The sequence below is a fragment of the Maritimibacter harenae genome, from assembly GCF_009882975.1.
GTDB classification, from domain to species: Bacteria; Pseudomonadota; Alphaproteobacteria; order Rhodobacterales; family Rhodobacteraceae; genus Maritimibacter; species Maritimibacter harenae.
The window spans coordinates 70,088-178,388 of record NZ_WTUX01000022.1; the positions used below are offsets into that span (position 1 = coordinate 70,088).

The following is a 108,301-nucleotide window of genomic DNA, read 5'->3' on the forward strand; positions in this document are numbered from 1 at the left end:
CCGCAACACCAAAGACTTAAGCCGCCTCCGGCCCGCCGTCACGCGAGCGTCAGACCCTCGATCGGCTCCAACTCGTCCACCAGTTCGCTGCGCAGATGCTCGTGCTGCGGCGGCAGCTTCAGGTTTGCCCCCAGCTCGGCCACCGGCTCGTCCGCGTCGAAGCCGATGTCCAGCGTCGCCACCTCGTAGAGGATCCCGCCCGGCTCCCGGAAATAGATCGAGTGGAAATAGTTCCGGTCCCGCATCTCCGTCGGCTTCAGACCCGCGTCGATCACCGCGTCGCGGACTTCCATGAGCGTTTCGTCGTTGGCTGTCGCGAAGGCGATGTGGTGGACCGACCCGGCCCCCTCGACCGATTTCGGCATCTCCGGCGCGGCGATCACGTCGACCACGCCGACCGGCGCTTTCATCGTCATCCGGGTGGTGGTCCCCTCCGCGTCCGCCTCCGCGTATCCCATCGCGGTGAGCAGGTCGAGCGTGGGGCGCGGGTCCGCGACCATCAGCGTGACGGAGTGGAAACCCCGGATTGCCATGTCCGCGGGCAGCGCGTCCCACGGGGTGCGTTCGTCGTCGGTCTCGACCAGCGACAGCGTCTCGCCGTCCGGGCCGGGGAACCTCAGCTGCGTCTCGCCGAACACCTCGACCCGCTGGCCACCCTCGAGCCGCTTCTCCCAGGCGTACAGCGATCCGTGCGGCACGGCGAAGGAGGTCACCGCCACTTCGCCATGCCCGCGATGGCCCTGGCGCCATTTGCGGGCCGGGAAATGGGTCATCACGGTGCCGGGCGTCCCGATCTCGTCGCCGAAATACAGGTGGTAGACATGCGGGTTGTCGAAATTCACCGTGGTCTTCACCCGGCGCAGGCCGAGCGTGTGGGTGAAGAAGGCGTTGTTCTCGGGCGCGGGGCCGGCAAAGGCCGTGACGTGGTGCAGGCCGCGGATGTGCGGGATCATGGTGTCCTCCGTTTTCTTGGACTACGCCGGGGCGCTCGTTGTGGATGATAACACCATATCGGGTATCGTGCCGCCATGGACTTCTCCGGCACCAAGCTGATCTGCCTCGTGGGCCGCAGGCTGGTCACCCTCCGGCGCGATTGCGACCCGTCGATCCCCTGGCCCGGCTACTGGGACCTGCCGGGGGGCGGACGCGATGGCGATGAGAGCCCGGAGGCCTGCGTGCTGCGCGAAACGGCCGAGGAGGTGGGGCTGACGCTCACGCCGAACGACCTGATCTGGCGGCGCTTCTACCCTCGCCCCGTCGCGGCGTGGTTCTTCGCGGCCCGGCTGCCCGAGAGCGCCGCCGCGGACCTGTCACTGGGGGACGAGGGGCAGGCGCTCGCCCTGGTCGACCCGGCCGAATGGGTGCTGCGCGAGGACGTGATCCCGCATTTCCGCATGCGCGTGGCGTTCGCGATGGAAGAACTGCACGACCTCTGAGCGGGTGCTCAGGGCAGTTCGGCCAGAATCGCCTCGGCGGCGGCCTTGGGATCGGGGGCGGACTTGATCGGGCGGCCCACCACGATGTGGTCGGCCCCGTCGCCGATCGCCTTGGCGGGTGTCGCGATGCGTTTCTGGTCGCCCGTCGCGGCGCCGGCCGGGCGCACGCCGGGCGTGACTATCAGCTTGCCCTTGGCCTCCGGCAGCGCGCGGATCATGGCCGCTTCGTGGGGCGAGGCGATGACACCGTCGGCGCCCGCCTCCATCGCGCGCCGGGCGCGCTCCACGACGATGTCCTGCAGGTCGCCCGGGGCGATCATCATCTGGTCCAGGTCGCCCCGGTCGAGCGAGGTGAGCACCGTGACCGCGAGAATCTTCATGTCCGACCCGCCCTTGCCGGTCTGCGCCGCGCGCACCACCTGCGGGTCGCCGTGGACCGTCAGGAAGTCGATCCCGTAGTTGGCCAGCCCCTTCACCGCCGCCTCGACGGTGTTGGCGATGTCGAAGAACTTCATGTCGAGGAAGATGCGCTTGTCCATCTCGTCGATGAGCTCGCGCGCCAGCGCCAGCCCGCCGCCGGTCAGCATCCCCAGCCCGATCTTGTAGAACCCCACCGGGTCCCCGATCCGCTGGGCGAGGGCCAGGCCCTCCAGCGCGTTGGGCACGTCCAGCGCCACGATCAGGCGGTCGTCGGTCTTGGTCATCTCTCGGGCCATCCAGGTCACCTCATCCGGTTTCGGCCCTTGTGCGAAAGCCGCCCCGGAAGGTCAAGCTAGGAGCCGTGGAGACGCCGCAGGTCCGGCGCCTCGGTCGGGCATGTGCACCCAGATATAGGCATGCTGGAAGGCCGCGACGACCAGCGCGTTCCACGACCCGAACAGAAGGGCGATACCCCACAGGCCCAGGAAGACGATCCCGTACATGCCGTTGTCGGTCAGGTCGAAGACCCCGCCCTTCACCGGCGGCAGGCGTCGGATCTCTTCGCGGAAGTGATCGCCGCCGACCGCGCGGCGCAGCGTGAAATGGACGAGCGTCGAATGGAGGCCCCACGCGGCCGGGACGAGGAGGACCAGACCCGCCGTCACCTCGGCACCGCGCACGCCGGTGATCGGAACGGTGTCGGCCCATCCAGCCAGGATCAGGGTGAGGGGACGGGCGGCGAGGAGCGGCATGAAGATCGCGGTCCAGACGGCCAGGTCGCGCGGGCCGAAAAGACGCGTCAGGATCGCGTGATGCAGCTGGAGCCGGAAGCCAGCAACGACCACCACCTGGTGCAGGATGGCCAGCCAGATCGACAGGCGCGCCCAGCCGGCCCCGGTCAGGCCCAGAAGTCGCGGCGCATCGGCGGGCGACTCGATCAGGGAGAACGCGGCGACCGCCAGCATCGCAAGCAGCAGAAGATGCTGCGGCTGGCCCTCGAGGACCTGCCGCCACGTGGTCTGCGCCCGGATGTCGTCCAGCGTGGCCATGCCACCCCCTTTCGACCCATCCTAGCACGGATATACCGCTAGCCCGACGCAGCCTGCACCAATCGTTCTGCCACGGTCCGGATATCGACCCAGCCCCGGTGGGCCCGGCGCCCGTCGCCCGGCTCCTCCCGCATTCGCCCCCGGACGACCCGGACTCCGAAACCGTCCTTCAACAGCCCCTCCCGGCATGGATCCCGCCTTTCGATGTCCGCGAGTTTCATGACGCCTCCTTTCGTCACAATCCGTGTGCATCATCGCGCGGGAACGTGAACATTCCGTTGCCGCTCCAAGGCGCGCCGGGTGCGACTTTTTGTGATCACGGACTTGCGAGCTTCCCACCCCCGCCCCATCTATGACCCGAGGCCCGGAGAGGGTGCGCCGCCGAGCGGGCACCCGAGAAAAGGGCGCTTAACAGAAGGAGACAGCCATGAACTTGGAGAAGTTCACGGAACGGTCGCGTGGGTTCATTCAGGCCGCCCAGACGATCGCGATGCGCGAGAACCACCAGAAACTCGCGCCCGAGCATTTGCTCAAGGCCCTCATGGACGACGAAGAAGGCATGGCCGCCAACCTCATCCGCCAGGCGGGAGGGGAACCCAAGCGCGTGGCCGAAGCCGTCGACGCCGCCATCGCCAAGATCCCGCAAGTGACCGGTGACGCTGGGCAGATCTACCTCGACACCACGACCGGCCGCGTGCTGGACGAGGCCGAGAAGGTCGCCAAGAAGGCCGGCGACAGCTTCGTGCCGGTCGAGCGGCTTCTGACCGCGCTCGCACTGGTGAAATCGAAAGCCAAGGATGCGCTCGAAGCGGGCGCCGTTTCGGCGCAGAACCTCAACGCTGCCATCAACGACGTGCGCAAGGGGCGCACGGCGGACTCGGCCTCTGCCGAGGACAGCTACGAGGCGCTCAAGAAATACGCGCGCGACCTGACCGAGGCCGCCGAAGCGGGCAAGATCGACCCGATCATCGGGCGTGACGAGGAAATCCGCCGCGCGATGCAGGTGCTGTCCCGCCGGACCAAGAACAACCCGGTCCTGATCGGTGACCCGGGCGTCGGCAAGACCGCGATCGCGGAAGGCCTGGCCCTTCGGATCGTGAACGGCGACGTGCCCGAAAGCCTAAAGAACAAGAAGCTGCTTGCGCTCGACATGGGCGCGCTCATCGCCGGTGCGAAATACCGGGGTGAGTTCGAGGAGCGTCTGAAGGCAGTCCTCACCGAGATCACCGACGCGGCCGGCGAAATCATCCTGTTCATCGACGAGATGCACACCCTCGTGGGCGCCGGCAAGACCGACGGCGCGATGGACGCGGCGAACCTCATCAAACCTGCGCTGGCGCGCGGGGAGCTTCACTGCGTGGGTGCCACGACGCTCGACGAGTACCGCAAGTACGTCGAGAAGGACGCGGCCCTTGCCCGCCGGTTCCAGCCGGTGATGGTGGACGAGCCGACGGTCGAGGACACGATCTCGATCCTGCGCGGCATCAAGGAGAAGTACGAACTGCACCACGGCGTGCGGATCTCGGACTCCGCCCTCGTGTCCGCGGCGACGTTGTCGAACCGCTACATCACGGACCGGTTCCTGCCGGACAAGGCGATCGACCTTGTCGACGAGGCGGCCAGCCGCCTGCGCATGGAGGTGGATTCCAAACCGGAAGAGCTCGACCAGCTCGACCGCAACATCCTCCAGCTCCAGATCGAGGCCGAGGCGCTCAAGAAGGAAGACGACAAGGCGTCGAAGGACCGGCTCGAAAAGCTCGAATCCGAACTCTCGGCGCTGCAGGAGCAATCCGCGTCGATGACCGCCAAGTGGCAGGCCGAACGCGCCAAGCTTGAAGGCGCGCGCGACCTGAAGGAGAAGCTGGACCGCGCGCGGGCCGAGCTAGACAGCGCGAAGCGCGAGGGCAACCTGGCGCGGGCCGGCGAGCTGTCCTATGGCGTCATTCCGGAGCTGGAGCGCAACCTCGCCGAGGCCGAGAAGGCCGAGGAAGAGGGCGACGTGATGGTCGAGGAAGCCGTGCGTCCGGAACAGATCGCGCAGGTCGTCGAGCGGTGGACGGGTATCCCGACCTCGAAGATGCTCGAAGGCGAACGCGAGAAGCTCCTGCGCATGGAAGAGGGCCTGCACAAGCGCGTCATCGGCCAGGACCAGGCGGTCCGCGCCGTGGCCAACGCGGTGCGCCGGGCCCGGGCCGGGCTGAACGACGAGGCGCGCCCGCTGGGCAGCTTCCTGTTCCTCGGGCCGACCGGCGTGGGCAAGACCGAGCTGACCAAGGCCGTTGCCGAGTTCCTGTTCGACGACGACAGCGCGATGGTCCGCATCGACATGTCCGAGTTCATGGAGAAACACGCAGTCGCCCGTCTGATCGGCGCGCCCCCGGGTTATGTCGGCTATGACGAAGGCGGCGTACTGACCGAAGCGGTTCGGCGCCGGCCCTACCAGGTCGTGCTGTTCGACGAGGTCGAGAAGGCCCACCCGGACGTGTTCAACGTGCTGCTCCAGGTTCTGGACGACGGCGTGCTGACGGACGGCCAGGGCCACAGGGTCGACTTCAAGCAGACGCTGATCGTGCTGACCTCGAACCTCGGGTCGCAGGCGCTGAGCCAGCTGGCCGACGGGGCCGACGCGGCGAAGGCCAAGCAGGACGTGATGGACGCGGTGCGGGCGCATTTCCGGCCCGAGTTCCTGAACCGTCTCGACGAAACCGTGATCTTCGACCGGCTGGGCCGGGAAGACATGTCGGGCATCGTCGACATCCAGCTGGGCCTTCTGGCCAAGCGTCTGGCGAAGCGCAACATCGCGCTCACGCTGGACGAGGATGCCAAGGAATGGCTCGCCGACCAGGGCTACGACCCGGTCTACGGCGCGCGCCCGCTCAAGCGGGTGATCCAGAAGGCGCTGCAGGACCCGCTGGCCGAGATGATCCTGTCCGGCGACGTGCTGGATGGCGAGACGTTGCCGGTCACGGCCGGGGCCGACGGGTTGATCATCGGGGACCGGGTGGGAAACTCGTCCAACCCGAAACCGGATGACGCCGTGGTCCACTGAGGATCATGACAAGAGATGAAAGGGGCGGGGAAACCTCCGCCCTTTTTCGTGCGCCCTACTCCGCGACCAGCATGTAGCCGGTGCCGCGCACGGTCTGGAGCACCTTGGGCGCCTTCGGGTTCGGCTCGAGCTTGCGGCGAAGCCGGGTGATCTGCACGTCCACGGCGCGGCTCGTGGGGTCCGCTTCCACCTCGTCGGCCAGTTCCGCCCGGGTGATCGGCGCCCCGGCGCGGGCTGCCAGCGCGCGCATGAGCTTCACCTCGGTCGCGGTAAGCCCGATCCTCTTGTCGCCCTGCTTGAGGACCGCCGCCTCCACGTCGTAGGTCAACGGACCCAGCTGCAACTCCTTCGGCCCCGTCTCGGCCGGCTCCGGACGGCGGTCCAGCATCGTGTTGATCCGGTCGATCAGCGCCTGCGGCTCGAACGGTTTCCGAAGCGTTTCGCCCGCGTGCGTCTCCCCTTCCGGTACGAGCCAGAGCACCGGCGCGGCGGTCTGCTCCCCAAGGTTTTCGGCCCCCTCGACCTGGTCGAGGATCACGAGGTCGAAGTCGAGCCCGGCCAGGAGCCGCGCGGCATGGTCGACGTCACGCGCGGCCGACACCAGGAACCCGTTGCGTCCGAGGAAGGTCTTGAGCAACCCGCGCCGTGTCTCGTTCGGGTCGACCAGCATCAGGTGCGCATCGAATGGCATCAATCGGGGTCCTTCAGCGCGTTGAAGTGGCGCCGCATGTCGGGGTCCATCATCGCCTCCAGCACCTTGCGGAACCCGTCGACCGCCTCCGGCCCCACCTCGCGGTAGGCGGCACGCATCCGGGCGCGTTGCGCGTCCGACAGCTCCGCCTCGAAGGCCCGGCCCGCCTCGGTCAGGGTCAGGTGACGTTCCCGTTTGTCGCGCGTCCCGACCCGGCTGTCCACCAGCCCGTCCTCGACCAGCGTGCGCAGCACCCGGTTGAGCGATTGCTTGGTGACACCCAGTATGGCCAGCAGGTTGTTGACGGTGGTGCCCGGACTGCGGTGGATGAAATGGATCGCGCGGTGATGCGCCCGGCCGTAGCCGTACTTCTCGAGAATCCGGTCGGGGTCCGCGGTGAACCCGCGATAGGCGAAATACATCGCCTCGATCCCCTTCTTCAGCTGCTCATCCGTGAGGAAAAGCAGGTGCGGCCCGCGCCTCTCGTCCATTCTCGGCCTCCGTTCACAAATCGCCGCGTCTTTGGGCAATTTACGTCAGTCTTATTGACTTTCCAAGACTTGAGTGGTAGCGAATCGCGTCTTTGACGCAACTTTACGTCCGGTACGGACATAAATCGCGCAACATATGGAAAAGAAGCTCGACATCGACGGAGGATGACATGGCTGGATACGATGACCGCGACGGCAAGATCTGGGTCGACGGCACGCTTGTGGAATGGCGCGACGCCAACGTCCACATCCTGACCCACGCCATGCACTATGCCTCGTCGGTCTTCGAGGGCGAGCGCGCCTACAACGGCAAGATCTTCCTCACCGAAGAGCACTCCAAGCGCCTCCTGCGGTCGGGCGAGATGATCGACATGCCGATCCCGTGGACGGCCGAACAGATCACCGCGGCCAAGGACGAGGTGCTGAAGGCCAACGGGCTCGAGAACGCCTACGTGCGCGCGGTCGCGTTCCGCGGCGCGGGCGAGGACATGGGTGTCAGCTCTTCGCGCAACCCGGTCCGCCTGTTCATCGCCGCCTGGGAATGGGGCAGCTACTACGGCGACGCCAAGATGAAGGGCGCCAAGCTCGACATCTCCAAGTGGAAGCGCCCCTCGCCGGAGACGATCCCGACCTCGGCCAAGGCCGCCGGTCTTTACATGATCTGCACCATGTCCAAGCACGCCGCCGAGGAGAAGGGTTGCTCGGACGCGCTGTTCTACGACTACCGCGGCTACGTGGCAGAGGCGACCGGGGCAAACGTCTTCTTCGTGAAGGACGGCGAGGTTCATACGCCGATCCCCGACGCGATCCTGAACGGCCTGACCCGTCAGACCGTGATCCGGATGCTAAAGGAGCGCGGCATCACCGTGCACGAACGCCATATCATGCCGGAAGAGATGGAAGGCTTCGAACAGTGCTGGCTCACCGGGTCGGCGGCAGAGGTCACGCCCGTCGGCCAGATCGGCGACTACACCTTCGAGGTGGGCCAGCTCACCCGCGACATCGCCGAGGCCTACGAGGCGCTGGTCCGCGCGTAACCCTTTCTAAAGAGACGTCCCCTAGAGTCCGGCGATCAGACTTTTGGGGACGCCATGCGCTCACGTCGCACATTCTCCTACATCAGCGGGATCATCGCGCTTCTCGTGGCGCCGTCGATGGTGTCGCTGATCGTGTACCACATCACGCATAATCCGAGCCTGCGGCCCTTCGCCGTGACTGAGCAGAGCCTGCGCGCCTTCCTGAACGGACAGACACGCGCGGTGCGGATCGTCGCGCATGTCGACTGGGTGCCGCCGCGCACCGGCGGCTACACGCAGGCGAAGCTAACCCGCGCGCTCGGCAACGCCTTTCGCGCGAAGGGTGTGGAGGTCGACGTGAAGTTCCGGCCGGGCGACGAGGTGACGCGCATTTCCTACAAGGTGGGCGAAAGCACGATCGGCCCCTACCCCGCCACCCGCGCGGCGGAGGGGATCTCGGCGGCGGTGGAGGCGTATCACATGTACGTCCCGATCAAGTAGCGCCCGCCAGCCGCCCGATTGCCCATTGCGCGGCATCCGCGAGCACCGGGTCGGGGTCGCGCGCAAGCTCCTGCAGACGGGGCACGAAGGACGGATCGCCCGAATTGCCCATCGCGTAGGCCACGTTGCGCAGGAACCGGTTGCGCCCGACGCGCTTGATCGGGCTGCCGGAGAACTTCGCGCGGAAGGCCGCGTCATCCAACTGGGCGAGGTCGGCGAGCTTCGGCGCCGCGAAATCGTCGCGCGCCATGTAGCGCGCCTCCTGCGCCTCGGCGGCGAACTTGTTCCACGGGCAGACCGCGAGACAATCGTCGCACCCGTAGATCCGGTTGCCCAGAAGGGGGCGGAGCTCTTCGTCCACAGGCCCCTTGTGCTCGATCGTGAGATAGGAAATGCACCGCCGCGCGTCGAGCTGGAAAGGCGCCGGGAAGGCGTCCGTGGGGCACACGTCGAGGCAGGCGGTGCAGCTGCCGCAATTCTCCCGGCCCGGCGCATCCGCCGGCAGCTCCAGCGTGGTGAAGATCGCGCCGAGGAAGAACCAGCTGCCCAGCTCCCGGCTCAGAAGGTTGGTGTGCTTGCCCTGCCAGCCCAGCCCCGCAGCCTGCGCAAGCGGTTTTTCCATCACCGGGGCCGTGTCCACGAACACCTTGATTTCGCCCCCGAATTCCTCGATGAGCCACCGCCCCACCCGCTTGAGGCGTTTCTTGACGATGTCGTGGTAGTCGCGGTTCTGGGCATAGACGCTGATCGCGCCGCGGTCGGGCTGTTCGATCACCGCCATCGGGTCGTGGGTCGGGGTGTAGAGCTCGGCCAGCATGATGACCGACTTCGCCTCGGGCCAGAGCGCCGCGGGGTCGCCGCGCCATCCCATGCGCTCGGCCATCCAGCCCATGTCGCCGTGCCGCCCCGCCTCCACGAAGGTGGCGAGCCGGTCGGCAAGCTCCGGCACGGCGTCGGGCCGGGTCACGCCGAAGCCCGCGAAGCCTTCGGCCAGCGCCTGCGCCTTCACCTTGTCATAGATGCTCATGCGACGCCTCCGGCCCCGCGTGGGTTCAGAAGTCCAGATCCGCGTAATGCGGCGGCGGCGGGAAGCCCGGCACCTGGTCGGCCAGGATCGAGCGGAACGCGGGCCGCGACTTGATCTTGGCATACCACTCGCGCACGTTCTCGTTCCGGTTCCAGTCCACGTCCGAGATGTAGTCCAGCGACGACAGATGCGCGGCCGCGGCGAAATCCGCCAGCGTCAGCGTGTCGCCGGCCAGCCAGCGGCGCTGATCCAGAAGCCAACCCATGTAGTCGAGGTGATACTTGATCGCCTTCGCGCCGGCCTTGATCTTCGAGGAATCGGGATACCCCTCACCGGTGAGCTTCTTGTTCACCCGCTCGTAGACCAGGTTCGCCGTCACCTCGTGGTGGAACTTGTCGTCGAACCACATCACCAGGCGGCGCACTTCGTATCGCCCGTCGACGGTCGGCGGCATCAGCGCGGGCTCGGCGATCTTTTCCTCGATGTATTCGCAGATCGGCCCGCTCTCGGTCAGCGTCTTGCCGTCCATGCGCAACACCGGGACCTTGCCCGCCGGGTTGCGGCGCAGGAACTCGACGCTCTTTTCCCAGTACCGCTCTTCGATCAGCTCGACCTCCTGACGCTTTTCGCCAAGGACCAGCCGCACCTTCCGGCAGAACGGGGACAGGGGGGAATGATAAAGTCGGATCATGCTCGAGATGTATCGTGGGGTTTCGCCCGTCATGCCGTGAAACGGGCCTCTGTTCAATCCTCGAAGCAGTCCGCGCGTCCGTCCCGGAGGATTGTCGCCGCCCCGTCCATGATCGAGGCCGCCCGCGCCTGCGTGAACTGCCCGGGCCGCGAGGCCGAGCGATCCTTGGGCGACGGCAGGATCGCGGCAAGGCGCGCGGCCTGGGTCGGGGTGAGCTGATCGGGCGTCACGCCGAAGTAATGCGATGCGGCCGCTTGCACCCCGAAAACGCCTTCGTCGAACTCAGCGACGTTGAGATAGACCTCGACGATCCTCCGCTTGGTCCAGACCAGTTCGACCACCGGCGTGATCGCGGCCTCCAGCGCCTTGCGCACGTAACTGCGCGCCGGCCAGAGATAGACGTTCTTAACCACCTGCTGGGTGAGCGTGGAGGCCCCCCGGTTCTCGCCATCCTCGATCACCTTGCGGATCGCGGTCATGTCGAAGCCCCAGTGGATGCAGAAATTCGCGTCTTCGGCCGCCACGACCGAGCGCGCCATCACCGGCGCCACGTCTTCGAGATCGACCCATTCATGCGCCACCCCGCCCAGGCGCCCGGATTCGGAGGCCATGTAGAGCGTGGTCGGCGGGTTCACGAAAGCGAAGAGCGCCACTCCGACGCAGACCAGGGCCACGAAGGCCAGCACGATGCGGCGCAGCCAGCGCAGCAGGAAACGCCGCGCAGAGCGAAGGGGCCCGGCGCGGCGTGGTGTCTTTGACTTTCGAGCCGGTTTCCGCGCCATGGCCACTTATGACCATGCGGCGCGGTCATCGGTCAAGCAAGCTTGGGCTGATCGCGCAGTTCGGCCTTCTCGCCGCCGTCCGCGTCCGCCGTCTCCTCTTCGGTCTCGGCGGTAACGGTGCGGATCTGGTCGCGGTGACGCCCCGACAGGGACGAGCGCATGACCGTGCCACCGAAGCGGCGGATGACCTCGGCCACCGCGCCCGGGTTGGCACGGCGGGCCAGCAGCGCAACGGCCGCTTCGCCTTTCTCGAGCTGGCGGCCGACGCTTTCCAGGTACGTGTTTCGGATACCCACGTCGGTGATCCGCCCGGTCACGAAACCGACCGCCGCGCCGGCGATGATCCCGACGGCGGGCATGAGGAACACGACGCCAAGCACGCCGCCCCAGATCGCACCCCCGATCACGTGGGCCCAGTAGAGGTTCACCTCGGGTTGGATGGCGATGGAATCGGCCCGGCTTCGGCTGACGATCTCGATATCCTCGGGTTCGATCTCGTAGGTGCGGCCCAGCCGTGTGAGCGCGCTGCGCGCTTCGGCGGCCTGCGTGGCATTGGGGAATTTCGCGACGACGATCTCTGACATGTTTCTGTCCTCCGATGAACGAGGGTCACCAGATCAACGCCGCTTGCGCGCAGCCGGTTCCGTTGTCGGCCATCAAGGCGCGACGTCGCGATCGGGCGTAAGGAGCGGTGGACCACGACAGGAGGACACAATGCCGTTCGACACGATCCCCGCCTACGACACCTCGGACAATGAAACCGGCTGCTGCCCGCGCTTCAACGCCACGGCGTGGGACGGGTTGGAACTTCACTTCGAAAACAAGCTCTTCGTGCGCGCCCGGACACATGCGGTGTTTCATGTGCCACTCGACATGGGGCGCCTCTATCCCCGCGTGCAGGCGCATCTCGAAGCGGCCGGTGCGTTCGACCCAGAGGACTTCCTGATCCTGTCGCGCGACCCGAGCCCCTGGATCTCCGAACATCTCTTCGCCGCCTCCCGCGAGGTGCCGGACGAAGAGATGACGCGCCTGACCGGCACGTTCCTGACCAAGGTGTTCGACGGCCCCTTCTCGGACGCGCGGCGCTGGTACGAAGAGATGCGCGCGCTCGGGCACGAGCGGGGCCGGCCCGACGGGCAGATCTGGTTCTACTACACCACCTGCCCGAAATGCGCCGAGCACTACGGGCACAATTACGTGGTCGGGTTCGTCGAGATCTGAGACGGTTCAGGCGTAGATCGGCAGGGCGCTCGCCAGAACGGCACCGAGCGTCAGGCCGATGGACAGCCCGAGGATGACGCGCAGGAAGAACTGCGCCGTTGTGAAGATCGCGAGCAGCATGGAATTCCCCCGCGCCCAGGTTAGCACGGAAGTCGGTGCGGGCGACCCGGCACGGCCGGCCTTCCCGCGAACGTGAACGGGGGTGAGCCCCCGCCCGTGGTCAGCCGGAGCAGGCCCAGACACGCACCCGGCAGCCGTTTCCGTACTGGCGGCAATAGCCCATCGCCCGGGACTCGGCCGCGCCGCGCGACGCGCCGGTGCCCCAGCCCCAACCGCCGTTCGAAGCGACCGCCATCGCGGCGCAGGTGTTGAAGAACGTCCGGATCTCCGTGCAATCCCATTCGCAGCCACGCGCGGCAGAGCCATAGGCCTGCCGTTCCGTGTTCCAGTCATGGGCATAGCCATAAGCGCCACCCGGACCGATCCCCACCGCGCCCCACTGCTGGGCCAGGGCCGCGCCGGGCAGAAGGAACGCGAGAAAAGCTATCAATTTTGGAAAATGTGTCATGTCAAACCCCCAAAGTGTGAGTCGAGCATAACCCGAAACGCTTGCTCTCAGAGGAAAATGTGACTGCTCCACCGCACCGCGGGGCGGACACGAAAAGGGCGGACCGCACGGCCCGCCCCTTCCATTCGATATCCGTTCCGGATCACTCCGCCGGGATCGCCCCTTCTTCGAGGCTGAGCGGCGCCGAGAGGTGCGGCAGCATCTCTTTCGGGCAGACCTGGAGGAAGTTGTCCTTCTCGATGTCCCAGTGTTGCAGGATCTCGGCGGCCTTCCGGCTGCCCGTTTCCTGCACGTGGCGTTCGATCAGGCCTTTCAGCTCGGTCTCCCAGTGGTCGACCGTGACCGGGCACGTCACAAGGGTTTCCTTGTTCATGTAGGTCTCGGCCACCGCGTCCGGGTCGTAGAGATAGGCCATGCCCCCGGTCATGCCGGCGCCGAAGTTGGCGCCGATGGTGCCCAGGATCACCGCGACACCGCCGGTCATGTATTCGCAACCGTTCGAGCCGCAGCCTTCGATCACCACGTGGGCGCCGGAGTTGCGCACCGCGAAGCGTTCACCGGCACGGCCGGCGGCGAAGAGATAGCCGGCCGTGGCCCCGTAGAGCACCGTGTTGCCGATGATCGTGTTCTCGGAGGCGACCAGCGGGCTGGACATGGTGGGCCGCACCACGACGATGCCGCCGGACAGACCCTTGCCGACATAGTCGTTGGCGTCGCCCGCCACCTCGATCTTGAGACCCGGGGCCGCGAAGGCGCCCAGAGACTGACCGGCGGAACCCGCCAGCTTGATCGTCAGGTGGTCCGGCTGAAGGTTGTTGTTCATGCCGAAGTTGCGGACGATGTGGCTCGACACCCGCGTCCCGATGGTCCGGGCCGTGTTCTGCACCGCGTATTGCAGCTGCATCTTCTCGCCGTCGTTCAGGAAGCGCGCGGCGTCCTTGATGATCTCGGCGTCGAGCGTGTCCAGCACCTCGTTGCGCGGCCGGGTGCGGTCGTAGGTCGACGCATCGACACCGTCGACCGAGATCAGCAGCGGGTTGAGGTCGAGGTCGTCGAGATGCGCGGCACCCCGGCTGACCTGGCTCAGAAGGTCGGCGCGGCCGATCACCTCGTCCAGCGAACGGGCCCCGATGCGGGCGAGGATCTCGCGCACCTCGGTGGCGTAGAAGGTGATGAGGTTCACCACCTTGTCCGCGTTGCCGGTGAACTTGGCCCGCAGGCTTTCGTCCTGCGTGCAGACGCCCACCGGGCAGGTGTTCGACTGGCACTGGCGCACCATGATGCAGCCCATCGCGATCAGCGCGGCGGTGCCGATGCCGAATTCCTCGGCCCCCATCATGGCGGCCATGACGATGTCACGACCCGTGCGAAGCCCCCCGTCCGTACGCAGCGTGACGCGCGAACGCAGGTTGTTCATCGCAAGCACCTGGTGCGCTTCCGACAGGCCCATTTCCCACGGCAGGCCGGCGAACTTGATCGACGTGGCGGGCGATGCGCCCGTGCCGCCGTTGTGACCCGAAATCAGGATCACGTCCGCTTTCGCCTTGGCGACACCGGCCGCGATGGTGCCGACGCCGGAGGACGCCACCAGCTTCACCGTCACCTTGCAGCGCGGGTTGATCTGCTTGAGGTCGTAGATCAGCTGCGCCAGGTCCTCGATCGAGTAGATGTCGTGGTGCGGCGGCGGCGAGATCAACGTCACGCCCTTGGTCGAATGGCGCAGGCGGGCGATCAGGTCGGTGACCTTCATCCCCGGCAGCTGACCACCCTCACCGGGCTTGGCGCCCTGGGCCACCTTGATCTCGAGCTCTTCGCACTGGTTCAGGTATTCGGCGGTCACGCCGAAACGGCCCGACGCGACCTGCTTGATCTTGGCCGACGGGTTGTCGCCGTTGGCCTCCGGCACGAAGTGCGCCGGGTCCTCGCCGCCCTCGCCGGAGTCGGACTTGGCGCCGATCCGGTTCATCGCGACGTTCAGGGTCTTGTGCGCCTCGGGCGACAGCGCGCCCAGCGACATCCCCGGCGTCACGAAACGCTTGCGGATCGAGGTGATGCTTTCGACCTGTTCGATCGGCACCGGTTCACCCAGCGGCTTGATGTCGAGCATGTCGCGCAGGTGGATCGGCGGGTTGGCCTGCATCCGCGCGGAATACTGCTTCCACATCTCGTAGGAGGCACGATCGCAGGCCGCCTGCATCAGGTGCATCGTCTGCGCGCCCCAGGCGTGCGTCTCACCGCCCTTGCGGGCCTTGTAGAAACCGCCGATCGGCAGCACGTCCTGACCCGAGCGCCAGCCCTTGGCATGGATCGCGCGCGCTTTTTTCTGGATGCCGCCCACGCCGATGCCGGAGATCCGGCTGGTCATGCCCGGGAAGTATTCATTGACCATCGCACGGCTCAGGCCGACGGCCTCGAAGTTCAGGCCCCCGCGATAGGACGAGATGACCGAGATGCCCATCTTGGACATGATCTTGAGAAGACCCTGGTCCACTGCTTCCCGGTACTTGCGCACCGCGTCGGTCAGCGTGCCTTCCAGGAGCCCGCGCTCGATCCGGTCGGCAAGGCTGTCCTCCGCGAGATAGGCGTTCACGACGGTCGCACCGGCGGCGATGAGCACCGCGAAGTAGTGCGGATCGATACATTCGGCCGAGCGGACGTTGAGCGAGGTGAAGGTGCGCAGGCCCTTGCGGGTCAGCCAGCTGTGCACCGCGCTGGTGGCGAGGATCATCGGCATCCCCACCTTGTCCTCGTTCTGACCCATGTCGGACAGGACGATGTGCCCGGCGCCGGAGCGCACGGCCTCTTCCGCCTCGTCGCGGATGCGGGCCAGCCCCTCGCGCAGCGCCTGCTCCCCGCCGTCGGCCGGGAAGGTGCAGTCGATCTCGACCATCTTGGCGTTGAAGTGCTTCACGAGTTCGTCGAACTGCGCGTTGCCGACGAAGGGGCTTTCCAGCACGAGGATCTCGGTCTGGCTGCCGGCTTCGTCGAGCACGTTCTTGAGGTTGCCGAACCGCGTCTTGAGGCTCATCACGCGGAATTCGCGCAAGGAGTCGATCGGCGGGTTCGTCACCTGGCTGAAGTTCTGGCGGAAGAAGTGGCTGAGGGGGCGGTATTCGTTGGACAGCACCGCGCTCGGGGTGTCGTCGCCCATCGAACCGATGCTTTCCTTGCCGTCCTCCGCCATCGGCGCGAGGATCGATTCCAGCTCTTCCAGGCTGTAGCCCGCGGCCACCTGGCGGCGACGCAGGTCGTTACCGGAATGAAGCGCCTTCTCCTCGACGCCCAGAAGCTCTTCGTCGATGTCGTTGACCCGGCCGACCCATTCTCCGAACGGCTGGCTGTTGGCCAGTTTGTCCTTGATCTCGACGTCGTGGTAGAGCTTGCCCTCTTCCATGTCGATGGCGAGCAGCTGGCCAGGGCCGAGCGCGCCCTTCTCGACGCAGGTCGCTTCGTCCACCGGCACCATGCCGGCTTCGGAGCCCGCGATGACCAGCCCGTCCCCCGTCACGACGTAGCGCATCGGGCGCAGGCCGTTGCGGTCGAGCCCGGCGCAGACCCAGCGACCATCGGTCATGGCAAGCGCGGCGGGGCCGTCCCACGGCTCCATCGTGGAGTTGGCATAGGAATACATATCGACCCAGGCCTGCGGCAGCTCGGCCGACTGCTTGGACCAGCTTTCCGGCACCAGCATCGTCTTCGCCATCGGGGCCGAGCGGCCCGCGCGCACGAGCACCTCGAAGACGGAGTCGAGCGCGGCGGAGTCCGACGAGCCCTGCGGCACGATCGGCTTGATGTCTTCCGCGAGGTCCCCGAACGCGCCCGAGGCCATGCGGATCTCGTGGCTCTTCATCCAGTTCAGGTTGCCCTTCAGCGTGTTGATCTCGCCGTTGTGGGCGAGCATGCGGAAGGGCTGGGCCAGCCACCACTGCGGGAAAGTGTTGGTCGAATAGCGCTGGTGATAGATCGCGAAGGCGCTCTCGAAACGCTCGTCCTGGAGGTCCGGGTAGAACTCGGCCACCTGCTCGGCGAGCATCATGCCCTTGTAGATGATCGAGCGGCAGGACAGCGACGCGAGGTAGAGCTGCGCCACGCCGGCGGCGGCCGCGGCCTTCTCGATCCGGCGGCGGATCACGTAGAGTTCGCGCTCGAAGGTTTCCTGGTCGGTTCCCTTGGCGTTCGAGATCAGGATCTGCTCGATCTCGGGCCGGGTCGCGTTGGCCTTTTCACCCAGGCAGGAAATATCGACCGGCACGTGGCGCCAGCCGTAGATGTAGTACCCCATGCGCAGGACTTCGGTCTCCACGATGGTCCGGCACGTTTCCTGGGCACCGAAGTCGGTGCGCGGCAGGAACACCTGGCCGACCGCGATCAGCTCGTCCTTGCGCGGCTCGTGGCCGGTGCGGCGGACCTGGTCGTAGAAGAAGTCGACAGGGATCTGCACGTGGATGCCGGCGCCGTCGCCGGTCTTGCCGTCCGCGTCGACCGCGCCACGATGCCAGATCGCCTTCAGCGCCTCAATGCCCGATTCCACGACCTTGCGGCTTTTCTTGCCGTCGATCGACACGACGAGCCCGACGCCGCAGGAGGCGTGCTCGAACTCGTCGCGGTACATCCCGTGTTCGGCAAGATAGGCGCGCTTGGCTTCTTCCTCGGCCACCCAACGGTCATCAAATTTGGTCATGGTCGGTCTCCTTTCCCCCAATGGCGGGGGCAACTGGCGCGGGGCTGAACCCCGCCTTCTGCTGGTCGCATTCGTAAAGGGGGAGCGTCTGGGCAAAGCCCGGCTCACCCGGTGTGATGAAATCGACGGGGCTGCCGTCGAAAGGTGTGGCGTTGCCCGCCTCGTCGTAGACTTCCTCGGGTCCGAGGAAGAACAGCCGCTCGTCCCGGTCGAGGTACTGGATGCCGCGCGCGTGGTATTCCACCGTGCCGTTGGCGCGCAGGATCTGCATTTCCGTGCGCACGTGTTCCAGCACGCGGCCGTCGATCGTGCTCGTCGTGTCGGTCAGGATGTCCGCACCGACCACGGTGATCTCGCGCGAGTCATCGGGGGCCGAACGGCGCATGGTGAAGCGGAACGTGTCGATGCCTTCTTCGATCAGCGCATCAATGTCGATCGGATCCTCGGCCGGAGGCAGAAGCTCTTCGCGCGAATTGTCCCAGGCATAGCGTGCGTCGAGCCACTGGTACTTGTCGTCATAGGCCACGATGCTCTGGATACCGTCGCCGGAGAACAGCGCCTCCCACAGCCTGACCGGCGCGGAGCCTTCGCAGCGGTAGAAGTTGGACACCGAGCATTCCCGCGCCTGGACGGTCAGGAACGTCTCGCAGCCCTGGGGCGGGTTGAAATCCGCGGCGGCGGCCGCCCCCGGAAGGGTCAGCGCGCCAACGGTCGCCGCGATCAGGCGCATGCTCATCTTGACCCTCCTTCCTCTCGTTGCGTTCGGGTCAGGCGTTCTGACCTGACCCTGGGTCCTCGTCGGTGCGGGGTGATGGCGGCCGGTGTCGTTCGCAACGGCCGCCATCCCGCAGGATCACTCCGCCGCGATGTCCGCAGCGGCCGCGTTGAAGCGCTCGATGATCGCGTCCGCCGCATCGCGGCCGTCCTTGATCGCCCAGACGACAAGCGAGGCACCGCGCACGATGTCGCCCACCGCATAGACACCGTCCATGTCGGTTGCGCCGGTGCGGAAATCGGCCTTCACCGTGCCCCAGCGGGTGACGGGAAGCTCTTCTTCGCCCCAGAGCGTCGGCAGGTCCTCGGGCTCGAAACCCAGCGCCTTGATCACCAGGTCGGCGTCCTCCGTGTATTCCTCGCCCTCGATGGGCTCGGGACTGCGCCGACCGGTCGCGTCCGGCTGACCCAGGCGCATGCGCTGCACGACGACACCGGACACCGGGTCGCCCTTGAAGCCCTTGGGCGCGGCCATCCAGACGAATTCGACGCCCTCTTCCTCGGCGTTCGCCACCTCGCGCTGCGAGCCCGGCATGTTGGCCCGGTCGCGGCGGTAGAGGCATTTGACGCTGGTCGCGCCCTGCCGGATCGCGGTGCGCACGCAGTCCATCGCGGTGTCGCCGCCGCCGATGACGACGACGCGCTTGCCCTCGGCCCAGAGCGAGCCGTCGGCGTGCTCCGGCACATCGTCCCCGAAAGAGGCGCGGTTCGACGCGGTGAGGTAGTCGATCGCGCGCACGATCCCGGCGCTGCCCGACCCCGGCCCGCCCAAGTCGCGGGTCTTGTAGACCCCGGTGGCGAGCAGCACGGCGTCGTGCTTTTCGCGGATCTCCTGGAAGGTGATGTCTTCGCCCACGTTGCAGTTCAGGACGAACTCGACGCCGCCCTTCTCAAGCTGCGCGTTGCGGCGCATCACGATGTCCTTCTCCAGCTTGAAGCCCGGGATGCCGTAGGTCATCAGCCCGCCGGAACGGTCGTACCGGTCGTAGACGGTGACCTGCACGCCCGCGCGGCGCAGGCGGTCCGCCGCGGCCAGCCCGCCGGGGCCGGCCCCGATGATGCCGACGCTTTCAGGGCGTTCGGAGGCGGGCACGATGTCCTCGACCCAACCCTCTTCGAAGGCGGTGTCGGTGATGTATTTCTCGACCGCGCCGATCGTCACGGTGCCGTGGCCCGATTGTTCGATGACGCAGTTGCCTTCGCACAGCCGGTCCTGCGGGCAGATGCGGCCGCAGATCTCGGGGAAGGTGTTCGTCTCCTGGCTGAGCTCGTAGGCTTCCTTGAGACGCCCGGTCGCGGTCATGCGCAGCCAGTCGGGGATGTTGTTGTGAAGCGGACAGTGGCTCTGGCAATACGGCACGCCGCACTGGCTGCACCGCGCCGCCTGCTCGGCCGCCTTGGCGTCCGCGAACTCGGCATAGATTTCGTGAAAATCTTCGCGCCGCACTTCTGGCCCACGCTTCTCGGGCATGTCGCGCTGCACCGTCACGAATTTGAGCATCGGCTGCTTGGCCATGGACGTCCTCCGTTCTTCCGAGCCGCCTATCTACCAGCCTTTTTGAAAAAGAAAAGGCATAACTGCTGACCTAAATTGCAAGTTCTGGAAATTTTTCGAGGATTTTCGGGGCCGTAGTCCGCAATATATGACAGCACCGCTTACCTTATTTTCCGCTTTCCATTTATTTCCAGCAGGTTAGCTTTGGGCAACTTATCGGACAGCGGAAAACCGCATGACACTCTTCCACCTCTTCATCGTGGCAGCAATTCAAGGACTTACCGAGTTCCTGCCGGTTTCCTCGTCCGGACACCTGATTCTCCTTCCGAATCTCACCGGCCTTGCCGACCAGGGCCTGTTCATCGACGTGGCGGTCCACGTCGGGACGCTCGGCGCGGTCGTCCTGTTCTTCTGGCGCGACGTGCGCCTGGCGCTTCTTGGGGTGCCGCGAATGCTGACCGGCCGCACCGACACCGAGGGCGCGCGGCTCGCCTTCCTGCTTGGCATCGCGACCGTGCCGGTGCTGGCGCTCGGCGTCGCGTTCAAGCTGAGCGGGCTCGAGGATGCGCTGCGCTCGGTCGCGGTGATCGGCTGGACCATGCTGCTCTTCGGGCTCGTGCTCTACTGGGTCGACCAGAAAGGGGCCGAGACCAAGACCGACCACGACTGGACACTGCGCGACGCGGTCATCATGGGGTTCTGGCAGGCGCTGGCCCTGATCCCCGGCACCTCGCGCTCCGGCGCGACGATCTCCGGCGCGCGTGCGCTGGGGTACCGGCGCGAGGACGGCACGCGGCTTGCCATGCTGATGTCGATCCCGACGATCCTCGCCTCGGGCCTGCTCCTCGGGGCCGAAGCGGCGACCGAGGCGAACTGGGCGGTGCTGCGCGACGGGGCGATCGCGGCGGCGATGGCCTTCGTCGCGGCCCTTTTCGCGCTCGCCTTCATGATGCGGCTTCTGCGCTCGGTGAGCTTCACGCCCTACGTGATCTACCGCGTCATCCTGGGCATCGTGCTGCTGGTCATCGCCTACACCTGAACATGAAAAGGCCGGCCCCGCGGGACCGGCCCTTCGCATCATGGAACGCCGTTCAGGTGCGCAGGTTGCGTGCCGACTGCGTGATGTCCGCGTACTGGCCCGTGGTGCGGTAGCGCCACAGGTATTGCGGAATGACCACTTCCATCGCCGTCGGGGTGATGCCGAGATCGGCGAAGGTCTTCGCGCCGTCGGCCACGACGTTGTCCTGCTTGAGCTGCGTCACCTGGTCGCGGGTCAGCGGCGCAGGCACCAGACCGCCCGTCATGGCAGAGCCCGCGTCGAAGATCGACCCCATGACCCCGGCCAGCCAGAACGGCATGTTCAGGATGATCTTGCGGCGCTGGATGACCGTCAGCATATCGACCATGAGTTCGCGGAAGGTCTGCACCTCCGGCCCGCCCAGTTCGTAGATGCCCGGCGTCGCCTCGCCCTTCGCCGCCTTTTCGGCCACGGCCGCGACGTCGTCGACGAAAACCGGCTGGAACTTGGTCTGCCCGCCGACGATGGGAAGGATCGGCCCCATGCGGGACATCGCCGCGAAGCGGTTGAAGAAGTTGTCCTCGGGCCCGAACATCACCGAAGGGCGCAGGATCACGGCATCCGGGAAATGCTTGAGGATCGCCTCTTCGCCCTTGCCCTTGGACTGGGCATAGAGGCTGGCCCCGTTGGTGTCCGCGCCGATGGCCGACAGGTGCACGAGCTGCGCGACGCCCTTCTCGGCCGCGAGCCGCGCCACGCGTTCGGCGCCCAGATTCTGGACCGCGTCGAAATTGTTCTTCCCGCCCTTGTCGAAGGTGCCCACGCAGTTCACCACCGCGTCCGCGCCCGTCATCGCCTCGGCCACCGAGGCATCGTCGCGGATGTTGCACAGGATGGGGGCGACCTGTCCGACCGTGCCATAGGGCTTCACGAACAGCGCCTCGTTCGGGCGCCGCACGGCCACGCGCACGCGCCAACCGGCCTTGGCCATCCGGCGGGCGATGTAGCGCCCGACAAAGCCCGAACCGCCGTAAATGGTGACGAGTTTCGACATCGCGATCTCCTTCGCAAATACGGGGTCCTGCATAGCGGTGCGGGCGCGCGCGAACAAGGCGAATTGAAACTGCGAGAATCCCGTTGACAGCCCCCGCCCGGGGCCTTACATCGCGGCTCCACGACACCTGCCCAGGTGGCGGAATTGGTAGACGCGCTAGCTTCAGGTGCTAGTGTCCGTATGGACGTGGAGGTTCGAGTCCTCTCCTGGGCACCATTTCCCTACAGGTAAGCCACTGTTTTTCCTTGAGTTCAGCTCAAGAACGCAGGAGGCGTAGACCATGCCGGAGACCACCACGGCAGCCTTCACATTTGTTAAGGCCGGGGTTCACAAGGCGAGGTCCCGACGATCTCACCCACCACTGCACGGCACGACGCATCAGCTATTCCCTCAGGACACGATCCGCTGCCGTCGCTGAAGCCCGCGCACGACAAGCTGCTTATCCAATCTGGCGTCCGTGACACCACACGCCACGCACCACTGGCGTTCCGTCCACTCGGCCGACACGCACGAGGTCGCCGTGCAGACCAAGGACGACCCGGCCGCGATCTTCGAGCTTTGCAGCCCGTGCGGGATTGGACGTGACGCAGCGAATGGCGCCGGGAAGGTCATCCCATACGTCCGCAAGCAGGAACGCCGACGACATGAGCGCAGAGGGCACATAGTCGGAGGAGACGATGTCGAGCAGTCCGGCTTCCGCCAGCTCATGCGCTGCGACATTGCCGGAGTGCGACCCGCCCCGGATAAGGTTCGGCGCTCCCATCATCACTTGAATGCCATGCGCGTGACAGGCTTCGGCGGCCTCGCGCGTGGTCGGGAACTCCGCGAGGTGAATTCCATGCCGGGCCGAAACATCGACATGTTCGTGAGTCGTGTCGTCATGACTGGCAAGCACCGCGCCCATGCGATGCGCGTGGGCGACCGCTTCGGTTTCGTGGCGCGGACCATGGGTGCGCTGAAGCTCGAGCAGGCGGCTGACGTGATCCTCGAATTCGTCGTCGGTCATCGAGCGCTTCTTGGCCACATATTGTTTGAGCTTCGAGATATCCCGGAATTGCCGTTGCCCCGGCGTGTGATCCATAAGACTGACAATCCCGATGCGATCTTCCGGGCCGAATTCCTCCATCTCCTCGATCAGCGTTTCCGAACAGATCTCGGCGCGAAGGTGGATGTAATGGTTGATGCGCAGCGCCCCTTTGTCGCGCAGGGCCATGATCTCCGAGGCGACCTGACGGGCGTATTTGCCGTAGTTTCCCTTGCCACCCGAATGGATCGATCCGACCCGCAGCGCGTCGAACACCGTGGTGATCCCGGTCGAGGCCAGTTCGCCGTCATGCGCGAGGATGCCCGCCGCGTGGGGCCAGTCGACGCCGGGGCGCGGTTCGATATGACGTTCGAGGTTGTCGGTGTGGAGCTCGATCAAACCCGGCATGATGAAATCACCTTCGCAGTCGATCGCCCCAGTGACGCTCGTATTTCCGAGGTCGATCGCGCGGATATGGCCGTCGGCGACGACGATCGTGCCGTGCATCACTTCGGCCTCTAATACGATCTGTGCGTTGGTCAGGATCTGGTCGGTCATATGTCTTGCCTCTTGACGATCCGGCGCTGATAGCGGCCCCGTGTCACCGGAATGTGACAAAAGCCCGTTACCCCGCCCAGATGAAAAACTATTCCAGATACGCTGCCTACTTCGCCCCGCGCCCTGGCCCTTTGGCGGAATTTGCCGATGCTTGGCTGGGTTGGAGTGCGACCGACGGCCGCGAGGTCGCACACCCCGACATTCCGGGCTTGCCCGCCCCAGTGTCCGACCTCACCGCCACCCCGCGAAAATACGGATTTCACGGCACCCTCAAACCGCCCTTCAGCATCGTCGAAGGTCGCGGACGCCAGGATCTGGAGGCGGCGGTTCACGCTTTGGCGCAGACCCTGCACCCTGTCGTGATGCCGAGCCTGCGACTCGCGCGGCTCGGCGGTTTTCTCGCCCTCGTGCCCGAAGGTGACACCACCGATCTTGCCGCTTTCGCCGCCACGGTCGTCAAAGAGCTGGACGGGTTTCGCGCCCCGGCCGGCGAAGCGGAACTGGCCCGGCGTCGTGCGGCGGGTCTGACCCCGGCACAGGAGGCGCACTTGCGCGCCTGGGGTTATCCTTACGTCTTGAGCGAGTTCAGATTCCATCTCACTTTGACCGGCAAACTGCCCACCGACGACGCCGAGCGTGTCCGCGCAGCCCTTGCTCCCGTGATGGAACCGCGCCTGCCTCAGCCCTTCGTCGTCGAAGACCTGTGCCTCTTTGGCGAGGCCGAGGACGGGTGGTTCCATCTTCTGCATCGTTACGCGTTGACCGGCTGAACGATCCGCAAGAGCGCGGTGACCGCGTCCTCGATCCGACCCGAATTGTCGATTTCCACCACGTCGAGACCCTCCGGCAGCGGCAACGCCGCGCGGTCGAGGCGTGCGCGGATATCATCCTCGGTTTCGCGACCTCGGGCCCTCAGGCGTTCGGACAGCACATCGGGCCTTGCCGTGACGTGGATCACGCGCATCCCCGGAAAGGCTTCGGCGGCATCGGCCAGCATCGCGCGCGAGCCATTGAACAGAACGGTGTGACCCGCGGCGAGGTCGGCCTGAATGTCGGCGGGAATGCCATAGGCCAGCCCGTGCGCCTCCCAATCCAATGCGAAGGCCCCCTTGCCTTTGAGGCCGGCGAACTCGTCCCGCGTGACACCGGCAAAGTCCTCGCCGCCCGATGTGCTGGGCCTGGTTATGACCCGTCGGACCAGCACGATGGACGGATCGGCCTCGCGCGCAGCCTCCATCAGCGTGTCTTTTCCGACGCCGGAAGGGCCGACAATGGCGAAGAGCCCGCTCATGCCACGCGCGCCGGGGTAAAATTGCTCACGTCGATCTGACGATCCGCGACGCGGTCGCGGGCGGCCTCGTCATGGAAAATCCCGACGATGGCAGCCCCGCGCGCCTTGGCTTCTTCGATCAGCGACAACACGGTTGCGCGGTTGACCGCATCGAGCGAAGCGGTCGGCTCGTCGAGCAGCATGGCGGGGTATTCGTGAGCAAAGCCCCGCGCGATGTTCACCCGCTGCTGTTCCCCACCCGAGAAGGTCGTCGGCGACAGCCCCCAGAGCGTTTCGGGGATATTGAGGCGCGCCAGAAGCTCTTCGGCACGGGCCCGCGCCGCATTGCCCGGCACACCCACGGCGCGCAAGGGTTCGGCCACCACGTCGAGCGTCGGAACACGCGGAACGACGCGCAGGAACTGAGACACATAGCCAAGCGTATGTCGGCGCAATTCGAGAATTTCGCGCGGCTCGGCGCGGGCGACGTCAACCTCGCCCACCACGATCCGTCCCGACGCGGCAAGGTAGTTGCCGTAGATCATCCGCATCAAAGTGGATTTCCCGGCACCCGAGCTTCCGGTAAGTGCCACGCATTCCCCGGCGCCGACGGTCAAGTTGGCGTCGCGCATCACTTCGATCACCGCACCGCCTTGGTTGTGCAGCGTGAAAGTTTTCGAGACATTTTCGATCCGGATCATCATTCACACCTGTAGGACGGAGGACACGAGAAGCTGGGTATAGCCGTGCTGCGGGTCGTCGAGCACCTGATCGGTCAACCCGCTTTCCACCACATGGCCTGATTTCATCACCATCAGACGATCCGCCAGCAGGCGCACGACGGCGAGGTCATGGGTCACGATGATCGCCGACAACCCCATTTCGCGCACCAGCCCGCGCAGAAGGTCGAGAAGTCGCGCCTGCACGCTAACGTCCAGCCCGCCGGTGGGTTCGTCCATGAACACAAGACGCGGACCGGTGACCAGGTTGCGCGCGATCTGAAGACGTTGTTGCATGCCACCGGAGAAGGCACGGGGGCGGTCGTCGATGCGGTCGGCGTTGATCTCGACCCGACCGAGCCAATCCGTGGCGGTGTCGCGAATGTCGCCGTAGTTGCGGGCTCCGACCGCCATCAGCCGCTCACCAACATTGCCACCCGCGCTCACGCTCATGCGAAGCCCGTCGCGCGGGTTCTGATGGACAAAGGCCCAGTCGGTGCGCGCGAGCATCCGGCGTTCCGGCTCTCTCATGGTGAGCGTATCGCGCAGACCCTCGGCGCGGGTGTCGAAATGCACCTCGCCCCGGTCCGGCGCGTGATGACCAGCAAGGGCCGCGAGAAGCGTGGACTTGCCGGAGCCGCTCTCGCCCACGATCCCCATGACTTCGCCGGGATAGAGGTCGAAGGACACATCGGCGCAGCCGATGCGGTCGCCATACATCTTGGTGACGTTCTTGACAGACAGGAGCGGCGTCATTCTGCGGCCTCCGGGGAAAGGCGCCCACGGTGGCCTTGAGCCTGCCGTCCGGCGCAATAATCGGTGTCGGAACAAACGAACATCCGCCCGCCCGCATCGTCGATGATCACCTCGTCGAGATAGGTGTGATCGGCCCCGCAAAGGTCGCAGGGCGCGTCGGCCTTCGAGGGATCAAAGGGGTGATCCTCGAAATCGAGGCTGACCACCTGCGTATAGGGCGGGATCGCGTAAATCCGCTGCTCACGCCCCGCGCCGAACAGTTGGATCGCCGCCATTTCCAGTTTCGGGTTGTCGAACTTCGGGATCGGCGACGGGTCCATGACGTAGCGCCCTTCGACCTTCACCGGGTAGGCATAACTGGTCGCGATATGCCCGTGCCGCGCGATGTCCTCGTAGAGCTTCACATGCATCAGCCCGTATTCCTCGAGCGCATGCATCTTGCGTGTCTCGGTCTCACGGGGTTCGAGGAACCGAAGCGGTTCCGGGATCGGCACCTGGTAGACGAGGATCTGATCCTCGGTCAGCGGCGCTTCGGGTATGCGGTGCCGGGTCTGGATGATCGTGGCGTCCTGCGTGTGCTCCGTCGTTTCGACATCGGCGGTTTTCTCGAAGAACTTGCGGATCGACACCGCATTGGTCGTGTCGTCCGCGCCCTGGTCGATCACCTTGAACGTGTCGTCTGGGGTGAGGCAGGCGGCAGACACCTGGACGCCGCCCGTGCCCCAGCCATAGGGCATCGGCATTTCCCGGCTGGCGAACGGCACCTGGTAGCCGGGGATCGCCACGGCCTTGAGCAGCGCGCGGCGGATCATCCGCTTTGTCTGCTCGTCGAGATAGGCGAAATTGTAGTCGCTCGTGGTCGCGCCCGTCTGGTCGGTCATTCTGCAGCCTCCTGCATCGCGGCTTCGGCGGCGTCGCGCCGTATCTTGCGCACCAGTTCCAGCTCGGACTGGAAATCGACGTAGTGCGGTAGCTTGATGTGTTCCAGAAACCCGGTCGCCTGGATGTTGTCGGAATGTGCGAGGACGAATTCTTCGTCCTGCGCGGGAGCGCCCAGGTTGTCTTCGCCAAGCTCCTCCCACCGAAGCGCCCGATCCACGAGCGCCATGGAAATCGCCTTGCGCTCGGTCTGGCCGAAGACAAGGCCATAACCCCGGGTGAACTGCGCAGGCTCGGTCCTGGAGCCCGCAAACTGGTTCACCGTTTCGCATTCGGAGAGCGTGACTTCTCCGATCTCGATGGCGAACCCGAGTTCGGGAATATCCATCTCGACCGCGACTTTGCCGATGCGCAATTCGCCCACGAAGGGGTGGTTGCGGCCATAGCCGCGCTGCGTGGAATAGGCCATCGACAGGACGAACCCTTCGTCCCCCCGCGTGAGCGCCTGAAGGCGCAGTGGACGACCCGCCGGATACTGCATCGGCGCATGGGTCATGTCAGGGGGAGTGGCATCCGATCTCGCCTCGGACTGGATCAGCCCGCCCTTGTTCAGAAACTCAGTGACGCGGGGCGTGTCGCCGGTCTGCGCCTCGGAGGTCTCGGCCGCTGGGGGAAGCCCCTCGGCCTCCAGCGCGAAATCCAACAAGCGGTGCGTGTAGTCGAAGGTGGGGCCAAGAACCTGCCCGCCCGGCACGTCCTTGAACGTCGCCGAAATGCGGCGATCACAGGCCATTTTCCCGGTATCGACCGGCTCGGCATGTCCAAGGCGCGGCAACGTCGTGCGATAGGCACGGATCAGAAAGATCGCTTCGATCAGATCTCCGCGCGCCTGTTTGATCGCAAGGGCCGCGAGGTCCGGGTCATAGAGCGACCCTTCGGCCATGACACGGTTCACGGCGAGCGACAGTTGCTCGCGGATTTGCGCGACCGAAAGCTCGGCAACCGAGGTGTCACCCCGCCGTTCTTCGGCCAGCCAGGTGTGGGCATTGTCGATGGCGCGTTCGCCACCTTTGACGGCGACATACATCAGAGGTCCTCCACGATCGTGGTGCGGGGCAACCCGGCGATCTGTTCGCCTGCGGTGAAAAAGAAATCATGCCCCAGCGGAAAGAGCGCACGATTGGCGCGGAAGGGGTCGGTTTCGGGCAGGCGCATCCGGGCGACCGTTTCGACCCCCGGCCCCGTCAGCCGGGCGGTCGGCGGCGTGAGCGCCTCGACCTCGACGATGAGCGTTGTCGCCCGATCAGGGTATTCGGGGGTCCCGACAGGATAGCCGGTGAGCGGCATCAGCGCGTCCCAAGCGCCCAGCGCGAACATGGCATGCGACGGGCCGACCAACGGCGCACCAATATGGAAGGCGATCCACTGTCCCAGCGCTTCGCTGTCGTGTCCTGGCGCAAGGTAGATTGGCGTTTCCGCATCACAAAGCGTCAGGAGCAAAGTCGCCGCGGCCTCAGACAGGCCGGGGGCTTCTGCACCCATGATCCGCTCAACCCGCCCGGGGCGGGCAAGGGCCGAGAGTGCCGCGCGAAACGCATGCGACGATTGAACAGGCGGATTTTCGAACCCGCCATTCAGAGCGTCATCGAGCATCAATCGTCTCCCCGCACCATCGTGAAAAAGTCGACCTTGGTCGCCGCCGCCTTGGCCGCACGATCCGCTTTAGCCCTCGTCATCGCGTCTTGCAGCGGGTCGAGCACTTTTGCCCGCAATCCTTCGCCCGCTTTCGTCTGCATCATCGCGTCGATCAGGGCGGCGCGTTCGGCATGGGCCTTGTCGCGCCCCTGCACATAGGCGTGGCCAACTTCGCCGGTCTCCAATTTCAACGCACAGCGCGTCACGGTCATTTCGCCCAGGTTGAACGGCGCACCCGTGCCGCCCATACGCCCGCGCAGCATGACGCCCCCCACTTCGCAAGGCCGAAGCCAAGTGAAACCGGGTTTCGGCTCGACCGTGTCGAAGAGGGCCGCAAGCTGCGCGGGCGGGGCTTTCGCAAGCAGGCCCATCCAGCCTTTGCGCGCCTCGATGTTCTGGTCCGTCTGGGTCATTAGACACCTTGTCGAGTTATATAGACAACTATACAAATCATACCGAAGACTGCCGAATAGCAGCAAGAAGAGTCTTGTGAATTTTTCGTAACAAGGGGCCGGGATGGCACGCACACCGATCTGGAAACACATCGCGGGAACGCTCGAGGACGAAATGCGCGAGGGGCTGTATCACGCCGGAGGCAAACTTCCGACCGAGGCCGCACTTGCCGCGCGGTTCGGCGTGAATCGTCATACGGTGCGCCGCGCCTTGGGCGATCTGGTCGAGCGGGGTCTGGTCTACACACGTCGCGGTTCTGGCGCCTTCGTGGCGCAGGAGGTGACCGATTATCCCATCGGCAAACGTGTGCGGTTTCACCAGAACGTCTCGGCGACCGGCAAGCTCGTCGACAAGAAGCGCCTTCGCGTCGAAACCCGCCCCGCTCGCAACGTCGAGGCAGAGGCCCTGGGCCTCGCTTCCGGCGATCCCGTGGTTGTCTACGAAGGGTTGAGTCGTTCGGGCGGCGCGGTGCTCGCGCATTTCGAGAGCATCTTTTCGGCCGAGCGACTACCCAGACTTGCCGAGACGTTCCTCACCGAAACGTCCGTCACCAACGCGCTGCGGGCGAACGGCATTCCGGACTATCTGCGCGCCCAGACCCGTGTGACGGCGGAACTGGCGGACCCGGCACTCGCACTGCACCTCGGCGTGCGCGAACGGGAGCCGATCCTGCGCACCCGGGCGATCAACACCACGCCCGACGGGGACCCATTGGAATACGGTGTGACCAGTTTCGCCGGAAGCCGCGTGGCGCTCACCATCGAGAGCGATTAGCGCCTCAGGCCTCGTATTTTTCAAGGAAGGCTTCAATCTCCATATGCCGGAAATCGTCCAGCCGGTCGCGCAGCGTGCCGTGATCCCAATCCCACCAGCCCAGCGCCATGAGGCGATCCGCGATCTGGCGCGGGAACCTCTCGCGTATCGGTTTTGCAGGCACGCCCGCCACGATGGTGTAGGGATCCACGTCTTTGGTCACCATGCTTTGTGCCGCGACGACCGCCCCGTGACCGATGGTGACTTCGGGTTTCACCACCGCATTGTGGCCGATCCACGTGTCATGCCCGATAAGGGCCACACGGGATGCGCGATGCTCAAAGAAATCCACGTCCGGTTCGGCATCGGCCCAGTAGTCCGCCGAGCGATAGAGAAAATGATGCAGCGACGCGCGGTGCATCGGATGATCCGTCGGTCCGATCCGCGTGAAGGCCGCGATATTTGCGAATTTGCCGATCTGCGTGTTGGCGATCTCGGCGTATCGGTCACAATAGGAATAATCGCCGAAGTGGGAAAAGAGCACGCGGCTCCCCTCGCCGATTTCGACGTAGCGCCCCGTCGTGACCTCGTGCAAGTCGGCGCCCTCGTGGACAAGCGGTTCATGTCTCAGCTTTGGCATCAGAACGCCCTTTCTCCCCCGGAAAAGCGAAAGAATTTGCCGCTGTCGTCCAGCCGCTCGGCAAGGTCGCAGATCACGCCGCGCTTGGTCCGGCCATGCCGGATCACCGAATGCCCGCGCTCTTCGGCGGCCCGGGCAAGCACTGCCCCGATGCCGCGGTTCGCGCCCGTGATGAGATACCGCATCATTCGCCTTTGATCAGCTTTCTGCGAAGGAAGCCGGAAACGCTGTCCATCGCCATGACCATGAGGACGACGAGCACGATGTAATAGGTGACCTCTTCCCAATCCTTCTGGGTGATCATGGCTTGCGTCAGGAGAAGCCCGATCCCGCCGCCCGTGATTGCCCCGATGATCGTGGCCGAGCGGGTGTTGGATTCGAAGAAGTAGAGCACCTGAGACAAAAGCACCGGCGTGATCTGAGGGATGACACCGAAGCGATAGCGATGCGCAACGGCCGCCCCGGTCGAGGACACGCCTTCGATCTGCTTTTCGTCGACGTTCTCCAAGGCCTCCGAGAACATCTTGCCAAAGGACCCGGTGTCCGTGAGCAGGATCGCCAGCGCCCCGGTCATCGGCCCGGGACCGAAGGCGCGGGCAAGGATGATCGTCCAGATCAGCCCGTCGATGCCGCGAAACAGGTCGAAGAACCGGCGCAGCGCGAAGCGGACGGGGCCGAGCGGCGTGAAGTTCTTGGCCGCCAAGAACGCCAGCGGGAGCGAGATCACCGCCGCCCCGAAGGTGCCCAGGAAGGCCATCAGGATCGTTTCGAACAGCGCCCAGACGACCTGCCCGTGGCTCCACATCTTGTTGTGCCAGAAATCCTCGAGCGAGCCCGCGATGTTGCCGCGCTCCGGATCGATGCGCGGGCCGAACAGGATCTCGCCCGCCGCGTAGCCGTGATAGGGGCTGTCGAAGGTGAAAAAGAACAGCTCCCAACCGTAGAAGTAGTTGAACACCTCCGTGCGGTTACGGGTGAAGGACACCCGCCCTTCCGCGGTCGTGATCGCCATGCGGGCACGAGACAGGCTGATCCAGTCGGGGATCGGTTCCTCGAGATTGGTCACCACCTCGCGCCCCTCCATCCGGGCTTCGATCGTGCCGAAGTCGGGGATTTCCATGCGCAGCGCGGTGTCCGGCAGGAAGGTCACGACCTGCCCGCCGCCCAGGCGGATCGTCGTGGTGTCACCTGCGATGTCGACCCAGTCCGGTGTCACGCCCTCGGGGTATTCCCCCTTGCGTTCACCCTCGACGGACACGCTGGTCTCCCCGTCGCGGTTGTCGCGCGTCACGTGGGTCTTGTAGCTTACCATGTCGCGGGTCAGCGTCTGGGCGTTGTCGATCCGTGCGCGCCCGGCCAGCCCGGGAATGTCGAAGGCGAAGACGATGTAGACGAGGTAGGCGAGCACCAGCACGGGCACCCCGATCGACAGAAGCTTCTTGCGCGCGAAACGCGTGTCGATGAACCCGCGCAGGTCGGGGTTCGTCGCGGTCATGGCGGACATCAGCGGCCTCCTTCATGGACAAGCCGGTTGCGGGCGTGGCTCGACAGCTGGTCGAAGAACACGATGGTGAGGAACAGGAGGATGAAGATGGCGGCGGCCTCGTCGTATTTGCCCTGCCCCCAAGCCATCGCATTCTTGAGCTCGTAGCCGATGCCGCCCGCGCCCACGAAGCCCAGGATGGCCGAGGCGCGGATGTTGATCTCGAAACGCAGCAGCGCATAGGAGAGGTAGTTCGGCGCGACCTGCGGGATGATGCCCAGCCACATCCGCTGGCCCCAGCGCGCGCCGACCGACGACAGCCCCTCGACGGGCTTGAGGTCCGCGTTCTCGTTCACCTCGGAGAAGAGCTTTCCAAGCGCGCCGGAGGTGTGGAAGGCGATGGCGATCATCGCGGGCACCGGACCGCCGCCCAGCACGAAAATCAGGATCAGCGCGATGACGATCTCGGGCACCGCGCGCATGATGTCCATCACCCGGCGGAAAAGCCCGATGAGCCGCGGCCAGCGGGCCAGACCTCGGGTCGACAGAAGCGACAGCACCGTGCCCAGGATCGCGCCCACGAGGGTCGCGACCGCGGCGATGTTGATTGTCTCGATCAGCGACGGGAAATAGGTGACGACGTGACCGGGCAGCTGGTCCAGCTTCGGCGCAGTATCGGCCCAGACATCGGCCGGGAAATCGAAGACGTTCAGGATCCCGTCCCAGAACCCGCCGGCGTTGCGGCTGTCGGCCAGCATGAAGCCGGATATCATCAGGAGCGCGAAAATCGCCAGCATGATCCCGCCGTAGAGCCGCTTGCGTGCGACCAGCGCTACGTAGTGCGCGCGGAAATCCAGTTCGACATCGGACATGGGGGGCCTTTCCGTAATAGAGCCCCGCCGCGTTGTGCGGCGAGGCTCGAGGCTGCTCAAATCCGGATCACTCGGACTTCGCCTTGCGCGCTTCGATGATCGAGAGATACGCATCGTGCGTGATCGGATCGAAGCCCAGGCTTTCGCCGGCGGAGATGTTGTAGGTGCAGTCCGGGTCGGCGTCGTAGAGGCCGTCCACGAGCTCGGTCATGGTGGTCTTCACGTCCTGCGGGAGCGCGGTGCGCAAAACGATCGGGCCTTCGGGGATCGGCTTGGAGCGCCAGATCTCCACCAGGTCGTTCATGTCGACGAGGCCCGCGTCCACGGCCTTGCGCAGCGCGCCGGAGTTGTAGCCGTCTTCCCAGGCGCCCTGCCCGTCGGCCCAGGTCACGCCGCCGTCGATGTCGCCGTTGTTGACCGCGACGATGGTCTGCTCGTGACCGCCGGTGAAGCGCACGTCGGCGAAATAGTCGCCCGGCTCCATCGTGATCGCCTCGCCTTCCTGCGGGATCTCGATCGAGGGGATCAGGTAGCCCGAGGTGGAGTTCGGATCGCCGAAGCCAAAGACCTTGCCTTCCATGTCGGCCAGGGACGTGACGCCCGAGTCCTTCCGGGCGAAGCCGATCGAATGGTAACCGTAGGAGCCGTCGAGGTTGATCTTGACCAGCACCGGCTCGACCGCCTCGGGGTCCTGCAGGTAGGTCGCGGCATAGCCCGAGGCACCGAGCCAGGCCATGTCGATGGTGCCGCCCAGCAGGCCCTGGATCACGCCGGCGTAGTCGGCCGGGGCGAAAAGCTTGACCGGAACGCCGAGCGCGTCCTCGGCGTAGCTCTTCAGGCATTCGTGGTTGGCCAGGCGGTCCTGAGCGTTCTCACCGCCCAGGATACCGATGTTGAACTCCTCGATGCCCATGCCGTGGCTTTCGGCGAACGCGGTGCCGGTAAGAGCCGTGGTCGTGAGCGCGGCTGCGATCAGTTTCTTCATCTTTCTCTCCAGTTGGTTGCGCCCGCGGGTGTTCGGTGTGGTGCGGGCAGATGAAATCTTGTGTCGGTGTCTCAGACGGTGACCTTCGCAAGCAGGCGCTCGGCCTCCTCGAGCTGTTCGTGGTCGTCGCGGATCTCGGTCGAGGTCGCCCCTTCGGAGAAGTCGTCGCCCGCCCCGTAGATGTCGCGTGCGACCCCGGTCGTGAGCTGCCCGGGCGTGCCGTCGAAAACCACCCGCCCGTCGCGCATGCCGATGATGCGGTCGCAGTAGCGGCGCGCGGTATCGAGCGTGTGGAGGTTGGCGATCACCATGCGCCCGTCTTCCTCGTGGATGCGGCGCAGCGCCTCCATCACGGTCTGGGCGTTCATCGGGTCGAGCGAGGCGATGGGCTCATCGGCCAGGATGATCTTGGGGTCCTGCATCAGCGCGCGGGCGATCGCCACGCGCTGCTGCTGGCCGCCCGAGAGCGCCTCGGCGCGCTTGGCGGCGTGCTCCGCGATCCCGAGGCGTTCGAGAATGTCGATGGCGCGATGAATGTCGTCCCGCGGGAACAGGTTGAAAAGCGTGGCGACGGTCGAGCGTCGTCCCAGCGTGCCGTGAAGCACGTTCGACACGACGTCCATGCGCGGCACCAGATTGAACTGCTGAAAGATCATCGCGCAGTCCGACTGCCACGCCCGCCGCTCGTGCCCCTTGAGGTCGAGCACGTTGCGCCCGTTGAACTCCAACACCCCCGAGGTCGCGTCGGTCAGGCGGTTCATCATGCGCAGGAACGTCGACTTGCCCGCCCCCGAACGCCCGATGATTCCGATCATCATGGGCTGGTCGACGGTAAAGGTGGCGTCGTCCACGGCCACGTTCTGACCGAAGGTCTTGGTCAGGTTATTGACGGCAAGCATGTAAGTCCCCCGAGTTGACTGGGGGTCTTAAACGTCGAGTCCTTTACCGCTATTTGACAGTTTCATAATAGTTTTGTGACAGGCTTTTCGACGACTGGGTCACGCTTTGACCACGGGCCGCAGGCTCACCTCGGTAAGCCGCGCGCCCTGCCACCCATGTGCCCAGGATGGACGGAGCATGCCCATCCGGCCAGTCGACCAGCACCAAGTCCGCCCGTTTCCCAACGGAAATCTCGCCCCGGTCGGACAGGTTCATGGTCCGCGCGGGACCGTCCGACACCAGGGACCAAAGCGTTAGGCGATCCGCCCGGCGTTCGTGGTCCAGACGCGCAACGGCGGCGAGCATCGCCGGATAGAAATAGTCCGAGGCCAGCGCATCGCAGAGCCCCGCTTCGACCATATCCCCTGCCGACAGGCTTCCGATATGGCTCCCGCCACGGGCCGCATTGGGCGCGCCGAAAATGATGGTGTCGCCCGCGTCGCGCGCTGCCTGCGCAGCTTCGAGAACCATGGGAAACTCGGCGACGCTCGCACCTTGGTCGCGAAACCATGCGCGGGTTTCGGCACGGGTGTCATCATGGCTGAGCATCGGCGCGCCCACGCTGCGTCCCATCTCGGCGACTTTTGCGATCATCGCAGGCACCTCGCCGCGCCGATCCCAGACCTTGCCCAAAAGCGCGAGGTAATCGTCATCCGACAGGCCTGCCCGTTTCGCGTTCTTGGCCGTGCGTTGACGCAGCCGTTCGTCATCGAGCGAGGCGGTGGCGAAATCCGGGGACAGTTCGAAGCCGCGATCCTGCACCGACGTATCCATCGCGCGCATCGCCATCGATGTGTGATCGTTGAAGGCGATCGACGGCAACAGCGGCCCGCCCAGCGCCCAGTCGATCACGTCGAGCGCCTCGAAGGCGAAGGTCTCCCACCGCAGTTGCACCCGGTTCTCGACCGTCAATCGCGGCGCCAGATCGCGCATCGCCTGCATCAGGCCGCGACCCCGGTTCACATCGCGCAACCCCGGCTCCCACCCCAGCGTGATCGCGTGATAGGCGGTGGCGATACCGGTCGAGGCAAGCTGGCGATCCGTGTCGATGACAGCCGCCTCCACCGGGAAGTAGACATCCGGGCGCGGCATGAGTTGCCGCTCGAAAGCATCGCCATGCACGTCGATCAACGCCGGGGCGAGGATCAGGCCACGCGCGTCGATCACCTCACCCTGCGCCGGTCCGCCGATCTCGACGATCCGGCCATCGGACATGGTCACATTGGTCTCGGCGACCTCGCCCGGAAGATAGGCGGTTGCGCCCACGAAGGTGGTGATCATAGCAGTCGTTCCGCTTTCATATGCCAATGGTAAGAGCCTTCGCTCTCGTGCTCGCGGTCTTCCAGCCAGAGGACCTCGAACCCCGAAAACATCGCGAGCAGTTCCGGGGCGTTGCAGAAATAATGCGGGTGGTTCTTGTCGCTGCCCGCGGGCGCTTCGAACACCCACGTGTTGCGGCTGATCTCGCGCCCCAAAGCCTTCTTCCGTTCATGCGAAAGACGGCGTTTGGACAGCATGGTGCCAAGGAACGTGCCCCCGGGGGCCAACACGCGGCGGATTTCTCCGACAGTGCGCAACAAGACATCTTCGTCGCCGTGATAGATCACATTCCACGACAGCACATGGTCGAAGGTTCGATCTGCGAACGGTAGCGCATGCATGCGCGCCAGAACGGTTTCGACGCCGCCCGCGCGGTCGATCTCCGCCAGGCCGGCAGAGGCGGCATCAAGTGCAACGACCTCGAACCCTCGACCCGCGAGCCAAAGCGCGTGACGCCCGACACCCGCTCCGAGATCGAGAATACGCGCCCCCGGTTTCAGGGTTTCGGCCCAGGCCATCACGTCCGCTTCAGGGGTGAGCCATTTGCTCCCCGCATCGACGGTGGCCCATTCTTCGTTCCAATGCACATCGGCAGTATCGGTCTTCAACGCTGCTCTCCAATGATTTTCGTGCGGGCCCAACCCGAAAGTTGTTCGATGCCGATCACGACGACGGCGATCATCAAGATGACGGTCATCGCGGTCGGGTAATCGAAAAGGTCGAACCCGACCTTGAGCTCGATCCCGATCCCGCCCGCGCCGACGAGGCCCAGAATGGTCGACGAGCGAACGGCCTTTTCCAGCGCGTAAAGCGAGGTCGAGACGAAGGACGGCATCGCGCCGGGGATCGTGGCGCAGGCGACGACGTCCAATCGCCCCGCCCCTGTCGCGGCGAGGCTCTCAGCCGGTCCCTTGTCGGCGGCCTCCATGTCGTCGGCGAAGAACCGTCCACAGAACCCAAGCGTATCCATGACAATGGCGAGCATCCCGGCAAAAGGCCCAAGCCCCACCGCGACCACGAAAACCAGCGCCCAGGCGATGTCCGGGACAGCGCGGATGAAGCCGAGGACCACGCGCAGTGACTGGTTGACCCAAGGCCCTGCGATCAACCCACGTGCGGCGAAGACCGCGATGGGCAACGACAAGATCACGCCGATGACCGCGCCAGCGACAGCGATCTGCATGGTCTCGAGCATTTTCCAGCCCAACCGAGCCAGCACGCCCGGTTCCAGGTTCGGCGGAAAGGCTCGAGCTGCGAAATCGGCAAAACGTGGCGGCGAGCTGACGACTTTGTCGATGGAGAACCCAGCTCCGCCAAGGCACCAAAGGATCAGGACCAAAGCCCCGGCATAGGCAAGGAAACTCACCGCCGAGGGGCGCTCGATCCGGTTCGGGAGTGTCGTGTCAGTCATAAAGCCCTCTCAGGTCCGAGGCCGTGAGGCTGACGGCGGTCGCGTCCAGCATCTTGCGGCCTTCGGCGAGGCCCAGAACGCGGTCGCCATAGGACAGCGCGTGATCGATGTTGTGTGAGGTGAAGACGACGGTGACGCCGTTTTCGCGGGCAAGCGACATGAACAGGTCCATCACGTCCTTCCCAGCCTGCGGGTCGAGCGAGGCGGTAGGCTCGTCCGCGAACAGGATTTCCGGCGCGCCAACGATGGCGCGCGCGATGGCGACACGTTGCGATTGACCGCCCGAAAGCCGGTCCGCGCGACGCAGTGCCAGGTGCACGAGGCCGACCTTATCCAAGGCCTCCATCGCGGCGCGGCGAGAGGCTTCGGGAGCAAAGCCATGCGCCCAATGGCGCGGCCCGCCCGTGCGTCCGAGCATCCCGTGCAGCACGTTCGACAGCACCGACAGACGTGGGACGAGATTGTGTTTTTGCGAGACAAGCCCGATACGCGCCCGAAGCGCCCTGAGGTCGGATTTGCGCACCCCGGTCGCAGGTTCACCCAAGAGACGAACCCCACCTGCGGTGGCCGGGATCAACCCCATGACACAGCGCAGAAGGGTGGATTTTCCGACACCGTTCGCGCCGACCAGAGCGGTCGAGGACCCACGCACCAGCCGGAAACTCACGTCCGAGAAAATGGGTGTGTCGCCAAAGGATTTCGAAACCGACTGCGCCTCGATATCCACGACCGGGACCGAGGCGAATTCCGTCCCGGTGGGTTCCGGCCGCACATGACGCGCGACCGGAGCTTTTTCCCTGAGATCACTCACCGATGAAATCATCGAACTGCGGGTAGCCTGCGTTCGAATACATCGAGCGCACGTAGTCGTAGGCGCTGTCATTGATCGAGACGAGGTCCATGCCGACGTATTTGTCGTTCTCCTCATGCGCGGTGATGCCCGCGATGATGGCGTCCTTGTTCTCGAGAATAGCGTTGCCGACCTTCTCGGCCGCCTCGGTCGGAACGTGGGCACCCACCATGATCATGTCGTTGGGCAGGTCGCCCGAGCGTGCGATCATCTTGAAGAACCCGTAGGGCACGCCCTCTTCCTTCGCACGAATGCTCATGAAGGATCCGGCGTTCATGCCGATCGCGTCCACGTCCCCGTTTTTCAGCGCTTCGAACGAAATGTTCTTGGCGGTGTGGGTCTTGTTGATGTCGTTCACCGGGTCGACGCCGTGATCGGCCAGCGCCTGCATCGGGCAAAGCATGTTGGAGGTTGAACCGATGTCACCGAAGGCCACGGACTTGCCCTTGAGATCTGCCGGCACGTTGATGCCGCTATCGGCGCGCACGATGATGGCACAGTGGTAATCCGGACGCCCCAGACCAATCAGCGGGGTGGCATTGGTCAGCTTGTTGATCACGACGTATTCGGCGGGGCCGGTGACGACGAAATCGACCGTTTCCCCGCGCAAGGCTTCGGCGGCGGCGGTGCGCGAATTCACCGGGAAGAACTCGAAGGTCTCGCCGGTCGCCTCTTCGAGTGCGGCTTTGAACGGACCCCATTCGGTTTGCAGACGCTCCATGCCCTCGACGTCGGTGACGGCAAGGTTCCAGGTTTCAGCGGTCGCGCCGAGGGCCGACGCGGTGGCAAGTCCGAGGCCAAGGATCAGGGATTTGAGTTGCATGATGTGCTCCAGAATGTGTTTCGGGGGAGTGTTTTTCGGTTCGGTAAAACTTCTGCGACGCCTGAATGAACCATCTGTGACAATTGCGCCGGACGCGGTCGCGACACATCGCGACGCGGAGAAATCCTGATCGACCGGGTGCGCTCAACGGGAACGATTGGCCGGCGTCCACGGCCTCGTGCAGGTGGACGACGACGGCTGCCCCATCGACCAGAACCATGTCGTAGGCCCGGGCATCGAAGGATCCGCGTCTCGTCTCAGGTCCCAAAGTCAGATCCAGCGCGACCTGATGGTTCCGCGAGAAGGGTTGAGCCACTCCCCATCTCTTGGACAGAATCCGGCGTAATTTGAGCTACTCGCTGCACCTGCTGATCGGGTTGGTTGAGATCGTTTCCCGGCCAATAGACCTGCGCTGGAGGCTTGCCACCAAGGGCTGAATACGGGCGCTGGTGGTTGACGACGCCGCGCTCACACCGTGGAACAGCGCCGAGCGTCGCATGTCGACATTCACGCCGGAAAAATCCTTAATCGTCCACACCTGCGGAGGGCTCGAAAGCCGACCGCCTCCGCTTCGATCAAAGCGCGGACCTGGTTACCATTTACGCAAGGAGACTACTCCGGGCGATAACCCTCCCGCTGGAGCTCGGCTTCGATTAGCGACCGGGTTACTTTCTGCGGGCGGGGGGCCATGTCGGCGTTGGGAAAGCTACAAGCTCAGCGTATAAGGTCCGGATCCTAGGCTCAGGGCCGTTTCCGTAGGCGGGGCGCCCGCGGATCTTTCCTACGGAAAGCCCCATCAGGAATGACGGTTCCTCATCGTGAACTTTTCCTGGGTGACGGAAGCCGAAGCTCCGTCACCCATAAATTCTCTTCTGGGCACCATTCGTCCTTTCCCATGACATGAATGGTCCGTGACGCTGGCAGGAGGCCGGTCCGGCGCGCTGCCGCTTTTCCTTGTATCCCGGTGAAACGGTTACTCTGCAGCAAGACCCGGGTCCGCCCCCGATGACACGCCGAGGCGTTCGAGCACCTGGTCGTGCAAGTCCCGCTCCGACTGCATCGTGTAGCTGGCGCGCACCTTCTGGAGCACGCGATCATCCGCCCGCAACCCGGTCACGTCCGGATGTTCGGGTCGATCCGCCCGCCCCTCCACATGCGTCTTTTCCTGGAACCGCGCGAGGTTCGCGCGGGCCGTGTCCAGCGGCGTGAAGGCATCGCGACCAACCAGGCGGCCGGCGGTGCTCAGCCCCGCCGTGATCGAGCCCGCCATCTCCTCCAACATCGAGGTCGCCGACGTCGCGACCGAATCATCCCGGGCTTCCGCGAGCACCGTGAACAGGACAGCGTTCAGCTCCTGGAGCTGGGCCAGGTGGACGATCTCCGCGCTGGCGCGACCGATCGCAGCCGTGCATTCGCGCAACTGGTGCGAAACCTCCACCATCGCGCGCCCCTGTTCGCCGATCTTGCTGGACACCAGCGTGGCGTTAACCCCGAGATGGAACATCTGGTCGTCGAATTCCGCGATCCGTTGGGCCGACACCGCGCTTTGCACGTAAGAGTCGGTCAGCGTTTCCATCTCGGGCGCGATGGCAATGCGTATGTCGCGCAAGCGGTCGAACCCCGCAGCCATCGCGCGTACGAAGTCCGCGACCGCGTCGAGCGATGTCGTGAACTGCAGGTCGGACAGGCGCGCCACCTCGTCCCGGGCCGTCGCGGTGATCGACGCAATGGCCGCGAACCGCGGCAATACGTCGTCGACGGCCGAGCGCAATTCGTCCACGGTCGCGTCGAACTGGGCCGCCGCGATGGCATGCAGCGCGTCGCGCAGGCCGGGCGGCGCGTCCTCCGCCAGGGCCAGCATCGCGTCCACGTGTTCAAGCCGCTGGCGTGAGGCGTCGCCGCATTGAAGCGAGGAGACCGAAGCGCTCAGCGCCTCGGACAGCTGCGCACTGGCCGCGCGGATGCGCACCACCGCTTTCTCGAAAGCATCGTGGTGTCCAAAGCTGCCCAGCACATCCGGAAGCTCCGCGCGCATCGCCTTCAGATCCCGCGCGCAAGCGGACAGCACGCCGATCCGCTCCGCCACGGTTTCAAGCTGCGCGTCCGCGCGCATCAGATCGTCGCCCACTGCCGTCGCCGCCTGCGACGCGCTGCTGATGATCGGGATCACCTGTTCAGCGAAACTGGCCAGCGAGCCGTGATTCAACTCGATACTTTTCGACACGACCTGCGCGTTGGTCGCGATCATCGACACCAGCCGCATGTTGCGCCGCTGCTGGTGCAACAGATCCCGGATCTTCGCCGCATTGAGGTGAAGCTTGCCGGACACCCCTTCCAGGAAGGTGTATTGCCCGTCGATGTCATCGAGGTACCCGCCAGCGTCCCGAAGGGACCGGGTCAGCAGGGTCCGGCTCTCTTCAGCCGCGGCCCTCTCGATCTGCTCGAGCGCCCGGGCCATCTGGCGCAGTTCCGCCAGACGGTCGAAGACCGACATCGAGGCGCCTTCGAACACGGTCTCGATCGCTCGCGCGATATCGGTCGCGTCGCGGCGCAGCTTGCGGATGGCGACACTTGCCTCGCTCATGCCGGGGCGCTCCGGGCGGCGAAGGCGGAAATCTCGGCGGGGATGGCCGACAACGGTTTCTCGCGGGACGCGGCGCCAAGGCGCCGCGCCTCGCCGGGCATGCCCCAGACGACCGAGGTCTTTTCGTCCTGGACCACCGTGTCCGCCCCGACATCACGCATTTCGAGCAAACCCCGCGCCCCGTCGTCGCCCATTCCCGTCAGCAGAACGCCCAGCGCGCCGGGGCCCGCCGCGATGGCCGTGGAACGGAACAACACGTCGACCGAGGGACGATGGCGCGCCACGTACGGCCCGTTCTGGATTTCCACACGGTACCCCTGCCCCTGGCGGCGCAGGAGGAGGTGGTGATCCCCCGGCGCGATCAGCACGGTGCCCGCAAGCGCCTTGTCCCCGTTGGCCGCTTCGCGCACCGCGACCTGGCACAGGCCGTCGAGGCGCTTGGCGAAGGCCGCCGTGAACTTTTCCGGCATGTGCTGGACGATGACGACAGGGGGTGTCACGCGCGACAGCTTCGGGAGCACCTCCGACAGCGCCTCGGTCCCGCCGGTCGACGCCCCGATCGCGACGATCGGTGGCAGGCCGTTCGGAAAGGGGGCCTGCGGTCGGGGCGGCGGCAGAATGGCATCCGCCGTCAGCTTCGGGCCCGGGCTGAACGGTGCCGGTTTCGGCAGGGGTTTCTTGCGCGCGGGGTTGCCCAATCCGCGGCCGCGTCCCGCCTGCGCCGCGGCCCGCACGGCGTCCGACAACCGGATCTGCGCCTCCTGGCGGGCGGCGGCGGATCCCAGTTTCGGCTTGCCGATCACCTCGCACGCTCCGATCTCCAACGCGCGCATGGCCGCTTTCGACCCGTTTTCCGTGTGGCTCGAACAGATCACCACGGGCATGGGATGCTGCTTCATGATCTTGGCGAGAAACGTCAGCCCGTCCATGCGCGGCAGTTCCAGGTCGAGCAGGATCACGTCGGGCAACCCGCCGCTCAGTTTTCCGGCGGCCTCGAATGGATCGGCCGCCAATGCCGCGATGCGGATACCCGGATCCTCGGCCAAGAGATCCGACAGCGCGCGTCGCGCGGCCGCGCTGTCATCGACGATCATCACGTTGATCTTCCCGCTCATGCTTGCCCTCCGATGTTGCGAAAAACGCCCGGTGCAATCTGCTCCAATACCGGCACGTCGACGATCATCGATTCGGAATGCCCGACGATGAGGTAGCCGCCTTTGCGAAGATGCGTCGCCATCGCCCGGATCACCGCGTGCTGCATGGCCGGCTCGAAATAGATCAGGACGTTGCGCAGAAAGATCAGATCCAGCCCGCGCGGCATGCCGTATGGCGTCTCTTTCAGGTTCAGGCGGGAAAAGCGCACGCGCGCGCGCAGTTCGGGCGCGATCCGCCCCTTCTCCGATGCCCCGCCGCGACCGGGCATCACGAAGGCCTTGCGATAGTCCGACGGCACCGGCGCAAGCTCTGAGGCAGAGTAAACGGCGGTCTCCGCGATCGCCAGAACCCGGGTCGAAAGGTCCGTACCCACGATGGCCCAATCGAGCCGGGGATCCGCCTGCGCGGCCTGTGCGAGGATCATCGCGGCCGACCAGGCTTCGGCGCCCGTGGAGGCGGCCGCGCTCCAGACCCGGTAGGGTACCGGCTGCCCGGGGCGACCCCGCGACAATGCCTCCGGGATCAGCCGCTCTCGCATGATCCGGAAGTGAGCCTCTTCGCGGAAGAAATCCGTCTTGTTGGTGGTCATCAGGTCGATGATGGCCGGTAACTCTTCGGCCAGGCAGGCCGGGGTGCTGAACAGCCGCTCGAGGTAGGACTCAAGATCGGGCACGCCCAGCGCCACCAGACGCTTCCGGAGTCGCGACTCGACCATGAGGTTCTTCGATGGGGGCAACTTGATCCCGGTCTCGTCGTGGACGAGCGCCCGGAATTGCTCGAACCGCTGCCGCCGTTTCGTTTCCGCCATTGCTGCCATGACTATTGCACGCCCCCCTCGTTCACGAGGTCGCGAAGATCGCCGTCGAACAGCCCGTCCACATCCAGCATCGTCACGAACCTTTCTTCACGACGGCCGATGCCCGCCACCATGCGTTCGTGCCAACGCAGAAGCTCGGCTTCGGCGAGCGGTTCACTTCCCGCGTCGTCCAGTTGCGTCACTTCCGTCACCTGGTCGACCCGGAGCCCGACATGCTGCGCGCCCGCTCCGCGGCCGACGAGCCGGAGGACGATGATCCGCGTGCGATCCGTATCGTCCGCATCCGGTTGTCCCAGCAGCCGGCGCAGGTCGACCACCGGGACTGAAGCACCGCGCCGGTCGATCAGTCCGAGCAGATGCGCCGGGGCCCGCGGCAGGGGAGAAATGTCGCGCGCATCCAGGATTTCGACCACCGGGGCGACCGGAAGCGCAAAATCCGCCTTCCCGATCCCGAAGGTCACGACCGTATCGGCACTTGTCATATCCCCATCCTTCCATTGGTCGTGAAGCCGTGTCGCCTGCTCATGCGGCTGCCCCGGCGGCTCGGACGAATTCGGCATCGAGATCGTCTTCGCTGACGCTCATGTCGAAATCGAATCCACCCGACTTCGTCGGCGCCTGGGGCCGCTTGCCCCGCGCAGGCTGGGTCTGGACCTGGAGCACCGGCGCGGGAACATCGCCTGCGGCGAGCCGGAAGTAGGACATCGCGCCGCGCAGGGTTTCGGCCTGCGCCGACAACTCCTCGGCGGTCGAGGACATCTGTTCAGCCGCTGCGGTGTTTTCCTGCGTGACCTTGTCGAGCTGCTGGATGGCCAGGTTCACCTGGTTCGCGCCGGTGGCGAGTTCCTGGCTCGCGCCACTGATCTGGCTCACCAGCGTCGCGGTCTTTTCGATGTCGGGGACCAGTCCCTCGAGCATCTGCCCGGCCTCTTCTGCCGCCTTCACGGTATCGGAGGACAGGCCGCTGATTTCACCTGCGGCTGTCTGGCTCCGCTCCGCGAGCTTGCGCACTTCCGACGCCACCACCGCGAACCCGCGGCCATGTTCCCCCGCCCGGGCCGCTTCGACCGCCGCATTGAGGGCCAGCAGATCGGTTTGGCGGGCGATCTCTTGCACCACAAGAATGCGCTCCGCGATCGTCTTCATCGCGCCGACGGCGTCCGCCACCGCGCGGCCACTGGCGCGGGCGTCTTCCGCGGACTTCTGAGCCATGCTTTCGGTTTCGCTGGCGTTGTCGGCGGTCTGCTTGATGTTGGCGGTCATCTCCTCCATCGAACTCGACGCTTCCTCGGTCGACGAGGCCTGCTCGGTCGCGCCCTGGCTCAGCTGTTCCGAGGTGGACGCCATTTCGCCGGCGCCCGAGGCCACGTTGGCGGAGCCGCTCGACACCTCCCCGACGATCCCGCGCAGTTTGGCCACCATGTCGTTCAGCGCGCGCACGAGGTCGGTGACTTCGTCGTTGCCGCGCAGGGCTGCTGTCTCAGTCAGATCGCCGGACGCCACCCGTTTCGCCAACGCGATAGAGCGGGAAAGGCCACGCGAGATCGTGAGGATGATCCAGGTCGCCGCGATCGCGCCGAGGGCCACCATCGCGAGTGTCAGCAGGATCGCGAGCTGACGGGACGCGGCATAGTTCTCACCCGCCCGGACAACCGCATTTGCAAGTCCATCGCGGTTCAGCGCGATCAGCGCGTCGAGATTATCTTCCATCGCGACCCAAAGGTCCTGACCCTGGCCACTGAGCAGTCGGAACGCGGCCATGGTATTGCCGTTGTTGGCCATCGAAAGCGCGCGGTTGTTGACGTCGATGAGGGAATCCCAGGCGGCGCGGCCTTCGGTCAGGAGAGCTTGTCCCTCTTGCGTGGACAGGTCGTTCAGGGCGGTGAAGGTCGTTTCGGCCCGGGCCCTGGCCTGATCCATCCGCGCGCGGATTTCGGATCTGAGTTGCGGATCCTCTGCCAGGATCAATTCACGCACGTCCCGCTGGATCCGGAGCTGGCCCGCCGTGAAGTTCTCGGCAAGCCGGACCTTCTCCGCCTCCACTTCAGTGATCTCGGTCAGGTTGCCGCTCATCCGACCCAGGGAATTCAGGCTGGAAATCATGCCGAAGGTTGCCAGCGCGATGAGGACCACGAAGGTGGCCGCGAGTTTGAGTTTGAGTGTCAGGCGCATCAATTTGCCTCCGGTTGGGTGGTTTGGGCCGCGCCGGACGCGGCGGGCATCGGGATGCGGCCGTTCTGGCCGGACAGGAATTCGGTGAAGATTGCTGAGAGGTCGGGGATCGTTACGAATTCCCCTTCGCAGCGGCCGACCGCCGCGACGTAGCGGGGCGGCCACCGGGTGCCGACGGGCGGGATTTCCTCGACCGCCTCGCGCGCGATCCGCGTGACGTCATGGACGCTGTCGGCAAAGATGCCGACGACCATATCCTGGTCGGCCAGTGGCAGTTCGAGCACCAGGATTCGCGGATCGTGTTGGTCCTCGTGACGCGGCATGCGCAGGGGGACGCGCAGGTCGGCGAGCGGCACGACCGCCCCGCGGACATTGAGCAGGCCCCCGACGAAATCGTCGGCGCCGGGGACGCGTGTAATGTCGGCCGGCTCGAGCACTTCGCGCAGTTGTGCGGCGGGGACCGCCAGCACCTCGTTGCTGAGACGGAAGGTGACGACATCGGTGTCCGCGATGCCATCCGTACGGATATCCAGCGTCATGCCGCCTCCTTTCCGCCGTCGGCCTCCGCGCGTCCGCGCGAGACGAGCTGCGGCACGTCGAGGATCAGGGCCACGGAACCGTCGCCGAGGATCGTAGCGCCGGAGAAGGTCTTGAACGCCGCATGAAGTGGCGAGAGTTGCTTGATGACGGTCAGGTTGGAGCCGATGATCCGATCGACCACGAGCCCGACGCGCCCGTCGCTGCTGGTGACGACCACCACCTTCTGGTGCGGGTCCGGCGTCCCGGCGCTGTGCAACAGGTGCCGCAAGCGCAGAAAGGGGACCAGGCTGTCGCGGATGTCGAGGAAGGCATTGCCGGCGTCGTCTTCGCGCAGGGCGGCAGGCAGTTCCACGATCTCGTCGACGGCGGCCAGCGGTATCACGAAGCGTTCGCCCGCGACCTCGATCAGCAGCCCATCGATGATGGCGAGGGTGAGGGGCAGGCGAAGCGTGACGGTCGTGCCGTGGCCCGGTTCGCTTTCGACCTCGATCGTGCCACGCAGCGCGTCGATGGTCTGACGCACAACGTCCATGCCGACGCCGCGCCCCGACAGTTCGGTGACGGTCTCTGCGGTGGAGAAGCCCGGCTCGAAAATCAGGCCCGGGATCGTTTCGTCCGAAACCTCGGCCCCCTCGGCAATCAGGCCACGCTCGACCGCGCGGGCCCGGATGGCGTGGCGGTCCAGCCCCTTGCCGTCATCGGAGAGCGAGATGAGCACCTCAGCCCCGGCATGGCGCGCCGTCAGCGTGATGCGCCCGGTCCCTGCCTTGCCCATCGCGCGGCGCGTTTCGGCCTCTTCGAGTCCGTGGTCGGCGGCATTGCGGATGATGTGCATCAAGGGATCGGTGAGGCGTTCGACGACGGTCTTGTCGAGTTCGGTTTCTTCGCCCTCGACCGCGAAGGTGATCGACTTCCCGGTCTTGGTGGTCAGGTCGTGGACCAGCCGCCGGAAACGGCCGGTGATCGCCCCTATGGGCGTCATGCGGATCGACATCGTCGTGTCGCGCATGGCGGTGGTCAGGCGCTGGATGTCCTCGGCGACGGCGACCAGGCCCGGATCCCCAGACCGCGCCGCGAGTTCGACAAGTCGGGCTTCCGCGATGACGAGTTCGCCGACACGATCCATCATGTCATCGAGCCGTTCGGCCGGTACGCGCATCAACGCCCCGGTTTTTTGCGCCGGCGTGGCGGCGGGCGTCGGGTCGCCCGGTGGCGCGGTCGGCGGTGTCTGCACAAGCGTCTTGGGCGCGGGTGCGGCGCCCGGCGCGGGATCCAGGGTGAGGCTCAGCCCATCCTCGTGGAACAGGAAAGCCCCCCGGATATCGTCTTCCGGCACATCCGCGGGGACATCCGCCGCCCAGCCCATGTAGAGCCGCGTCGGGTCGAGCGCGTCGAGGCGCGGGAGGTCGTCGAGCAGCGCGCGGATATTGGTCACGCCCATTGCGCGAAGTTCGTCGAGCACCAGTTCCGGGCGTCCCCCAAGCGTCAAGGTATCCGCAGGCAGGAAGAAGCGAAGCTGGCGGGCCGTGTCGTCTGTCCCGCTTTCACCGGCCAGATGGTCCGCCAGGCGTTGCAGGATCGGCTGGCCGCCGGCGGGGTTACCCCCGTCGAGAAGCGCGGCCACGTGATCACGCGCGGCCAGGCTGATATTGACGAGTTCGGGGTCCACGCGTGCGTCGCCCGAGCGCACCTGTTCAAACGCGGTTTCGAAATCGTGCAGGAAACCGGCCACGTCGTCGCGGCCGAACATGGCGCCGGTGCCCTTGAGCGTGTGCAGGTCCCGGAACGCTGCATCGATGAGCTCGCGGTCATCGGGCGCGTCGCGCAGTTTGAGCAGGCAGGCCTCGAGGCTTTCGACCAGCCCTTCGGCCTCGGCCCGGAACAGGGCCAGCGATTCGTCATCCATCATGGGCCCACCACCTTTCCGACGACGCTGAGAAGCTTTTCCTGGTCGAAGGGCTTGGTCATCCATCCGATCGCACCGGCCGCACGGGCGCGGTCCTTGATCGAGCCTTCGCTTTCGGTGGACAGGAAGATGACCGGAACGCCCTGGTTCTGCGGCTTCGCGCGGAATGCCTGGCAAAACCCCAGCCCGTCGAGCCGTGGCATGTTCTGGTCGGTGATCACCGCCTGGAACGGCCGGCGCTCGGTGAATTCGAGCGCTTCTTGGCCGTCCTGGGCGGTTTCCACATCGTAGCCCGCGCTTTGCAGCGTGCTGGCGATCATGTGGCGTACGGAGGGCGAATCGTCGACGACGAGGATGGTGCGGCTCATGGCGCCGTCCCCCCGCCGTCGAGGGGTAGCACCGCATCCAGGCCGAGTTGCGCCCAGATCCGGAGCATCGCGGGGGCGTCGCGGACCTCGGCCGGGGGTTCGATGCCCGAACGCATGGCCGCGGCCAGGAGCTGCGCGCCCGCCGCATCGACCCCGTCCGGGTCCGGCCAATCCCGGTCACCGCCGAGCACCGCCCGCCTGAGCGCTTCCACGCCTCCGATACCGAAGGATGTTCCCGATTTCGTCTTCGACACTGCAATGACCTCCGCGTCGCCATCCTCGACAGATGCGCAAGGTCGTAGCGGCCGCGGACTAAGGGCCGGTTAATGTCTCAACTTTTTTGCGGGTGTTTTCGAGGCGGGAGGCCCCTTACTCGCGGTACTCCGAATGGCAGTCGCGGCAGGCCCCGCCGATGTCGCGCATGAGGGGGACGAGGTCGCCGGACGCCTCCACGGTCCCGGCGCGTTGCGCGGCCAGGGTTTCCAGCGCCACCGCCTTCTGTTCGAAGCTGTCGAATTCGTCCCAGATCGCAGGCAATGCCTCGGATTTCGGGTCGTCGGCCTCCGGTTCGAACAGCGCGGGCACGCGGGCGGCTTCGTCCCCGATGCGGGTGAGCGCGGCGTTCGCGGCGGCCGCATCGAAGGGCATCTCCCCTTTCGCCATCGAACCGATGACCTTCACGTGCTCGGCGATCGCGGACATGCCAGCCATGCGCGCCAGAACCCGTTCATCCTTGACCCCGCTGTGGGCAAAGGCAGCCGCGGCCACGAAGATCATCGGTCCGGCAATCCAGTATTTCATCCTGTCAGTCTCCTTGATGTTCCTGCCGGTGGAACGCGGTGACCGCGTTCCACGCTTGTTTCGACGGCCGACGGTCTCACTCGATCCCGTTGGCGCGTTGCAGTTCGCGGACATAGGCGACGATGGATTTCACGTCGCCTTGGGTCAGCCCGTCCTGCGGAGGCATGTTCCCGAACCGCCAATGGTGCGAGACGACGCCCCGCTGCACGGCCAGTTGGAACGCCATGTCGCCGTGGTGCGACGGCTCGTAGATCTTGTGGACGAGCGGGGGGCCGTAGCCCATCTTGCCGGCGGCGTTTTCGCCGTGGCAGTCGGCGCAGATCGCGGTGAAGGCGGTCTCACCGATCTTCGCCTGCGGCGAGAGCGTTTCGGGCACGGTGACACGCACCATGGGTTCGCCCTGCGCGGGGTCCGGTATCTTCGCGACATCGGCGGATTGATCTGAACGCGTGGCGAGGTAGGCGCCGCCAGCGATGACGATGGCCGCAATGGCCAGAATGACGAATTTCTTCATGGTCTCTCGATTTGTCTGAAAGCGCGGCACGGGGCGCGCGCAAGATGGCGTCGCGGCGCACCGCGACGGCTCGGCTCGCGCGTTCAGCCGCGCGGCGGCGGCAAATCGAGGGTAAGGGGCGTCGCCCGCGCGGACGTGGGCGGGTCGACGAAGCCGGCCGACGTGACATCGGCCGGTGCAACGATCAGGGGGCGCGAGTCGGTCAGTACGCTCACCGCGCACCCGCCGTGCTTGGCGCAGCTCGGCAACATGTCTGCCTGCGCGGTGCCGTCCGACCCGTCGACGCAGGCCGGGCAATCATGGGTGCCGGTCATCGCGGCCATGGGACCGGCATGGTCACCCGCGTCATGCGGCGCCGCGGCCGAAGCCACGAGGAACACGGCAGACAAGATGATCAGCACAAAGCGCAAGGGCCACTCCCGGATAACGGGGCGCGGTCACGGCCGAGCCCGATGCGCCGTATAATATCCCCTCCGGCACCGATCACAACCGAGCGGTCACCGGCCCGTGTGCCGTCTTTCGCCCAGTCCCACCCGCCGGGCGACGGGACCGGCGGGACATGGTCTGCACAGCAATTGACCATCGGGGCCACACAGGCGTTCGCAAGCGCAGCAATCGGAAAACCTGACCAACTGATTAATTTTACCAATTGATAAAAAAGTTCAGCCGTGCCAGCGTTCCCCAAAAGAAGAAGACAAACACACAGGGAGACCGCCGTGACGAACAGCCCGACCACGCCGGGTGTAGTGGCGGGGCGCCTCGCGCCCTCGGCCCTCGCCGACAATTTTGCGGACCTGCATCCGCCGCTCGATGCGCACGAAGCGCACGTTGCCGCGGACCGCTGCTATTTCTGCCATGATGCACCCTGCACCACGGCCTGCCCGACCGAGATCGACATCCCGCTCTTCATCCGCCAGATCATGACCGGCACGCCGGAAGCGGCGGCGAAGACGATCCTCGACCAGAACATCCTGGGCGGCATGTGCGCCCGCGTCTGCCCGACGGAAACGCTGTGCGAAGAGGTCTGCGTGCGCGAGGTGGCCGAGGGCGAACCGGTGCAGATCGGCCGCCTTCAGCGCTATGCCACCGACACGCTGATGGGCGCCAACGTCCATCCGTTCACCCGCGCCGCCGCCACCGGCAAGCGGGTCGCGGTTGTGGGGGCAGGCCCCGCCGGCCTTGCCGCCGCGCATCGGCTTGCCATGCATGGTCATGACGTCGTGATCTACGACGCCAAGCCCAAGCCCGGTGGCCTGAACGAATACGGCATCGCCTCCTACAAGACCGTGGAGAACTTCGCGGCGCGCGAGGTCGACTGGCTGATGCAGATCGGCGGGATCACGCTGGAGACCGGCAAGGCGCTGGGATCCGATATCACGCTCGACGCCTTGACGACTGAGTACGACGCGGTGTTCCTGGGCATCGGCCTGGGCAACACCAACGCGCTGGGGATCGACGGCGAGAGCCTTGACGGCGTGGTCGACGCGGTGAAATTCATCGCCGACCTGCGCCAGGCGGACGACCTGGCGAAGCTGCCGGTGGGCCGCAACGTCGTGGTGATCGGCGGCGGCATGACCGCCATCGACGCGGCCGTGCAGTCGAAACTGCTGGGTGCCGAGAACGTCACGCTGGTCTACCGCCGCACGCAGGACAAGATGCCCGCCTCGGAATACGAACAGCACCTGGCCCAGTCCAAGGGCGTCCACATCATGTCCAGCGTCGCCCCGGTCGCGCTCAAGGGCGAGGGCCACGTCGCGGCGATCGAGCTTGCCTATACCGACGAGAACGCGAAACCGACGGGGGAGACCTTCACGCTTCCCGCCGACCAGGTCTTCAAGGCCATCGGCCAGGTGTTCGAAGCGGTCGAGGGTCTCGACCTCGACGGGCGCAAGATCGCCGTGACCGGCGCCGGGCGCACCTCGCGCAAGGGCGTGTGGGCCGGGGGCGACTGCACCGCGGGCGAGGACCTGACCGTCGTGGCCGTGTCCGAAGGCCGCGACGCCGCCGAAGACATTCACGCGAGCCTGATGGGCTGACGCCGGGGCGCGGGGGCCGCCCCCGCGCCGCCATCACGATTGCCTAGCGAAGGAGCCTGAGCCATGGCCGACCTGACGACCGACTTCATCGGGATCAAATCCCCCAACCCCTTCTGGCTGGCCTCGGCGCCGCCCACCGACAAGGAATACAACGTCCGCCGCGCCTTCGAAGCCGGCTGGGGCGGTGTCGTCTGGAAGACGCTCGGCGCGGAAGGCCCGCCCATCGTCAACGTCTCGGGCCCGCGCTACGGCGCGATCTGGGGCGCCGACCGGCGGCTTCTGGGCTTGAACAACATCGAGCTCATCACCGACCGCCCGCTTCAGACCAACCTCGACGAGATCAAGCGCGTGAAGCAGGACTACCCGGACCACGCGGTCGTCGTTTCGCTCATGGTTCCGGTGGAAGAGGACGCGTGGAAGGACATCCTCGAACGCGTGTCCGAGACGGGCGCGGACGGGGTCGAGCTGAACTTCGGCTGTCCGCACGGCATGGCCGAGCGCGGCATGGGGTCGGCCGTGGGCCAGGTGCCGGAATACGTGGGCCTCATCACCAGCTGGGTGAAGAAGCACTCCGACCTGCCCTGCATCGTGAAGCTGACGCCGAACATCACCGACATCACCAAACCCGCGCAGGCCGCCAAGGAAAACGGCGCCGACGCGGTGAGCATGATCAACACGATCACGTCGATCACCTCCGTGAACCTCGACGAGATGTGCCCGGAGCCGATGATCGACGGTCTCGGCACCCACGGCGGCTATTGCGGCCCGGCGGTGAAGCCCATCGCGATGAACATGGTGGCCCAGGTCGCGCGCAAGCCGGAAACGGCGGGCATCCCGATCTCCGGCATCGGCGGCGTCACCACGTGGCGCGACGCGGCGGAGTTCATGGCGCTGGGCGCGGGCAACGTGCAGGTCTGCACGGCGGCCATGACCTATGGCTTCCGCATCGTGAAGGAAATGTGCTCAGGCCTGAGCCAGTGGATGGACGAGAAGGGCTACACGAGCACCGCCGACTTCATCGGCAAGGCGACGCCCAAGGTCACGAACTGGGAGCACCTGAACCTCGACTACGTCACCAAGGCCGAGATCGACCAGGACCTCTGCATCTCCTGCGGGCGCTGCTATGCGGCCTGCGAGGACACCTCGCACCAGGCCATCGCGATGTCGGACGACCGGGTGTTCACCGTGAAGGACGACGAATGCGTGGCCTGCAACCTCTGCGTCAACGTCTGCCCGATCGACGGCTGCATTACGATGCGCACCCTGAAACCGGGCGAGGTCGACGAGCGCACGGGCATGACCATTCCGGCGGTCGACGACAAGCGCACGTGGCTCGAACATCCGAACAATCCGGACGGGGATCCGCTGACCTGCATCTCGCGCGGGCAGTGAGCGACGCTTGACCGGGGTCGGGGCTGTGCTAGCCTCGTTTTAACCAGACGGTCAAACAATCAAGAAAACGCCGAAGCCCCGCAAAAAAAGGGGCACGGCACCGCAACAGGGACACAGCGATGCTTCATCGCGCGACTTCACAAGGCTGCATTTGCGCTGGCGGACTGCCGGTGCACGGGCTGCCACGTTTCCCTGCTGCCTCAATTCCGTGCGCCCTGCCCCTGAAACGGGCATGGCGCCCTCATGCGACGCAATGACAGGAGACAGCCATGGCAGCCCCCGGTGAAAACATCCGCATCAACGGTGATCGTCTGTGGGACAGCATCATGGAGATGGCCAAGATCGGCCCCGGCGTGGCGGGCGGCAACAACCGCCAGACGCTGACCGATGCCGATGCGGAAGGGCGCGCCCTGTTCCAGAAGTGGTGCGAAGAGGCCGGCATGACGATGGGCGTCGACACGATGGGCAACATGTTCGCCACGCGCGACGGCACCGACCCCGACGCCCTCCCCGTCTACATCGGCAGCCACCTCGACACCCAGCCGACCGGCGGCAAATATGACGGGGTGCTGGGCGTGCTTGGCGGGCTGGAGGCGATCCGGTCGATGAACGACCTCGGCATCAAGACGAAGCACCCCATCGTCGTGACCAACTGGACCAACGAGGAAGGCACGCGCTTCGCCCCGGCCATGCTGTCGTCCGGCGTCTTCGCCGGCATCCACGAGCAGGACTGGGCCTACGAGCGTGAAGATGCCGAGGGCAAGAAGTTCGGCGACGAGCTCAAGCGCATCGGCTGGGTCGGCGAGGAAACGGTCGGCGCACGCAAGATGCACGCGATGTTCGAGCTGCACATCGAACAGGGCCCGATCCTCGAGGCCGAGGAAAAGGACATCGGCGTCGTCACGCACGGCCAGGGCCTGTCGTGGACGCAGGTGACCGTGACCGGCAAGGAAAGCCACACCGGCTCGACCCCCATGCCCATGCGCAAGAACGCGGGCCTCGGCATGGCGCGCATCCTCGACCTGGTGGACGAAATCGCCTGGTCGCACAAACCCGACGCCGTGGGCGCGGCGGGCCATATCGACATCTACCCGAACAGCCGCAACGTGATCCCCGGCAAGGCGGTCTTCACGGTCGACTTCCGCTCCCCCAACCTCGAGGTCATCCAGGACATGGAGAAACGGCTCGCCGAGGGTGCGAAGAAGATCTGCGACGAGATGGGGCTCGATGTCGAGCTAGAGAAAGTCGGCGGCTTCGATCCGGTGGAGTTCGACAAGGACTGCGTCGCCGCCGTACGCGACGCGGCCGAACGCCTGGGCTATTCCCACATGAACATCATCTCGGGCGCCGGCCACGATGCCTGCTGGATCAACCAGGTGGCCCCCACCGCCATGATCATGTGCCCCTGCGTCGATGGCCTCAGCCACAACGAGGCCGAAGAAATCTCGAAGGAATGGGCCACCGCCGGCGCGGATGTCCTGTTCCACGCCGCGCTGGAAACCGCGGAGATCGTGGCTTGAGCCCAAGCTGTTCCCTCCCCGCCCCGGGCCTGTCCCGGGGCCTGCCGCTCCGGCCACGCACACGGCATTTGACGCGTGGCCCACATGCGGCAACGATGCTCTCCATAGCAAGGAGACGCGCATGGTGAGCGAACAGGAAAGCCAGGCCCGCGAAGTGGCCCATATCAAGCAGCGGATCGGCTCCGAGATCGAGGCCTTCGACCCGACCACGGCCGCTGCCGGGATCGAGGACTGGAACGAGGCGACGCTGGCGGATTTCCGCAACGCGCTGATCGAACCGAACCTGATAGAAGTGAACCTGCCCGGCGGCATCACCGATTTCGCCTATGCCGTGACGCGGCAGAAGGGGCCCTACCGGGTCCTGTGGCTGCCGTGGCTCGACATCTTCAGCCTCGCGGTCGAAAGCCGCTTCGGCCCGGTGGACATCAACGTTCACGGTGACGCCATAGGCTGTTTTTCGAGCGTGTGAGCACGCCGGCCCGCCCGCGCGGCGGGCGCCAGATCAAACCGGCGACTCCGGCACAGAACCGGGGCGCCCCGACGCAAACCGATCCTGCCGCCAAAGGCAGGGCGACCGACAACAGGAGAGAGAACATGTCCACGACAGTCATCAAGGACGGAACGATCGTCACCGCCGACCTGACCTACAAGGCCGACGTGCTGGTCGAGGGCGGCAAGATCATCGAGATCGGCCAGGGCCTCTCGGGTGACGAAACGCTGGACGCGACGGGCTGCTACGTGATGCCCGGCGGGATCGACCCGCACACCCACCTCGAAATGCCCTTCATGGGCACCTATTCCTCGGACGACTTCGAAAGCGGCACCCGCGCGGCGCTGTCGGGCGGCACCACGATGGTGGTCGACTTCGCCCTGCCCCAGCCCGGCGAAAGCCTGCTCGACGCGCTCAAGCGGTGGGACAACAAGTCGACCCGCGCCTCCTGCGACTATTCCTTCCACATGGCCGTGACCTGGTGGAGCGAACAGGTCTTCAACGAGATGGAGACGGTGGTGAAGGAGAAGGGGATCAACACCTTCAAGCACTTCCTCGCCTACAAGGGCGCGCTGATGGTGAACGACGACGAGCTCTATGCCTCGTTCACCCGCCTGGCCGAACTGGGCGCGACCCCGATGGTCCACGCCGAGAACGGCGACGTCGTGGCGGAACTGTCCGCCAAGCTGCTCGCCGCCGGCAACACCGGGCCCGAGGCGCATGCCTACTCCCGCCCGCCGCAGGTCGAGGGCGAGGCCACGAACCGCGCAATCATGATCGCCGACATGGCCGGCGCGCCGCTCTACGTCGTCCACGTCTCCTGCGAGGAAAGCCACGAGGCGATCCGGCGCGCCAAGATGCAGGGCAAGCGGGTCTGGGGCGAGCCGCTGATCCAGCACCTGACGCTCGACGAATCCGAGTATTTCAACCAGGACTGGGACCACGCCGCCCGTCGCGTCATGTCGCCCCCGTTCCGCAACAAGCAGCACCAGGACAGCCTGTGGGCCGGCCTGTCGTCGGGTTCGCTGTCGGTGGTGGCCACCGACCACTGCGCCTTCACGACGGACCAGAAACGCTACGGCGTGGGCGACTTCACCAAGATCCCGAACGGCACCGGCGGGCTCGAGGACCGGATCCCCATGCTCTGGACCTATGGCGTGGGCACGGGCCGGATCACGATGAACGAGTTCGTCGCGGTCACCTCGACCAACATCGCCAAGATCCTGAACTGCTACCCGAAGAAGGGCGCGATCCTCGTGGGCGCGGACGCCGACATCATGGTGCTCGACCCCGAGAAGGAAAAGACCATCACGGCGGACACCCAGCAGAGCTCGATCGACTACAACGTCTTCGAGGGCAAGCCGGTGAAGGGCCTGCCGCGCTACGTCATGACCCGCGGCCACGTCGCGGTGATGGACGGCGAGATGAAGCAGAAGGAAGGCTGGGGCGAATTCGTCTCGCGCGAGCCGAACGCGCCGGTCAACCGGGCGCTGTCCAAGTGGAAGGCGCTCACCGCGCCGCAGCCGATCGAACGCAGCGGCATCCCGGCGACGGGGGTCTGAGGATTGGCCAGCCCCGACACCCCCGAAGGCGTGCTCGAAGCCGCGATCTACGTCGATGACCTGGACGCGGCCGAAGAGTTCTATGCCGGCGTGGTGGGGCTGTCCATCGTGACGCGGCACGACCCGCGCCACGTCTTCTTCGCCTGCGGGACGAGCGTGGTCCTGGCCTTCGTGGCCGAGGAAACGCGCGTGCCGCCCGGCGAGGGCAAGCTGCCGGTCCCGCCGCACGGGGCCACGGGGCCGGGGCATATCTGTTTTTCCGTACCGGGCGAAGAGCTGGACGGATGGGTCGGACACCTGGAGGCCAACGGGATCGGGATCGAATCCGACTTCCGGTGGCCAAACGGCGCACGCTCGGTCTACGTGCGCGATCCGGCAGGCAACTCGGTGGAATTCGCCGAACCGAAATTATGGGGACTTGGGACGTGACATCACCCGTGATCGAGGCGAAAGACCTCGACCTGACATTCGAAACAAATGACGGCCCGGTGCACGCGCTGAAGGGCGTGGACCTGTCGGTTGAGAAAGGCGAGTTCGTCAGCTTCATCGGCCCTTCGGGCTGTGGCAAGACGACATTCCTGCGCTGCATCGCGGGGCTCGAGACGCCGACCGGCGGGGCGCTGACCGTGAACGGCATGTCGCCCGACGAGGCGCGCAAGAGCCGGGCCTACGGCTACGTCTTCCAGGCGGCCGGGCTCTACCCCTGGCGCACGATCGCGGGCAACATCCGCCTGCCGCTCGAGATCATGGGGTATCCGAAGTCGGAACATGCCGAGCGGGTGGACAAGGTCATGTCGCTGGTGGACCTGAAAGGCTTCGGCAAGAAGTTCCCCTGGCAGCTGTCGGGCGGCATGCAGCAACGCGCCTCGATCGCGCGCGCGCTGGCCTTCGACGCCGACATCCTCCTGATGGATGAACCCTTCGGCGCGCTCGACGAGATCGTGCGCGACCACCTCAACGAACAGCTGCTCGAGCTCTGGGCGCGGACCGAGAAGACGATCGCCTTCGTCACCCACTCGATCCCCGAAGCGGTGTACCTGTCGACCAAGATCGTCGTCATGTCGCCCCGGCCGGGCCGGATCACCGACGTGATCGAGAGCCCGCTGCCCCGGGAGCGGCCGCTCGACATCCGCGACACGCAGCAATTCCTCGACGTCGCGCACCGTGTGCGCGAAGGGCTGCGGGAGGGGCACAGCTATGACTAGGTCTTGCGACCTCGCTGCGCTCGGCCGCGGCCGGCTCCGCCGGACGGGCAGCGCCCGCCCGACGTCGCCCGGCGCTTTGGGTCAGGGCACGCCGGCCCCTTTCACCTTTCACGGTCATCGGCTCGCCAGCCTGTACCGTGCAGACAGGACACCACGAAATCCTTTCATCTTTCCTGAAATACGCACGGCCGAGGCATCGGTTGCAGGCGCGGCGATGGCGTATTTGGTGAAAGATGAAAAGGGCGGGGTGCGGGCATGAGAAACATCGTCCCCATCCTCGTGGTCGTGGCCGCCATCGTCGTCGTCTGGTACGGCGCAGCGGTGAAGATGAACGCGCAGTGGGCGCTGGACCAGGCGGCGCGCGCGGAGGTCGAACTGAGCTTCGGCGAGTTGGTGACCGACACCCTGTCGCAGGAACGCCCGCGCCTGCCGGCGCCGCACCAGGTGGTGGCGGAGCTGTGGGATTCCACCGTCGGCAAGAGCATCACCTCGAAGCGCAGCCTGGTGTTTCACGGCTGGATCACGCTGTCCTCAACGCTCCTGGGCTTCGTCTTCGGCACCGGGCTGGGCATCCTGCTCGCCATCGGGATCGTGCACAGCCGGGCGATGGACATGGGGGTGATGCCCTGGGCCATCGCGAGCCAGACGATCCCGATCCTCGCCATCGCGCCGATGATCATCGTGGTGCTGAATTCGCTGGGCGTCACGGGCATCATCCCGAAGGCGATCATCTCGGCCTATCTCAGTTTCTTCCCGGTCGTGGTCGGCATGGTGAAGGGCCTGCGCTCGCCGGCGCCGATGGACCTCGACCTGATGCACACCTACTCGGCGTCGCGGGGCCAGATATTCTGGAAGCTGAGGATGCCCGCCTCGATGCCCTATCTCTTCGCGTCGCTCAAGGTCGGCATCGCCGCCGCGCTCGTCGGCACGATCGTCGGCGAGCTGCCCACCGGCGCGATCCGCGGCCTGGGCGCGCGGATGCTGTCGGGGAGCTATTACGGACAGACCGTGCAGATCTGGTCGGCGCTCTTCGCCGCCGCGATCCTGGCCGCCATCCTGGTCGGCACGATCGGGATCATCCAGCGCCGCGCGCTCAAACGGATGGGGATGGCAACATGAACTGGGGATGGCTGATCTTCGCCCTCGCCTTCTGGGCCGGGACCTATTTTCTCAATGTCCGGATCGCCAATTCCCGGTGGTCGCGCACCCGCGTGGCCCGGATCGGCGTGCCGGTGATCTTCGGGATCACGATCCTCGTCGTATGGCAGGGCATCGTGCGCGGGCTCGACGTGCCGATGGTGATCCTGCCGGCGCCGACCGACATCTGGCTGAGGATGATCGAGAGCGTGCCGACCCTGTGGGAGGACTTCGTCCAGACTTTCGTGAAGGGCGCGCTCACCGGCTACGTCATCGGCTGCGGCGCGGCGGTGATCACGGCGATCCTGATCGACCGCTCGCCCTTCCTGCAGCGGGGCCTGCTTCCGGTGGGCAATTTCATCGCGGCGCTGCCGATCGTGGGCACCGCGCCGATCCTGGTGATGTGGTTCGGCTTCGACTGGCAGTCGAAGGCCGCCGTGGTCGTGGTGATGGTGTTCTTCCCGATGCTGGTGAACACCGTCGAGGGGCTCGCGGCCTCGACCGCGATGCAGCGCGACCTGATGTCGACCTACTCGGCCAGCTACCGGCAGACGCTGACCAAGCTGCGCCTGCCGGCCGCCATGCCGTTCATTTTCAACGGGCTGAAAATTACGACAACCCTGGCCCTCATCGGGGCCATCGTTGCCGAGTTTTTCGGCAGTCCGATCAAGGGGATGGGTTTTCGCATTTCCACCGAGGTCGGACGGCTCAGGCTTGATATGGTCTGGGCGGAAATCGCGGTCGCCGCGATCGCCGGCAGCGCCTTCTACGGTGCCGTGGCGCTCATAGAAAAAGGGGTGACCTTCTGGCACCCATCACAACGAGGCTGAGCGTATAATCTTACCAACGGGAGAAAGATCGATGATGAAACCAGTCAAAGCCGCAGCCGCCGTGCTCGCCATGACATCCGGGGCCGCGATGGCCCAGGACGAGGTGACGCTCCAGCTGAAATGGGTGACCCAGGCCCAGTTCGGGGGCTACTACGTCGCCCTCGAAAAGGGCTTCTACGAGGAAGAGAACCTCGACGTGACGATCAAGCCGGGCGGCCCGGACATCGCGCCGCCGCAGGTGATCGCCGGGGGCGGGGCCGACGTGATCGTCGAATGGATGCCCGCCGCGCTGGCCGCGCGCGAGCAGGGCCTGCCGCTCGTCAACATCGCGCAGCCGTTCAAGTCGTCGGGCATGATGCTGACCTGCCTGGAGGAAAGCGGGATCGAGAGCCCCGAGGACTTCCCGGGCAATACGCTGGGCGTCTGGTTCTTCGGCAACGAGTACCCGTTCCTGAGCTGGATGAGCACGCTGGGCATCCCGACCGAGGGGGGCGAGGACGGCGTCGAGGTTCTCAAGCAGGGCTTCAACGTGGACCCGCTGCTCCAGAACCAGGCGGCCTGTATCTCGACCATGACCTACAACGAGTACTGGCAGGTGATCGACGCGGGCATCTCCGAAGATGACCTGATCACCTTCAAGTACGAGGACCAGGGCGTCGCCACGCTCGAGGACGGCCTCTACGTGCTCGAGGAAGATCTCGAGGATCCGGCCTTCGTCGACAAGATGGCCCGCTTCGTGCGCGCCTCGATGAAAGGCTGGAAGTGGGCCGAGGAGAACCCGGAAGAGGCCGCGATGATCGTGCTCGAGTACGACGAGACGGGCGCCCAGACCGAGAAGCACCAGATCCGCATGATGGGTGAGGTGGCCAAGCTGACCGCCGGCTCCAACGGCGCGCTCGACCCGGCCGACTACGAACGTACCGTCGACACGCTGATGGCGGGTGGTTCGGACCCGGTCATCACGAAGGAGCCGGAAGGGGCCTACACGCTGGAAATCACCGACCAGGCGCTGAACTGAGCCTGAACATCGGAGACATCGGGGCGCGCGGGGCAACCTGCGCGCCCTTTTTCATGCCTCGGGCGACCAGTGCGCCTTGCCCACGATCACCGGGGCCCCCACGCCGTGCGACGGGTTCTCGCTCCCGTCCATCCGGCTCATGTGCGCCTCGAAACAGGGAATGCCGGGCAGAATGACGGCGTTCTGCTGGGCAGCGTTGAGGAATATCTGCTTGCTCGCATCCGGTCTCACGTCGAACCAGTTCGGGTCGTCGAACGTGCCGGCGTAGACGCCGATGATGTCGGGGAAGCGTTCGAAGCCAAGATGGGTCTTGGTGCCGCAGGTGTCGCAGAAATGCACGTGAACGGCGAGCCCGCTGCCCTCGGACCGGGTGGTCCAGAGCCGCGGCTCCCCCGCCACGAACCCGAAGTCGGCCTTGTCGAAGATCGGCTCGACCATGTGGGTGCCGCCGGTTGCCCTTTGGCAGAAATGGCAATGGCACAGCGTGACGTGTGATGGTTCGGCCCGCACGGCGTATCGCAGCGCCCCGCACAGGCACCCTCCCTCTTGCGGTGTCATCGCGGGGCTCCTTCCGTGCTGTCCTGTCAGGGGCAGTCTAGCACGGATCGGTTTCATGCGTCGGCAATTCCCCCCATTTCATCCAGGATCGGGCAATCCGGTCGGTCGTCACCGTGACAATTGCGCACGAGATGGGAGAGCGTGTCGCGCATCGCGACGAGGTCCGCGATCTTGCGCTCGATCTCCTCGAGATGCTCCTCGGCGACCTTCTTCACCTCGGATGAGGCGCGCGACTTGTCGGCGTAGAGCGCCAGCAGCGTGCGGCAATCGTCGATCGAGAAGCCCAGCGCCCGCGCCCTGGCGAGGAAGGTGAGCGTGTGCACGTCGCTGCCGGAGAAATCGCGGTAGCCGTTCGTGTCGCGCGCGGGGGTGACGAGGCCGATATCCTCGTAATACCGGATCGTCTTGGCCGGCAGTCCTGCACGGGTCGAAGCGTCGGATATGTTCATGTCGCCACCTTCACGAAGCGCAGCCTGAGCGCGTTGGTCAGAACGAAGACCGAGGACATCGCCATCGCGAAGGCTGCAAGCATGGGCGATAGCATGGTCCCGAAGGCGGGGTAGAGCACGCCCGCCGCCACCGGGATCAGCACGACGTTGTAGCCGAACGCCCAGAACAGGTTCTGGCGGATGTTGCGCATGGTCCGGCGGCTGAGGTGGATGGCCGTGGGCACGCCGCTGAGCTCGCCCGCGGACAGCACCACGTCCGCCGCGCCGATGGCCACGTCCGTGCCGGTCCCGATGGCGAGCCCGACGTCGGCGGCGGCCAGAGCCGGGGCGTCGTTGATCCCGTCGCCGACGAAGGCCGTGGTACCATGCTCGGCCCTCAGCGCCTCCAGTGCCTTGACCTTGCCGCGCGGCAGGACCTCGGCGGTGACGTGGTCGATGCCGAGCCGCGCGGCGATGGCATCCGCCGTGCCCTGCGCGTCGCCGGTGATCATCGCGACCTCGATCCCCATCGCGTGGAGCGCCGCGATCGCGTCGGGCGTGGTGTCCTTGATCGGGTCTTCGACCGCGAGCAGTGCGGCCACGGCCCCGTCAACGGCGACGTAGAGCGGCGTCTTGCCCAGCGCGGCCAAGCGCTCGGCCTCCTGTGCCAGGGCCCCGGTCCCGATCTTCTCGCGCGCCATCAGGCGTTCGGCGCCGATCAGCACCGCCTGCCCTTCGACCTCGGCCTTCAGGCCGAATCCGGGAAGGGCGCGGAACCCCTTGGGTTCGGACAGGGCCAGTCCCTTGTCCTCCGCCGCGCGCAGGATGGCGGCGGCAATCGGGTGTTCGGACTGTGCCTCCACGCTGGCGGCGAGCCGGAGCACGGTGTCGGGGTCGTCCCCGATCACGTCGGTCAGTTCCGGCTGCCCCTTCGTGAGCGTCCCGGTCTTGTCGAGTGCGACGACGCGCACGCCTTCGAGCGCCTGGAGCGCGTCGCCCTTGCGAAAGAGGACGCCCAGCTCTGCCCCGCGCCCGGTGCCGACCATGATCGACGTGGGCGTGGCGAGGCCCATCGCGCAGGGGCAGGCGATGATCAGCACTGCCACCCCGGCGACCAAAGCGAAGGACAGCGCGGGGTCGGGCCCGAAGGCCAGCCAGACCGCCACCGCGACCGCCGCGATGGCCATGACCCCCGGCACGAACCAGCGCGTGACCTTGTCGACCAGCGACTGGATCGGCAGCTTGGCGCCCTGCGCCTGCTCCACGAGCCGGATGATCTGGGCCAGCGTCGTGTCCGCCCCCACGCGGGTCGCCGACACGCGCAGCGCGCCGTTGGTGTTCACGGTGCCGCCGGTGACGGCGTCGCCCTCGGCCTTCTCGACCGGAACGGGTTCGCCGGTGATCATGCTCTCGTCGACCCACGAGTCACCCGAAAGCACCTCGCCGTCCGTCGCGATCGCCTCGCCCGGGCGCACGACAAGGACGTCGCCGGCGCGGATCTCCGCGGTGGGCAGGTCGACGGTCTGGCCGTCCCGCTCGACCCGCGCGGTCTTGGGGGCGAGGTCCATGAGCGCGCGGATCGCCTCTCCGGTGCGGCCCTTGGCCTTGGCTTCCATCCAGCGCCCGAAGAGGATCAGCGTCACGATCACCGCGGCGCTCTCGAAATAGACGTTCGCCGTGCCCGCCGGGAACAGCCCCGGCGCGAAGGTGGCGAGCGTGGAGTAGACGAAGGCGGCCGCCGTCCCCACGGCGACGAGCGAATTCATGTCGGGCGTCATGCGCACAAGCTGGGGCACACCCTGCGTGAAGAAGCGGCGGCCCGGGACGGCGAGGACGATCGCCGTCAGCGCGAATTCCGCGACGCGCAGCGCCTGCATCCCGATCAGCCCGTGCAGCCAGTCATGGAAGCCGGGGACGAGGTGCCCGGCCATCTCGACGATGAACACGGGCAGGGTCAGGAGCGCGGCCAGAACCATGTCGCGGCGCAGCACCCGCGTCTCGGCCGCCTTGCGCGCGTCGAGGTCGAGCCCGCCGCCCGAACGGATTTCGGCGCGGTAGCCCGTGGTATCCACCGCATCCGCGAGGGCAGAGGGTGCGACCGCGCCCGCCGCGAAGGTCACGCGGACGATGCCGGTCGCCGGGTTCGCGCTGGCCTCGAGCACGCCGGGGATGTCGTCGAGCGCGCCCTCGACCTTGGCCACGGCGGCCGCGTCGCCCATTCCCTCGACCGCGATCTCGACCACGTCGGTAACGACCGGGTAACCGGCCCGGGCGAGCGCCTCGGCGGTTTCGGCCATGTGGCCGGGTTCGGTGAAGCGCAGGCGCGCGCTTTCACCGGCCAGGTTCACGCTGGGATCGGCCACGAAGGGCAGCTCCTTCAGCGTGTCCTCGACCCGTGTCACGCAGGATGCGCAATGCATCCCCTCCACCTTGATCGTCATGTCGTTCATCGCGAGTCTCCTGAATTCGCACCTTACATAGGGGTTCTAGTCACTGGAAGGTCAAGGGACCGATGGAAGTTTCTTCCCGCAGATTGACGAACGTCCCGGCGCGGCCTAGCTGACTACCAGACCAGGAGGCAGATATGACCACGTTTTCCGTTCCGAACATGAGCTGCGGCCACTGCAAGGCGAAGATCGAGGACTCGCTTCTCGACGCAGACGAGGGCGCGATGATCGAATTCGACATGGACAACCGCGAGGTGTCGGTCGACAGCACGATGGACGCCGCCGCCATCGCCGAAACGATCCAGTCGGCGGGCTACGAGGCGACCGCCAAGGGCTGAGCGCTTTTCCCGCGCCGCCGGCTGGGATACGGTCGCCGCGAACCCACCAGGGGAGACGTATCATGGCGCAACGACTGCATCTCGTGTTCGGGGGCGAACTGGTCGACCCCACCAAGACGCAATTCAAGAACGTCGACGACATCCACATCGTCGGAATCTATCCCGACTACGCGTCAGCCTACGACGCCTGGAAGGCCGAAGCGCAGCGCACCGTGGACAACGCCCACATGCGCTATTTCATCGCCCACCTGCACCGCCTTCGGGACGAGGAGACGCCTGCGTCGCCCACCGAGGAGCTGGACTGACCACACATGGCCAAGCGCCCCGGGCTGTCCGTCTACCTTGCATCGCAGAAGCTGCGCGGGCGCGCCCGCGCCGAAGCGCGATTGCGCCAGGGCCTTGCCGAAGGCTCGGAGGATTCGGCACGCGCCGCCGAGCGGCTGGGCAAGCCGCGCCGGGAGCGCCCTGTGGGGCCGCTCGTATGGCTCCATGCCGGCAACGAGGCGGAGGCGTTGGGGTTTCCCGAACTTATCGACCGGCTGATCGAGGAGCGCGACGACCTCAATTTCCTGATCACCACGACAGGGCACGATCCCGAGCATCCGCTCGAGGCGCGCCTGCCCAAGGACGTGATCATGCACTACGCCCCCTACGGCGAAGGTCAGGCGGTCGAGGCGTTCCTCACCCACTGGAAGCCCGACCTCTGTCTCTGGGCTGAAAACCGGTTCGAGCCGGAGCTGATCGACCGGGTGAAGAAGGCGGGCATACCGATGATCCTCGTCGACGCGCGCGTGCCCGACCGCTCCGGCTGGCGCTGGCTGCCGGGGATCCGGCGCACGCTCCTGCGCCAGTTCGACCGGGTGCTCGCAGGGGACGAGACCGCGCGCGACGGGCTGGTTTCGCTCGGCGTGCCGGCGGACCGGGTCGAGGCCATCGGGTTCCTGCAGGAAGGCACCGCGCCCCTGCCCTGTTCGCAGGCCGAACGTGACATGCTGGCCGAGGACCTGGCGGGGCGGCCGGTCTGGCTCGCCGCCGGGGCGGAGCGGGCGGAGTTCGACCTGCTGGCCCATGTCCACCAGCAGATCATGCGTCGCTCCCACCGGCTTCTGATGGTGCTTGCCCCGCGCGTGCCGGAAGACGGGCCAGACCTGGCCCGGCGGCTCGAAGACGAGGGTTGGGTCGTGGGCCTGCGCTCGCTCGAGGATGAACCGGAGCCGGAGACCGAGATCTACATCGCGGACCTGCCCGACGAGATGGGCCTGTGGTACCGCCTCGCGCCGATCGCCTTCATGGGCGGCACGCTCTGCGGCGGCCCGGTGCGCAACCCCTACGAGGCGGCCGCTCTGGGTTCGGCGGTCCTCTTCGGACCGGCGACGGGGCCCTGGCGCGAGAGCTTCGAGCGGTTGCTGGAAGCCGGCGCGGCGCGTTCCGTGACCAACGGCGCCACGCTGGCGCGCGGCGTCGACCACCTGCTCGCTCCCGACCAGGCCGCGCGGATGGCAGCGGCGGCCTGGGACATCACGACGAACGGCGCCCACGCGACGGACCGGGTGGTCGAGATCGCGCTGGACGCGCTGGACGCGCGGGGGGTCTGACATGGCCACGCCCAGCAGCCCGGCGCCGGTCCTCGCGGTCGGCAGCCTCACGCGGCGGGGCAGCGGGAAGACCCCGGCCGCCATCGCCTTCTGCCAGCGTCTGACGGAAACCCGCGGCGCTGTACACATGGTGATGCATGGCACGGGCGCCCCCCGGCAGGTCGATCCGCGCCGGGACACGGCCGAAACGGTCGGCGACGAGCCGCTCCTCGCCGCCGCCTTCGCCCCCACCTGGATCGCGCAGGACCCGCAGGCCGGGATCGACGCCGCGCGGGCGGGCGGCGCAGATCTCGTCATCCTGGAGGAAGAGGGACCGGCCAAGGTGACGCCCGCCCTGCGCGTTCTCGTGGAGGATGCCGTGCGGGGCTTCGGCAACCGGCGGAAGTGGCTGTTCGGCGATCTCCACACGGCAATGGCAAAGGGCTTTCGGACCGCGCAGATGTTGGTGACGATCGGCCCGCGTCCGGCGCAGGCCGGGTTTCGCGACACGCCCCTGCCGCGCAGCGAAGCCGTTCTGGAACCGCTGCGCACCGGCATGACCTGGCGCGGCGCGCGGGTGCTGGCCTTCGCCGGCATCGGCAACCCAGATCGTTTCTTCGGAACCCTGCGCGCGCTCGGAGCCGAAGTCGTGCGCCAGCAGCCGCTGGCCGATCACCAGGAGATGACGCCGACGCTGCTCGCCCGGCTCGAACACGAGGCCCTGGGCCTCGGCGCGCAGCTTGTCACGACGGAGAAGGACGCGGTGCGCCTTCCCGCGGACTTCAGGCCCAAGGTGCTCGTGGTGCCGGTGCGGCTGGAACTGTCGGACTGGGCGCTGTTCGATCGGCTGGTGGCCGAGCGGCTGTGAGGCTGGCGCTCAGGTAAAGGTGCCGGTCACACGGCCCAGCAGCATGAAGGCGCGGGCGGTGCGGGTATCGGACAGGCGCGCGATGTCTTCGTCGCTTGCCTCTTCCTCGAACTCCACGAAGACCTCGTCGAAACGGCGCAGGAAGTGGTGCGCGGCGTCGCGGAAGACCGGATCGGTCTTCATCCGCCCGGCGGTGAGAGCCAGCGAAGACCGGTCGCGGATGCCGCCCAGCGCGGCCACCTCGCGCCCACGCTGGCCGTGGGCGAACCGGCGCCAGATTTCAGGACGTGCGCGGTCGGGGCGCAGGTCGTCCATGTAGATGCCGTCCTGGCTCATCAGCGTGAGCACGTCCTGAGACGCCTGCACCAGCCGCGCGATCTTGCGGTCCTGGAGCGCGCGGCGCAGCGCGGCGAAGCCCGCCGTGTCCTCGGCATTCTCCGGGAAATGCAGCGCGCGGATCATCTCGTCGCGCTCCAGCGGCGGGACGTTGTCCTCCGCTTCGGGCTCCAGCGCGAGCGAGGGCTGCTCTTCGGCCGGACGCGCCGGCGCGGGACGCTCCGCCGCGGCCTCGGCCCGGACGAGATTTCGGGTCGTCGAGAAGGTGGTGAGCGCCTGTTCGGTCTCGCGCTGCGCCTGCTCCAGCCGGGCGAGCTTCTCCTCGACCTCCGGGTGGCGCTCGGCGTGATGTGCGTGGGACTGCGTCAGGTAGTTGTGCCGCATCGCGTCGATGGTGGACTGAAGCCGAAGGGTTTCTTCATGCATCAGCCGGGCCGACCGCGCGGTTGCGGCAGCGAGCCAGATGACCGCCACCGGCAGGAACACGGCGAGTAGCGTCACGATGGAGCCGGTGACGCCACCGCCCAGCCCGTCGTTGCCCATGACCAGGAAGTAGACCGCGCAGCCCGCCAGCCAGAGGCAGCAAAGGGCGACGGCCAGGATCTCGGCACCCGACATTCCGCGCGACCGCTTCTGGCGCGCGAAAATCCCAAGGTCCATCCCGTCTTCGGTCTTGTCCTGCGCCATTGGGGCCTCGACAGGTTCCGTCACGGGGTCAGATATACTCGATCTCGAGGATTTCGTAACTCTTCTCGCCACCGGGCGTGCGTACTTCGACGCTGTCGCCCTCTTCCTTGCCGATCAGGGCGCGGGCGAGCGGCGACTTGATGTTGAGCTTGCCCTTCTCGAGGTCGGCTTCGGGTTCACCCACGATCTGGTAGGTCTTTTCCTCGTCCGTGTCCTCGTCGACGAGCTTCACGGTCGCCGCGAACTTGATCGGCCCCGACAGCTTCGCCGGGTCGATCACCTCGGCCAGACCGATGATGCCCTCGAGCTCCTTCACGCGCCCCTCGATGAAGCTCTGCTTCTCGCGGGCGGCGTGATACTCGGCGTTCTCCGACAGGTCGCCATGCTCGCGCGCTTCGGAAATCGCGGCGATGACGGCCGGGCGTTCCACCGACTTGAGTTGCTTCAATTCGTCATTCAGCGCGGTGTAGCCCGCGCGGGTCAGAAGGATCTTTTCCATGAGTGCCTTGTCGTTCTCTTGCTCGGGTCTCACATGATGGGGCGGGCCTCCGCCGCGGCCCGGAAGGCTCAATCAACACAAAAGCAATCGGGTGAGATTTGCAATGTCATAGTTGAAGCCTTTGTGTTGCCGCAGCGCGGCAAATGACGCGGTGTTGCAATTGACCCCCTGCGGCCCGGTCGTTACCAAGGCGCAACAAAATTTCGTGGAGGGAGCCTCTCATGGCCGAAATCGAACGCGAAGCGATGGAAGTCGACGTGGTCATCGTCGGGGCCGGCCCGGCCGGCCTGTCCGCTGCCATCCGGCTCAAGCAGCTGGACGAGGATCTGATGGTCGTCGTGCTCGAGAAGGGCTCCGAGGTCGGGGCGCACATCCTGTCGGGCGCGGTGCTGGACCCCTCCGGCCTGGACGCGCTCATTCCGGACTGGAAAGAGAAGGGTGCACCCCTCAACGTGCCGGTGAAGAAGGACAACTTCTACATCTTCGGCGAAGGCGGCCAGGTGCGCATTCCGAACTGGACCATGCCGCCGCTGATGAACAACCACGGCAACTACATCGTCTCGATGGGCAACGTCTGCCGCTGGATGGCCGAGCAGGCCGAGGCGCTGGGCGTCGAGGTCTACCCGGGCATGGCCTGCTCCGAGCTGGTCTACGACGAGAACGGCGCGGTGAAGGGCGTGGTCGCGGGCGAGTTCGGCAAGAACCCCGACGGCACCCCGGGCGACGGCTACGAGCCGGGCATGGAGCTGCACGGCAAGTACACGATCATCGCCGAGGGCGTGCGCGGCTCGCTCGCCAAGGAGATCATCGGCAAGTACGACCTCGCCCAGGACTCCGACGTGCCGAAGTTCGGCATCGGCATGAAGGAAATCTGGGACGTCAAACCGGAGAACCACAACGAGGGCGAAGTCACCCATTCGCTGGGCTGGCCGCTCGGGTTCAAGAACGGCGGCGGTTCGTTCCTCTACCACATCGACAACAACCAGGTTTACGTCGGCTACATCGTCGACCTGAACTACAAGAACCCCTACCTGAACCCCTACCAGGAGTTTCAGCGCTTCAAGCACCACCCGCGGGTCAAGCAGGTGCTCGAGGGCGGCAAGCGGGTCGCCTATGGCGCCCGGGCCGTGACCAAGGGCGGGTTCCAGTCGATCCCGGACACCGCGTTCCCCGGCGGGATGATCGCGGGCTGTTCGGCCGGTCTCGTGAACCTGCCGCGCATCAAGGGCAACCACAACGCGATGCATTCGGGCCGCCAGGCCGCCGAGGCCGCCTATGACGCGATCAAGGCCGGCCGTTCGGGCGATACGCTCAGCGAATACGATGCCGCACTCAAGGCTGGCCCCGTGGGCAAGGACCTCAAGCGCGTGCGCAACGTGGCCCCCCTCAACGCCCGCTTCGGCCCGGCCGGCGGCATGGCGCTGGGAGGCTTCGACATGTGGTTCCAGACGCTCTTCGGCGGCTTCTCGCTGTTCGGGACGCTCAAGCACGGCAAGTCCGACGCGCAGGCGACCGAGAAGGCCGACAAGCACAAGCCGATCGACTACCCCAAGCCCGACGGCGTCCTCAGCTTCGACCGGCTCACCAACGTGAGCTTCTCGAACACCAACCACGAGGAAAGCCAGCCCTGCCACCTGCGGCTCAAGGACGCCTCGATCCCGATCGACGTGAACCTGCCGCAATACGCGGAGCCGGCGCAGCGCTACTGCCCGGCAGGCGTGTACGAGGTGGTCGAAGGCGACAACGGGCCGAAGTTCCAGATCAACTTCCAGAACTGCGTCCACTGCAAGACCTGCGACATCAAGGACCCGTCTCAGAACATCAACTGGACGGTGCCACAGGGCGGGGACGGGCCGAATTACCCGAACATGTAACCTTTGCGTCAGCGGGCCGCCTCCGGGCGGCCCTTCGCATTGAACAGGACCGGGCAGCCGTTTACGTTGCGCCTACCCAACAGCAGAGGTGCCCCTTGCCCCGACCCTTCCGCACCGCCCGCAACATGGGCGTCGCCGCGATGCTCGCGCTCACCCCGCTGACGGCCGCGGCCCAGGAGCCTTCGGGTTTCGCCGGGGCCTATCTCGCCGCCCGGTCGGCCGATACCAATGCGGATTTCGAGGCGCTCGTTCAGTACGGCACCCGCGCGCTTGTGGAGATGCCGGAAAACGCCACGATCATGGAGGGGCTGCTCGTCGCCTACATCGGGCTGGGCCAGATCGACAGCGCCGTGCCATTGGCGCGCCGACTTCTTGATCTCTCGCCGCGCAACGAGCTTGGCAAGATCGTGCTCCTCGGTGACGCGATGGCGCGCGAGGACTGGGAAGAGGTGCGCAGTACCATGAACGCGGGCTTCTCGGTCGGCGGTTTGATGGACCCCCTGATCCTGGCCTGGAGCGCCATCGGCGAAGGCCGCATGTCCCGCGCGCTGGAAATCTTCGACCAGCTGGAAGCCGACGAGGTGGCGCGCCAGGTGTCGGCCTTCGAAAAGGCGCAGGCGCTGGCCTATGTCGGCGATTTCGAAAGCGCCGCCGAGATCCTGTCGGGCGAACAGTTCGACCTGACCCTGAACCGCGCCGGCGTCATGGCCTATGTCCAGATCCTCAGCCAGCTGGGCCGCAATGACGAGGCGCTGGAGCTCATCGAGGAGCGTCTTCCCGACACCGGCGACGAAGAGATCGTCGACCTGCGCGCGCGGCTTGAAGATGGCGAGACGATCCCGTTCACCGCCGTGCGCTCGCCGCTCGATGGCCTGTCGATGCTGTTCTACAACGTGGCCGAGGTGCTTTCGAACGACGCGAGCCCCAGCCTCGTGATGATTTATGCGCGCATCGCCGAGCACCTGAACCCCGACAACATCGGCGCGACGCTTCTCACCGCCTCCGTGTTCGAACGGATCGGCAACCTCGACCTTGCCGTGAAGACCTATGACCAGGTGGGCGCCGACAGCCGTGCCCACGTGCAGGCGATGCTGGGCAAGGCCGCGGCGTTGCGCCGGCTCGACCGCGTCGAGGAAGGGATCGAGACGCTGGCCGACCTGGCCGACGCGAACCCGGACGTGGCCCCCGTTCAGGTCGCGCTGGGCGATGCCTACCGTTACGAAGAGCGGTGGGAGGAAGCGACGGCGGCCTACGACCGGGCCATCGCGCTCTACGATACCGAGGTGTCGGCGCAATGGGCGGTCTACTTCGCGCGCGGCATCACGAACGAGCGCGGCGGCGACTGGCCTGCCGCCGAGGCCGATTTCCGCAAGGCGCTCGAACTCGAGCCGGACCAGCCCTCGGTCCTGAACTACCTCGGCTATTCCTACGTGGAGAAGCGTGAAAATCTCGACGAAGCGCTCGCCATGATCGAGCGCGCGGTCGAGCAGCGCCCGAACCAGGGCTTCATCGTCGACAGCCTGGGGTGGGTCTACTACCGCCTGGGCCGCTACGAGGAAGCCGTCCCGCAGATGGAAAAGGCCGTTTCGCTGATGCCGGTGGACCCGGTGGTGAACGATCATTTGGGCGATGTCTACTGGGCAGTGGGCCGCGAACGCGAGGCGGAATTCCAGTGGTCGCGCGCCCTGAGCTTCATCAACGACGACTCCGACCTCGAAGAGGTGAAACCCGATCGCATCCGCCGCAAGCTCGAGGTCGGGCTGGACCAGGTGCTGATCGAGGAAGGCGGCGAACCGATCCACCGCCAGGAGAACGCCGCTGCTAACTAAGGTCTTCGCCCCCGCAAAGGTGAACCTCACGCTGCACGTCACCGGGCAGCGCAGGGACGGATACCACCTGCTCGACAGCCTCGTGGCCTTCGCCGACGTGGGCGACCGCGTGTCACTGCGCGCCGCCGACGCCCTGTCGCTCGAGGTGACGGGCCCGATGGCCGCGGGCGTGCCGGCGGACGAGACGAACCTTGTCTGGCGGGCCGCCGCGCTCTTCGACGTGCCGGTCGCGATCACGCTCTCCAAGCATCTGCCCGCCGCCGCGGGGATTGGCGGCGGATCGTCCGATGCGGCCGCCACGCTCTTCGCAATGGCCGACCTGACCGGCGACAAGGTCTTGCCGGAAGGCGCCACCGACCTCGGGGCCGATGTCCGCGTCTGCCTGATGCGGCAGGCCGCCCGGATGCAGGGCATCGGGGAACAGGTCGCGCCGATCGCGGGTCTGCCGCCGCTGCCGGCCGTCCTGGCCAACCCCGGCGTCGATGTCCCGACTCCCGCCGTGTTCAAGGCGCTGACCGACAAATCCGGCAAGCCGATGGCGCGCAAGCTGCCGAAGTGGCCCGGGGTGAAGGGCGCGATCGACTGGATCGCGAGCCAGCGCAACGACTTGGAACCGCCCGCGATCGCGACCGCCCCGGTGATCTCCGACGTGCTGGCCGACCTCGCCGCCCTGCCCGGCGCACGGCTGGCGCGCATGTCCGGCTCCGGGGCCACGTGCTTCGCGCTGTTCGACACCCGCGATGCCGCCGATGCCGCTGCGGCCCGGTTGGCCGAGGCCCATCCGGAGTGGTGGGTGACGCCCGCGACGCTTACCTGACGGTGTCGAGGAGCACCTTGCTCGCCACGCCGTAGTGCCCGATGGCCGGATGTTCGACGACCTCCGGCTTGCGCCCGAGACGATCCGCAAGCGCATGGACCATGCCCCTTGGCACCCAGGAATCCGCCACGCCCAGATGGATCGTGACCGGCGCGGTGACGCGCGGCAGCACGTCCATCCAGTCCGAGACATAGGCCCGCAGTTCATCGCGGTAGGCCGCCCGCGCGCCCAACAGCGCCCCGCGCCACGCGTCGATGAGACCGTCCATGATATCCGGGTCCACGAGAAGCGCCCGGTCGTGCACCGGCGCTTCGCGAAACAGGCTTTCGAGGAATGCCTGCGGCATCGTGCGCAGGGCGAGCGCTTGACCGTAGACGAAAAGCCGGAACCGCGGACCGCCCCGCCGGGCGGCGCGGAAGACGGGGCGACCGGCCATCTGCGGCAGGAAGTCCCCGAGGCCCAGGGGCCCCGCCGGCGCGATGAGCACCAGTTCGGAGACGAGATAGGGATGTTCGGCCGCCAACCCCAGCCCTGTCATCGCGCCGAGTGAAAAGGCCACCACCCGATGCGGTGCCCCGGCCTGAAGCGTCTCGGCGAGCTTGGCGAAGCGGTCATCGTAACTGTCGCCCGGCATGTTCAGACGGTCGGGCGCTGTCAGCTGCGATCCGGGGCCGAGACAGTCGAGTTCGGCAGGTCCGCCCGGCAATCCGTGAAGATAGACGCCGGAAGACATCTCAGCGCAGCCGCGCCACCACGTAGTCCGCGATGTCCGCCAGCATGTCCAGGATCGGGCCCTCCGGCAGGCCCACGAGGCTGTCCTTGGCCCGCTGGGACCAGCCCAGCGCGGCTTCGCGCGTGGCCTCCAGCGCGCCATGACCGGACATCAGCGAAAGGGCGTGCTCAAGGTCCCCGTCGCGCTGGTCGTTGCGCTCCAGGGTGCGCTTCCAGAACGCCCTCTCGTCGTCGTCCGCCGTCGCGATCGCCTTGATGATCGGGAGCGTCAGCTTGCGTTCACGGAAATCGTCGCCCACGTTCTTTCCGGTCGCGTCGCCGCCCCAGAAGTCGAGCAGGTCGTCGACCACCTGGAACGCGATGCCCAGCGCGTCGCCGTAATCGTGCAGCGCCCGGATGCGCTCTTCGCTGACACCCGCAAGGATGCCGCCCACCTCTGTCGCCGCGGCGAACAGCGCGGCCGTCTTGCCCCGCACCACCTTGAAATAGGTGTCTTCCGTGGTCGTGATGTCCTGCGCCGCCGTGAGTTGCAGAACCTCGCCCTCGGTGATCGTGGCCGAGGCGTTCGAGAGCACCTTCAGCACCCGGAGGCTGTCGGCCTCAGTCATCAGCTGGAAGGAACGTGCGAAAAGGTAGTCGCCCACCAGCACGCTCGACTTGTTGTCCCACAGGAGATTCGCGGTCGGCCGGCCGCGACGCTGGCCGCTTTCGTCGACCACGTCGTCGTGCAGAAGGGTCGCGGTGTGGATGAATTCCACGGCGGTGGCCAGGTGCACGTGATGTCCGCCCTCGTAGCCGCACAGCCGTGCCGCGGCGAGCGTCAGCATCGGGCGCAGGCGCTTGCCGCCCGCCTCCACGAGATGCGCGGTCACCTCGGGAATGCGCGGGGCGTGCTCGGACGCCATGCGCGTGCGAATCATCGCATCGACCTGCGACAGATCGTCCTTCAGGTGATCTGCCAGACGTTCATGGGGTTTGTGCGCTTTCTGATCGAGCACGTGCATTCTCCCCCTACCTCGCTGGCTTGGCCCGACCTTTGTCTCGACAAGCCGCCGGAATAGGTCCTAAGTCCCAAATATGAAAGAGCTTCTCCGCACGAACGATCCAACGGTCATTGCATTCGCCGAGGCCCTTTTGTCGGGCGAACGTATACAGACCTTTGCCATGGACGTCCATATGAGCGCCCTGGAGGGATCAATAGGTATTTTACCTCGTCGTCTTATGGTCCGGTCCGAGGATCTTGCGCGCGCGCGCCGTGTGCTGACCGAAAACGGGATCGAGATCGAGGAGACATGAGTATGGGATTTGCCCGGCATCTGGTGACCGAGGACAAGTTCCTCGGCGGTGAGCTTGTGCTGATGCAACCGCGCGACGGGTACCGGGCCGGGGTCGACCCGGTCTTCCTCGCCGCATCCGTGGCCGCGCACGACGGTGAAAGCGTGCTCGACCTGGGCTGCGGCGTCGGGGCGGCCGGGCTGTGCCTGGCCCGCCGGGTGCCCGGCATCACGCTCGTGGGCGTGGAGCGGCAGCCGGATTACGCGGACCTCGCGCGCAAGAACGCCTTCGACAACGACATCGACATGGAGGTGATCGAGGCGGACCTGGCCGACCTCCCCGCCGAGGTGAAGGACCGCAGCTTCGATCACGTCATCATGAATCCGCCCTACTACCTGCGCGACAGGTCGACCACGTCCGACGATCCGGGACGGGAGGCGGCTTTGTTCGAGGATACGCCGCTGGCCACGTGGATCGACATCGCCACGCGGCGGCTGACCCATCGCGGTTACCTCACCATGATCCAGCGGGCCGAACGGCTGCCGGAGATCCTGGGCGGCATGGACGACCGGCTGGGCAGCATCCTGGTCAAGCCGCTCCTGCCCCGCGACGGGCGCGCGGCGGTTCTGGTTCTGGTGCAGGCGCGCAAGGGCGGGCGCGGGGCGTTCCGGCTGGCCGCGCCGCTCATCCTGCACGACGGGGCCGAACATGTGGGCGACTCGGAAAGCTACCGGCGGGAAGTCTCCGCCATCCTGCGCGACGGCGCGGCGCTGCCGCTCTGGTAGGGTTCTCCCGACCCGCTTGTCATTTTGTGACGAATCCAGAGTTGAATCTTTGGCATTTGTTTGCCTGCAGACAGCTTTTTGAAACGATTTCGTGACAGACTGACCGCTCTATGCTGAAATCAGATCATCAGTTCACGAAAAGGAGGACCCTATGGATTTGAGTGCACGCTTGAAGGAACTCCGTCGGAAACATGAAGCGCTGTCGATGGAGGTCGAAGCGGCGCAGCGCAGCCCGGGTACCCCGGACAACGAGATCATTTCCTTGAAGAAGAAGAAGCTTCAGCTGAAGGACGAGATCGAGCGTCTCGCCACTACCTGAACCGGCACTCAACCCGGGCGGTTTCGACCTGCCCGGGCGGCCAACAAGGCACCTGACGTGATCAGGAGCGCGGACACGACCAGAACCGGTCGCGGCGCGGCTATGCCGACCGCGATCAGGACGAAGGTCGAAAGAAGCGGCGCGGCGTAACTCGCCGTGCCGAGAAGCTGGATGTTTCCATGCTTCACGCCCAGGTCCCACGTGTAGAACGCAAGCCCCACCGGACCCAGCCCCAACGCGATCGCCGACGCCCAGCCAAGGGCGGTGGCGGGCCAGATCGTGTCTTCCATCGCGACATGCGCGACCCCGGAGAGCACCGCGCTCGCGATGCAGAACACGGCGACGCTGTCCGTGGGCGCGTAACCGAACCGGCGGGACAGGACCGAATACCCCGACCACGTCAGCGCGCACAGCGCCGCGAAGCCGTAGCCCGGCAGCGCGGCCACGTCGAAGGCGCCGCTCTCGGGCATCAGGAGAAGCGCCGCCCCGGCGAAACTCACCACCGCCCCCAGAACGTGGCCGGACCGAAGGCGTTCGCCCGGCAAGAGCCCGGAGAACAGCACGATCAACAGCGGCCAGAGATAGGCGATGAGGCCCGCTTCGGCCGCGGGCGCCAGCCGCAGGGCGCTGAAGTAGAAGAAGTGGTAGCCGAAGAGGCCCGCAGTCCCGATCGCGTAGACATGCCAGGGCACCCGCGCCAGGCGGCGCCAGCCGCCCGTCACGCTGACCCAGACCAGCCCGATCGCGCCGCCGATCACGAAGCATATCGCGTTCAGCAGCATCGGCGGCACCGGCGCGCTGCCCACCGTGAACAGCGCCAGGAGCGCCCAGAGCAGGACGGCCGTGAAGCCGATGGAGGTCGCGCGAAGCTCGGTCATACCGCGACATGGCACGAAAAAACCGGCCCCGAAAGGCCGGTTCTTCCCTCCTCCCAGAGAAGGCGCGTCAGACGAAGAACTGCGCGCCGTTTGCCGAGATCGTCGAGCCGTTGATGAACCCGGCGTCGTCGGCCGCGAGGAACACCACGCAGCGCGCGATTTCCTCGGGCTCGCCCAGGCGGCCCGCCGGGATCTGGGCAATGATCGATTCGCGCACCTTCTCGGGCACGGCCATCACCATCTCGGTCGCGATGTAGCCGGGGCAGACCGCGTTGGCGGTGATGCCCGCACGCGCGCCTTCCTGCGCCAGCGATTTGATGATCCCCAGGTCGCCCGCCTTGGTGGCGGCATAGTTGGCCTGGGCGAACTGGCCCTTCTGGCCGTTGATCGAGCTGATGACGATGACGCGGCCGAACTTGCGTTCGCGCATCCCGGGCCAGATCGGGTGGACGGTGTTGAACACGCCGGTCAGGTTGGTGTCGATCACCTCGTTCCACTGTTCCGGGGTCATCTTGTGGAAGGGCGCGTCGCGGGTGATGCCCGCGTTGGCGACGACCACGTCGATCGGGCCGAGGTCGGCCTCGACATGCGCGATGCCGGCCTTCGATTCCTCGTAATCCGCCACGTTCCACTTGTAGGTCTTGATGCCGGTCGCCTCGGTGAAGGCCTTGGCCTTCTCGTCGTTGCCGGCATAGGTCGCCGCGACCTCGTACCCGGCCTCCTTGAGCGCTTTCGAAATGGCCTCGCCGATACCGCGCGAGCCGCCTGTCACCAGTGCCACACGTGCCATGGTGTCACCTCCCTCGTATGAATCCTCGTTGAAACTCTGTTACCCATTATGACAATTGTGCGCAAGAAAGTTTCGCGCTGAAAACGGTTACCGACACAAAAAAGGGCGCCGAAGCGCCCTCTTTCCCGGTTGTCCTTACGGACGCTCGAGGCACATGGCCACGCCCATGCCGCCGCCGATGCACAGCGTGGCGAGGCCCTTCTTCGCGCCCCGCCGCTTCATTTCGAACAGCAGGGTGTTCAGGATACGCGCGCCGGAGGCGCCGATCGGGTGGCCGATGGCGATGGCGCCACCGTTCACGTTCACGATCGCCGGATCCCAGTCCATGTCCTTGTTCACCGCGCAGGCCTGCGCCGCGAACGCCTCGTTCGCCTCGACCAAGTCGAGGTCCGAGGCCTTCCAACCGGCCTTTTCCAGCGCCTTGCGGCTGGCGTGGATCGGGCCCACGCCCATGATCGACGGGTCGAGCCCGGCGGTGGCGTAACTGACGATGCGCGCCAGCGGCTCGATCCCGCGCTTCTCGGCCTCGTCGGCCGTCATCAGGAGCGCGCCGGCCGCGCCGTCGTTGATGCCCGAGGCGTTCGCCGCGGTCACGGTGCCGTCCTTGGTGAAGGCCGGGCGGAGCTTCTGCATCGCGTCCATCGTCGCGCCGTGGCGGATGTACTCGTCATCCGCGACCTCGATGTCGCCCTTGCGGGTCTTCACGGTGAAGGGAACGATCTCGTCCTTGAACTTGCCGGCCTTCTGGGCCGCTTCGGCCTTGTTCTGGCTGGCCACCGCGAATTCGTCCTGCGCGTCGCGGGTGATCTGCCACTTCTCGGCGACATTCTCGGCCGTCTGGCCCATGTGGTAGCCGTTGAACGCGTCCCACAGGCCGTCCTTGATCATCGAGTCGATGAACTTCATGTCGCCCATCTTGTGACCCGCGCGCAGGTGCGCGACGTGGGGGCTGAGCGTCATGTTCTCCTGGCCGCCGGCCGCGACGATGCCCGCATCGCCGAGCTGGATGTGCTGGGCGGCGAGCGCCACGGCGCGCAGGCCGGAACCGCAGACCTGGTTGATACCCCAGGCGGCGCTTTCGATCGGGAGCCCCGCGTTGATGTGCGCCTGGCGGGCCGGGTTCTGGCCCTGGCCGCCGGTCAGCACCTGGCCGAGGATGGTTTCGTCGACATCCGCCTTGTCGATCCCGGCGCGTTCGACGAGCGCCGACAGCACGTTGGCGCCCAGGTCATGGGCCGGCGTGTTGGCGAACGCGCCACTGAAGCTGCCCACGGGTGTCCGTGCAGCCGATGCGATTACGACATTGGTCATGATATGTCCTCTCCGAGTCTGTTCCGGCATGCGCCGGAACGGGCCTGGAAGATGCATCGCGTGCACCGCACGCGATTCCTCTCCCGTCACATGCGTCGCACAAAGCATTATGCTGCATAGCAGCGTGAATCAAGTCGTGAAGGGACGTGGCGTCAGGCGCGGCCCATGCGGGCGTCACGGTGGGTGCGCCGAAGAAATAGCCCTGCATGAAATCGCAGCCCGTCGCAGCCATGAACCTGGCGTCGTCGAGGGTTTCGACGCTTTCGGCGACGGTCATCATGTCGAACTGCCGCGCCACCGACAGCATCGCCTGCGCGATCACCTGGTTGTCCGGGGTATCCGCGATCCCGCGGATGAATTCCCCGTCGATCTTGAGGATGTCGAAGTAGAAGTCGCGCAGGTACCGGAACGCGGTGTAGCCCGCGCCGAAATCGTCCAGCGCGAAGGCGACGCCCTCGGACTGCATGTCGGCCATGAAGACCTGCACCACCTCGGGAATGATGATCGCTGTGCGCTCCGTGATCTCGAGGATCAGGCGTTCGCCGATGGTCGGGTCCCGTTCGAGCCCGTGCTTGAGCACATTCATCCAACGCGGGTAGCCGATCGAACGGGCCGACATGTTGATGGCGAGGCGCAGGGACGGCTCCCGCTCGAGCGCCGCGAGCCCGAGTTCGAGCGCGAGCGCGTCCAGCCTGCGCCCGAGTTCCTGGCGCTCGATGGCGTCGATGAAATCGCGCGCCGGAATGATCCGGCCGGTGTGGTCGAGCACGCGGACGAGCCCCTCGTAGAAGGCAACCTTGTCCGGGTTCCGGCAGCGCATCACCGGCTGGAAGGCCAGCATGACCTGCCGTGCGTCCACCGCGCGGCGCACCATCGCCAGCGTATCGCGGTCCCGCCCCTCGATCGCGACGCTCAGGGGACTCGACACCTCTTCCCCCGGCGGGGCCGTGTCAGCACGGGACGGATCGGACATGGCGCACCTCGTTCATCGACGCGTGGCCATGTTTGGGCCAGACCTGCTAAGAACCGGTAAAGGGCCGGCGGGAAAGGAACGGGCATGGGAGACAGGTGCAGCTGGTGCGGCGAGGATCCGCTCTATGTCGCCTACCACGATACCGAGTGGGGCGTGCCGGAGTACGACGGCCGCGCCTTGTGGGAAAAGCTCATCCTCGACGGATTCCAGGCCGGGCTGAGCTGGATCACCATCCTGCGCAAGCGCGACAATTTCCGCACGGCCTTCGCGGGCTTCCGGCCCGAGGTCATCGCGGACTGGGGCGAGGACGAGGTCGCGTGGCTTCTCGCCGACGAAGGCATCATCCGCCACCGCGGCAAGATCGAGGCGACCATCGGCAATGCGCGCGCATATCTCGACATGGGCGGAGCAGCGGCGTTTTCCGAGCGGATGTGGTCCTACGTGGACGGCGCGCCCTTGGTGAACCGGTTCGCATCGCAGGCCGAGATCCCGGCGTCGACCCCGCTTTCGACGCAGCTGTCGAAGGACCTCAAGGCGGCCGGGTTCAAGTTCTGCGGGCCGACCATCGTCTATGCCTGGATGCAGGCCTGCGGGCTGGTCAACGACCACGTGCTGGGCTGCCCGGCGCGGCGGGTCTGAGGTTTCGGACGGGCTGACGCCCGTCCGACCCGCTGGGAGGGCGCTGCCCTCCCAGACCCTCCCGAAGTATTTCCGGAACGATGAAGAGCGTCAGAAGCTCGCTTCGGGGCGGAAGTCGGCCGGGATGTCGTCGCGGCCCTCGAGGACGAGGTCGGCCATGACCTGTCCGACCATCGGCGCGATGCCGAAGCCGATCTTGAAGCCGCCGTTGGCGATGTAGTGACCCGGCCGGTCCGGCCAGGCGCCGAGCATCGGAGCGCGGGTCCGGGCGCGGGGTCTGAGCCCGGCCCAGCGTTCGACGACGGGCGCATCGGCGAGCGCGGGGACGGCAGCGCGGGCGCGCGCGATCACCGCGTCGAGCTGGTCGTCGGTGGTGTCGGGGGCGTCGAAGTCGCGTTCGGTGGTCGACCCGATGGCGGTGGTGCCGTCCGCGTGGGGCACCACGTGCATGGTGTCGGCGAAGATCTGCGGCAGGTCGCGCGCGTCGAAGGCGAGCCGGGCCGCCTGCCCCTTCACGGCCACGCCCACCATACGGTGGTGGCGCTTCGTCAACGCCTCGAGCCCCGCGGCCCCGGTGGCCCAGACCACCGCCCCTTCGTCCCCGGCCTCGGCCGCGATGGTGCCACCCAGCGCCTGGACGGCGGCGGCAAGCGACGCGCAGGCGTGGCGCGGGAACATCCGCGCGGTGAGCGTGTCGTGGATCAGGCGCCCGGTGGGCGAGAGAGGGGCCCAGTCGCCCGCCTCGACCACCTGCCAGTCGTAGCGCCCCTGCCAGAGCTCCCGAGCGGTCTCGGCCCGTGCACGGGCGCGTGCCAGCGCGTGGTCATCGGCGATCGGTTGCAGCCGGCCGGTGCGGGCGTAGGTGGAAGGCACGCCCCCGGTGTCCTCGACCGCGCGCCAGAACGCGGCGCCCATGTCGAGGGCGGCGAACTGGAACGCCTTCTTGGGATTCCAGTTTTCCGGTACGTGCGGGGCGAGCGCGCCGACCACGCCGCCAGAGGCCCCGCCGCCGACGCCGGCGGGATCGACGACGCGCACCGCGGCCCCGCGGCGGGCGCAGGCATAGGCGACCGAGAGGCCGAAGGCCCCCGCGCCGCGCACGGTCACGTCCACCATTGCCAAGTCGCCGGCCCTCCTTCATGTCTCGAACCCTGTGCATAGGGGATTGGCGCGCGATGGACCAGACGGCCGAATTGGAATGGCGCGACGGGCAGGTGCCGGTGTCGACCAGGTTCGACGACCCGTATTTCAGCCTTGCGGGCGGGCTGGCGGAGTCGCGCTACGTCTTCCTCGGGGGCAACGACCTGCCGGTCCGGTTCGCGCCGGGGTTCCACATCGCCGAACTGGGCTTCGGCACCGGGCTCAACATGCTCGCGGCCTTCATCGCCTGGCGCGCGGCGGGCGCGGGCCCCGCCCGGTTCACGAGCTTCGAGGCCTACCCGATGACGGCCGGCGACATCGCCCGCGCGCTCACGGCCTTTCCCGAGGCCGAGGCGGTCGCGGGTCCGTTCCTTGCCGCATGGGAGAGGGGCACGCGGCGCTTCGACATGGACGGCTTCGCGGTCGAGGTGATCACGGGCGACGCGCGCGAGACGCTGGCCGCGTGGGACGGTTCGGCGGACGCCTGGTTCCTGGACGGCTTCGCCCCGGCCAAGAACCCGGAACTGTGGTCCGAGGACCTGATGGCCGAGGTCGGGCGCCACACGGCGCCGGGCGGCACGGCGGCGACCTACACCGCAGCCGGGTTCGTGCGCCGGGGGCTGGCGGCGGCGGGCTTCGCCGTCGAGCGGCGACCGGGCTTCGCGGGCAAGCGCCACATGAGCGTGGCACGAAAGGACGGCGTATGAGTGCGAACAACGTGCGGGCGGGTATCCTGCTGATGATCGGGGCGGTCTTCGTTTTCGCCGTGCAGGACGGCGTGTCGCGACTGCTGGCCGACAAGTACAACGTCTATCTCATCGTCATGATCCGATACTGGTTCTTCGCGGCCTTCGTGGTGGCGATGGCCGCGCGCTCGGCCGGGGGTCTGCGCCGGGCGGCCACGACCACGCAGCCGGTGCTCCAGACCTTCCGCGGGCTTCTCCTGATCGCCGAGGTCTGCGTCACGGTCTATGCCTTCGTGGTGCTGGGGCTCATCCCGACGCACGCGATCTTCGCCGCCTACCCGCTGATGATCGCGGCACTTTCCGGCCCGATCCTGGGCGAGGCGGTGGGGCCGCGCCGCTGGGCGGCGATCGGGGCCGGGTTCATCGGCATCCTCGTGATCCTGCGGCCCGGCTTCGCGGTCTTCGCCCCCGAGGCGTTGATCGCCGTGGCTGCGGCGTTCCTCTTCGCGGTCTACGGGCTGGCCACGCGCTTCGCCGCGCGGCGCGACAGCGCCGAGACCTCGTTCTTCTGGACCGGCGTGACCGGCGCCGTCGCGATCACCGTGATCGGTCTGTGGTTCTGGGAGCCGCTGGCGCGCGAGGATTGGCTCTGGATGTTCCTGCTGTGCCTCACCGGCGCGGGCGGGCATTTCCTGCTCATCAAGAGCTACGAACAGGCCGAGGCGAGTGCGCTGCAGCCCTTCGCCTATTTCCAGCTCGTGTTCGTGTCGATCATCGCGATCACCTTCTTCGGCGAAAGCATCGAGACGAACGTGGCCATCGGCGCGGTCATCGTCGTCGGGGCCGGGCTCTTCACCGCGTGGCGCGAGCGGCAGCTGAACCGCCGGTCTACCGGCGCTTCAGCTCTGCGGTGAAGTCGAGCGGCTGCACTTCGCCGGTCAGCCGCGCGCGGTAGATCGGCAGGGTTTCGGACACCCGCATGACGTAGTTCTGGGTCTCGTCGAAGGGGATGTGCTCGATCCAGTCGACCACGTCGATGTCGTCATCGCGCGGGTCGCCGCGGTCCTCGGACCAGTTGTAGGCCCGGCCCAGCCCCGCGTTGTAGGCCACCGACAGCAGGACGATGTTGTCGCCGAAACGTTCCATCAACCACGCGAGGTATTCGGAGCCGAGGCGGATGTTGTATTCCGGGTCCTCGGTCAGCTTGTCGCGGTCGTAATCCACCCCGACCCGGCTGGCCATGTCCTTGGCCGTGCCCGGCATGAGCTGCATGAGGCCCAGCGCGCCCGCGTGGGAGCGGACGGTGTGGTTGAATTCGCTTTCGCGCCGGGAGATCGCCATTTCGAGCGCGCGCGGCACGTCGGGGTTGCCGCGCCCGATCTCGGGCGTCGGGAAATAGGCGTGCGGGATGACCTTGCCGAAGTTCACCGCATGCTTGGCGATCTTCAGCATGACATAGGGCATGTCGACGCTCTGTGCCCAGTCGGCCAGTGCCCCCGTTTCGGCCCGGTCGAGCCGCTCCGACAGGTGCACCGCGAAACGTTGCGTGAGGTACTTCTCGTCGAGCGCGGCGGTCAGCCGGGCGGCCTCCATGATCGGGGTGCCCCAGAAGCTGGCTTGCGTGAAATCGGGAAATTCCTCCTGACCGGTCAGCGCGGCGTCCATCTCGAGCCCGGCCTTCTCGGCGGCCAGGAGGCCATAGAAGGCGGTCTGGTGGGCGCCGCCCGCGGCATAAGCCGCCCGCGCGTCTTCGCCGCGTCCCATCGCCTCGAGCGCGCGGCCCTCCCAGTACCCGGCGCGGCCCAGGCTGATCGGCGTGTCGACGGTGTCCTTGAAGCTGCGGAAATGGTCCAGCGCGGTCTCGGGGTCGTCGAGCTTGCGCAGCGCGACGTAGCCCGCGATCCATTCGCAATCCTCGCGGCTCCAGCCGCTGTCGATATGGTGGTTCGCGGCCAGGCGATAGGCGGTTTCGGCCTTTCCTTCGCGCATCGCCCAGCGGGCAAGCGTGCGGCGTTGATAGCCCCAGCGCTCGGGGTCCCCCAACGCCTCGGCCGAGGTCGAGCGTGCCAGGATCATCTCGATCGCGTCGTCGTTGCGCCCCTTGCGCGCCCGCCAGAGCATGCGTTCGTAGGCAAGCCCCGGGTCGTCCGCCAGCGCCTCGGGCACCTTTTCGATCATCGCGTCCACGCCCGGCTCGTCATCCCGCAGGGCGATGCGGGCGTTGGCCAGGATCTGGCGGTCGGTGTCGATACGGGCCATGTGCCGCTCGGCCTGGTTGGTCAGCCCGCGCCACAGCAGCGTGTCCATGCGGGCCCAGTGGTGGTCGGCCAGCGTCTTGGGCCAGTCGTGCATGAACTGGTCTTCTTCGCCCCGCGACAACGACAGGGTCGTCCAGCCGCGGCGCGCCTCCGCCATCGCGGCATCCTTCGCCCCGCTTTCCCACAGCGCACGGGCATAGCGGATGACGCCCGTCCCGGTCTGGGGCGGGTGATCCGCGAAGAAGGCGAGGACATCGTTGATCAGCGCGTCGTCGGGAATGTTCGCCTCGCTGCGCTCGCGCAGCAGCGCCTCGCCCGGCCAGTCGGGATGGCGGGCGAGGAACGCCAGCGTCTCGACGAATGTGCCTTCGCCGGCGCGCAGGCGGTTCCACTGGATGATGTCGCGCGCCAGGTCGCCCGGATCACCGGCCGCGGCCAGTGCCTCGTCCCATTTGCCGTCCCGCATCAGGGCGAGCCCGTCCTCGAGCGCGGCGACCTCGGCGGCATCCTGCGCCAGGACCGGCCCGGCGCCCAGCATCACGCTGAGGGCCAAGCTTCGGAAAAGGCGGGTGAAATTCGAGAATCCACTTGTCATGACGGCATTCCTATCCGTCACGCTGCGTCTCGCAACACACATTCTTGGCATTTCCCGCCATCGCGGCTAGTTTCCGCCGCGTTTTACCCGGGGCGACTCACTGCCCCTTCCACGGACGCAAAAAGCAACAGGAGCGTGACATGCTGACAGGTTCGATTCCGGCCCTTGTGACGCCGTTCAAGGACGGCAAGGTGGATGTCGATGCGCTCAAACGCCTCGTGGAGTGGCATATCGAGCAGGGTTCGCACGGGCTGGTCCCCGTCGGCACCACGGGTGAAAGCCCGACGCTCCTGCACGAAGAGCACCTCATGGTGGTCGACGAAGTCGTGAAGGCGGTGGACGGCCGGATCAAGGTGATCGCGGGCACCGGGTCCAACAACACGGTCGAGGCGCTGCATTTCACCGAGCACGCGAAGAAGGCCGGGGCCGATGCCGCGCTGGTCGTGACGCCCTATTACAACAAGCCGACCCAGACGGGGCTGATCGCGCATTTCCTCGCGATCGCGGAAGTCGGCCTGCCGATCATCATCTACAACATCCCCGGCCGCTCGGCGGTCGACATGGCGCCCGCGACGATGGCGGAGCTGTCCAAGCACGAGATGATCATCGGCGTGAAGGACGCGACCGGCGACCTCGCCCGCGTCGCCTGGCAGCGCGAGATGTGCGGCAAGGACTTCATCCAGCTCTCCGGGGAGGATGCGACGGCGGTCGGCTTCAACGCGATGGGCGGCGTCGGCTGCATCTCCGTGACCGCCAACGTGGCCCCGAAGCTCTGCGCCGAGATGCAGAACGCGACACTGGCGGGCGACTACGACGCCGCGCTGGAGATCAGCGACAAGCTCATGCCGCTGCACCGCGCCGTGTTCATGGAGCCGGGCGTTGCGGGCGCGAAATACGGCATGTCCAAGCTGGGCCTCATCTCGGACGAGGTGCGCCTGCCGCTGATGACGCTGTCGGACGACACGAAAGCGGCGATGGACAGCGCGATGCGTCACGCGGGTCTTTTGAACTGAGGCTTTTCGGTGGGGTCTCCTTGACCTATATGGGGACCCCATGGCCAAGCAAGACGACAACAAGAACTACAAGGTGGTCGCCGAGAACCGGAAGGCGCGGCACGACTACGCGATCGAGGACGATCTCGAGGTCGGCATCGTGCTGGAAGGCTCAGAGGTGAAGAGCCTGCGCAACGGCGGTGCGAACATCGCCGAAAGCTACGCGGCCGTCGAGAACGGCGAGCTGTGGCTGGTCAACGGTTACATCGCGCCCTACGAGCAGGCCAAGACCTTCGGCCACGACGAACGCCGCCGGCGCAAGCTGCTTGCCTCGAAGAAGGAGCTCGCGCGCTTGTGGAACGACACGCAGCGCAAGGGCATGACGCTCGTCCCGCTGGTGCTCTACTTCAACCACAAGGGCATCGCGAAGATGAAGATCGGGATCGCCAAGGGCAAGAAGATCCACGACAAGCGCGCGGACAAGGCCAAGCAGGACTGGAACCGGCAGAAGCAGCGGCTGCTCAAGCAGAGCTGAGCGCCGCGTGCCGCGTCATTCCTCGACCGGCACCCAGATCTCGTAGAGCATCTTGCCGGGTTCCGGCTTCGAATCGTCCGGGTAACACTCGAACACCGCGCCCTCGCGCTGCTTGAAGGGCGAGGCGGGGAGCCATTCCGAGAATACCGCGTCGAACCGTTCGGGCAGCTCGGACATCGCCGTGCGCTGGGAAAACACGACGTAGTCGCCTTCGACCAGCGTCATCTCGCAGGTGCCTTCGGGGATGTCCTCGGCCTCTTCCACCTCGATCCCGACCCCGTACCGGAACGATCCGTCCGGCGCCGGGTCCATCGAGATGCCGTAGAGCACGTCCGAAACCTTGTGCTTGATACCGTCCTTGATGGCGAAGAACTGCTCGTAGAGCTTCGGGATCTGGTCCCGCGTCTCCATCGTGTAATCGCCCGCGAGCCCGACGATGAGCTTTTCGCGCGACAGGACCAGTTCGGGATTCGGCAACGTGACCATGGGACCTCCTCAGGCGCCGACGCTAGCGCAGGCCCCGGGGGACCGAAACCCCCAGTCGACAGGTTCCGCGGTTCGGGAGGCGTTGCTGCGCCTGCATTCTGAACGCACGAGTCACCGGGCCCGCGACCGTCCGTCATGATCGCATCTGTCTATGTTTGCGCTCGCATACCGTGACGCGGCCCCCACGGATGGTCACGATTCCCCGAAACGCGGCGTCGCAGCATTGATTTTCGTCGGATTCGCATTGTGACACCCGTCTCATCCCCGCTAAACCATGCACGACAACTGCCCATGCGGCGCAAAGGGAGAGAACGCTGATGAAGGTGCTCGTGCCTGTGAAGCGCGTGATCGACTACAACGTGAAGGCGAAGGTTAAGTCCGACGGCTCCGGTGTCGATCTTGCGAATGTTAAAATGTCGATGAACCCGTTCGACGAGATTGCCGTTGAAGAGGCGATCCGTCTGAAGGAAGCGGGCGTGGCCGAGGAAGTGGTCGCGGTGTCGATCGGGGTCAAGCAGGCGCAGGAAACGCTGCGCACGGCGCTGGCGATGGGCGCGGACCGCGCGATCCTCGTAGTGGCGGCCGATGACGTGCACGATGACATCGAACCCCTGGCGGTCGCCAAGATCCTGAAGGCCGTGATCGACGAGGAGCAGCCCAAGCTGGTGCTCGCCGGCAAGCAGGCGATCGACAACGACATGAACGCCACCGGCCAGATGCTGGCCGCGCTCCTGGGCTGGGGCCAGGCGACCTTCGCCTCCGAGCTCAAGATCGACGGCGACGCGGCCACCGTGACGCGTGAAGTCGACGGCGGCCTGCAGACGATCAAGGTGGGCCTGCCCGCCATCGTCACCGCCGACCTGCGCCTGAACGAGCCGCGTTATGCGTCGCTGCCCAACATCATGAAGGCCAAGAAGAAGCCCTTGGACGAGAAGACCGCCGAGGATTACGGCGTCGACGTCGCCCCGCGCCTCGAGGTCGTCAAGACCACCGAGCCGCCGGTGCGCCAGGCCGGCATCAAGGTCGAGAGCGTCGATGAGCTGGTCTCGAAACTCAAAGAGAAGGGGGTCGTGTGATGGCTGTTCTCCTGCTTGCCGAAGTGAATTCCGGCGAACTGGCACTGGACGCGACCGCGAAGGCGGTCTCCGCCGCCAAGGACCTGGGTGACGTGACCGTGCTCTGCGCCGGGGCGTCTGCCGCCGCCGCGGGCGACGAAGCCGCCAAGATCGACGGTGTCGCTAAGGTGCTGGTCGCCGAGGGTGACTCGCTCGGCCACCGCCTGGCCGAAGCGACCGCGGACCTGATCGTGTCGCTCGCGGGCGACTATTCCCACATCGCCGCACCGGCGACGACGGATGCCAAGAACATCATGCCGCGCGTGGCCGCGCTGCTCGACGTGATGGTGATCTCGGACGTCTCCGGCGTGGTCGACGCCGACACGTTCGAGCGCCCGGTCTATGCCGGCAACGCGATCCAGACGGTGAAGTCGAAAGACGAGAAGAAGGTTCTCACGATCCGGACCTCGACCTTCGACGCGGCCGGCACCGGCGGTTCCGCCTCCGTCGAGACGATCGACGCCCCCGCGGCCTCCGGCCTGTCGGAATGGGTCGAGGACAAGGTGGCCGAGAGCGACCGCCCGGAGCTGACCTCGGCGGGCATCGTCGTGTCGGGCGGCCGTGGCGTGGGCTCGGAAGACGACTTCGCGCTGATCGAGAAGCTGGCCGACAAGCTGGGCGCCGCCGTGGGTGCGTCCCGTGCGGCGGTCGACTCCGGCTACGCCCCGAACGACTGGCAGGTGGGCCAGACCGGCAAGGTCGTCGCCCCCGAGCTCTACGTCGCCGTGGGCATCTCGGGTGCGATCCAGCACCTCGCCGGCATGAAGGACTCGAAGATCATCGTCGCGATCAACAAGGACGAAGAGGCGCCGATCTTCCAAGTCGCCGACTACGGCCTCGTCGCCGACCTCTTCACCGCCGTGCCGGAGCTGATCGAGAAGCTCTGATCCGAGCGGATCCGACTGACGGAAAGGCCCGCCTGATCGGCGGGCCTTTTCTTTTTCACAGAAGCCGGCGCAATGACGCGTCGAGCGCGGACGCCACCCGGGCGTGGGCGACCGTGCCAAGCATGCCGCGCGCCGAGGGCTCTTCGAATTCCGAAAAAACGAGCCCTTCGAAACCCTCTGCGATCTCGTCGGGCGTCGCGACGACCTCAACCACGTCCTCGGCGAAGGGGGCGACGGCGTTCAGCATGTCACGGTCGACGAACAGCGGGTCGTTGCCCCAGGCCGTATCGGTCGCGCGCCGCTCCGGCGCATGGGCCGACAGCCACAGGAGCACGACACGGGATTCGATCGTGGACATGAAGCCCTTCATCCGCGCGACCCAGGCCTCGCGCAATTCCTGCTCCACCATCGCGAAGCGCTCTGCCGATGTCGCCCGCAGCGCCCCCAAAAGGTGGCGCGTGAAGTGGAACTCGGTGAAATCGACGTCCCGGTAGATCGACTTGAGCAGGTTCGAGGCCCGCAGGAACCGGTCGTTGCGGCGCGGATGGACCGCGTAGAACCGGTTCGACATGTTCTGCGCCCCGGTGATCTCGATCACCGTCACGCGCGCCTCCGAACAAATGGCGTTGACCGTCGGATCGAGCGCGAAAACATCCACCCCGGCATTCACGTAGCCCAGGTTGATCACCGGCATGTCCAGCACGCCCTCGGTCAGCGCCGGATAGGGGTGTTCGAGGAATTTCCCGTAGGTCTCGGTCCCGCCGACCACCGCGACGTAGGGCGCGGTGAGCTTGCGCTTCGGCCCCCGAAAAAGGATCTTCGATTTCCCGTACCGGCACGGGACGTAGTCAAGGGTGCTTTCACCCAGCGTTTCAAAGGCCATGCCACCCACTCCAGTCTTGCCCGCACGGGAGACTGCCAGCGTTGGGTTGCCAAAGACTTAAGCCCGGCACGGCAGACCCATGATTCCGGCGCCTTGGTTAATGGGTGGGCCTTGCCCCGCCCCCGTGCACGCGCATAAGGTCCGTCAGACAACGAATAGGTGGCAGATGACAATCGAGACGGTGGGCGTGATCGGCGCCGGGCAGATGGGCAACGGGATCGCGCACGTGATGGCGCTCGCGGGTTACCGGGTGCTGCTGACCGACGTGAGCCAGGACGCGCTCGACGCCGCGCTCGTGACCATCCGCGGCAACCTCGACCGGCAGGTATCGCGCGGAAAGGTGTCGCAGGAGGACTGCGACGCCGCGCTGGAGCGCATCACCACCACGCTGACCCTGTCCGACCTGGGCGCCTCCGACCTTGTCATCGAGGCCGCGACCGAGCGCGAGACGGTCAAGCAGGCGATCTTCGAGGATCTCATTCCGCACCTGAAGCCGGACACGATCCTGACCTCGAACACATCGTCGATCTCGATCACGCGCCTCGCCTCGCGCACCGACCGGCCGGAGAAATTCATGGGGTTCCACTTCATGAACCCGGTACCGGTCATGCAGCTCGTGGAACTGATCCGGGGCATCGCGACGGACCAGGCGACCTTCGAGGCCTGCCAGGAGGTCGTGGCCAAGTTGGGCAAGACCTCGGCCAGCGCCGAGGATTTCCCGGCTTTCATCGTGAACCGCATCCTGATGCCGATGATCAACGAGGCCGTGTACACGCTCTACGAGGGCGTGGGATCGGTGAAGTCGATCGACGAGTCGATGAAGCTGGGCGCGAACCATCCGATGGGGCCGCTGGAGCTAGCCGATTTCATCGGGCTGGACACGTGTCTTGCCATCATGAACGTGCTGCACGACGGGCTCGCGGACACGAAGTACCGTCCCTGCCCGCTGCTCACGAAATACGTCGAGGCCGGGTGGCTGGGCCGCAAGGCCGGTCGCGGGTTCTACGATTATCGCGGGGACACGCCGGTTCCGACGCGCTGAGGGGCTCAGGGCTCCAGCGTCAGCGTGTGTTCGCGCAGCCACTTGATGAAGCCGCGCGGGTTCTTCTCCAGAAGCGCCATCTGTTCGTCCGAGAGCGGCTCGCCGATGATCGGCGCGATGGGCTTGTTGCAGGCCTTGACGATCTCGTGGATCAGAAGGCCCTGGCGCAGGGTCGCCGACACCTGGTTGGCGATGTTGTAGGCGCGGGTGTTGCCGCCGAGATAGCGGATCGGCACCACCTTGGCGCCGGTCTTGCGGATGAGCTGCGCGGTGAAGAGGTTCCATTCCGCCTCGACCGGCGGGCCCCACCAGGTCTCGGACGCGGCCACGACGCCGGACGGGAAGACGCCGATCACGCCGCCCTCCTTCAGCCGCTGGAGCGCCAGTGCGCGCATTTCCTTGCCCTTCTGCTGGGCGTCGGGGTCGTGCGGGAACGGCACCGGGATCAGGAAAGCGCTCGCCACCTCGTCCAGCCCGGTCAGGACCGAGCGGGTGAGGATCTGGAAATCCGGGCGCACGCGGGCGATCATCTCGCCCATCACCATGCCGTCGACCAGCCCGTGGGTGTGGTTCGCCACGATCACCACCGGCCCCTCCTTGGGGATGCGGGCGATCTGTTCCTCGGGCGTCTCGATGTCGATGCCCATCGCCTCGATCGCGCCGGCCCAGAAATCGATGCCGGTGGGGGCACCGAGCTTCTCGAACTTCCGGATCATGCGGAAGACGCTGAGCTTGCCGGTGGCCATCTCCATCCAGCGGATCAGCCGGGCCTGCACCTTGTTGTCGAAGGTGTCGGCATATGTGAGGTCGCGCTTGGAGTATGTATGACCGTTGTTCGGGGCGAGCGCGGTGGAGCGGGACGTCTCAACCATGTCCGCCCTTTGCGACGCGGACTCCTGCCTTGCTTCGCGGGCCCTGGCGGCCCGGGCAACGGTGTTGACGGATTGGTCCAAACGGGTCGCCCCCTTCAGTTCTCGACTCTCGCGACACGTGTTCTTACATGCCTTCGCCGAATTTGTCAGCCACCAGGGCATCGAGGGCTTCCATGAGCGCCTCGGCCTGGGGCCCCGAGGTCTCGACCTCGATCTCGCTGCCGCGCGATGCGGCCAGCATCAGCAGACCCATGATCGAATCCCCCTCGGCCTCCATCCCGTCCTTCGAGACGCGGGCCCGGGCATCGTGGTTCTCGACCACATCGACGAACTTGGCCGAAGCCCGGGCGTGCAGGCCCTTCTCGTTCTCGATCTTCATCTTACGCGCGAGCGATGTACTCATCAAACCGTGCCTTCCGCCTGCGCGCCGTCGATGGCGTCAATATACTTGCGACCGGCCGCCAGTGCCGCCCGGCTGGCATCATCGACCGTTCCGTGGCGGGATTTCGCCAGTTTGACCAGCATGGGCAGGTTGGCACCATACAGGATCTTGCGGTTGCGACCGGCGCAGGCCGGCAGCGAAAGGTTCGACGGCGAGCCGCCGAACATGTCGACCACGACGATCACCCCGTCGCCCGTGTCGACCGCGTCGGCAGCGGCCATGATTTCAGCCCGCTTGCGCGCACGGTCGCAGTCGGCGGCGATACGGATCGCGCGAACACCATCAAGCTTGCCCACAACGTGTTCGACCGCCGACAGGTATTCGCCAGCCAAACCGCCATGCGCAACGATCACGATACCGATCAAGCGATGAACCTCGAAGTTTTCGTCCCGTGCCCTAAGGGCTGTCCCGCCCGATGCGTTCCAGCTCCCGATGCCTAATTGACACCTGCCAACCCCTGTCTGCAAGGGCCTTGGCCATACTTTCCGTCATGGTCACCGAACGGTGACGCCCCCCGGTGCAGCCGAAACCGATGGTGAGGTGTGCCTTACCCTCTTCCGCATAGGCCGGAAGCAGGAATTCGATGAGATCGCGGGTCTTGTCGAAGAACGTTGCGTAGCGCGCGTCCCGGGCGACGTAATCGGCCACCGCCGCGTCCTGTCCGGTCATCCCGCGCAGCTCCGGCTCCCAGTGCGGGTTGCGCAGGAAACGGACGTCGAAAACCATGTCGAGCCCGCGCGGCAGTCCGCGCTTGTAGGAAAAGCTCTGCACGGAAACCGAAAGAACCGTGCGGTCACTCCGATCGAAGACCGCCAGGATGTCGGCCTTGAGGTCGTGCGGCGACAGGTCCGAGGTGTCGATCAACACGTCGGCGCGCACGCGGATGGGCTCCAGAAGCTCGATCTCGCGGGCGATGCCCAGTTCCGGGTCGGCCTGCTTGCTCAGCGGATGCCGGCGGCGCGTTTCGGAATAACGGTTGAGAAGCACGTCGGGGCGGCAGTCCAGAAAAAGAACCTTCACCCGGTCCGACCACCCGGCCTGCCCCGCCTCGATCAGGTCGAGCACGGCGTGGGTGGAGAAGTCGCGGTTGCGCACGTCGATGCCCAGCGCGATCGGATGATCGGGCGGCGACCCAGAAAGGAGACGCGGGATCATGGTGATCGGAAGGTTGTCGATGATCTCGTAGCCCAGGTCCTCGAGCACGCGGAGCGACGTGGTGCGCCCGGCGCCCGACGGGCCGGTGACCAGCACGAGGCTGTTGCTCGAAGTGCCAGGGTCCTCTTCATTCATGACATGCGTCCGCCTTTTGCCAGGCTCCAGATGGCGGCCGGAAAGTGGGAAGAGTCAACCTTGTGCAGGAGAGGAACGGCGGTGCCGGCCATCACGATCTCGCGCCTTTCCGGCAGGCGCGCAGTCTCGACGGTGTCCATGTCGACCACCAGCCGCAGCGCCGCGCGCGGGACGTGGGGCACCTGCAGGAGCCCGACGCCCCGCGCCTCGATCACGCCCTGCATGCGCCCGGGACCGGTGAGGATGGGCCAGCCTTCGTCCCCGCGTTCGATCACGGTCATGTCGTCCGAGATCAGCGCGGCCCCCCGCGCGATCAGCTCCAGCGCCAGCGCGGACTTCCCGCTGCCGGACGCGCCGGTGATCAGGATGCCGTAGGCGTCGATCGCGATGGAGGTTGCGTGGCGGGTGTCGGAGAGGTGTGGCCGGTCGCTGTCCCGGCTCACACCGGGAGGCCCACGACGAACCGGGCGCCCAGCGGGTCCGACGTGATGTCGGCGTCCGTGGGGCGGATGTTCTCGGCCCAGATGACGCCGCCATGCGCCTCGACGATCTGCTTCGAGATGGCGAGCCCGAGGCCCGAGTTGTTGCCGAACTGACCCTCGGGCCGTTCAGAGTAGAAGCGGTTGAAGATCTTGGTCAGCGCCTCTTCGGGGATGCCGGGGCCGGTATCCTCGACCACGACGAGCACGCGGTTGTCGCGGTGGCGCGCCCAGACGCGGATCGCGTCGCCCTCTTCGCAGAAGCTGAGCGCGTTGGTGATCAGGTTGACGAAGACCTGCGCCAGCCGCGCCTCGAGCCCGTGGATCACGATCGGCGTGCCGGGGAGGTCCGAGATGAAGTCAACGCCTTTGCCCTCGGCCTCGTGGCCCAGGTACTCGGTCAGGTTGCGGATCATCTTGATGAGGTCGAACGCCTCTTCCTCTTCCTTCACCAGCTCGCTGTCGAGGCGGGAGGCGTTGGAGATGTCGCTCACCAGCCGGTCGAGGCGGCGCACGTCGTGGTCGATCACGTCGAGAAGCCGCTCGCGCTGCTCGTCCTTGCGCGCCATGCGCAGCGTGCCGACGGCGGAACGGAGCGAGGCCAGCGGGTTCTTGATTTCGTGCGCGACATCGGCGGCGAATTGTTCGTTCGCGTCGATCCTGTCGTAGAGCGCAGAGACCATGCCGCGCAGCGCTTTCGACAGGCGTCCGATCTCGTCGGGACGCCCGGAGAGGTCGGGAATGCGCACGCGGCCCGCGTTCACGGCGGCGTTCGAGTTCTTGTCGCGCCCGATCTCGGCCGCGGCGGCAAGGTCGGCCAGCGGATTCGCGATGGTCGAGGCGAGCACGAGGCTCAGCCCGATCGATACGAGAATGGCGATCACGAACATCTGGAGCACCTGCTCGCGCTCCGCCCGTACCAGCGCGTCGAGCTCGCCCCCGACCGAGGTCAGCGCGACCGCGCCGCGCACGGCGCCCTCGACGGTGATCGGCGTCACCACGGTGAAGCGCGTCGCCCCCGTCGCGTCCTGGCCGCCTTTTATCCGGGTGGTGCCGTTGAACACGTCCGGCAGCATTTCCTGCGCCAGCGAGACGCTGTCCACGGGCATCGGCGGCTCGGTGGATTGCGCGTCGATCAGGCCCGCGACGGCTTCCCAAACACGGCTGAGGAAATCGGTGATGATGGTCGAGCGCTCGTCACCTTCCAACCCGACGACTTCGGGTCGGTCGGGACGCGGCAGGCCCTCGTTCGTGCCAAGCACGGTGCCGTCGGGGCCGAAGATCACGACGTCACCGGTGTCGTAGATGTTGGTCTCCGCCAGCACGGCGCGCACCACGTCGGGGGTGAGCCCGTCTTCCTCGGTCTCGGGGTCGGGGGTGCCGTCGACGCTCTGCTGGACGACGAAGACCTCGGCCAGCAGCTCGGCGGTCATCACCAGCGCGCGTTCACGCTGCGCGACAAGGCTGTCGCGCACCGGGTTGAGATAGAGAACCCCGGCCACGAGCACGACGAGGCCGAGGATGTTGAAGGTGATGATCTTGCGGGCAAGGGGAGAGCGGTTGACCGAGATCGCGCGCCGCTTGTTGCGGCTGTCGCGCAACTCGGCATCGACCGACGACTGGGGATCAACCCAATCTTCGCCCAGCACCACATCGGCGCCGTCCGTGGTCGCTTCGGTATCCCTCACCAAGTTTTCTCCGCCCCGGCGGTCTGCCCCCCGCCCGTTAGGTTATTCTTCGTTATAACGGTATCCGATGCCGTACAGCGTCTCAATCGCCGAGAACTCGTCGTCGACCATCCGCATCTTCTTGCGGAGCCGCTTGATGTGGCTGTCGATGGTCCGGTCGTCGACGTAGACCTGGTCGTCATAGGCCACGTCCATCAGCTGGTCGCGGCTCTTCACGAAGCCGGGACGCTGGGCCAGCGCCTGAAGCAGGAGAAACTCGGTCACGGTCAGGGACACGTCCTTGCCCTTCCAGGTGACCGCGTGGCGCAGCGGGTCCATCGACAGGTTGCCGCGCACCATGACCTTGTTTTCTTCGGTATCGGGCATCGCAACGCCCTCGATCGCGTCCTGGCGGCGCAGGAGCGCACGGATGCGTTCGACCAGAAGCCGCTGGGAAAACGGCTTCTTCACGTAATCGTCGGCCCCCATGCGCAGGCCCAGGACCTCGTCGATCTCGTCGTCCTTGGAGGTCAGGAAGATCACCGGCATGTTGGTCTTCTGGCGGACGCGCTGAAGCAGGTCCATCCCGTCCATGCGCGGCATCTTGATGTCGAACACGGCCATGTCCGGCAGGGCTTTGTTGAAAGCGTCCAGCGCTTGCTGGCCGTCGTTGTAGGTCTCGACCTCGAACCCTTCGGCCTCGAGGGTGATGGAGACCGACGTCAGGATATTCCTGTCGTCATCGACCAAGGCAATTTTCGACATGGGAGATTTCCTCGTGCTGCTCGTTTCTGCCAATTTTTTGCAGCCATAGAATCCACATCCGCCTTTGAAATCAACTCCCAAACGCGAATCGGCCGCCATAATGCGACTATTCAGCATCAATACCCGTTAATTTTGGCTGATTTGTGGCAGCGCCAGCGACAGCCGCCCGCGTGGTTGCGCAAACAGGCGCCGTGCTATCGCTAACGCGACATTGCGCCCTGTTCCTTCACGAAAGCGGCATGTTATAGGGCCTCACGCGCTGCCGTCGCGGCACCGCGCCGACGGGGTTTTCCGATATTCGGATGTCTTGGGACGTTGCGGGCCCCAGTAGAACCACAATCCGGGCTTGGGCCGGAAACAGGAGCACACGAGATGACCATTGGACGGGTGAACCCTTCGTACCGGTTGGAGGAGCAGGGCATCACGGGGCTTGGTAACGTCTATTACAACCTCATCGAACCCTCTCTCATCGAAGAAGCGCTCAAGCGCGGCGAAGGCCACCTGGGCAGCGGCGGCACCATGCTGGTCGAGACCGGCAAGCACACCGGCCGTTCGCCGAAGGACAAGTTCGTGGTCCGGACCGAGAACGTGGAAGACTCGATCTGGTGGGAGAACAACCCGCCGATGGAGCCGTCGAAGTTCGACGTGCTGCACGCCGACATGGTCGAGCACATGAAGGGCCGCGACTACTTCGTGCAGGACCTGTTCGGCGGCGCCGACCCGGCCAACCGGCTGGACGTGCGCGTCGTGACCGAGCTTGCCTGGCATTCGCTCTTCATCCGCCACATGCTGCGCCGCCCGGAGCGCGAGGAGCTGGACGAGTTCGAGCCCGAGTTCACCATCATCAACTGCCCGACGTTCAAGGCCGACCCCGCCAAGCACGGCTGCCGGTCGGAAACCGTGATCGCGCTCAACTTCGACAAGAAGGTGATCCTGATCGGCGGCACCGAATACGCGGGCGAGAACAAGAAGTCCGTCTTCACGCTTCTCAACTACATCCTGCCCGGCAAGGGCATCATGGCGATGCATTGCTCGGCCAACCACGCGCCGGGCAACCCGGTCGACACCGCCGTCTTCTTCGGCCTGTCGGGCACCGGTAAGACGACGCTTTCGGCCGACCCCAGCCGCGTGCTCATCGGTGACGACGAACACGGCTGGTCGGACCGCGGCACCTTCAACTTCGAGGGCGGGTGCTATGCCAAGACGATCAACCTCTCGGCCGAGGCCGAGCCTGAGATCTACGCCACCTGCTCGATGTTCGGCACCGTGATCGAGAACATGGTCTACGACGCGGAGACCAAGGAGCTCGACTTCGAGGACAGCTCGATCACCGAGAACATGCGCTGCGCCTACCCGCTCGAGTACATCTCGAACGCGTCGACGAGCTCGCTCGGCGGCCACCCGAAGAACATCATCATGCTGACCTGCGACGCCTACGGTGTCCTGCCGCCGATCGCGCGGCTGACCCCGGCGCAGGCGATGTATCACTTCCTGTCGGGCTTCACGTCGAAGACCCCCGGCACCGAGGTGGGCGTGACCGAGCCGATCCCGACCTTCTCGACCTGCTTCGGCGCGCCCTTCATGCCGCGCCGGCCCGAGGAATACGGCAAGCTCCTGCAGGAAAAGATCGCCAAGCACGGCGCGACCTGCTGGCTCGTGAACACCGGCTGGACCGGCGGCGCCTTCGGCACTGGTTCGCGGATGCCGATCAAGGCGACCCGCACGCTGCTCGCCGCAGCGCTCGACGGGTCGCTGTCGGACGCGACCTACCGCAAGGATCCGAACTTCGGGTTCGACGTGCCGACCGATGTCGACGGCGTGGCCGAGGTTCTGCTGGACCCGCGCCGCACCTGGGACGACAAGGACGCCTACGACGCCCAGGCCGAGAAGCTGGTGAAGATGTTCGCCGAGAACTTCGAGCAGTACCTCGAATACATCGACGACGACGTCAAAGCCGCCGCCATCGGCTGATGCGGCTGGACATGATCAAGACTGCCCTGCGCCCCGCCCTCATCGGCGGGGCGCTTGTGCTTTCGGCGGTCGCGGCGCGCGCCGACATGGCCCCGCCCCGGGTGGGCGACGGCATCGTCTTCGTCGAGGCCGGGCTTTTCTGCCCCCTCACCGCCACGGGGCGCGAGGCGGCGCCGGACACGGAACGCGGCTACATCGACGTGATCGACCAGATCATGACCGCCGACTTCGCGACCACGACGGTGCCGGGCGAGGTGGGCATCGGCTTCGGCATCCGCTTCAAGCTGCCGGAAGGGGCTCCGTCGCGCGCCGCGCGCATCGTGACCACGCATCCTCCATTCGGATCGCCGCCGGTGACGACCGAGAGCTACGCCACCACCGTGCATGGCGACAGCACCAATGCTTCGCTCTTCACCTTCGACTTCCCCTACGAGATCGCGCTGGGCGAATGGACCCTTTCCGTCGAGATCGGCGGTGAGATCGTCCTGTCGCAAAGGTTCAACGTCGTCCCGGCCGAAGAAAGCTTCATCCGCGCCAGCATGTGCGACGGCCCCGCGATGACGAGCTAGGCCATCAATCCGCGCCGTACGAGGTTCAGCCCGGCGATCGCCAGCACCACCAGCATCGCGCGTCGGAAGGTCGCCTGCGGCATCCGGTCGTGCAGCACGTAGCCCAGCGCCATGCCTGCCAGCGCCGGCACGATGGCGGCGAGCGAAAGCGGCAGGGTCTGCGCGTTCAGGACGCCCGAGCGCAGGTGCGCGGCCAAGAGGGCCACGGACCCGATGCCGTAGATCACCCCCTGGACCCGCATCGCCTCGGACTTGGGCGCGTCGGTGGCGGCGAGGTACATCACCGTCGGCGGCCCCCAGATGCCCGACATGCCACCCATGAAGCCCGCGAAGCCCCCGATCAGCATCTCGTCCCGGCGCCGGTGGCGCGGGTCGAGCCGCAGCACCCAGCCCGCCAGTTGAAGGACCGCGAAGATCACCAGCGGCACCCCGATCACCAGGAACAGCGCGCGCGACGGGATCACGCCAACGAGCTGTGCGGAGCCGACGAGGAAGACAAGCAGCGCCGCGAGGAACAGGCGATAGCGCTTCACGGCGGTCCAGGCGCCCTGCCACCCGCCGCGGAGGGCCTGGCGCCCGTTGGTCACCAGCGTCGGCAGGATCAGCGCGGCGAGCGCCGTTTCGGCGGGCAGGATCGAGCCCAGGCCCGAGATGATGATCATCGGCATCGCGAAGCCCACGGCGCCCTTCACGAAGCCCGCGAAGAGCACGATCGCCGTGGCTGCCACGAGCGTCGCACCGGGCAGGTCTGCAAGAAGGCCGAGCACGTCCATGCCCTTTCCTAGCCCGCGCGAGGGGCGGGTGCAGCCCAAAACTGTCGGGTTATTTTAGTAACGATACGCGGCGTCACGCGAATTATTGTTGCGCTGCACCTGCAAAATACCTATCACCGTCGGGACCGAAAACGAGGGGAGATTCCCATGCCCAAGGACGCCGCCATGCCCCAGCCGCTGCTCGACGACCTCCTGAGCCTGACCGGCGCTGCCATCGCCCCGGCGGAGACATTGCTCGAGACCGCGACGACCCGCGTCCGTGACGCGGTCAGCGAAGGCGGCAAGGTCAGCGCGGCCCTGCTGGAACAGAACCAGTCAGCAGCCCACGGGCTGGCATGGCTCGCCACATATGTCGAAAGCCTGCGCCAGATGCAGGCCTGGGCACAGCGCCTGACCGAAGCCGGTGACTTCGGCGAGATGGAAGCCCTGATCCACCAGATCGCCTTCGGCGAATACCTCTGGCAGATGTACGGCGGCATCCCGATGTCCCAAAACGAGATCGTGCGCCCGCAGGACATGTTCCTCACGCAGGACGATCAACTGGCGCTGATGGTCGACGCGGTGATGACCCTCACGCAGGGCGCCAACACCCCCGCCGCGCGTGCGCGTCTCGTCGAACTGATGCGCGACAACGCGGGCCACGCCACCTTCGGCACCTCGGGGCTCGACGAAGAGCTCGAGATGATCCGCGAACAGTTCCGCCGCTACGCCGACGAAAAGGTCGTGCCCTTCGCGCACGATTGGCACCTGAAGGACGAGCTGATCCCGATGGAGGTGATCGAGGAGCTGGCCGAGATGGGCGTCTTCGGCCTCACCATCCCCGAGGAGTTCGGGGGCCTGGGCCTGTCCAAGGCGTCGATGGTGGTCGTCTCCGAAGAGCTGTCGCGCGGCTACATCGGCGTCGGTTCCCTCGGCACCCGGTCCGAGATCGCAGCCGAGCTGATCCTCGCCGGCGGCACGGACGCGCAGAAGGAGCACTGGTTGCCCAAGATCGCCTCGGCCGAGGTTCTGCCGACGGCGGTGTTCACCGAGCCCAATACCGGCTCCGACCTCGGCTCGCTCCGCACCCGCGCGGTCAAGGACGGCGAGGATTACCGGGTCACGGGCAACAAGACCTGGATCACCCATGCCGCGCGCGCCAACGTCATGACGCTCCTCGCACGCACCGACCCGGCCACGGACAATTACCGCGGCCTGTCCATGTTCATCGCCGAGAAGCAGGCCGGCACCGACGACGACCCCTTCCCCACCCCCGGCATGACCGGCGGTGAGATCGAGGTGCTGGGGTATCGCGGCATGAAGGAATACGAGCTGGGCTTCGACGGTTTCCACGTGCCCGCCGCCAACCTCTTGGGCGGCGAAGAGGGCCAGGGCTTCAAGCAGCTCATGCAGACCTTCGAATCCGCCCGTATCCAGACCGCCGCCCGTGCGATCGGTGTCGCGCAATCCGCGCTCGAGACCGGGATGCAATACGCCGAGGACCGCAAGCAATTCGGTAAGTCCCTCGTCAACTTCCCGCGCGTGGCCGGCAAGCTCGCCATGATGGCGGTCGAGATCATGGTGGCCCGCCAGCTCACCTATTTCTCCGCCTGGGAGAAGGACAACGACCGGCGCTGCGATCTCGAGGCGGGGATGGCCAAGCTCCTGGGCGCCCGCGTCGCGTGGGCGAGCGCCGACAACGCGCTGCAGATCCACGGCGGCAACGGCTTCGCGCTGGAATACCAGATCAGCCGCATCCTGTGCGACGCGCGCATCCTCAACATCTTCGAGGGCGCGGCAGAGATCCAGGCACAGGTGATCGCGCGCCGGCTCCTGGGCTGACCCGGGTCACATCGCAATCAAAAAAAGCGCCGCGGAAGCGGCGCTTTTCATGTGGGGGGTCAGGCTTCCGGCAGGAGCCCCGCGGGCTTGTCCGGATCTTCGGCGAAATCGCGTGGCGGCTCGTCAAGCGCGGCGGTCGAACGCTTGAACTCGTAGCGCATCAGCGGGCCATCCTCTTCCGAGGCCACGATCAGGCATTGGTACAGGTGATTGGGGCCGGAATAGAGATCCACCAGCCCGCGCAGCTTCGGCGCATCTTCGATGTCGAGCGCGAAGCCGCCATCACGGTACTCGAGGACGCGGAACATCTCCTCCCCGACCTTCACGCGCAGGCGCGATGCGCGGCGCATGTCCTTCTTCTGCGCCTCGAGCAGTCCTTCCTGCACTTCTTTCGGCAATGCGTCCATGTCACCCTCCGTTCGGCCTTCCACGATGACAGGAACATGCCACCCGTCAACGGAACGTGTCGGGGGGCAGCGAGTTCCCGGTCAGGTGTTGTTTTCTTCCACCAGGTCGACACCCACCACCGGGCGCAGCACGTGCGGCTTCGCCGGGTCGTAAAGCGCCGAGTCCTTGAAGTCGCGCACCCGCCCCAATGCGGGACCGACAAGGATGAGCGCGGTGCGCGTGATCTTCTCCTTGCGCACCTTCATCCGGATGTCCGACAGGGTGCCCCGGATCATCATCTCGTCCGGCCAGCCAACGCGGTAGGCGACGACCACCGGGCAATCCGCCCCGTAATGCGGGGTCAGTACCCGCTCGATCTCGCGCATGTTGCGCACGCCCAGGTGTATCGCCAGCGTCGCCCCGGTCCGCGCGAAGTTCTCCAGCGTCTCGCCCTCGGGCATGGCGGTGGATTGCATCGACACGCGGGTGAGCACGATCGACTGCGCGATCTCGGGGATCGTCAGCTCCTGGCCCAGCGCGGCGGCGGCGGCGGCATAGGCGGGCACGCCCGGCACGATCTGGTAATCGATCCCGTCGGCCGCGAGGCGCCGGATCTGCTCCGCGATCGCACCGTAGAGCGACGGGTCGCCGGAATGCACGCGCGCCACGTCCTCGCCGCGCTTGTGGGCCGCGACGATCTCGGCATGGGTATCCTCCAGCGTCATGGGCGCGGTGTCCATGACCCGCGCGCCCTCGGGGGCGCAGGCGACCACTTCCGGCGGGACGAGCGAACCGGCGTACAGGCAGACCGGGCACTCCCCGATGATCCGCTGGGCCTTCAGCGTGAGAAGCTCGGGGTCGCCCGGACCCGCGCCGATGAAATAGACGGTCATTGGGTGTCCTCCGTTTCAAGATGCCGATTCCCCACGTCCCGCAGATCACCGTCGATCCGGCGGGCATAACCGCGCGGGGTGAACATGCGGGGCCCCTCGCCCAGCTGCGCCAGTCGCGAATTGGACGAGCCCACGAGCACGACGGTGAGCATGTCGACCTCGTCGACCTCCAGGTCGGCCAGACGCCTGTACCGCAGCTCTTCCTCCGGACGTCCCAGCGACGACGCCAGGAGCACCGGCGTGTCGGCCGGGCGATGCTTCAGCAGGATGTCGCGCGCCTCGGCCAGGAGCGTGCGGCGGCGGCGGGAGACTGGGTTGTAGAAGGCGATCACGAAATCCCCTTCGGCGGCGGCGTGGAGCCGTTTCACGATGTCCGCGCGCGGCGTCAGCAGGTCACTCAGCGAGATCGCGCAGAAATCATGTCCAAGCGGCGCACCGGCGCGCGCGGCCGCGGCCTGAAGTGCGGAGACGCCGGGGGTCGAGATCACCTCGACCCGGCGCGCGGCATCGGTGACGCCGCCGTCGCCCGCGCCCCGGTCGAGCAGTTCGAAGACCAGCGCGCCCATCGCGTAGATGCCCGCGTCGCCCGAACAGATCAGCGCGACGTTCTTGCCCTGCCCGGCCTGCTCCAGCGCGTAGCGGCACCGGTCCTCTTCACCGCCCAGCGGGAAGTCGGAACGCGTCTTGCCGGCAGCCAGGGGGCCCAGCAGGTCGATATACAGGCCATAGCCCACCAGCTCTTCTGCCTCCTGGATAAGGCGGGAGGCTTCGGGCGTGCGCCACGTTGCCTGCCCCGGGCCGATCCCGATGATCGACAGACGGCCCCGGGCGCGGCCCGCGGGGGTTGTGACAGGTGCGGGGGCCTTCGCCAGCGCGCAGGTGGTGTTGGCGGTCTTGCGCTTGGTGACGGCAAGCGTCGCATCGGCCCCGGCACAGGCCAGGGCTGCGCCCTCGGAGACGCCATGGCAGCCCACTTCGGCGAAGACCACGTCCGACGGCGTGGCAAGCCGCGGCGTCATCGCCTCCAGCTCTTCGGCCGTGAAGAGCCGCAGCGGCACGCCCAGCGTCTCCGCGAGCGCGTTCATCGCGGGCTCGTCCCCCTTGAGGTCCAGTGTCGCCACGGCCGCGATCGCGCCAGGGGCGACCTTCGCCTCGTCCAGCATCGCCTCGACCGAAGCGGCCAGCTCCGCCGGATCGGCGCCGCGCGCACAGCCCACGCCCAGCACGTGGGTCTGCGGGTGGTAGACGAGCCGGGTGTCCGATCCTGCCTCCGGCGCCTCGGTGACGACGAGTTCCACGGTGCCTTCCGGGTCGCTGTCGATGTCGAAGATCGCCTCGCCGGTCACGCGGGCGCGGGCGCCTGCGAGCATCGCGGCCATCACCGGCTTCGCGTCCTCCGGGTTGGCCAACCGGTAGCCCGCCGGCGGCACGTCCAGCGCCACGCCGATGGCCACGTCGCCAGCGGTGGTGACGGCGGCCTTGGCGTCGAGCATGTCGGCGATCTCGTGGGCCAGCCGGTTCGCGCCCCGGTGCCCGCCCAAGAGAGGAATGGCCACGCTGCCGTCATCCGACACCGCCACCACCGGCGGCTCCGAGCGCTTGTCGGCAAGGATCGGGGCGACAGCGCGGATCAGGATACCCGCGGCGCAGACCCCGACGATCGGCGTACCGGCTGCGAAGAGGTCGCGGGCATGATCGAGCGCGTTCGGAAAGAACGCGTCGGCCACGTCCACGCGGCCCTCGCGGCCGTGGACCTGCGCGCCCAGGGCGGCGGCGATGCGGTGGGCGACCGGCTCACCGGAGCGGTTCAGGCAGAGGACGACGGGTGTCACAGCCATGGATCGGAGCCTTTCGACACGAGGATGAGGGAAAAATAGGGCGCCGCCTCCGGCGCATCGGCCAGCGGGAGGATGCGTTCGGTCTCCATTGTGGCACGTTCCACGTAGAGCGCGCGGTCGACGAGCCCGCGGGCGGCAAGCACGTCGCGGATACGGCCAAGGTGGCGGCCCACCTTCATGATCACGACCGCCTCGGCCGCATCGATCCGGGAGGCGAGCGCGTCGCTCTCCAGCGGGCCGGGGAGCACGGTCAGCACCTCGTTGCGCGCGACCAGCGGCAAGGCCGCGCGGGCGGTCGCGGCGGAGACCGAGGTGATACCGGGGATGACCTCGACGGGGAAACGGTCCGACAGGCGCGCGTGGAGATACATGAACGAGCCGTAGAAGAACGGGTCCCCCTCGCACAGGACCGCGACATCGCGCCCGGCGGCGAGCGCCTCGGCGATCCGCCCGGCCCCGACGTCGTAAGCCGCCTGAGCAGGTTCGCGGGCCTTGGTCATGGGCACTTCGATGACGATCTCGTCTGCGTCCGACCGGATCAGGTCGGCGGCGATGGAGCGCGCGAAACTGTCGGTGCCGGGCAGCGCCGGATAGGCCACGACCCCGGCCGCACCAATGGCGCGCGCGGCTTTCAGCGTCATCAGGTCGGGATCACCCGGCCCGAGGCCCACGCCGATCAGGGTTCCGGTCATCGTTTCACGAGGCTCCATTGCGTCACCGGCATCGCCGGACGCCAGCCGGTGCGCGGCCCGATCTCGTCGGCCCGCGACACGGCAAGCTGGATCAGCTCGCCCCCGTGGCGGTGGTAGAGGTCGATGAGCGTCGCCTGGCTTTCCAGAGTCACCGCATTGGCCACGAGGCGTCCGAGCGGTTTGAGGGCATCCCAGGCAGCGGCGTAGGTCTCTTCGCTCAGGCCCCCGCCGATGAAGACCGCATCCGGCGCCTCGAGCCCCGCGAGCGCGTCCGGCGCGGTACCTTCGATCACCTGCAACTGCGGCGCGCCCAGCGCGAGCGCGTTCTCGGCGGCCATGGCGCGCCGGTCCGCGCGCGGTTCGATCCCGATGGCGCGGGCATAGCGCGCCGCGCGCATCCATTCGACGGCGACCGAGCCGCAGCCGGTCCCGATGTCCCACAGAAGCGCACCGCGCATCGGCATGAGCTTGGCCACCGTCAGCGCCCGGACCTCGCGCTTGGTCATGGTGCCGTCATGCTGGAAGAGATCGTCCGACAGCCCCGGCACGCGCGGCATGAGCGCGGCATCGGGGGCGGCGACGCATTCGACCGCGAGCGTGTTGAACGCAGGCACCTCGTGGTCCCAGCTCTCCGCGATCCCGTCGAAACGCGTCTCCTCCGCCCCGCCCATGTTGGCGAGCACGGTCATCGGCGAGCGCCCGAAGCCCCGTTCGGTCAGGAATCGCGCGATCTGGCCCGGCGTCTCGCTCCCGGTCGTGAGGATCAGGAGCCGCGCGTCGGGCTGGATGAAGGCGATCATCTGCTCGACCGGGCGACCGTGAACCGTCAGCGTCTCGAGATCCGCCATCGACCACCCCATGCGGGCGGAGGCGAGTTGGAAGGCCGAGAGCTGCGGGTGATAGGTGATCTCGCCCGGCGGGATCGCACGCCCGATCCGGGCACCGACCGAGAACCAGAGCGGATCGCCGGTCGCCAGCACGACCACGCGCTTGCCCTTGTACGACAGAAGCTGGTCGATCAGCGCATCGAAGGGCGAGGGCCAGGCGACCCGTTCCGCGGTAACGCGGTCGGACAGGTCGTGGTGGCGGTCGCCGCCCACGATGATCTCCGCCGCCTCGACGACCGCGCGCGTGGCGGGGGTGAGGCCGTCGAGCCCGTCCTCGCCGATGCCCACCACATGAAGCCAGGCCTGGGTCATTGCACCACCTCCGGGAGTCCCGCGGCCAGCGCGTTGACGGCGGCCGAGGCCATCGCCGACCCGCCACGCCGCCCGCGCAGGGCGACGAAGTCACAGCCGCGCGGATTGTTGGCCAGCTCGGCCTTGCTCTCCGCCGCACCCACGAAGCCGACGGGGAAGCCAAGGATGAGCGCCGGCTTCGGCGCACCGGCGTCGAGAAGTTCGAGCAGGTGGAAGAGCGCGGTCGGCGCGTTACCGATGGCGACCACGGCGCCGTCGAGATGATCGGCCCAGAGCTCCACCGCCGCCGCGGAGCGCGTGTTGCCGATGTCGCGCGCCCTGTCCGGGACGCCCGCCTCGTTCAGCGTCACGATCACCTCGTTGCCCGCGGGCAGATAGCGCCGGATGATCCCGGCGCCCACCATTTCGCAATCGCACAGGATCGGTTTGCCCGCCGCCAGCGCCGCCTCACCGGCCGCGAAGGCCTCGCCCGAGAAGGCCAGCCGGTCGGCCACCTCGACCATCCCGCAGGCATGGATCACCCGCGTGGCCAATTGCGCCATGCCCGGCGTGAACCGGTCGAGCCGCGCCTCCTTCTCCACCGTCGCGAAGCTCTGCCGATAGATCGACGCGGGGTCACGCTCGTA

113 protein-coding genes, 1 tRNA gene and 1 pseudogene (1 of these 115 only partly in view) are annotated in these 108,301 nt (G+C 66.5%); 41 read left to right on the forward strand and 74 right to left on the reverse strand.

The features are described 5' to 3' along the window. Positions 1-38 precede the first annotated feature (38 nt). Complete coding sequence (locus GQE99_RS19105) at positions 39-953, reverse strand: VOC family protein (RefSeq protein ID WP_161353557.1); 915 nt, start codon at positions 951-953, stop codon at positions 39-41. A gap of 75 nt (positions 954-1,028) precedes the next feature. Between GQE99_RS19105 and GQE99_RS19110 the strand changes: the two genes are divergently transcribed. Further along, on the forward strand, positions 1,029-1,436 hold the full coding sequence (locus tag GQE99_RS19110) for an NUDIX domain-containing protein (protein ID WP_161353558.1): 408 nt from the start codon (positions 1,029-1,031) through the stop codon (positions 1,434-1,436). Positions 1,437-1,444: 8 nt separating this feature from the next. Here GQE99_RS19110 and pyrF read toward each other — a convergent pair whose 3' ends face one another. Both pyrF and GQE99_RS19120 read right to left on the reverse strand, forming a co-directional pair. Next, positions 1,445-2,140: an orotidine-5'-phosphate decarboxylase gene (gene pyrF / locus GQE99_RS19115; RefSeq protein ID WP_235917304.1), complete on the reverse strand. Its 696-nt coding sequence runs from the start codon at positions 2,138-2,140 to the stop codon at positions 1,445-1,447. Between the two features lie 63 nt (positions 2,141-2,203). Then, positions 2,204-2,905, reverse strand: coding sequence for a methyltransferase (locus GQE99_RS19120; RefSeq protein ID WP_161353560.1), 702 nt, complete (start codon positions 2,903-2,905; stop codon positions 2,204-2,206). Between the two features lie 427 nt (positions 2,906-3,332). Between GQE99_RS19120 and clpB the strand changes: the two genes are divergently transcribed. Further along, positions 3,333-5,954 (forward strand): ATP-dependent chaperone ClpB, encoded by a 2,622-nt coding sequence (clpB, locus tag GQE99_RS19125; protein WP_161353561.1) that lies wholly within the window; start codon positions 3,333-3,335, stop codon positions 5,952-5,954. 55 nt (positions 5,955-6,009) lie between these two features. On the opposite strand, the gene GQE99_RS19130 is transcribed toward clpB, so the two are convergent. Both GQE99_RS19130 and GQE99_RS19135 read right to left on the reverse strand, forming a co-directional pair. Continuing rightward, positions 6,010-6,645 carry a response regulator transcription factor gene (locus GQE99_RS19130; protein ID WP_328794216.1) on the reverse strand — a complete coding sequence of 212 codons (636 nt, stop codon included), beginning with the start codon at positions 6,643-6,645 and terminating at the stop codon, positions 6,010-6,012. Next, complete coding sequence (locus GQE99_RS19135) at positions 6,645-7,136, reverse strand: MarR family winged helix-turn-helix transcriptional regulator (RefSeq protein ID WP_161353563.1); 492 nt, start codon at positions 7,134-7,136, stop codon at positions 6,645-6,647. The genes GQE99_RS19130 and GQE99_RS19135 overlap by 1 nt, the downstream gene beginning before the upstream one ends. 170 nt (positions 7,137-7,306) lie before the next feature. On the opposite strand from GQE99_RS19135, the gene GQE99_RS19140 reads away from it, so the two are divergent. Beyond that, positions 7,307-8,173 (forward strand): branched-chain amino acid aminotransferase, encoded by an 867-nt coding sequence (locus GQE99_RS19140; protein ID WP_161353564.1) that lies wholly within the window; start codon positions 7,307-7,309, stop codon positions 8,171-8,173. 54 nt (positions 8,174-8,227) lie between these two features. After that, complete coding sequence (locus tag GQE99_RS19145) at positions 8,228-8,653, forward strand: hypothetical protein (protein ID WP_161353565.1); 426 nt, start codon at positions 8,228-8,230, stop codon at positions 8,651-8,653. Here GQE99_RS19145 and queG read toward each other — a convergent pair. Genes queG through GQE99_RS19165 form a run of 4 tightly spaced genes read right to left on the reverse strand, consistent with a single transcriptional unit; the run spans position 8,646 to position 11,737 of the window. Further along, positions 8,646-9,680: a tRNA epoxyqueuosine(34) reductase QueG gene (gene queG / locus GQE99_RS19150; RefSeq protein ID WP_161353566.1), complete on the reverse strand. Its 1,035-nt coding sequence runs from the start codon at positions 9,678-9,680 to the stop codon at positions 8,646-8,648. The genes GQE99_RS19145 and queG overlap by 8 nt on opposite strands. A gap of 25 nt (positions 9,681-9,705) precedes the next feature. Beyond that, on the reverse strand, positions 9,706-10,371 hold the full coding sequence (fzlA, locus tag GQE99_RS19155) for an FtsZ-binding protein FzlA (RefSeq protein WP_161353754.1): 666 nt from the start codon (positions 10,369-10,371) through the stop codon (positions 9,706-9,708). Between the two features lie 53 nt (positions 10,372-10,424). After that, entirely contained in the window at positions 10,425-11,153 is a 729-nt protein-coding gene (gene mtgA, locus GQE99_RS19160; RefSeq protein WP_161353567.1) for a monofunctional biosynthetic peptidoglycan transglycosylase, read from the reverse strand. Positions 11,154-11,185: 32 nt separating this feature from the next. Further along, complete coding sequence (locus tag GQE99_RS19165; protein ID WP_161353568.1) at positions 11,186-11,737, reverse strand: DUF1269 domain-containing protein; 552 nt, start codon at positions 11,735-11,737, stop codon at positions 11,186-11,188. A gap of 130 nt (positions 11,738-11,867) precedes the next feature. Here GQE99_RS19165 and GQE99_RS19170 point away from each other — a divergent pair, with 130 nt between their 5' ends. After that, the gene (locus GQE99_RS19170) at positions 11,868-12,374 is read left to right on the forward strand and encodes a hydrolase (RefSeq protein ID WP_161353569.1); all 507 of its coding nucleotides are present in this window, start codon (positions 11,868-11,870) and stop codon (positions 12,372-12,374) included. Positions 12,375-12,594: 220 nt separating this feature from the next. Here the strand turns inward: GQE99_RS19170 and GQE99_RS19175 are convergent, their stop codons facing one another. From GQE99_RS19175 to GQE99_RS19190, 4 genes are all read right to left on the reverse strand, one after another. Continuing rightward, the gene (locus tag GQE99_RS19175; RefSeq protein ID WP_161353570.1) at positions 12,595-12,942 is read right to left on the reverse strand and encodes a DUF4189 domain-containing protein; all 348 of its coding nucleotides are present in this window, start codon (positions 12,940-12,942) and stop codon (positions 12,595-12,597) included. Between the two features lie 142 nt (positions 12,943-13,084). After that, the gene (gene gltB, locus GQE99_RS19180) at positions 13,085-17,623 is read right to left on the reverse strand and encodes a glutamate synthase large subunit (RefSeq protein WP_161353571.1); all 4,539 of its coding nucleotides are present in this window, start codon (positions 17,621-17,623) and stop codon (positions 13,085-13,087) included. Next, the gene (locus GQE99_RS19185; RefSeq protein WP_161353572.1) at positions 17,610-18,359 is read right to left on the reverse strand and encodes a hypothetical protein; all 750 of its coding nucleotides are present in this window, start codon (positions 18,357-18,359) and stop codon (positions 17,610-17,612) included. Before GQE99_RS19185 ends, gltB begins: the two co-directional genes overlap by 14 nt. Positions 18,360-18,476: 117 nt before the next feature. Next, complete coding sequence (locus tag GQE99_RS19190; RefSeq protein WP_161353573.1) at positions 18,477-19,913, reverse strand: NAD(P)-dependent oxidoreductase; 1,437 nt, start codon at positions 19,911-19,913, stop codon at positions 18,477-18,479. 214 nt (positions 19,914-20,127) lie between these two features. On the opposite strand from GQE99_RS19190, the gene GQE99_RS19195 reads away from it, so the two are divergent. Continuing rightward, the gene (locus GQE99_RS19195; RefSeq protein WP_161353574.1) at positions 20,128-20,931 is read left to right on the forward strand and encodes an undecaprenyl-diphosphate phosphatase; all 804 of its coding nucleotides are present in this window, start codon (positions 20,128-20,130) and stop codon (positions 20,929-20,931) included. 52 nt (positions 20,932-20,983) lie between these two features. Here GQE99_RS19195 and GQE99_RS19200 read toward each other — a convergent pair whose 3' ends face one another. Continuing rightward, a complete protein-coding gene (locus GQE99_RS19200) occupies positions 20,984-21,964 on the reverse strand; it encodes a complex I NDUFA9 subunit family protein (RefSeq protein ID WP_161353575.1) in 981 nt (326 codons plus the stop codon). A gap of 129 nt (positions 21,965-22,093) precedes the next feature. Here GQE99_RS19200 and GQE99_RS19205 point away from each other — a divergent pair. Both GQE99_RS19205 and GQE99_RS21905 read left to right on the forward strand, forming a co-directional pair. Further along, positions 22,094-22,180: transfer RNA gene (locus tag GQE99_RS19205), tRNA-Leu, on the forward strand. Positions 22,181-22,275: 95 nt separating this feature from the next. After that, a complete protein-coding gene (locus GQE99_RS21905) occupies positions 22,276-22,425 on the forward strand; it encodes a DUF6538 domain-containing protein (RefSeq protein ID WP_328794217.1) in 150 nt (49 codons plus the stop codon). Here GQE99_RS21905 and GQE99_RS19210 read toward each other — a convergent pair. Beyond that, the gene (locus GQE99_RS19210) at positions 22,404-23,546 is read right to left on the reverse strand and encodes an alpha-D-ribose 1-methylphosphonate 5-triphosphate diphosphatase (RefSeq protein ID WP_161353576.1); all 1,143 of its coding nucleotides are present in this window, start codon (positions 23,544-23,546) and stop codon (positions 22,404-22,406) included. The two genes, GQE99_RS21905 and GQE99_RS19210, sit on opposite strands and share 22 nt — an antisense overlap. 80 nt (positions 23,547-23,626) lie before the next feature. Here GQE99_RS19210 and GQE99_RS19215 point away from each other — a divergent pair, with 80 nt between their 5' ends. Beyond that, positions 23,627-24,316, forward strand: coding sequence for a DUF1045 domain-containing protein (locus GQE99_RS19215; protein WP_161353577.1), 690 nt, complete (start codon positions 23,627-23,629; stop codon positions 24,314-24,316). Here the strand turns inward: GQE99_RS19215 and phnN are convergent. The 7 genes from phnN to phnG are packed head-to-tail and all read right to left on the reverse strand — an operon-like array spanning position 24,298 to position 29,278. Next, on the reverse strand, positions 24,298-24,837 hold the full coding sequence (gene phnN / locus GQE99_RS19220; RefSeq protein WP_161353578.1) for a phosphonate metabolism protein/1,5-bisphosphokinase (PRPP-forming) PhnN: 540 nt from the start codon (positions 24,835-24,837) through the stop codon (positions 24,298-24,300). The genes GQE99_RS19215 and phnN overlap by 19 nt on opposite strands. Next, positions 24,834-25,517 carry a phosphonate C-P lyase system protein PhnL gene (gene phnL, locus GQE99_RS19225; RefSeq protein ID WP_161353579.1) on the reverse strand — a complete coding sequence of 228 codons (684 nt, stop codon included), beginning with the start codon at positions 25,515-25,517 and terminating at the stop codon, positions 24,834-24,836. The genes phnN and phnL overlap by 4 nt, the downstream gene beginning before the upstream one ends. 3 nt (positions 25,518-25,520) lie before the next feature. Further along, positions 25,521-26,291: a phosphonate C-P lyase system protein PhnK gene (phnK, locus tag GQE99_RS19230; protein WP_161353580.1), complete on the reverse strand. Its 771-nt coding sequence runs from the start codon at positions 26,289-26,291 to the stop codon at positions 25,521-25,523. Beyond that, the gene (locus GQE99_RS19235) at positions 26,288-27,172 is read right to left on the reverse strand and encodes an alpha-D-ribose 1-methylphosphonate 5-phosphate C-P-lyase PhnJ (RefSeq protein WP_161353581.1); all 885 of its coding nucleotides are present in this window, start codon (positions 27,170-27,172) and stop codon (positions 26,288-26,290) included. The genes phnK and GQE99_RS19235 overlap by 4 nt, the downstream gene beginning before the upstream one ends. After that, positions 27,169-28,257, reverse strand: a complete 1,089-nt coding sequence (locus tag GQE99_RS19240; RefSeq protein ID WP_161353582.1) for a carbon-phosphorus lyase complex subunit PhnI — start codon at positions 28,255-28,257, stop codon at positions 27,169-27,171. Before GQE99_RS19240 ends, GQE99_RS19235 begins: the two co-directional genes overlap by 4 nt. Then, positions 28,257-28,823, reverse strand: a complete 567-nt coding sequence (phnH, locus tag GQE99_RS19245; protein ID WP_161353583.1) for a phosphonate C-P lyase system protein PhnH — start codon at positions 28,821-28,823, stop codon at positions 28,257-28,259. Before phnH ends, GQE99_RS19240 begins: the two co-directional genes overlap by 1 nt. Continuing rightward, the gene (phnG, locus tag GQE99_RS19250; RefSeq protein ID WP_161353584.1) at positions 28,823-29,278 is read right to left on the reverse strand and encodes a phosphonate C-P lyase system protein PhnG; all 456 of its coding nucleotides are present in this window, start codon (positions 29,276-29,278) and stop codon (positions 28,823-28,825) included. Before phnG ends, phnH begins: the two co-directional genes overlap by 1 nt. Positions 29,279-29,381: 103 nt before the next feature. Here phnG and phnF point away from each other — a divergent pair, with 103 nt between their 5' ends. After that, positions 29,382-30,092 carry a phosphonate metabolism transcriptional regulator PhnF gene (gene phnF / locus GQE99_RS19255; protein ID WP_161353585.1) on the forward strand — a complete coding sequence of 237 codons (711 nt, stop codon included), beginning with the start codon at positions 29,382-29,384 and terminating at the stop codon, positions 30,090-30,092. A 4-nt stretch (positions 30,093-30,096) separates the two neighbouring features. Here the strand turns inward: phnF and GQE99_RS19260 are convergent, their stop codons facing one another. The 23 genes from GQE99_RS19260 to GQE99_RS19370 form a co-directional block, all read right to left on the reverse strand. Next, the gene (locus GQE99_RS19260) at positions 30,097-30,711 is read right to left on the reverse strand and encodes an LbetaH domain-containing protein (RefSeq protein WP_161353586.1); all 615 of its coding nucleotides are present in this window, start codon (positions 30,709-30,711) and stop codon (positions 30,097-30,099) included. Beyond that, positions 30,711-30,899: a Rossmann-fold NAD(P)-binding domain-containing protein gene (locus GQE99_RS19265; protein ID WP_161353587.1), complete on the reverse strand. Its 189-nt coding sequence runs from the start codon at positions 30,897-30,899 to the stop codon at positions 30,711-30,713. The genes GQE99_RS19260 and GQE99_RS19265 overlap by 1 nt, the downstream gene beginning before the upstream one ends. After that, entirely contained in the window at positions 30,896-32,206 is a 1,311-nt protein-coding gene (gene phnE, locus GQE99_RS19270; protein WP_161353755.1) for a phosphonate ABC transporter, permease protein PhnE, read from the reverse strand. Before phnE (GQE99_RS19270) ends, GQE99_RS19265 begins: the two co-directional genes overlap by 4 nt. 8 nt (positions 32,207-32,214) lie before the next feature. Beyond that, positions 32,215-33,066 carry a phosphonate ABC transporter, permease protein PhnE gene (phnE, locus tag GQE99_RS19275; protein WP_161353588.1) on the reverse strand — a complete coding sequence of 284 codons (852 nt, stop codon included), beginning with the start codon at positions 33,064-33,066 and terminating at the stop codon, positions 32,215-32,217. A 67-nt stretch (positions 33,067-33,133) separates the two neighbouring features. After that, positions 33,134-34,051 (reverse strand): phosphonate ABC transporter substrate-binding protein, encoded by a 918-nt coding sequence (gene phnD / locus GQE99_RS19280; RefSeq protein WP_161353589.1) that lies wholly within the window; start codon positions 34,049-34,051, stop codon positions 33,134-33,136. A 71-nt stretch (positions 34,052-34,122) separates the two neighbouring features. Further along, the gene (gene phnC, locus GQE99_RS19285; protein ID WP_161353590.1) at positions 34,123-34,950 is read right to left on the reverse strand and encodes a phosphonate ABC transporter ATP-binding protein; all 828 of its coding nucleotides are present in this window, start codon (positions 34,948-34,950) and stop codon (positions 34,123-34,125) included. Between the two features lie 49 nt (positions 34,951-34,999). Beyond that, positions 35,000-36,271 carry an alpha-D-ribose 1-methylphosphonate 5-triphosphate diphosphatase gene (locus tag GQE99_RS19290; protein WP_161353591.1) on the reverse strand — a complete coding sequence of 424 codons (1,272 nt, stop codon included), beginning with the start codon at positions 36,269-36,271 and terminating at the stop codon, positions 35,000-35,002. After that, positions 36,268-36,918 (reverse strand): class I SAM-dependent methyltransferase, encoded by a 651-nt coding sequence (locus GQE99_RS19295; RefSeq protein WP_161353592.1) that lies wholly within the window; start codon positions 36,916-36,918, stop codon positions 36,268-36,270. The genes GQE99_RS19290 and GQE99_RS19295 overlap by 4 nt, the downstream gene beginning before the upstream one ends. Next, on the reverse strand, positions 36,915-37,721 hold the full coding sequence (gene phnE / locus GQE99_RS19300) for a phosphonate ABC transporter, permease protein PhnE (protein ID WP_161353593.1): 807 nt from the start codon (positions 37,719-37,721) through the stop codon (positions 36,915-36,917). The genes GQE99_RS19295 and phnE (GQE99_RS19300) overlap by 4 nt, the downstream gene beginning before the upstream one ends. Then, positions 37,714-38,604 (reverse strand): phosphonate ABC transporter ATP-binding protein, encoded by an 891-nt coding sequence (locus tag GQE99_RS19305; RefSeq protein WP_235917305.1) that lies wholly within the window; start codon positions 38,602-38,604, stop codon positions 37,714-37,716. Before GQE99_RS19305 ends, phnE (GQE99_RS19300) begins: the two co-directional genes overlap by 8 nt. After that, positions 38,525-39,394, reverse strand: coding sequence for a phosphate/phosphite/phosphonate ABC transporter substrate-binding protein (gene phnD, locus GQE99_RS19310; protein ID WP_161353594.1), 870 nt, complete (start codon positions 39,392-39,394; stop codon positions 38,525-38,527). The genes GQE99_RS19305 and phnD (GQE99_RS19310) overlap by 80 nt, the downstream gene beginning before the upstream one ends. Positions 39,395-40,367: 973 nt before the next feature. After that, positions 40,368-41,978, reverse strand: a complete 1,611-nt coding sequence (locus GQE99_RS19315; RefSeq protein ID WP_161353595.1) for a hypothetical protein — start codon at positions 41,976-41,978, stop codon at positions 40,368-40,370. Beyond that, a complete protein-coding gene (locus GQE99_RS19320) occupies positions 41,975-43,093 on the reverse strand; it encodes a protein-glutamate methylesterase/protein-glutamine glutaminase (protein WP_161353596.1) in 1,119 nt (372 codons plus the stop codon). The genes GQE99_RS19315 and GQE99_RS19320 overlap by 4 nt, the downstream gene beginning before the upstream one ends. Beyond that, on the reverse strand, positions 43,090-43,950 hold the full coding sequence (locus GQE99_RS19325) for a CheR family methyltransferase (RefSeq protein WP_161353597.1): 861 nt from the start codon (positions 43,948-43,950) through the stop codon (positions 43,090-43,092). The genes GQE99_RS19320 and GQE99_RS19325 overlap by 4 nt, the downstream gene beginning before the upstream one ends. 2 nt (positions 43,951-43,952) lie before the next feature. After that, entirely contained in the window at positions 43,953-44,432 is a 480-nt protein-coding gene (locus GQE99_RS19330) for a chemotaxis protein CheW (protein WP_161353598.1), read from the reverse strand. 40 nt (positions 44,433-44,472) lie between these two features. Beyond that, positions 44,473-46,122, reverse strand: a complete 1,650-nt coding sequence (locus GQE99_RS19335) for a methyl-accepting chemotaxis protein (RefSeq protein WP_161353599.1) — start codon at positions 46,120-46,122, stop codon at positions 44,473-44,475. Then, positions 46,122-46,661 (reverse strand): chemotaxis protein CheW, encoded by a 540-nt coding sequence (locus GQE99_RS19340; RefSeq protein ID WP_161353600.1) that lies wholly within the window; start codon positions 46,659-46,661, stop codon positions 46,122-46,124. The genes GQE99_RS19335 and GQE99_RS19340 overlap by 1 nt, the downstream gene beginning before the upstream one ends. Beyond that, positions 46,658-48,571, reverse strand: coding sequence for a chemotaxis protein CheA (locus GQE99_RS19345; protein WP_161353601.1), 1,914 nt, complete (start codon positions 48,569-48,571; stop codon positions 46,658-46,660). The genes GQE99_RS19340 and GQE99_RS19345 overlap by 4 nt, the downstream gene beginning before the upstream one ends. Further along, positions 48,568-48,936 (reverse strand): response regulator, encoded by a 369-nt coding sequence (locus GQE99_RS19350; protein ID WP_161353602.1) that lies wholly within the window; start codon positions 48,934-48,936, stop codon positions 48,568-48,570. The genes GQE99_RS19345 and GQE99_RS19350 overlap by 4 nt, the downstream gene beginning before the upstream one ends. Then, positions 48,933-49,190, reverse strand: a complete 258-nt coding sequence (locus tag GQE99_RS19355) for a hypothetical protein (protein ID WP_161353603.1) — start codon at positions 49,188-49,190, stop codon at positions 48,933-48,935. The genes GQE99_RS19350 and GQE99_RS19355 overlap by 4 nt, the downstream gene beginning before the upstream one ends. A gap of 115 nt (positions 49,191-49,305) precedes the next feature. Then, complete coding sequence (locus GQE99_RS19360) at positions 49,306-49,737, reverse strand: c-type cytochrome (RefSeq protein ID WP_161353604.1); 432 nt, start codon at positions 49,735-49,737, stop codon at positions 49,306-49,308. Positions 49,738-49,813: 76 nt separating this feature from the next. After that, entirely contained in the window at positions 49,814-50,251 is a 438-nt protein-coding gene (locus GQE99_RS19365; RefSeq protein WP_161353605.1) for a c-type cytochrome, read from the reverse strand. A gap of 83 nt (positions 50,252-50,334) precedes the next feature. After that, positions 50,335-50,661: a hypothetical protein gene (locus GQE99_RS19370; protein WP_161353606.1), complete on the reverse strand. Its 327-nt coding sequence runs from the start codon at positions 50,659-50,661 to the stop codon at positions 50,335-50,337. Positions 50,662-50,967: 306 nt separating this feature from the next. On the opposite strand from GQE99_RS19370, the gene GQE99_RS19375 reads away from it, so the two are divergent. The 10 genes from GQE99_RS19375 to GQE99_RS19420 all read left to right on the forward strand — a co-directional run bounded on the left by GQE99_RS19375 (position 50,968) and on the right by GQE99_RS19420 (position 61,441). Then, complete coding sequence (locus GQE99_RS19375; protein WP_161353607.1) at positions 50,968-52,287, forward strand: NAD(P)-dependent oxidoreductase; 1,320 nt, start codon at positions 50,968-50,970, stop codon at positions 52,285-52,287. A 63-nt stretch (positions 52,288-52,350) separates the two neighbouring features. Further along, entirely contained in the window at positions 52,351-53,679 is a 1,329-nt protein-coding gene (preA, locus tag GQE99_RS19380) for an NAD-dependent dihydropyrimidine dehydrogenase subunit PreA (RefSeq protein WP_161353608.1), read from the forward strand. A 269-nt stretch (positions 53,680-53,948) separates the two neighbouring features. After that, positions 53,949-55,199: a Zn-dependent hydrolase gene (locus GQE99_RS19385; RefSeq protein WP_161353609.1), complete on the forward strand. Its 1,251-nt coding sequence runs from the start codon at positions 53,949-53,951 to the stop codon at positions 55,197-55,199. 121 nt (positions 55,200-55,320) lie between these two features. Beyond that, positions 55,321-55,668: a hypothetical protein gene (locus tag GQE99_RS19390; RefSeq protein ID WP_161353610.1), complete on the forward strand. Its 348-nt coding sequence runs from the start codon at positions 55,321-55,323 to the stop codon at positions 55,666-55,668. Between the two features lie 125 nt (positions 55,669-55,793). After that, entirely contained in the window at positions 55,794-57,251 is a 1,458-nt protein-coding gene (gene hydA / locus GQE99_RS19395) for a dihydropyrimidinase (RefSeq protein ID WP_161353611.1), read from the forward strand. Positions 57,252-57,254: 3 nt separating this feature from the next. After that, the gene (locus tag GQE99_RS19400; RefSeq protein WP_161353612.1) at positions 57,255-57,680 is read left to right on the forward strand and encodes a VOC family protein; all 426 of its coding nucleotides are present in this window, start codon (positions 57,255-57,257) and stop codon (positions 57,678-57,680) included. After that, entirely contained in the window at positions 57,662-58,456 is a 795-nt protein-coding gene (locus tag GQE99_RS19405) for an ABC transporter ATP-binding protein (RefSeq protein ID WP_161353613.1), read from the forward strand. The genes GQE99_RS19400 and GQE99_RS19405 overlap by 19 nt, the downstream gene beginning before the upstream one ends. Before the next feature lie 255 nt (positions 58,457-58,711). Next, positions 58,712-59,575, forward strand: coding sequence for an ABC transporter permease (locus GQE99_RS19410; protein ID WP_161353614.1), 864 nt, complete (start codon positions 58,712-58,714; stop codon positions 59,573-59,575). Then, entirely contained in the window at positions 59,572-60,423 is an 852-nt protein-coding gene (locus tag GQE99_RS19415) for an ABC transporter permease (RefSeq protein WP_161353615.1), read from the forward strand. The genes GQE99_RS19410 and GQE99_RS19415 overlap by 4 nt, the downstream gene beginning before the upstream one ends. A 31-nt stretch (positions 60,424-60,454) precedes the next feature. Beyond that, positions 60,455-61,441, forward strand: coding sequence for an ABC transporter substrate-binding protein (locus GQE99_RS19420; RefSeq protein WP_161353616.1), 987 nt, complete (start codon positions 60,455-60,457; stop codon positions 61,439-61,441). 51 nt (positions 61,442-61,492) lie between these two features. Here the strand turns inward: GQE99_RS19420 and GQE99_RS19425 are convergent, their stop codons facing one another. From GQE99_RS19425 to GQE99_RS19435, 3 genes are read right to left on the reverse strand one after another with little or no spacing between them, the layout of a single operon-like run. Continuing rightward, complete coding sequence (locus GQE99_RS19425) at positions 61,493-61,999, reverse strand: GFA family protein (RefSeq protein WP_161353617.1); 507 nt, start codon at positions 61,997-61,999, stop codon at positions 61,493-61,495. Positions 62,000-62,052: 53 nt separating this feature from the next. Continuing rightward, the gene (cueR, locus tag GQE99_RS19430; protein ID WP_161353618.1) at positions 62,053-62,448 is read right to left on the reverse strand and encodes a Cu(I)-responsive transcriptional regulator; all 396 of its coding nucleotides are present in this window, start codon (positions 62,446-62,448) and stop codon (positions 62,053-62,055) included. Continuing rightward, positions 62,445-64,877 carry a heavy metal translocating P-type ATPase gene (locus GQE99_RS19435; RefSeq protein WP_202530964.1) on the reverse strand — a complete coding sequence of 811 codons (2,433 nt, stop codon included), beginning with the start codon at positions 64,875-64,877 and terminating at the stop codon, positions 62,445-62,447. The genes cueR and GQE99_RS19435 overlap by 4 nt, the downstream gene beginning before the upstream one ends. A 134-nt stretch (positions 64,878-65,011) precedes the next feature. On the opposite strand from GQE99_RS19435, the gene GQE99_RS19440 reads away from it, so the two are divergent. From GQE99_RS19440 to lpxK, 4 genes are all read left to right on the forward strand, one after another. Then, entirely contained in the window at positions 65,012-65,212 is a 201-nt protein-coding gene (locus tag GQE99_RS19440; protein WP_161353619.1) for a heavy-metal-associated domain-containing protein, read from the forward strand. A gap of 62 nt (positions 65,213-65,274) precedes the next feature. Then, on the forward strand, positions 65,275-65,517 hold the full coding sequence (locus GQE99_RS19445; RefSeq protein ID WP_161353620.1) for a DUF4170 domain-containing protein: 243 nt from the start codon (positions 65,275-65,277) through the stop codon (positions 65,515-65,517). A gap of 6 nt (positions 65,518-65,523) precedes the next feature. Then, positions 65,524-66,807, forward strand: coding sequence for a 3-deoxy-D-manno-octulosonic acid transferase (locus tag GQE99_RS19450; RefSeq protein ID WP_161353621.1), 1,284 nt, complete (start codon positions 65,524-65,526; stop codon positions 66,805-66,807). A gap of 1 nt (position 66,808) precedes the next feature. Continuing rightward, on the forward strand, positions 66,809-67,654 hold the full coding sequence (gene lpxK / locus GQE99_RS19455; RefSeq protein WP_161353622.1) for a tetraacyldisaccharide 4'-kinase: 846 nt from the start codon (positions 66,809-66,811) through the stop codon (positions 67,652-67,654). Positions 67,655-67,663: 9 nt separating this feature from the next. On the opposite strand, the gene GQE99_RS19460 is transcribed toward lpxK, so the two are convergent. Continuing rightward, positions 67,664-68,677: a hypothetical protein gene (locus tag GQE99_RS19460; protein ID WP_161353623.1), complete on the reverse strand. Its 1,014-nt coding sequence runs from the start codon at positions 68,675-68,677 to the stop codon at positions 67,664-67,666. Between the two features lie 28 nt (positions 68,678-68,705). Beyond that, positions 68,706-69,176 (reverse strand): transcription elongation factor GreA, encoded by a 471-nt coding sequence (gene greA / locus GQE99_RS19465; RefSeq protein WP_161353624.1) that lies wholly within the window; start codon positions 69,174-69,176, stop codon positions 68,706-68,708. A 221-nt stretch (positions 69,177-69,397) separates the two neighbouring features. Here greA and GQE99_RS19470 point away from each other — a divergent pair, with 221 nt between their 5' ends. From GQE99_RS19470 to GQE99_RS19480, 3 genes are all read left to right on the forward strand, one after another. Next, on the forward strand, positions 69,398-71,050 hold the full coding sequence (locus GQE99_RS19470) for an electron transfer flavoprotein-ubiquinone oxidoreductase (RefSeq protein WP_161353625.1): 1,653 nt from the start codon (positions 69,398-69,400) through the stop codon (positions 71,048-71,050). 95 nt (positions 71,051-71,145) lie between these two features. Next, a complete protein-coding gene (locus GQE99_RS19475; protein ID WP_161353626.1) occupies positions 71,146-72,879 on the forward strand; it encodes a tetratricopeptide repeat protein in 1,734 nt (577 codons plus the stop codon). Then, complete coding sequence (locus GQE99_RS19480) at positions 72,869-73,696, forward strand: 4-(cytidine 5'-diphospho)-2-C-methyl-D-erythritol kinase (protein ID WP_161353758.1); 828 nt, start codon at positions 72,869-72,871, stop codon at positions 73,694-73,696. Before GQE99_RS19475 ends, GQE99_RS19480 begins: the two co-directional genes overlap by 11 nt. Here the strand turns inward: GQE99_RS19480 and GQE99_RS19485 are convergent. Next, a complete protein-coding gene (locus GQE99_RS19485; RefSeq protein WP_161353627.1) occupies positions 73,689-74,402 on the reverse strand; it encodes an alpha/beta hydrolase in 714 nt (237 codons plus the stop codon). The genes GQE99_RS19480 and GQE99_RS19485 overlap by 8 nt on opposite strands. A gap of 28 nt (positions 74,403-74,430) precedes the next feature. Then, entirely contained in the window at positions 74,431-75,426 is a 996-nt protein-coding gene (locus tag GQE99_RS19490) for a polyprenyl synthetase family protein (RefSeq protein WP_328794223.1), read from the reverse strand. A gap of 79 nt (positions 75,427-75,505) precedes the next feature. On the opposite strand from GQE99_RS19490, the gene GQE99_RS19495 reads away from it, so the two are divergent. The 3 genes from GQE99_RS19495 (at position 75,506) to GQE99_RS19505 (ending at position 76,807) form a co-directional block, all read left to right on the forward strand. Then, on the forward strand, positions 75,506-75,724 hold the full coding sequence (locus GQE99_RS19495) for a putative signal transducing protein (protein WP_161353629.1): 219 nt from the start codon (positions 75,506-75,508) through the stop codon (positions 75,722-75,724). A 2-nt stretch (positions 75,725-75,726) separates the two neighbouring features. Further along, the gene (locus GQE99_RS19500; protein WP_161353759.1) at positions 75,727-76,488 is read left to right on the forward strand and encodes a tRNA1(Val) (adenine(37)-N6)-methyltransferase; all 762 of its coding nucleotides are present in this window, start codon (positions 75,727-75,729) and stop codon (positions 76,486-76,488) included. A 151-nt stretch (positions 76,489-76,639) separates the two neighbouring features. Beyond that, positions 76,640-76,807, forward strand: a complete 168-nt coding sequence (locus GQE99_RS19505; RefSeq protein ID WP_161353630.1) for a DUF465 domain-containing protein — start codon at positions 76,640-76,642, stop codon at positions 76,805-76,807. Positions 76,808-76,815: 8 nt separating this feature from the next. On the opposite strand, the gene yddG is transcribed toward GQE99_RS19505, so the two are convergent. From yddG to GQE99_RS19525, 4 genes and pseudogenes are all read right to left on the reverse strand, one after another. After that, entirely contained in the window at positions 76,816-77,685 is an 870-nt protein-coding gene (gene yddG, locus GQE99_RS19510; protein WP_161353631.1) for an aromatic amino acid exporter YddG, read from the reverse strand. A 67-nt stretch (positions 77,686-77,752) separates the two neighbouring features. Then, a complete protein-coding gene (phbB, locus tag GQE99_RS19515; RefSeq protein ID WP_161353632.1) occupies positions 77,753-78,475 on the reverse strand; it encodes an acetoacetyl-CoA reductase in 723 nt (240 codons plus the stop codon). Positions 78,476-78,610: 135 nt separating this feature from the next. Continuing rightward, positions 78,611-79,786, reverse strand: a complete 1,176-nt coding sequence (locus GQE99_RS19520; RefSeq protein WP_161353633.1) for an acetyl-CoA C-acetyltransferase — start codon at positions 79,784-79,786, stop codon at positions 78,611-78,613. 163 nt (positions 79,787-79,949) lie between these two features. After that, positions 79,950-80,759 (reverse strand): annotated as a pseudogene (locus GQE99_RS19525) (EAL domain-containing protein); the annotation flags it as partial. Positions 80,760-80,843: 84 nt separating this feature from the next. Here GQE99_RS19525 and GQE99_RS19530 point away from each other — a divergent pair. After that, complete coding sequence (locus GQE99_RS19530) at positions 80,844-81,398, forward strand: DNA-3-methyladenine glycosylase I (protein WP_161353634.1); 555 nt, start codon at positions 80,844-80,846, stop codon at positions 81,396-81,398. A gap of 90 nt (positions 81,399-81,488) precedes the next feature. Here GQE99_RS19530 and GQE99_RS19535 read toward each other — a convergent pair whose 3' ends face one another. Continuing rightward, a complete protein-coding gene (locus GQE99_RS19535; RefSeq protein WP_161353760.1) occupies positions 81,489-82,514 on the reverse strand; it encodes an NAD(P)/FAD-dependent oxidoreductase in 1,026 nt (341 codons plus the stop codon). Positions 82,515-82,573: 59 nt separating this feature from the next. On the opposite strand from GQE99_RS19535, the gene mnmD reads away from it, so the two are divergent. Further along, a complete protein-coding gene (mnmD, locus tag GQE99_RS19540) occupies positions 82,574-83,245 on the forward strand; it encodes a tRNA (5-methylaminomethyl-2-thiouridine)(34)-methyltransferase MnmD (RefSeq protein WP_235917306.1) in 672 nt (223 codons plus the stop codon). Next, positions 83,242-84,138 (forward strand): DMT family transporter, encoded by an 897-nt coding sequence (locus GQE99_RS19545; RefSeq protein ID WP_161353636.1) that lies wholly within the window; start codon positions 83,242-83,244, stop codon positions 84,136-84,138. The genes mnmD and GQE99_RS19545 overlap by 4 nt, the downstream gene beginning before the upstream one ends. On the opposite strand, the gene GQE99_RS19550 is transcribed toward GQE99_RS19545, so the two are convergent. Next, positions 84,113-86,077 (reverse strand): lytic transglycosylase domain-containing protein, encoded by a 1,965-nt coding sequence (locus tag GQE99_RS19550; protein ID WP_161353637.1) that lies wholly within the window; start codon positions 86,075-86,077, stop codon positions 84,113-84,115. The two genes, GQE99_RS19545 and GQE99_RS19550, sit on opposite strands and share 26 nt — an antisense overlap. 140 nt (positions 86,078-86,217) lie before the next feature. Between GQE99_RS19550 and dapA the strand changes: the two genes are divergently transcribed. Together dapA and smpB are read left to right on the forward strand one after the other, a co-directional pair. Continuing rightward, positions 86,218-87,090, forward strand: coding sequence for a 4-hydroxy-tetrahydrodipicolinate synthase (gene dapA, locus GQE99_RS19555; protein WP_161353638.1), 873 nt, complete (start codon positions 86,218-86,220; stop codon positions 87,088-87,090). Positions 87,091-87,130: 40 nt separating this feature from the next. Then, complete coding sequence (gene smpB, locus GQE99_RS19560) at positions 87,131-87,604, forward strand: SsrA-binding protein SmpB (RefSeq protein ID WP_161353639.1); 474 nt, start codon at positions 87,131-87,133, stop codon at positions 87,602-87,604. A gap of 15 nt (positions 87,605-87,619) precedes the next feature. On the opposite strand, the gene GQE99_RS19565 is transcribed toward smpB, so the two are convergent. Further along, positions 87,620-88,090, reverse strand: coding sequence for a GyrI-like domain-containing protein (locus tag GQE99_RS19565; protein ID WP_161353640.1), 471 nt, complete (start codon positions 88,088-88,090; stop codon positions 87,620-87,622). A gap of 317 nt (positions 88,091-88,407) precedes the next feature. Between GQE99_RS19565 and GQE99_RS19570 the strand changes: the two genes are divergently transcribed. Beyond that, the gene (locus tag GQE99_RS19570; protein ID WP_161353641.1) at positions 88,408-89,166 is read left to right on the forward strand and encodes an electron transfer flavoprotein subunit beta/FixA family protein; all 759 of its coding nucleotides are present in this window, start codon (positions 88,408-88,410) and stop codon (positions 89,164-89,166) included. Further along, positions 89,166-90,092: an electron transfer flavoprotein subunit alpha/FixB family protein gene (locus GQE99_RS19575; protein ID WP_161353642.1), complete on the forward strand. Its 927-nt coding sequence runs from the start codon at positions 89,166-89,168 to the stop codon at positions 90,090-90,092. The genes GQE99_RS19570 and GQE99_RS19575 overlap by 1 nt, the downstream gene beginning before the upstream one ends. A 55-nt stretch (positions 90,093-90,147) precedes the next feature. Here the strand turns inward: GQE99_RS19575 and GQE99_RS19580 are convergent, their stop codons facing one another. Beyond that, positions 90,148-90,975, reverse strand: a complete 828-nt coding sequence (locus tag GQE99_RS19580; protein WP_161353643.1) for a DUF6473 family protein — start codon at positions 90,973-90,975, stop codon at positions 90,148-90,150. 166 nt (positions 90,976-91,141) lie between these two features. On the opposite strand from GQE99_RS19580, the gene GQE99_RS19585 reads away from it, so the two are divergent. Then, positions 91,142-92,017 (forward strand): 3-hydroxybutyryl-CoA dehydrogenase, encoded by an 876-nt coding sequence (locus GQE99_RS19585; RefSeq protein WP_161353644.1) that lies wholly within the window; start codon positions 91,142-91,144, stop codon positions 92,015-92,017. 5 nt (positions 92,018-92,022) lie between these two features. Here GQE99_RS19585 and GQE99_RS19590 read toward each other — a convergent pair whose 3' ends face one another. From GQE99_RS19590 to GQE99_RS19620, 7 genes are all read right to left on the reverse strand, one after another. After that, complete coding sequence (locus GQE99_RS19590) at positions 92,023-92,889, reverse strand: lysophospholipid acyltransferase family protein (protein ID WP_161353645.1); 867 nt, start codon at positions 92,887-92,889, stop codon at positions 92,023-92,025. A 124-nt stretch (positions 92,890-93,013) separates the two neighbouring features. Next, positions 93,014-93,292 carry an HPr family phosphocarrier protein gene (locus tag GQE99_RS19595; RefSeq protein WP_161353646.1) on the reverse strand — a complete coding sequence of 93 codons (279 nt, stop codon included), beginning with the start codon at positions 93,290-93,292 and terminating at the stop codon, positions 93,014-93,016. Continuing rightward, positions 93,292-93,696: a PTS sugar transporter subunit IIA gene (locus GQE99_RS19600; RefSeq protein WP_161353647.1), complete on the reverse strand. Its 405-nt coding sequence runs from the start codon at positions 93,694-93,696 to the stop codon at positions 93,292-93,294. The genes GQE99_RS19595 and GQE99_RS19600 overlap by 1 nt, the downstream gene beginning before the upstream one ends. Positions 93,697-93,727: 31 nt before the next feature. Further along, complete coding sequence (gene rapZ, locus GQE99_RS19605; protein WP_161353648.1) at positions 93,728-94,621, reverse strand: RNase adapter RapZ; 894 nt, start codon at positions 94,619-94,621, stop codon at positions 93,728-93,730. Continuing rightward, positions 94,618-95,064: an HPr kinase/phosphorylase gene (locus GQE99_RS19610; protein ID WP_161353649.1), complete on the reverse strand. Its 447-nt coding sequence runs from the start codon at positions 95,062-95,064 to the stop codon at positions 94,618-94,620. Before GQE99_RS19610 ends, rapZ begins: the two co-directional genes overlap by 4 nt. Continuing rightward, positions 95,061-96,788, reverse strand: a complete 1,728-nt coding sequence (locus tag GQE99_RS19615) for a sensor histidine kinase (RefSeq protein ID WP_328794226.1) — start codon at positions 96,786-96,788, stop codon at positions 95,061-95,063. Before GQE99_RS19615 ends, GQE99_RS19610 begins: the two co-directional genes overlap by 4 nt. Positions 96,789-96,830: 42 nt before the next feature. Beyond that, complete coding sequence (locus GQE99_RS19620) at positions 96,831-97,532, reverse strand: response regulator transcription factor (protein WP_161353650.1); 702 nt, start codon at positions 97,530-97,532, stop codon at positions 96,831-96,833. Positions 97,533-97,904: 372 nt separating this feature from the next. Between GQE99_RS19620 and GQE99_RS19625 the strand changes: the two genes are divergently transcribed. Continuing rightward, entirely contained in the window at positions 97,905-99,503 is a 1,599-nt protein-coding gene (locus GQE99_RS19625; protein WP_161353651.1) for a phosphoenolpyruvate carboxykinase, read from the forward strand. Beyond that, positions 99,503-100,072: a DUF3859 domain-containing protein gene (locus GQE99_RS19630; RefSeq protein ID WP_161353652.1), complete on the forward strand. Its 570-nt coding sequence runs from the start codon at positions 99,503-99,505 to the stop codon at positions 100,070-100,072. Before GQE99_RS19625 ends, GQE99_RS19630 begins: the two co-directional genes overlap by 1 nt. On the opposite strand, the gene GQE99_RS19635 is transcribed toward GQE99_RS19630, so the two are convergent. Next, positions 100,069-100,845 carry a sulfite exporter TauE/SafE family protein gene (locus GQE99_RS19635; protein WP_161353653.1) on the reverse strand — a complete coding sequence of 259 codons (777 nt, stop codon included), beginning with the start codon at positions 100,843-100,845 and terminating at the stop codon, positions 100,069-100,071. The genes GQE99_RS19630 and GQE99_RS19635 overlap by 4 nt on opposite strands. A gap of 147 nt (positions 100,846-100,992) precedes the next feature. Between GQE99_RS19635 and GQE99_RS19640 the strand changes: the two genes are divergently transcribed. Continuing rightward, the gene (locus tag GQE99_RS19640) at positions 100,993-102,666 is read left to right on the forward strand and encodes an acyl-CoA dehydrogenase family protein (protein WP_161353654.1); all 1,674 of its coding nucleotides are present in this window, start codon (positions 100,993-100,995) and stop codon (positions 102,664-102,666) included. A 59-nt stretch (positions 102,667-102,725) separates the two neighbouring features. Here the strand turns inward: GQE99_RS19640 and GQE99_RS19645 are convergent, their stop codons facing one another. The 6 genes from GQE99_RS19645 to GQE99_RS19670 form a co-directional block, all read right to left on the reverse strand. Then, positions 102,726-103,073 carry a hypothetical protein gene (locus GQE99_RS19645; RefSeq protein ID WP_161353655.1) on the reverse strand — a complete coding sequence of 116 codons (348 nt, stop codon included), beginning with the start codon at positions 103,071-103,073 and terminating at the stop codon, positions 102,726-102,728. An 81-nt stretch (positions 103,074-103,154) separates the two neighbouring features. Continuing rightward, positions 103,155-103,946: a precorrin-4 C(11)-methyltransferase gene (gene cobM, locus GQE99_RS19650; protein WP_161353656.1), complete on the reverse strand. Its 792-nt coding sequence runs from the start codon at positions 103,944-103,946 to the stop codon at positions 103,155-103,157. Continuing rightward, positions 103,943-105,784, reverse strand: coding sequence for a precorrin-3B C(17)-methyltransferase (gene cobJ / locus GQE99_RS19655; protein ID WP_161353657.1), 1,842 nt, complete (start codon positions 105,782-105,784; stop codon positions 103,943-103,945). The genes cobM and cobJ overlap by 4 nt, the downstream gene beginning before the upstream one ends. Then, complete coding sequence (cobI, locus tag GQE99_RS19660; protein WP_161353658.1) at positions 105,775-106,476, reverse strand: precorrin-2 C(20)-methyltransferase; 702 nt, start codon at positions 106,474-106,476, stop codon at positions 105,775-105,777. Before cobI ends, cobJ begins: the two co-directional genes overlap by 10 nt. Continuing rightward, positions 106,473-107,675: a precorrin-6y C5,15-methyltransferase (decarboxylating) subunit CbiE gene (gene cbiE / locus GQE99_RS19665; RefSeq protein WP_161353659.1), complete on the reverse strand. Its 1,203-nt coding sequence runs from the start codon at positions 107,673-107,675 to the stop codon at positions 106,473-106,475. The genes cobI and cbiE overlap by 4 nt, the downstream gene beginning before the upstream one ends. After that, on the reverse strand, positions 107,672-108,301 hold the 3' portion of the coding sequence (locus GQE99_RS19670) for a precorrin-8X methylmutase (RefSeq protein WP_161353660.1). It continues 21 nt past the right edge of the window; only the last 630 of its 651 coding nucleotides appear in the window; the start codon falls outside the window, past its right edge; it ends in the stop codon at positions 107,672-107,674. The genes cbiE and GQE99_RS19670 overlap by 4 nt, the downstream gene beginning before the upstream one ends.

Bases quoted from the DNA above. Each gene is read 5' to 3' on its own strand.
- GQE99_RS19105 (WP_161353557.1), bottom strand. From the start codon at position 953: ATGATCCCGCACATCCGCGGCCTGCACCACGTCACGGCCTTTGCCGGC.
- GQE99_RS19110 (WP_161353558.1), top strand. From the start codon at position 1,029: ATGGACTTCTCCGGCACCAAGCTGATCTGCCTCGTGGGCCGCAGGCTG.
- pyrF (WP_235917304.1), bottom strand. From the start codon at position 2,140: ATGACCAAGACCGACGACCGCCTGATCGTGGCGCTGGACGTGCCCAAC.
- GQE99_RS19120 (WP_161353560.1), bottom strand. From the start codon at position 2,905: ATGGCCACGCTGGACGACATCCGGGCGCAGACCACGTGGCGGCAGGTC.
- clpB (WP_161353561.1), top strand. From the start codon at position 3,333: ATGAACTTGGAGAAGTTCACGGAACGGTCGCGTGGGTTCATTCAGGCC.
- GQE99_RS19130 (WP_328794216.1), bottom strand. From the start codon at position 6,645: ATGCCATTCGATGCGCACCTGATGCTGGTCGACCCGAACGAGACACGG.
- GQE99_RS19135 (WP_161353563.1), bottom strand. From the start codon at position 7,136: ATGGACGAGAGGCGCGGGCCGCACCTGCTTTTCCTCACGGATGAGCAG.
- GQE99_RS19140 (WP_161353564.1), top strand. From the start codon at position 7,307: ATGGCTGGATACGATGACCGCGACGGCAAGATCTGGGTCGACGGCACG.
- GQE99_RS19145 (WP_161353565.1), top strand. From the start codon at position 8,228: ATGCGCTCACGTCGCACATTCTCCTACATCAGCGGGATCATCGCGCTT.
- queG (WP_161353566.1), bottom strand. From the start codon at position 9,680: ATGAGCATCTATGACAAGGTGAAGGCGCAGGCGCTGGCCGAAGGCTTC.
- fzlA (WP_161353754.1), bottom strand. From the start codon at position 10,371: ATGATCCGACTTTATCATTCCCCCCTGTCCCCGTTCTGCCGGAAGGTG.
- mtgA (WP_161353567.1), bottom strand. From the start codon at position 11,153: ATGGCGCGGAAACCGGCTCGAAAGTCAAAGACACCACGCCGCGCCGGG.
- GQE99_RS19165 (WP_161353568.1), bottom strand. From the start codon at position 11,737: ATGTCAGAGATCGTCGTCGCGAAATTCCCCAATGCCACGCAGGCCGCC.
- GQE99_RS19170 (WP_161353569.1), top strand. From the start codon at position 11,868: ATGCCGTTCGACACGATCCCCGCCTACGACACCTCGGACAATGAAACC.
- GQE99_RS19175 (WP_161353570.1), bottom strand. From the start codon at position 12,942: ATGACACATTTTCCAAAATTGATAGCTTTTCTCGCGTTCCTTCTGCCC.
- gltB (WP_161353571.1), bottom strand. From the start codon at position 17,623: ATGACCAAATTTGATGACCGTTGGGTGGCCGAGGAAGAAGCCAAGCGC.
- GQE99_RS19185 (WP_161353572.1), bottom strand. From the start codon at position 18,359: ATGAGCATGCGCCTGATCGCGGCGACCGTTGGCGCGCTGACCCTTCCG.
- GQE99_RS19190 (WP_161353573.1), bottom strand. From the start codon at position 19,913: ATGGCCAAGCAGCCGATGCTCAAATTCGTGACGGTGCAGCGCGACATG.
- GQE99_RS19195 (WP_161353574.1), top strand. From the start codon at position 20,128: ATGACACTCTTCCACCTCTTCATCGTGGCAGCAATTCAAGGACTTACC.
- GQE99_RS19200 (WP_161353575.1), bottom strand. From the start codon at position 21,964: ATGTCGAAACTCGTCACCATTTACGGCGGTTCGGGCTTTGTCGGGCGC.
- GQE99_RS19210 (WP_161353576.1), bottom strand. From the start codon at position 23,546: ATGACCGACCAGATCCTGACCAACGCACAGATCGTATTAGAGGCCGAA.
- GQE99_RS19215 (WP_161353577.1), top strand. From the start codon at position 23,627: ATGAAAAACTATTCCAGATACGCTGCCTACTTCGCCCCGCGCCCTGGC.
- phnN (WP_161353578.1), bottom strand. From the start codon at position 24,837: ATGAGCGGGCTCTTCGCCATTGTCGGCCCTTCCGGCGTCGGAAAAGAC.
- phnL (WP_161353579.1), bottom strand. From the start codon at position 25,517: ATGATCCGGATCGAAAATGTCTCGAAAACTTTCACGCTGCACAACCAA.
- phnK (WP_161353580.1), bottom strand. From the start codon at position 26,291: ATGACGCCGCTCCTGTCTGTCAAGAACGTCACCAAGATGTATGGCGAC.
- GQE99_RS19235 (WP_161353581.1), bottom strand. From the start codon at position 27,172: ATGACCGACCAGACGGGCGCGACCACGAGCGACTACAATTTCGCCTAT.
- GQE99_RS19240 (WP_161353582.1), bottom strand. From the start codon at position 28,257: ATGTATGTCGCCGTCAAAGGTGGCGAACGCGCCATCGACAATGCCCAC.
- phnH (WP_161353583.1), bottom strand. From the start codon at position 28,823: ATGCTCGATGACGCTCTGAATGGCGGGTTCGAAAATCCGCCTGTTCAA.
- phnG (WP_161353584.1), bottom strand. From the start codon at position 29,278: ATGACCCAGACGGACCAGAACATCGAGGCGCGCAAAGGCTGGATGGGC.
- phnF (WP_161353585.1), top strand. From the start codon at position 29,382: ATGGCACGCACACCGATCTGGAAACACATCGCGGGAACGCTCGAGGAC.
- GQE99_RS19260 (WP_161353586.1), bottom strand. From the start codon at position 30,711: ATGCCAAAGCTGAGACATGAACCGCTTGTCCACGAGGGCGCCGACTTG.
- GQE99_RS19265 (WP_161353587.1), bottom strand. From the start codon at position 30,899: ATGATGCGGTATCTCATCACGGGCGCGAACCGCGGCATCGGGGCAGTG.
- phnE (WP_161353755.1), bottom strand. From the start codon at position 32,206: ATGACCGCGACGAACCCCGACCTGCGCGGGTTCATCGACACGCGTTTC.
- phnE (WP_161353588.1), bottom strand. From the start codon at position 33,066: ATGTCCGATGTCGAACTGGATTTCCGCGCGCACTACGTAGCGCTGGTC.
- phnD (WP_161353589.1), bottom strand. From the start codon at position 34,051: ATGAAGAAACTGATCGCAGCCGCGCTCACGACCACGGCTCTTACCGGC.
- phnC (WP_161353590.1), bottom strand. From the start codon at position 34,950: ATGCTTGCCGTCAATAACCTGACCAAGACCTTCGGTCAGAACGTGGCC.
- GQE99_RS19290 (WP_161353591.1), bottom strand. From the start codon at position 36,271: ATGATCACCACCTTCGTGGGCGCAACCGCCTATCTTCCGGGCGAGGTC.
- phnE (WP_161353593.1), bottom strand. From the start codon at position 37,721: ATGACTGACACGACACTCCCGAACCGGATCGAGCGCCCCTCGGCGGTG.
- GQE99_RS19305 (WP_235917305.1), bottom strand. From the start codon at position 38,604: ATGACAGCGCCTACGACTACGTGCGCTCGATGTATTCGAACGCAGGCT.
- phnD (WP_161353594.1), bottom strand. From the start codon at position 39,394: ATGCAACTCAAATCCCTGATCCTTGGCCTCGGACTTGCCACCGCGTCG.
- GQE99_RS19315 (WP_161353595.1), bottom strand. From the start codon at position 41,978: ATGAGCGAGGCAAGTGTCGCCATCCGCAAGCTGCGCCGCGACGCGACC.
- GQE99_RS19320 (WP_161353596.1), bottom strand. From the start codon at position 43,093: ATGAGCGGGAAGATCAACGTGATGATCGTCGATGACAGCGCGGCCGCG.
- GQE99_RS19325 (WP_161353597.1), bottom strand. From the start codon at position 43,950: ATGGCAGCAATGGCGGAAACGAAACGGCGGCAGCGGTTCGAGCAATTC.
- GQE99_RS19330 (WP_161353598.1), bottom strand. From the start codon at position 44,432: ATGACAAGTGCCGATACGGTCGTGACCTTCGGGATCGGGAAGGCGGAT.
- GQE99_RS19335 (WP_161353599.1), bottom strand. From the start codon at position 46,122: ATGCGCCTGACACTCAAACTCAAACTCGCGGCCACCTTCGTGGTCCTC.
- GQE99_RS19340 (WP_161353600.1), bottom strand. From the start codon at position 46,661: ATGACGCTGGATATCCGTACGGATGGCATCGCGGACACCGATGTCGTC.
- GQE99_RS19345 (WP_161353601.1), bottom strand. From the start codon at position 48,571: ATGATGGATGACGAATCGCTGGCCCTGTTCCGGGCCGAGGCCGAAGGG.
- GQE99_RS19350 (WP_161353602.1), bottom strand. From the start codon at position 48,936: ATGAGCCGCACCATCCTCGTCGTCGACGATTCGCCCTCCGTACGCCAC.
- GQE99_RS19360 (WP_161353604.1), bottom strand. From the start codon at position 49,737: ATGAAATACTGGATTGCCGGACCGATGATCTTCGTGGCCGCGGCTGCC.
- GQE99_RS19365 (WP_161353605.1), bottom strand. From the start codon at position 50,251: ATGAAGAAATTCGTCATTCTGGCCATTGCGGCCATCGTCATCGCTGGC.
- preA (WP_161353608.1), top strand. From the start codon at position 52,351: ATGGCCGACCTGACGACCGACTTCATCGGGATCAAATCCCCCAACCCC.
- GQE99_RS19385 (WP_161353609.1), top strand. From the start codon at position 53,949: ATGGCAGCCCCCGGTGAAAACATCCGCATCAACGGTGATCGTCTGTGG.
- GQE99_RS19390 (WP_161353610.1), top strand. From the start codon at position 55,321: ATGGTGAGCGAACAGGAAAGCCAGGCCCGCGAAGTGGCCCATATCAAG.
- hydA (WP_161353611.1), top strand. From the start codon at position 55,794: ATGTCCACGACAGTCATCAAGGACGGAACGATCGTCACCGCCGACCTG.
- GQE99_RS19405 (WP_161353613.1), top strand. From the start codon at position 57,662: ATGGGGACTTGGGACGTGACATCACCCGTGATCGAGGCGAAAGACCTC.
- GQE99_RS19410 (WP_161353614.1), top strand. From the start codon at position 58,712: ATGAGAAACATCGTCCCCATCCTCGTGGTCGTGGCCGCCATCGTCGTC.
- GQE99_RS19415 (WP_161353615.1), top strand. From the start codon at position 59,572: ATGAACTGGGGATGGCTGATCTTCGCCCTCGCCTTCTGGGCCGGGACC.
- GQE99_RS19420 (WP_161353616.1), top strand. From the start codon at position 60,455: ATGATGAAACCAGTCAAAGCCGCAGCCGCCGTGCTCGCCATGACATCC.
- GQE99_RS19425 (WP_161353617.1), bottom strand. From the start codon at position 61,999: ATGACACCGCAAGAGGGAGGGTGCCTGTGCGGGGCGCTGCGATACGCC.
- cueR (WP_161353618.1), bottom strand. From the start codon at position 62,448: ATGAACATATCCGACGCTTCGACCCGTGCAGGACTGCCGGCCAAGACG.
- GQE99_RS19435 (WP_202530964.1), bottom strand. From the start codon at position 64,877: ATGAACGACATGACGATCAAGGTGGAGGGGATGCATTGCGCATCCTGC.
- GQE99_RS19440 (WP_161353619.1), top strand. From the start codon at position 65,012: ATGACCACGTTTTCCGTTCCGAACATGAGCTGCGGCCACTGCAAGGCG.
- GQE99_RS19445 (WP_161353620.1), top strand. From the start codon at position 65,275: ATGGCGCAACGACTGCATCTCGTGTTCGGGGGCGAACTGGTCGACCCC.
- GQE99_RS19450 (WP_161353621.1), top strand. From the start codon at position 65,524: ATGGCCAAGCGCCCCGGGCTGTCCGTCTACCTTGCATCGCAGAAGCTG.
- lpxK (WP_161353622.1), top strand. From the start codon at position 66,809: ATGGCCACGCCCAGCAGCCCGGCGCCGGTCCTCGCGGTCGGCAGCCTC.
- GQE99_RS19460 (WP_161353623.1), bottom strand. From the start codon at position 68,677: ATGGCGCAGGACAAGACCGAAGACGGGATGGACCTTGGGATTTTCGCG.
- greA (WP_161353624.1), bottom strand. From the start codon at position 69,176: ATGGAAAAGATCCTTCTGACCCGCGCGGGCTACACCGCGCTGAATGAC.
- GQE99_RS19470 (WP_161353625.1), top strand. From the start codon at position 69,398: ATGGCCGAAATCGAACGCGAAGCGATGGAAGTCGACGTGGTCATCGTC.
- GQE99_RS19495 (WP_161353629.1), top strand. From the start codon at position 75,506: ATGAAAGAGCTTCTCCGCACGAACGATCCAACGGTCATTGCATTCGCC.
- GQE99_RS19500 (WP_161353759.1), top strand. From the start codon at position 75,727: ATGGGATTTGCCCGGCATCTGGTGACCGAGGACAAGTTCCTCGGCGGT.
- GQE99_RS19505 (WP_161353630.1), top strand. From the start codon at position 76,640: ATGGATTTGAGTGCACGCTTGAAGGAACTCCGTCGGAAACATGAAGCG.
- yddG (WP_161353631.1), bottom strand. From the start codon at position 77,685: ATGACCGAGCTTCGCGCGACCTCCATCGGCTTCACGGCCGTCCTGCTC.
- phbB (WP_161353632.1), bottom strand. From the start codon at position 78,475: ATGGCACGTGTGGCACTGGTGACAGGCGGCTCGCGCGGTATCGGCGAG.
- GQE99_RS19520 (WP_161353633.1), bottom strand. From the start codon at position 79,786: ATGACCAATGTCGTAATCGCATCGGCTGCACGGACACCCGTGGGCAGC.
- GQE99_RS19530 (WP_161353634.1), top strand. From the start codon at position 80,844: ATGGGAGACAGGTGCAGCTGGTGCGGCGAGGATCCGCTCTATGTCGCC.
- GQE99_RS19535 (WP_161353760.1), bottom strand. From the start codon at position 82,514: ATGGTGGACGTGACCGTGCGCGGCGCGGGGGCCTTCGGCCTCTCGGTC.
- mnmD (WP_235917306.1), top strand. From the start codon at position 82,574: ATGGACCAGACGGCCGAATTGGAATGGCGCGACGGGCAGGTGCCGGTG.
- GQE99_RS19545 (WP_161353636.1), top strand. From the start codon at position 83,242: ATGAGTGCGAACAACGTGCGGGCGGGTATCCTGCTGATGATCGGGGCG.
- GQE99_RS19550 (WP_161353637.1), bottom strand. From the start codon at position 86,077: ATGACAAGTGGATTCTCGAATTTCACCCGCCTTTTCCGAAGCTTGGCC.
- dapA (WP_161353638.1), top strand. From the start codon at position 86,218: ATGCTGACAGGTTCGATTCCGGCCCTTGTGACGCCGTTCAAGGACGGC.
- smpB (WP_161353639.1), top strand. From the start codon at position 87,131: ATGGCCAAGCAAGACGACAACAAGAACTACAAGGTGGTCGCCGAGAAC.
- GQE99_RS19565 (WP_161353640.1), bottom strand. From the start codon at position 88,090: ATGGTCACGTTGCCGAATCCCGAACTGGTCCTGTCGCGCGAAAAGCTC.
- GQE99_RS19570 (WP_161353641.1), top strand. From the start codon at position 88,408: ATGAAGGTGCTCGTGCCTGTGAAGCGCGTGATCGACTACAACGTGAAG.
- GQE99_RS19575 (WP_161353642.1), top strand. From the start codon at position 89,166: ATGGCTGTTCTCCTGCTTGCCGAAGTGAATTCCGGCGAACTGGCACTG.
- GQE99_RS19580 (WP_161353643.1), bottom strand. From the start codon at position 90,975: ATGGCCTTTGAAACGCTGGGTGAAAGCACCCTTGACTACGTCCCGTGC.
- GQE99_RS19585 (WP_161353644.1), top strand. From the start codon at position 91,142: ATGACAATCGAGACGGTGGGCGTGATCGGCGCCGGGCAGATGGGCAAC.
- GQE99_RS19590 (WP_161353645.1), bottom strand. From the start codon at position 92,889: ATGGTTGAGACGTCCCGCTCCACCGCGCTCGCCCCGAACAACGGTCAT.
- GQE99_RS19595 (WP_161353646.1), bottom strand. From the start codon at position 93,292: ATGAGTACATCGCTCGCGCGTAAGATGAAGATCGAGAACGAGAAGGGC.
- rapZ (WP_161353648.1), bottom strand. From the start codon at position 94,621: ATGAATGAAGAGGACCCTGGCACTTCGAGCAACAGCCTCGTGCTGGTC.
- GQE99_RS19620 (WP_161353650.1), bottom strand. From the start codon at position 97,532: ATGTCGAAAATTGCCTTGGTCGATGACGACAGGAATATCCTGACGTCG.
- GQE99_RS19625 (WP_161353651.1), top strand. From the start codon at position 97,905: ATGACCATTGGACGGGTGAACCCTTCGTACCGGTTGGAGGAGCAGGGC.
- GQE99_RS19630 (WP_161353652.1), top strand. From the start codon at position 99,503: ATGCGGCTGGACATGATCAAGACTGCCCTGCGCCCCGCCCTCATCGGC.
- GQE99_RS19635 (WP_161353653.1), bottom strand. From the start codon at position 100,845: ATGGACGTGCTCGGCCTTCTTGCAGACCTGCCCGGTGCGACGCTCGTG.
- GQE99_RS19640 (WP_161353654.1), top strand. From the start codon at position 100,993: ATGCCCAAGGACGCCGCCATGCCCCAGCCGCTGCTCGACGACCTCCTG.
- GQE99_RS19645 (WP_161353655.1), bottom strand. From the start codon at position 103,073: ATGGACGCATTGCCGAAAGAAGTGCAGGAAGGACTGCTCGAGGCGCAG.
- cobM (WP_161353656.1), bottom strand. From the start codon at position 103,946: ATGACCGTCTATTTCATCGGCGCGGGTCCGGGCGACCCCGAGCTTCTC.
- cobJ (WP_161353657.1), bottom strand. From the start codon at position 105,784: ATGGCTGTGACACCCGTCGTCCTCTGCCTGAACCGCTCCGGTGAGCCG.
- cobI (WP_161353658.1), bottom strand. From the start codon at position 106,476: ATGACCGGAACCCTGATCGGCGTGGGCCTCGGGCCGGGTGATCCCGAC.
- cbiE (WP_161353659.1), bottom strand. From the start codon at position 107,675: ATGACCCAGGCCTGGCTTCATGTGGTGGGCATCGGCGAGGACGGGCTC.